97 protein-coding genes, 3 pseudogenes and 3 riboswitches (2 of these 103 cut by a window edge) are annotated in these 115,343 nt (G+C 38.7%); of the genes and pseudogenes, 81 read left to right on the forward strand and 19 right to left on the reverse strand.

What is annotated here, in order from left to right; genetic code table 11:
- Positions 1-130, forward strand: the final stretch of a protein-coding gene (locus B1K71_RS06575) for a sugar kinase (RefSeq protein ID WP_077325283.1). 821 nt of this gene lie to the left of the window's left edge; 130 of the gene's 951 nt are visible here — the last part of the coding sequence; its start codon lies off the left edge, out of view; the stop codon is at positions 128-130.
- Positions 131-145: 15 nt separating this feature from the next.
- Positions 146-778, forward strand: a complete 633-nt coding sequence (gene hxlA, locus B1K71_RS06580; protein ID WP_077325285.1) for a 3-hexulose-6-phosphate synthase — start codon at positions 146-148, stop codon at positions 776-778.
- Between the two features lie 147 nt (positions 779-925).
- Here hxlA and B1K71_RS06585 read toward each other — a convergent pair whose 3' ends face one another.
- A complete protein-coding gene (locus B1K71_RS06585) occupies positions 926-2,263 on the reverse strand; it encodes an MFS transporter (protein WP_175631853.1) in 1,338 nt (445 codons plus the stop codon).
- 229 nt (positions 2,264-2,492) lie between these two features.
- Here B1K71_RS06585 and B1K71_RS19630 point away from each other — a divergent pair, with 229 nt between their 5' ends.
- Positions 2,493-2,639 (forward strand): FbpB family small basic protein, encoded by a 147-nt coding sequence (locus B1K71_RS19630; protein ID WP_139343309.1) that lies wholly within the window; start codon positions 2,493-2,495, stop codon positions 2,637-2,639.
- Between the two features lie 456 nt (positions 2,640-3,095).
- On the opposite strand, the gene B1K71_RS06590 is transcribed toward B1K71_RS19630, so the two are convergent.
- The gene (locus B1K71_RS06590; RefSeq protein WP_077325289.1) at positions 3,096-4,337 is read right to left on the reverse strand and encodes an ROK family transcriptional regulator; all 1,242 of its coding nucleotides are present in this window, start codon (positions 4,335-4,337) and stop codon (positions 3,096-3,098) included.
- Positions 4,338-4,612: 275 nt separating this feature from the next.
- Between B1K71_RS06590 and B1K71_RS06595 the strand changes: the two genes are divergently transcribed.
- The 8 genes from B1K71_RS06595 (at position 4,613) to ebgA (ending at position 16,817) form a co-directional block, all read left to right on the forward strand.
- Entirely contained in the window at positions 4,613-5,395 is a 783-nt protein-coding gene (locus B1K71_RS06595; protein WP_077325291.1) for an SDR family NAD(P)-dependent oxidoreductase, read from the forward strand.
- 32 nt (positions 5,396-5,427) lie between these two features.
- Positions 5,428-6,822, forward strand: a complete 1,395-nt coding sequence (gene gcvPA, locus B1K71_RS06600; protein ID WP_077325294.1) for an aminomethyl-transferring glycine dehydrogenase subunit GcvPA — start codon at positions 5,428-5,430, stop codon at positions 6,820-6,822.
- 28 nt (positions 6,823-6,850) lie between these two features.
- Positions 6,851-8,425, forward strand: coding sequence for an aminomethyl-transferring glycine dehydrogenase subunit GcvPB (gene gcvPB, locus B1K71_RS06605; protein WP_077325296.1), 1,575 nt, complete (start codon positions 6,851-6,853; stop codon positions 8,423-8,425).
- A gap of 145 nt (positions 8,426-8,570) precedes the next feature.
- Positions 8,571-10,013 (forward strand): ABC transporter substrate-binding protein, encoded by a 1,443-nt coding sequence (locus tag B1K71_RS06610; protein ID WP_077325298.1) that lies wholly within the window; start codon positions 8,571-8,573, stop codon positions 10,011-10,013.
- Between the two features lie 114 nt (positions 10,014-10,127).
- A complete protein-coding gene (locus B1K71_RS06615; protein WP_077325300.1) occupies positions 10,128-11,105 on the forward strand; it encodes a carbohydrate ABC transporter permease in 978 nt (325 codons plus the stop codon).
- A gap of 2 nt (positions 11,106-11,107) precedes the next feature.
- A complete protein-coding gene (locus B1K71_RS06620; protein ID WP_077325302.1) occupies positions 11,108-11,935 on the forward strand; it encodes a carbohydrate ABC transporter permease in 828 nt (275 codons plus the stop codon).
- 33 nt (positions 11,936-11,968) lie between these two features.
- Positions 11,969-13,663, forward strand: coding sequence for an amylo-alpha-1,6-glucosidase (locus B1K71_RS06625; RefSeq protein WP_077325304.1), 1,695 nt, complete (start codon positions 11,969-11,971; stop codon positions 13,661-13,663).
- Positions 13,664-13,736: 73 nt separating this feature from the next.
- Entirely contained in the window at positions 13,737-16,817 is a 3,081-nt protein-coding gene (gene ebgA, locus B1K71_RS06630; RefSeq protein ID WP_077325306.1) for a beta-galactosidase subunit alpha, read from the forward strand.
- A gap of 106 nt (positions 16,818-16,923) precedes the next feature.
- On the opposite strand, the gene B1K71_RS06635 is transcribed toward ebgA, so the two are convergent.
- On the reverse strand, positions 16,924-18,159 hold the full coding sequence (locus tag B1K71_RS06635; protein ID WP_175631854.1) for a helix-turn-helix domain-containing protein: 1,236 nt from the start codon (positions 18,157-18,159) through the stop codon (positions 16,924-16,926).
- Positions 18,160-18,545: 386 nt separating this feature from the next.
- Here B1K71_RS06635 and B1K71_RS06640 point away from each other — a divergent pair, with 386 nt between their 5' ends.
- The 7 genes from B1K71_RS06640 (at position 18,546) to B1K71_RS06670 (ending at position 29,100) form a co-directional block, all read left to right on the forward strand.
- Entirely contained in the window at positions 18,546-22,745 is a 4,200-nt protein-coding gene (locus B1K71_RS06640) for a S8 family serine peptidase (protein WP_077325310.1), read from the forward strand.
- Positions 22,746-22,813: 68 nt separating this feature from the next.
- The gene (locus B1K71_RS06645; RefSeq protein ID WP_077325312.1) at positions 22,814-23,350 is read left to right on the forward strand and encodes a signal peptidase I; all 537 of its coding nucleotides are present in this window, start codon (positions 22,814-22,816) and stop codon (positions 23,348-23,350) included.
- A 21-nt stretch (positions 23,351-23,371) separates the two neighbouring features.
- Positions 23,372-24,040, forward strand: coding sequence for a hypothetical protein (locus B1K71_RS06650; RefSeq protein ID WP_077325314.1), 669 nt, complete (start codon positions 23,372-23,374; stop codon positions 24,038-24,040).
- A gap of 33 nt (positions 24,041-24,073) precedes the next feature.
- A complete protein-coding gene (locus tag B1K71_RS06655) occupies positions 24,074-24,592 on the forward strand; it encodes a hypothetical protein (protein WP_077325316.1) in 519 nt (172 codons plus the stop codon).
- A gap of 43 nt (positions 24,593-24,635) precedes the next feature.
- Positions 24,636-24,998, forward strand: a complete 363-nt coding sequence (locus B1K71_RS06660) for a protease inhibitor I9 family protein (protein WP_077325318.1) — start codon at positions 24,636-24,638, stop codon at positions 24,996-24,998.
- 199 nt (positions 24,999-25,197) lie between these two features.
- Entirely contained in the window at positions 25,198-26,139 is a 942-nt protein-coding gene (locus B1K71_RS06665; protein ID WP_077325320.1) for a nuclease-related domain-containing protein, read from the forward strand.
- Positions 26,140-26,286: 147 nt separating this feature from the next.
- Complete coding sequence (locus B1K71_RS06670; protein WP_077325322.1) at positions 26,287-29,100, forward strand: DEAD/DEAH box helicase; 2,814 nt, start codon at positions 26,287-26,289, stop codon at positions 29,098-29,100.
- A 19-nt stretch (positions 29,101-29,119) separates the two neighbouring features.
- On the opposite strand, the gene B1K71_RS06675 is transcribed toward B1K71_RS06670, so the two are convergent.
- The gene (locus B1K71_RS06675; RefSeq protein WP_077325324.1) at positions 29,120-29,515 is read right to left on the reverse strand and encodes a (deoxy)nucleoside triphosphate pyrophosphohydrolase; all 396 of its coding nucleotides are present in this window, start codon (positions 29,513-29,515) and stop codon (positions 29,120-29,122) included.
- Positions 29,516-29,650: 135 nt separating this feature from the next.
- On the opposite strand from B1K71_RS06675, the gene B1K71_RS06680 reads away from it, so the two are divergent.
- Positions 29,651-30,631 (forward strand): HNH endonuclease, encoded by a 981-nt coding sequence (locus B1K71_RS06680; protein WP_077325326.1) that lies wholly within the window; start codon positions 29,651-29,653, stop codon positions 30,629-30,631.
- A gap of 9 nt (positions 30,632-30,640) precedes the next feature.
- Here B1K71_RS06680 and B1K71_RS06685 read toward each other — a convergent pair whose 3' ends face one another.
- Together B1K71_RS06685 and B1K71_RS20385 are read right to left on the reverse strand one after the other, a co-directional pair.
- Entirely contained in the window at positions 30,641-30,964 is a 324-nt protein-coding gene (locus B1K71_RS06685; RefSeq protein ID WP_077325328.1) for a nucleoside triphosphate pyrophosphohydrolase, read from the reverse strand.
- A 305-nt stretch (positions 30,965-31,269) separates the two neighbouring features.
- Positions 31,270-31,419, reverse strand: a pseudogene (locus tag B1K71_RS20385) (IS5/IS1182 family transposase); the annotation flags it as partial.
- Positions 31,420-31,853: 434 nt separating this feature from the next.
- Here B1K71_RS20385 and B1K71_RS06690 point away from each other — a divergent pair.
- The 15 genes from B1K71_RS06690 to drmB all read left to right on the forward strand — a co-directional run bounded on the left by B1K71_RS06690 (position 31,854) and on the right by drmB (position 52,515).
- A complete protein-coding gene (locus B1K71_RS06690) occupies positions 31,854-33,476 on the forward strand; it encodes a helix-turn-helix domain-containing protein (RefSeq protein WP_077325330.1) in 1,623 nt (540 codons plus the stop codon).
- Positions 33,477-33,561: 85 nt separating this feature from the next.
- Entirely contained in the window at positions 33,562-35,010 is a 1,449-nt protein-coding gene (locus B1K71_RS06695) for an aldehyde dehydrogenase family protein (RefSeq protein WP_077325332.1), read from the forward strand.
- 16 nt (positions 35,011-35,026) lie between these two features.
- Complete coding sequence (locus B1K71_RS06700) at positions 35,027-35,905, forward strand: NAD(P)-dependent oxidoreductase (RefSeq protein WP_077325334.1); 879 nt, start codon at positions 35,027-35,029, stop codon at positions 35,903-35,905.
- A gap of 97 nt (positions 35,906-36,002) precedes the next feature.
- Entirely contained in the window at positions 36,003-37,187 is a 1,185-nt protein-coding gene (locus B1K71_RS06705; protein ID WP_077325336.1) for a M20 family metallopeptidase, read from the forward strand.
- A 65-nt stretch (positions 37,188-37,252) separates the two neighbouring features.
- Positions 37,253-38,068: a DUF3100 domain-containing protein gene (locus B1K71_RS06710; protein WP_077325338.1), complete on the forward strand. Its 816-nt coding sequence runs from the start codon at positions 37,253-37,255 to the stop codon at positions 38,066-38,068.
- Between the two features lie 5 nt (positions 38,069-38,073).
- Positions 38,074-38,529, forward strand: coding sequence for a hypothetical protein (locus B1K71_RS06715; protein ID WP_077325340.1), 456 nt, complete (start codon positions 38,074-38,076; stop codon positions 38,527-38,529).
- Positions 38,530-39,002: 473 nt separating this feature from the next.
- On the forward strand, positions 39,003-39,524 hold the full coding sequence (locus B1K71_RS06720; protein WP_281250323.1) for a DUF6431 domain-containing protein: 522 nt from the start codon (positions 39,003-39,005) through the stop codon (positions 39,522-39,524).
- 42 nt (positions 39,525-39,566) lie between these two features.
- The gene (locus tag B1K71_RS06725) at positions 39,567-40,919 is read left to right on the forward strand and encodes a DDE-type integrase/transposase/recombinase (RefSeq protein WP_077325342.1); all 1,353 of its coding nucleotides are present in this window, start codon (positions 39,567-39,569) and stop codon (positions 40,917-40,919) included.
- Entirely contained in the window at positions 40,912-41,712 is an 801-nt protein-coding gene (locus B1K71_RS06730; RefSeq protein ID WP_077324789.1) for an ExeA family protein, read from the forward strand. The genes B1K71_RS06725 and B1K71_RS06730 overlap by 8 nt, the downstream gene beginning before the upstream one ends.
- Positions 41,709-41,930 (forward strand): DUF5348 domain-containing protein, encoded by a 222-nt coding sequence (locus tag B1K71_RS06735; protein ID WP_077324790.1) that lies wholly within the window; start codon positions 41,709-41,711, stop codon positions 41,928-41,930. Before B1K71_RS06730 ends, B1K71_RS06735 begins: the two co-directional genes overlap by 4 nt.
- A gap of 566 nt (positions 41,931-42,496) precedes the next feature.
- Positions 42,497-42,910, forward strand: a complete 414-nt coding sequence (locus B1K71_RS06740; protein ID WP_077330083.1) for a very short patch repair endonuclease — start codon at positions 42,497-42,499, stop codon at positions 42,908-42,910.
- A 138-nt stretch (positions 42,911-43,048) separates the two neighbouring features.
- A complete protein-coding gene (locus tag B1K71_RS06745; RefSeq protein WP_077325344.1) occupies positions 43,049-45,538 on the forward strand; it encodes a DrmE family protein in 2,490 nt (829 codons plus the stop codon).
- 20 nt (positions 45,539-45,558) lie between these two features.
- Positions 45,559-47,283 (forward strand): nuclease-related domain-containing DEAD/DEAH box helicase, encoded by a 1,725-nt coding sequence (locus B1K71_RS06750; RefSeq protein ID WP_245799371.1) that lies wholly within the window; start codon positions 45,559-45,561, stop codon positions 47,281-47,283.
- A complete protein-coding gene (locus B1K71_RS06755) occupies positions 47,283-50,687 on the forward strand; it encodes a helicase-related protein (RefSeq protein WP_077325348.1) in 3,405 nt (1,134 codons plus the stop codon). The genes B1K71_RS06750 and B1K71_RS06755 overlap by 1 nt, the downstream gene beginning before the upstream one ends.
- Before the next feature lie 10 nt (positions 50,688-50,697).
- Positions 50,698-52,515 (forward strand): DUF1998 domain-containing protein, encoded by a 1,818-nt coding sequence (drmB, locus tag B1K71_RS06760; protein ID WP_077325349.1) that lies wholly within the window; start codon positions 50,698-50,700, stop codon positions 52,513-52,515.
- Positions 52,516-52,565: 50 nt separating this feature from the next.
- Here drmB and B1K71_RS06765 read toward each other — a convergent pair whose 3' ends face one another.
- The 5 genes from B1K71_RS06765 to B1K71_RS06790 all read right to left on the reverse strand — a co-directional run bounded on the left by B1K71_RS06765 (position 52,566) and on the right by B1K71_RS06790 (position 57,714).
- Entirely contained in the window at positions 52,566-53,759 is a 1,194-nt protein-coding gene (locus tag B1K71_RS06765) for a DNA cytosine methyltransferase (RefSeq protein ID WP_175631855.1), read from the reverse strand.
- Positions 53,760-54,786: 1,027 nt separating this feature from the next.
- Entirely contained in the window at positions 54,787-55,008 is a 222-nt protein-coding gene (locus tag B1K71_RS06775) for a DUF5348 domain-containing protein (RefSeq protein ID WP_077324790.1), read from the reverse strand.
- A complete protein-coding gene (locus B1K71_RS06780; protein ID WP_077324789.1) occupies positions 55,005-55,805 on the reverse strand; it encodes an ExeA family protein in 801 nt (266 codons plus the stop codon). Before B1K71_RS06780 ends, B1K71_RS06775 begins: the two co-directional genes overlap by 4 nt.
- Positions 55,798-57,150 carry a DDE-type integrase/transposase/recombinase gene (locus B1K71_RS06785; RefSeq protein ID WP_077324788.1) on the reverse strand — a complete coding sequence of 451 codons (1,353 nt, stop codon included), beginning with the start codon at positions 57,148-57,150 and terminating at the stop codon, positions 55,798-55,800. The genes B1K71_RS06780 and B1K71_RS06785 overlap by 8 nt, the downstream gene beginning before the upstream one ends.
- Positions 57,151-57,192: 42 nt before the next feature.
- Positions 57,193-57,714, reverse strand: a complete 522-nt coding sequence (locus tag B1K71_RS06790) for a DUF6431 domain-containing protein (RefSeq protein WP_281250313.1) — start codon at positions 57,712-57,714, stop codon at positions 57,193-57,195.
- Positions 57,715-57,930: 216 nt separating this feature from the next.
- On the opposite strand from B1K71_RS06790, the pseudogene istA reads away from it, so the two are divergent.
- The 8 genes and pseudogenes from istA to B1K71_RS06825 all read left to right on the forward strand — a co-directional run.
- Positions 57,931-58,794 (forward strand): annotated as a pseudogene (istA, locus tag B1K71_RS20390) (IS21 family transposase); the annotation flags it as partial.
- Entirely contained in the window at positions 58,768-59,400 is a 633-nt protein-coding gene (locus B1K71_RS20395) for a Mu transposase domain-containing protein (RefSeq protein WP_428848868.1), read from the forward strand. The pseudogene istA and the gene B1K71_RS20395, both read left to right, overlap by 27 nt.
- On the forward strand, positions 59,397-60,143 hold the full coding sequence (gene istB / locus B1K71_RS06800; RefSeq protein ID WP_077325355.1) for an IS21-like element helper ATPase IstB: 747 nt from the start codon (positions 59,397-59,399) through the stop codon (positions 60,141-60,143). The genes B1K71_RS20395 and istB overlap by 4 nt, the downstream gene beginning before the upstream one ends.
- 51 nt (positions 60,144-60,194) lie before the next feature.
- Positions 60,195-60,398 carry a hypothetical protein gene (locus tag B1K71_RS06805; protein ID WP_077325357.1) on the forward strand — a complete coding sequence of 68 codons (204 nt, stop codon included), beginning with the start codon at positions 60,195-60,197 and terminating at the stop codon, positions 60,396-60,398.
- A 363-nt stretch (positions 60,399-60,761) separates the two neighbouring features.
- Positions 60,762-61,166: pseudogene (locus B1K71_RS06810) on the forward strand (acyl-CoA dehydrogenase family protein); the annotation flags it as partial.
- A gap of 243 nt (positions 61,167-61,409) precedes the next feature.
- Entirely contained in the window at positions 61,410-61,619 is a 210-nt protein-coding gene (locus B1K71_RS06815; protein WP_077325361.1) for a hypothetical protein, read from the forward strand.
- A 3-nt stretch (positions 61,620-61,622) separates the two neighbouring features.
- A complete protein-coding gene (locus B1K71_RS06820) occupies positions 61,623-62,825 on the forward strand; it encodes a DHA2 family efflux MFS transporter permease subunit (protein ID WP_281250368.1) in 1,203 nt (400 codons plus the stop codon).
- A gap of 312 nt (positions 62,826-63,137) precedes the next feature.
- Positions 63,138-63,560: an endonuclease domain-containing protein gene (locus tag B1K71_RS06825; protein ID WP_245799190.1), complete on the forward strand. Its 423-nt coding sequence runs from the start codon at positions 63,138-63,140 to the stop codon at positions 63,558-63,560.
- A 176-nt stretch (positions 63,561-63,736) separates the two neighbouring features.
- Here B1K71_RS06825 and B1K71_RS06830 read toward each other — a convergent pair whose 3' ends face one another.
- The gene (locus B1K71_RS06830; RefSeq protein ID WP_077325365.1) at positions 63,737-64,624 is read right to left on the reverse strand and encodes a LysR family transcriptional regulator; all 888 of its coding nucleotides are present in this window, start codon (positions 64,622-64,624) and stop codon (positions 63,737-63,739) included.
- A gap of 64 nt (positions 64,625-64,688) precedes the next feature.
- On the opposite strand from B1K71_RS06830, the gene hutG reads away from it, so the two are divergent.
- The 20 genes from hutG to B1K71_RS06925 all read left to right on the forward strand — a co-directional run bounded on the left by hutG (position 64,689) and on the right by B1K71_RS06925 (position 86,666).
- The gene (gene hutG / locus B1K71_RS06835; protein WP_077325367.1) at positions 64,689-65,660 is read left to right on the forward strand and encodes a formimidoylglutamase; all 972 of its coding nucleotides are present in this window, start codon (positions 64,689-64,691) and stop codon (positions 65,658-65,660) included.
- Complete coding sequence (gene gltS, locus B1K71_RS06840; RefSeq protein ID WP_077325369.1) at positions 65,657-66,859, forward strand: sodium/glutamate symporter; 1,203 nt, start codon at positions 65,657-65,659, stop codon at positions 66,857-66,859. The genes hutG and gltS overlap by 4 nt, the downstream gene beginning before the upstream one ends.
- Positions 66,860-67,189: 330 nt before the next feature.
- On the forward strand, positions 67,190-68,437 hold the full coding sequence (locus B1K71_RS06845) for a dicarboxylate/amino acid:cation symporter (RefSeq protein ID WP_175631857.1): 1,248 nt from the start codon (positions 67,190-67,192) through the stop codon (positions 68,435-68,437).
- 313 nt (positions 68,438-68,750) lie between these two features.
- Positions 68,751-70,568 (forward strand): sigma-54-dependent Fis family transcriptional regulator, encoded by a 1,818-nt coding sequence (locus B1K71_RS06850; protein WP_077325371.1) that lies wholly within the window; start codon positions 68,751-68,753, stop codon positions 70,566-70,568.
- Positions 70,569-70,808: 240 nt separating this feature from the next.
- Positions 70,809-72,161 carry a dihydrolipoyl dehydrogenase gene (gene lpdA / locus B1K71_RS06855; protein WP_077325373.1) on the forward strand — a complete coding sequence of 451 codons (1,353 nt, stop codon included), beginning with the start codon at positions 70,809-70,811 and terminating at the stop codon, positions 72,159-72,161.
- A gap of 26 nt (positions 72,162-72,187) precedes the next feature.
- Positions 72,188-73,135, forward strand: a complete 948-nt coding sequence (locus tag B1K71_RS06860; protein WP_077325375.1) for a thiamine pyrophosphate-dependent dehydrogenase E1 component subunit alpha — start codon at positions 72,188-72,190, stop codon at positions 73,133-73,135.
- A gap of 17 nt (positions 73,136-73,152) precedes the next feature.
- Positions 73,153-74,196, forward strand: a complete 1,044-nt coding sequence (locus tag B1K71_RS06865) for an alpha-ketoacid dehydrogenase subunit beta (RefSeq protein ID WP_077325377.1) — start codon at positions 73,153-73,155, stop codon at positions 74,194-74,196.
- Between the two features lie 14 nt (positions 74,197-74,210).
- Complete coding sequence (locus tag B1K71_RS06870; protein WP_077325379.1) at positions 74,211-75,482, forward strand: dihydrolipoamide acetyltransferase family protein; 1,272 nt, start codon at positions 74,211-74,213, stop codon at positions 75,480-75,482.
- 342 nt (positions 75,483-75,824) lie between these two features.
- Positions 75,825-76,730 carry an Rpn family recombination-promoting nuclease/putative transposase gene (locus tag B1K71_RS06875; protein WP_077325381.1) on the forward strand — a complete coding sequence of 302 codons (906 nt, stop codon included), beginning with the start codon at positions 75,825-75,827 and terminating at the stop codon, positions 76,728-76,730.
- Positions 76,731-76,915: 185 nt separating this feature from the next.
- Complete coding sequence (locus B1K71_RS06880; RefSeq protein ID WP_077325383.1) at positions 76,916-78,124, forward strand: dicarboxylate/amino acid:cation symporter; 1,209 nt, start codon at positions 76,916-76,918, stop codon at positions 78,122-78,124.
- A gap of 166 nt (positions 78,125-78,290) precedes the next feature.
- A riboswitch (PreQ1 riboswitch) is annotated at positions 78,291-78,335 on the forward strand.
- A gap of 85 nt (positions 78,336-78,420) precedes the next feature.
- Positions 78,421-79,083, forward strand: a complete 663-nt coding sequence (gene queC / locus B1K71_RS06885) for a 7-cyano-7-deazaguanine synthase QueC (RefSeq protein ID WP_077325385.1) — start codon at positions 78,421-78,423, stop codon at positions 79,081-79,083.
- Positions 79,080-79,517: a 6-carboxytetrahydropterin synthase QueD gene (gene queD / locus B1K71_RS06890; protein ID WP_077325387.1), complete on the forward strand. Its 438-nt coding sequence runs from the start codon at positions 79,080-79,082 to the stop codon at positions 79,515-79,517. Before queC ends, queD begins: the two co-directional genes overlap by 4 nt.
- Complete coding sequence (gene queE, locus B1K71_RS06895) at positions 79,514-80,236, forward strand: 7-carboxy-7-deazaguanine synthase QueE (RefSeq protein WP_077325389.1); 723 nt, start codon at positions 79,514-79,516, stop codon at positions 80,234-80,236. The genes queD and queE overlap by 4 nt, the downstream gene beginning before the upstream one ends.
- A complete protein-coding gene (locus tag B1K71_RS20245) occupies positions 80,233-80,355 on the forward strand; it encodes a hypothetical protein (protein ID WP_281250324.1) in 123 nt (40 codons plus the stop codon). Before queE ends, B1K71_RS20245 begins: the two co-directional genes overlap by 4 nt.
- 257 nt (positions 80,356-80,612) lie before the next feature.
- Complete coding sequence (locus tag B1K71_RS06900; RefSeq protein WP_077325390.1) at positions 80,613-81,851, forward strand: NRAMP family divalent metal transporter; 1,239 nt, start codon at positions 80,613-80,615, stop codon at positions 81,849-81,851.
- 43 nt (positions 81,852-81,894) lie between these two features.
- Positions 81,895-82,617 carry a 5-oxoprolinase subunit PxpB gene (pxpB, locus tag B1K71_RS06905; protein WP_428848858.1) on the forward strand — a complete coding sequence of 241 codons (723 nt, stop codon included), beginning with the start codon at positions 81,895-81,897 and terminating at the stop codon, positions 82,615-82,617.
- Positions 82,607-83,626, forward strand: coding sequence for a 5-oxoprolinase subunit C family protein (locus B1K71_RS06910; RefSeq protein WP_077325394.1), 1,020 nt, complete (start codon positions 82,607-82,609; stop codon positions 83,624-83,626). Before pxpB ends, B1K71_RS06910 begins: the two co-directional genes overlap by 11 nt.
- On the forward strand, positions 83,623-84,390 hold the full coding sequence (locus B1K71_RS06915) for a LamB/YcsF family protein (RefSeq protein ID WP_077325395.1): 768 nt from the start codon (positions 83,623-83,625) through the stop codon (positions 84,388-84,390). Before B1K71_RS06910 ends, B1K71_RS06915 begins: the two co-directional genes overlap by 4 nt.
- A gap of 19 nt (positions 84,391-84,409) precedes the next feature.
- Entirely contained in the window at positions 84,410-85,201 is a 792-nt protein-coding gene (locus tag B1K71_RS06920) for a putative hydro-lyase (protein WP_077325397.1), read from the forward strand.
- Between the two features lie 129 nt (positions 85,202-85,330).
- Positions 85,331-85,430: riboswitch (purine riboswitch) on the forward strand.
- Positions 85,431-85,478: 48 nt separating this feature from the next.
- Positions 85,479-86,666, forward strand: coding sequence for an MFS transporter (locus B1K71_RS06925; protein ID WP_077330089.1), 1,188 nt, complete (start codon positions 85,479-85,481; stop codon positions 86,664-86,666).
- A 65-nt stretch (positions 86,667-86,731) separates the two neighbouring features.
- On the opposite strand, the gene B1K71_RS06930 is transcribed toward B1K71_RS06925, so the two are convergent.
- Positions 86,732-87,505 carry an SDR family NAD(P)-dependent oxidoreductase gene (locus tag B1K71_RS06930; protein ID WP_077325399.1) on the reverse strand — a complete coding sequence of 258 codons (774 nt, stop codon included), beginning with the start codon at positions 87,503-87,505 and terminating at the stop codon, positions 86,732-86,734.
- 172 nt (positions 87,506-87,677) lie between these two features.
- On the opposite strand from B1K71_RS06930, the gene B1K71_RS06935 reads away from it, so the two are divergent.
- From B1K71_RS06935 to B1K71_RS06965, 7 genes are all read left to right on the forward strand, one after another.
- Entirely contained in the window at positions 87,678-88,871 is a 1,194-nt protein-coding gene (locus B1K71_RS06935) for a DUF4317 domain-containing protein (protein WP_077325401.1), read from the forward strand.
- A gap of 35 nt (positions 88,872-88,906) precedes the next feature.
- The gene (locus B1K71_RS06940) at positions 88,907-89,842 is read left to right on the forward strand and encodes a nucleoside hydrolase (protein WP_077330091.1); all 936 of its coding nucleotides are present in this window, start codon (positions 88,907-88,909) and stop codon (positions 89,840-89,842) included.
- Between the two features lie 76 nt (positions 89,843-89,918).
- A complete protein-coding gene (locus tag B1K71_RS06945; RefSeq protein ID WP_077325403.1) occupies positions 89,919-90,392 on the forward strand; it encodes a divergent PAP2 family protein in 474 nt (157 codons plus the stop codon).
- A gap of 252 nt (positions 90,393-90,644) precedes the next feature.
- Complete coding sequence (locus B1K71_RS06950) at positions 90,645-94,805, forward strand: alpha amylase N-terminal ig-like domain-containing protein (RefSeq protein ID WP_077325405.1); 4,161 nt, start codon at positions 90,645-90,647, stop codon at positions 94,803-94,805.
- A gap of 196 nt (positions 94,806-95,001) precedes the next feature.
- Positions 95,002-95,511, forward strand: coding sequence for an SRPBCC domain-containing protein (locus B1K71_RS06955; RefSeq protein WP_077325407.1), 510 nt, complete (start codon positions 95,002-95,004; stop codon positions 95,509-95,511).
- A 52-nt stretch (positions 95,512-95,563) separates the two neighbouring features.
- Positions 95,564-95,887, forward strand: a complete 324-nt coding sequence (locus B1K71_RS06960; RefSeq protein WP_077325409.1) for an ArsR/SmtB family transcription factor — start codon at positions 95,564-95,566, stop codon at positions 95,885-95,887.
- Between the two features lie 53 nt (positions 95,888-95,940).
- Positions 95,941-96,459 (forward strand): SRPBCC family protein, encoded by a 519-nt coding sequence (locus B1K71_RS06965; RefSeq protein ID WP_077325411.1) that lies wholly within the window; start codon positions 95,941-95,943, stop codon positions 96,457-96,459.
- A gap of 79 nt (positions 96,460-96,538) precedes the next feature.
- On the opposite strand, the gene guaC is transcribed toward B1K71_RS06965, so the two are convergent.
- On the reverse strand, positions 96,539-97,522 hold the full coding sequence (gene guaC / locus B1K71_RS06970) for a GMP reductase (protein ID WP_077325413.1): 984 nt from the start codon (positions 97,520-97,522) through the stop codon (positions 96,539-96,541).
- A gap of 151 nt (positions 97,523-97,673) precedes the next feature.
- Here guaC and B1K71_RS06975 point away from each other — a divergent pair, with 151 nt between their 5' ends.
- The 5 genes from B1K71_RS06975 (at position 97,674) to B1K71_RS06995 (ending at position 102,469) form a co-directional block, all read left to right on the forward strand.
- Positions 97,674-98,345, forward strand: a complete 672-nt coding sequence (locus B1K71_RS06975) for an N-acetylmannosamine-6-phosphate 2-epimerase (protein ID WP_245799193.1) — start codon at positions 97,674-97,676, stop codon at positions 98,343-98,345.
- 124 nt (positions 98,346-98,469) lie between these two features.
- Entirely contained in the window at positions 98,470-99,777 is a 1,308-nt protein-coding gene (locus B1K71_RS06980) for an ABC transporter substrate-binding protein (RefSeq protein WP_077325417.1), read from the forward strand.
- A gap of 90 nt (positions 99,778-99,867) precedes the next feature.
- Positions 99,868-100,734, forward strand: coding sequence for a carbohydrate ABC transporter permease (locus B1K71_RS06985; protein ID WP_077325419.1), 867 nt, complete (start codon positions 99,868-99,870; stop codon positions 100,732-100,734).
- Between the two features lie 15 nt (positions 100,735-100,749).
- A complete protein-coding gene (locus tag B1K71_RS06990) occupies positions 100,750-101,577 on the forward strand; it encodes a carbohydrate ABC transporter permease (protein ID WP_077325421.1) in 828 nt (275 codons plus the stop codon).
- 49 nt (positions 101,578-101,626) lie between these two features.
- The gene (locus B1K71_RS06995; RefSeq protein ID WP_175631858.1) at positions 101,627-102,469 is read left to right on the forward strand and encodes a MurR/RpiR family transcriptional regulator; all 843 of its coding nucleotides are present in this window, start codon (positions 101,627-101,629) and stop codon (positions 102,467-102,469) included.
- A 132-nt stretch (positions 102,470-102,601) separates the two neighbouring features.
- Here the strand turns inward: B1K71_RS06995 and B1K71_RS07000 are convergent, their stop codons facing one another.
- The 4 genes from B1K71_RS07000 to B1K71_RS07015 are packed head-to-tail and all read right to left on the reverse strand — an operon-like array spanning position 102,602 to position 106,135.
- Positions 102,602-103,381, reverse strand: coding sequence for an energy-coupling factor transporter transmembrane component T family protein (locus B1K71_RS07000; protein WP_077325425.1), 780 nt, complete (start codon positions 103,379-103,381; stop codon positions 102,602-102,604).
- Entirely contained in the window at positions 103,365-104,948 is a 1,584-nt protein-coding gene (locus B1K71_RS07005) for an ABC transporter ATP-binding protein (protein WP_077330093.1), read from the reverse strand. The genes B1K71_RS07000 and B1K71_RS07005 overlap by 17 nt, the downstream gene beginning before the upstream one ends.
- Positions 104,935-105,540 carry an ECF transporter S component gene (locus B1K71_RS07010; RefSeq protein ID WP_077325426.1) on the reverse strand — a complete coding sequence of 202 codons (606 nt, stop codon included), beginning with the start codon at positions 105,538-105,540 and terminating at the stop codon, positions 104,935-104,937. Before B1K71_RS07010 ends, B1K71_RS07005 begins: the two co-directional genes overlap by 14 nt.
- Complete coding sequence (locus tag B1K71_RS07015) at positions 105,533-106,135, reverse strand: YkoF family thiamine/hydroxymethylpyrimidine-binding protein (RefSeq protein WP_077325429.1); 603 nt, start codon at positions 106,133-106,135, stop codon at positions 105,533-105,535. The genes B1K71_RS07010 and B1K71_RS07015 overlap by 8 nt, the downstream gene beginning before the upstream one ends.
- Before the next feature lie 88 nt (positions 106,136-106,223).
- A riboswitch (TPP riboswitch) is annotated at positions 106,224-106,325 on the reverse strand.
- 236 nt (positions 106,326-106,561) lie between these two features.
- Between B1K71_RS07015 and B1K71_RS07020 the strand changes: the two genes are divergently transcribed.
- From B1K71_RS07020 to B1K71_RS07030, 3 genes are read left to right on the forward strand one after another with little or no spacing between them, the layout of a single operon-like run.
- Positions 106,562-107,368 (forward strand): ABC transporter permease, encoded by an 807-nt coding sequence (locus B1K71_RS07020; protein ID WP_077325431.1) that lies wholly within the window; start codon positions 106,562-106,564, stop codon positions 107,366-107,368.
- Between the two features lie 30 nt (positions 107,369-107,398).
- The gene (locus B1K71_RS07025; protein ID WP_077325433.1) at positions 107,399-108,196 is read left to right on the forward strand and encodes an ABC transporter ATP-binding protein; all 798 of its coding nucleotides are present in this window, start codon (positions 107,399-107,401) and stop codon (positions 108,194-108,196) included.
- 6 nt (positions 108,197-108,202) lie between these two features.
- Positions 108,203-109,324 (forward strand): ABC transporter substrate-binding protein, encoded by a 1,122-nt coding sequence (locus B1K71_RS07030; RefSeq protein WP_245799195.1) that lies wholly within the window; start codon positions 108,203-108,205, stop codon positions 109,322-109,324.
- A gap of 69 nt (positions 109,325-109,393) precedes the next feature.
- Here B1K71_RS07030 and B1K71_RS07035 read toward each other — a convergent pair whose 3' ends face one another.
- Positions 109,394-110,566, reverse strand: a complete 1,173-nt coding sequence (locus tag B1K71_RS07035) for an ROK family transcriptional regulator (protein ID WP_077325435.1) — start codon at positions 110,564-110,566, stop codon at positions 109,394-109,396.
- Between the two features lie 322 nt (positions 110,567-110,888).
- On the opposite strand from B1K71_RS07035, the gene B1K71_RS07040 reads away from it, so the two are divergent.
- The 4 genes from B1K71_RS07040 to B1K71_RS07055 form a co-directional block, all read left to right on the forward strand.
- Complete coding sequence (locus B1K71_RS07040; RefSeq protein WP_077325437.1) at positions 110,889-112,385, forward strand: MFS transporter; 1,497 nt, start codon at positions 110,889-110,891, stop codon at positions 112,383-112,385.
- A 140-nt stretch (positions 112,386-112,525) separates the two neighbouring features.
- Complete coding sequence (locus tag B1K71_RS07045) at positions 112,526-113,371, forward strand: AraC family transcriptional regulator (RefSeq protein WP_077325439.1); 846 nt, start codon at positions 112,526-112,528, stop codon at positions 113,369-113,371.
- 23 nt (positions 113,372-113,394) lie between these two features.
- Positions 113,395-114,555, forward strand: coding sequence for a Gfo/Idh/MocA family protein (locus tag B1K71_RS07050; RefSeq protein ID WP_077325441.1), 1,161 nt, complete (start codon positions 113,395-113,397; stop codon positions 114,553-114,555).
- A 45-nt stretch (positions 114,556-114,600) separates the two neighbouring features.
- Positions 114,601-115,343 carry the 5' portion of a Gfo/Idh/MocA family protein gene (locus B1K71_RS07055; protein WP_077325443.1) on the forward strand. It continues 268 nt past the right edge of the window, so only the first 743 of its 1,011 coding nucleotides appear in the window; it begins with the start codon at positions 114,601-114,603; the stop codon falls past the right edge of the window.

A 115,343-nucleotide genomic window follows, 5' to 3' on the forward strand; every position in this document is an offset into this window, starting at 1 on the left:
GGATAAAACGTTGGAATTTGCCAATACAATCGGTTCAATGGTAGTTCAGGTAGTCGGTGACAATGAAGGACTGCCATATTATGAGGATGTACAGGAACAGTTAGGGGAAAAAGAGCGGATTGAAAGGTGAGGAGAGGATGTTTATATGAAACTGCAGCTTGCGTTGGACCGGATAACAAGGGATCAGTGTATTGGTATTATACAAGATACAGAAAAAGAAATTGATATTATCGAAGTTGGTACCGGAGTAATTAAAGAGTATGGGATGGCCATTGTCAGGGAAATAAGGGAAAGGTTTCCGGATAAAACTATTTTCATTGATATGAAAACCTGTGATGCAGGAAAACATGAAGCACTGCAGGCATTTAACGCGGGTGCTGATATGACATCGGTGATGGCTTTTTCTGCAGATTCAACAATCAAAGACATGCTGCATACTGCCAGTCAAACAGGTAATCGGGTAATGGTGGATCTTTTAGGAGTACATTCCAGGGATAGAATAAAAGAGCTGGATGAACTTGGTGTTAATTTAGTAAGTCTTCATGTAGGAAAAGATATGCAAGCAGACGGGGCATTTAATACAAGTTTATTTTCTTTGCTAAATGGTTTTGACGAGATTGAAGTTGCGGTCGCAGGAGGCATTAATATGGATACAATCTCTGCTGTGGTCCGAGAAAATCCCGATACAATTATAGTTGGGAGTGCAATAACAAAAGCAGAAAATCCACAGAAAGCTGCTGCTAAGATGAAGTCTATAATTCAACGTATGAATGCATGATGCAATGGTTGGATAGATCACTTAGAGCCGTAACATTGACCAAATAAAATAGACCTCACCCGGCTTAACCACCAGCCTGGTGAGGTCTATTCCTTTCTTGCGCTGCCCCGTTGTAGTCCGTGGTTTAAAGGATTTCGAAAAACATAGTCAGGATGTAGATTCCTTCTGCAAGTCCGAAACGGCTGATGTTTTGGGCTGTCTGTTCGTTAAGAAAACAGCAGCTGCTGCAATAATGCCAGCAATTGCAAATACGATAAAACTTAATTGAAGCGAAAGGGATGAAGCCAGTAAAATCCCTCCAATTGTGGGACCAAGGATTCCTCCGATACGCCCGATTCCTAACGCCCATCCCAATCCTGTAGAACGCATGGAAGCCGGATAATATTGCGAAACATACGAATTGGCAAGGTTTTGAGAGCCGATAGTTGTTGCGCCGGCAATTGCTACTAATAAGTATAAGAAGACCATATTTGTAGTGAATCCAAATCCCGTAATTGTAATCGCCGCAATAAGATAGAACATAATAAGTGACTTTTTCACGCCCCACGAATCTGCTACCCAGCCCATTAAAATGGCACCAATTGTTGCTCCGATATTTAAAGAGACAAGGAAGCCTAAACTGGATCCAAGTGAATATCCTGCTTCATTCATAAATTTAGGCAGCCATGTAGTTAAACCATATATCATGATCAGTGACATAAAGTAGGTTACCCACAACATGACTGTCGAAAAGGCTCTGCTTTCGGAAAATAACGATTTGACCGTTGACGAAGATTCATTCGTGCTATTCACCATAAGTTCTTCATTTTCTTTCGGTTTGTATAATGGATTAACGCTGACAAGTATCTCTTTCAGTTTTTTATATTCGTTTCTGGCAATAAGAGATCCGGCCGAATCCGGCAATGACTTTGCTAATAATGGAAGGAATAACAATGGAAGTGCGCCAAAGAAAAACACCGATTGCCATCCTAAATTCGGGATAATCATGATGCTGAGCGCAGCAGCAATAATTCCCCCGATGGAATAACCAGCCATTATGGTTGCAATCATTCGACTGCGCGTTCCTTTAGGAGAGTAATCACTTATAAGACCAATAACATTCGGCATAACCCCACCTAAGCCTAAACCCGTTATAAATCTGCAAAATCCGAATAATTCAGGACTGTTCGACAGACCGGTAAGCAGCATAAACAGACTGAAAATAAATGTACAGATTATAATGACTCTTTTTCTGCCTAACTTATCTGCAATGGTGCCGAAGATTAAGGCCCCAAACATCATGCCAAACAAAGAATAGCTGCCGATTACACCTGCCTCAACTGCTGATATCCCCCATTCTTCCATTTTGGTTGGAACGACAGCCCCATAAACTGTCAGATCATAACCATCAAAAACCATTAAGATGATGCCCCAGAAGAGAAGTATACCGTGAAATTTATTGAACGGTGCTTTTTCAATGATTTGTTCCGCATTTGTTGTTTGCATGGTCCATCCCCCTTTCGCAATATTATATAAGGGTTCCATAAGTAAAAAAACGCTCCAATCCCTCTATGCGCAACAATATTAAAATTATTAGTAAGATTTGTATAAAGGATTAAATCCGTTCATTATTCGGTAAAACATAAAACTTTAACAAAATGTTCAAAAAACAAAGGTTTATTCTGACAACTTTGAGGTTATACTAGAGGTAGTAAGATTGAAGGGAGTGCATAACATGCGACCGAAAATTTTAAATTTTGAACAGCTGGTTAACCAGAATAGGGAAGAACTTTTGGAAGATGAAGAAAGAAATTCTCAATTTGAATTGCGTTTGGCAAAGAAGCAAACAGAAGAAAGCGGTTCAAATAAACAAAATGCTTAATGAATAGTTTAAGATATACGTAATGCTGGAATGCGTGTTTGAACGCATTCCAGCATTTTGTTTTAATGTTGTTTAATACACTATTTTTATGACTGAAAACGAATATTCTATCATGCAAGTGTTTTTGAAGAGGTTGTTATATTTGCAACATCCAACTTACCATAAATATTAATTGCAAATAAATAATAATCTTACTTAATACGGGTTAACTAATTAGTTTCAGTGGAATAAGCGGGATGTCGGCGCATTTTTGGACGATACGCTATCAGGGGAATGTTGTCTAGTCAGCAGGATGGGATGTTTAGCGTGTAGAATTTTATTTACGTCATATACTTTTAATAACGGTTGAAAATTGTGTAGTTGGAGTGTTTAAATCCCTTAATGTAAAAGAAAGAGAAATGAATACCCCTTTCCCTACATAAACGGACGAAATCAAAATTTAACTATACTTGGGCGTTACAGAACCATGGAAGTTTTATCGTGACGTTCCGGTGGAAAAATCTCAACAAGCAGCAGAGAAATAGCACCAATTGCAGTTACATAGTCACCTAACTTTGAAACTAATATTTCTGTTTGTTTTGCCGAATGTTCCAACACGCGATGTTGAATGGTTTGCTTCACACTGTCCATCAAATAATTTCCTGCTTTTGAAACACCTCCCCCAATGATGATTCTACTTGGGTTCAGTGTGTGAATTAAATTGGTTAATCCTATACCCAAATATCTACCAGCTTGCGCAAAGGCCTCGATACTCAAAGTGTCTCCTTTTTTAGCAGCCTCATGAATCAATTTTCCATCTATCAGTTCAAGATCATTGTCAACCCATTGACTAAGAATACTCGTGCTCCCCATAGCAATTTCATGTCTTACATTTGAAACAATTGCAGGTCCAGTGGAAAATGTCTGTAAGCACCCATAATTACCGCAACTGCATCGTGGTCCGTCAATATCTATGGTCATGTGACCGATTTCCCCACCTACAAAATGTTCCCCATGAAATAATTCCCCATTTATAATAATTCCTGCATCAATTCCAAGGCCAACGTTAACAGCAATAGTCGAATTTACACCTTTTCCATCTCCAAACCATGCTTCCCCAAGAGCCATTGCGCGTGCATCGTTTTCAACCTTTACAAGAAGTTCGAATTCTTCTTCTAGATAACTTTTTATTGGAATATCACTGAGTTGCAATGTTGGTGCAAATAATGAACAGCCTCTTTCTACATCAACCACCCCATGCATACCAACACCAATTCCAATTAATTTTTGCTTATCAACTTGATTTTTGGAAATAACATGCTGGATGCTTTTCTTCATTAATTTCAACAATCCGTTGTTGGTAATTCCTTTTGGAAGTATTGTTTGATATTTTTCAATCAGGTTTGCATTCAAATCTGATAATACAACATGAAGTTTTTTCGGGCCGACATCAAGCCCAATTATGTGAAAACTTTTCGCATTTACGGTTAACATAGTTGGTCTTCTTCCAACATGGGATTCTTCCTGTTTTTTTTCAATTATAATTTCAGAATGTAATAGATCTTTTACAACCTTGCTAACAGTAGGGGGAGTAAGTTTTGTCTGTTTAGCAATATCTGCACGTGAAATAGGTCCGTCTTTACGGATTTTATTTAAGATTGCGGAGCGGTTAAGTGATTTCATAAGTTGAAAGCTTCCTGTAACAGCTTTATTTGACATGTGTTTACCACCTTTCATTATTTGATAAATTTATTTAATTAACAATAGTATACCCTACTTAGTGGTTATATGTAAATTTCCGGAATAAAAATGACTTTTATAACGAAGAAATATATTGTAATTAGCTATCATATCAGTATGTGAAAGTATTTTTTCAAGTAATTTGATATAGAATATGAAAAAAATTTGAAATATTATGTTGACAATACACACAAAATACATTACAGTCTAATCATAAATTAATTAAATTAATTAATAAAATAGAGGAGGAAAATATGAATAACTATCAAGAACCTTTAAATTTAAAAGAACAAGTTTCAGTTGTAACGGGGGCAGCTTCAGGTATTGGTTTGGCAACTGCGGAACGATTAGCTGATTTTGGATCATATGTGTTGATGCTGGATATCAATGAATCCTTAGGGAGGACAGGTGCTGCTAATATCAATGAAAAAGGTGGAAAGGCAAGTTTTATCAAATGCGATGTTACATCATCAGAAGATTGTAAAAGGGTAATCTCTAAAATTAATTCGGAATTTGGTCGTATTGATGTTCTTTTTAATAATGCAGGAGTTATTCGTAGACGTAATGTAGTCAAACTTGAGGAAGAAGATTGGGATCATGTTATTAATGTTTCTTTAAAAGGTGTTTATCTGCTGTCAAAATATGTAATACCTGTCATGGCAAAAGGCGGTGGTGGAAGTATCATTAATACAGGATCCGGATGGGGGATTAAGGGCGGAGACAATGCAGTTTCTTATTGTGCTGCCAAAGCTGGGGTGGTTAACCTAACCCGTGCAATGGCAATTGATCATGGGGAGCAGAATATTAGGGTTAATTGTGTTTGTCCGGGGGACACTGAAACAGCATTATTAAAAGATGAAGCGAAACAACTTAATCTTGATGAAAATTCATTTTTAACTTCATCTGCGAAAGGTAGACCATTGGAGAGGCTAGGTACTCCTGAGGATATTGCAAATGCTGTTTTATTTTTAGCCGGAGGTTTATCTACTTGGATTACAGGTGCAATTTTACCCGTAGACGGTGGAGGTTTAGCATAAATAATTAAAGTATTTAAAGGAGGAGTAAAATCATGACTAGGGAAGAAACCGTGTCTCACCCTTATATTCCAAATACAGTTCCGGAAGTTCAAAGGGAGATGCTCGACGAAATAGGGGTTAAAAACATCGATGAGCTTTTTGAAGGGATTCCTCAGGGATTAAAGTTAAAAGATGAAATGAATATTCCGTCCGCACTAACAGAACTAGAGTTACGTAGAGAAATTGAAACATCACTTAATTTAAATAAAAACTGTAGAGAAAATATCAACTTCATGGGAGCCGGATGTTGGCAACATTTTGTACCAGCTGTATGTGATGAAATTAACCAAAGATCTGAACTCTTAACTGCTTACGCAGGAGAACCTTATGAGGATCATGGAAGAATTCAAGCGCTTTTTGAATATCAGAGTTTAGTTGCAGAGTTGGTCGATATGGAAGTTGTGAACGTACCAACATTTGATTGGGCCCAAGCAGCCGCAACTTCATTGCGAATGGCTTGTCGAATTACCGGGCGAAATGAAGTTTTATTACCAAGAACAATCGATCCAGATAAATTGAAAATTATTAAAAATTATTGCTCTCCGGATATTTCATGTGAATTAGTAGATTATGAACCACAATCGGGGCAAATAGACATGCAGGATTTAAAGGGAAAAATCTCTTTCAATACAGCAGCGGTTTATTTTGAAAACCCTTCATTTCTTGGTTTTATTGAGGAAAAAGGCGATGAGATTTCAAAACTTTCGCACCAATCAGGGGCGCTTAGTATTATTGGTGTTGACCCGAGTTCCCTAGGTGTTTTGGAGGCACCGAGTCAATATGGAGCAGACATTGTTTGCGGTGATTTACAGCCTCTTGGTATGCATATGAACTATGGTGGCGGACAGGCTGGGTTCATAGCAACACGAGATGAAGAAAAATTTGTCCAGGAGTATCCTTCGCGTTTATTTGGAATTGTTCCAACGGAAGTAGAGGGGGAATATGGGTTTGGAGATATTACTTTTGAAAGAACATCTCTTTATGACAGAATCAACGGAAAAGAATCAGTAGGTACTCAAACGGCTTTATGGGGAATTACTGCAGGGGTGTATTTGTCAATCTTGGGTCCGAATGGAATGTATGAATTAGGACAAATAATTTTACAAAACTCACAGTACGCACAAAAAAAATTGTCCAATTTGAAAGGGGTTACATCTTCCCGCTTTAATTCACAAAACTTCAAGGAATTTGTGATTGATTTTAACGGGACTGGAAAAACAGTAGAAGTGATTCATCAACAACTGCTTAAGAAGGGAATCTTTCCGGGTATGGATTTATCTGAATCTTTCCCGGAACTTGGACAAAGTGCGCTGTATTGTGTTACAGAAGTCCATTCGAAAAATGATATTGACAAGCTAGTGAAAACTATCCAGGAAGTTATTGAATAATATACGAACTTGAAAGGGCGGGGAATAAATGAAACCGATTAACAGGAATTACAAATTACGAAATTTCCATCAAGCAAAATGGGATGAACCGATTATATTCGAGCTACATCAGCCTGGTGAAAGAGGTGTATTGATTCCAGAAGCAGAGGATGAAGTAAAAAAAGTAGTCGGTGACGGTGTATCAAATATTCCTTCAAAAATGGTGAGACAGAAACCACCGAAACTACCTGAAATTTCACAAGCAAGGGTGCTGCGGCATTATTTGCGTCTATCACAGCAAACACTTGGTTCAGACATAAATATAGAAATTGGTCAGGGCACGTGTACGATGAAATATATCCCAAAGATTAATGAATTTTTAATTCGGAATCCAAAACTGACCGAACTACATCCACTTCAAGATGAAAGTACAGTGCAGGGAGTATTGAGTTTAATTCATAAACTAGACTTGGCAATGAGAGAAATATCAGGAATGGACTATTTTACTTTCCAGCCGAGTGGAGGAACACAGGCATTGTTTACAATGGCATCCATTGTTCGTGCAATACACGAATCGAATGGTGAGGCAGAACAAAGAGATGAAATTATAACAACGATGTTCTCGCACCCCGGTCAATCAGCAACGGCAATTGTTAAAGGTTATAAAATTATTACACTTCAACCTGACGATGATGGTTATCCCAAATTAGAAGACTTGCGAGAGGTGGTATCAGAGAGGACAGCTGGGTTTGTAGTTGCAAACCCGGAGGATACCGGTCTTTTCAATCCAAGGGTTAAAGAATTTACGGATGTTGTTCATGAAGCAGGCGGAATTTGTTACTACGATCAAGCGAATGCGAATGGCTTATTAGGTATAACAAGAGCCAAAGAAGCCGGTTTTGACATGTGTTTCTTTAACCTGCATAAGACTTTTGCTGCTCCACATATGTGTGGAGGGCCAGCAACTGGAGCCTTAGGAGTTATAGAGGAATTGAAGAAATACTTACCAGGGCCAATTGTAGGTTATAACGAAGAAAAATACTTCCTGGAAAATCACATGGATAACAGTATCGGTAAAGTCAGATCGTTTCATGGCGTGCCGCAGACAATGATAAGAGCGTATGCATGGATACGTAGTTTAGGTTCTGAAGGTTTGAAACAAGTGGCCGAAACAGCTGTCTTAAATAGTAATTATCTTTACCATAAAATCCTAAAGATTAAGGGTGCCGCAGCCCCTTATGCGATTGGTAATAGATTTGAACAGGTTCGCTACAGTTGGGAAAGAATGACTGAAGAAACTGGTGTCACGACAGAAGATGTTCAGCGAAGGATGACAGATTTTGGTCTTCACTATTGGACAAGTCATCATCCTTATATTGTACCGCAGCCATTTACACTTGAACCAACAGAATCTTATTCAAAAGAAGATCTTGATGAGTATATTGCGGCATTAACACAAATATCAAAAGAGGCATACGAAGAACCGGAAACAGTTAAGAATGCCCCATACAACAGTGTTATCCATAAAATGAATGAAGAAGATTACCTGGACAATCCGGAAGAATGGGCAATATCGTGGAGAGTTTATTTGAAAAAGACAAAGAAAAAAGAAATTCAAGTTTAATAAACTCCGTTCTTGAATTACTAGTCACCTTACTTGGATTTCCTTTCTTCATTTAAATCAAATTACTCTATGGAATAACTGGGATTATTAAAGACATAACGGTTTTTACTCAACTTTTTTAACAAATTACTAAGGAGGAAACAAAATGAAAAAGGTTTGGAGTTTAATAATCTGTTTTTGTGTTGTAACGGGGCTGTTGTTAACAGGTTGTCAAAGTAATTCTAGCGATGCCACAGATGGATCTGATGGCAAAGAAGGTGACGTGACACTTACATTGTGGAATAATATTTCCGCGGGAAGAACCTATTTTCCTATATTGATTGAAAAGTTCGAAGAGAAGAATCCAAATATTAATATTAATCTGAAGAACTTGAGTGTGGAATCTTCGCAGGCACAGTACCAGGCTGCAATATCAGATAATAACCTTCCAGATATGTTTACTACAAGTAGTTATTCTATTTCACAGTTAGTGGATCTTGATTTAGTGCATAGTTTGAATAGTATATTCCCAAAAAAAGCTCAAAAACAATATACAGATGGAGTGTTTGCTCCAGGAAATACGATGGTTGGAGACAAAATATATTTATTTCCGATTTATAAGGGTGGCGCTTACATGATGTATTACAACAAAGATGTGCTAAATAAATTGGGAATCGAAAAAATTCCTGAAACTTGGGATGAATTGGAGGAAGCTGGAAAAAAGGTTTACGAAAAATCCGATGGTAAAACTTATGGTTTGTTATTTGGAGGAAAGTCGGAATGGTTGGTTAATGCTGTCACACAGATGATGGCAAGGGGTATTTCACCTGTAAGCGGGTTAGATTACAAGACTGGGAAGTACAACTACTCCACTGAGGGTCATATTGAGACGATAAAGTATTTTAAGGATCTTTTTGACAATAATGTGCTATCACCTGTAAGCCTTGAAACTAATTCGACAAAAGTTCGTGCTTTATTCGCGTCCGGGCAGTCAGCATTTCTGTTTGATGGAAATTGGTCTGGTTTATTGATGCACAAAAATGGGTTTGATAATTTCGGAGTTGCTCCTTTACCTGTTAAAAGTAATGGGGGACATCCTTATGGGGAATTTGGATTGGGTAGTGGAGATGGCATGTATGTTTCGAAAAACACCGAGCATTGGCCAGAAGTTAAACGTTTCCTGAAGTTTCTAAGAGAAAATATTTATGGAGAAGCTATAAAAGTCGGTGAGGCTACTGTAGCAAAGAATTTTGACGCGGTTAAAGCAGAACCGCCGATTCCACAAATAAAAACTATTCAAGAAATTTTTCTCAAATCAAACATTAGAGCGCCAGAGCCAGTGAAATTAAACCCTGCAGCACTAGATGTTACCTTGGAAGTTAATAATAATGCGCCTGATACAAATGTTGGTTCTGTTTTAATGGGCTATTTAGCTGGACAAGTTAGCGATTTAGAAGGAACACTTCAAAAAATAACTGATGGTTATAATGAAGCATTTACAAAAGCTCTTGAATCAAATGATAAGATTAATAGGGAAAATTTTATTTTTCCGAACTGGAAGCCCTATCAACCTTACGGTAAAGAGGATTATCAGGAATTAAAAAAATAGTCTTTGCTATTTAAACAATATAACAAAAGGCTTGGGGCATGGCTATATTTTTTAATAAACCTGCAATGTGTAAAAATGCTGTGCCCCGCTTATATTTTATCGGGGAGAGGTTTCATGAAAAAACAAATAAGTATAGATAGGTCTCATAAGAGAAAGCAGAAAAGTAACCGACAGACCCGAAGTAGATACATATGGGCATATATTTTTATTTTACCCCAACTGATTATATTTTTCGGCCTTTCACTATACCCGATTGTAATGAGCTATGTTTATTCATTTTTTGATTGGTCGGGCATTGGGCCTTTGGATGAATTCGTTGGATTTTCAAATTATATCAAATTGCTAAATGATGACAGGTTTTGGAATTCCTTTATGAATTCAATTATATATACAGTTGGTTTTACCATTATATCGGTATCCGTTGCATTAATATTGGCCTTAATTTTGAATGAACCAAAATTAAAGGGAAAGGGTTTTTATCGCACGTTGTACTTTTTGCCAGTTGTAACTACTACAGCAATAGTGGGAATCATAATGCAGAACATATTCGGGATTCAGGGTCTGGTAAATAAAGTTCTGCAAATGATTGGGGTTATTGATCAGTCTATTCCCTGGCTGGTGAATCCTGTGTTTGCAATGGCTGTCCTAATAATCGTTGGATCTTGGAAGCAGATTGGTATTGTAATGATTTACTGGTTAACAGGATTGCAAATGATTCCCAAAGAATTGTATGAAGCAGCACGAATTGATGGTGCAGGGTATTGGAAAACTTTACGCTACGTAACTCTACCTTTGCTTAAACCAATAGGCGCTACAATACTTTTGTTAACTGTTGTTGGAAGCATGCATGTGTTTGACCTTGTAAAAACCTTAACAGGCGGTGGACCTTACTATTCTACTGAAACACTAGAGTTATATATTTATAATTATGCTTTTACATCTAAATTTGGTCCTGCCCAGGTTGGTTATGCTTCTTCTGCAGGGGTTATTTTGGGATTATCTGTATTTTTAATAAGTTTAATCTTTGGCTGGTTCGTTATTAAAGCCAATAAAAAAAAGAAAATTAATCAAATTAACGTGAGGATGAAATAGCTATGACAGGTAAGATATCAAGGTTACTTATTCATATAGGTTTAATAACATTCGGTATCATCTGGATTTATCCCTTCGTGTGGATGATTTCATCTTCACTCAAGACAAATCAAACATTTATAACTTCAGGAATTAATCCAATACCAGAAAATCCCCAATGGGAAAATTATACACGGGCATGGAAAGTCGCGGATTTTTCCGATTACTTTATTAACTCGGTAATAATCACAATAGCAACAGTTATTATAGTTGTGATTTTGAGTTGTTTAACTGGTTATGCCTTGGGACGAGTCGCATTCCCTGGCCGGAAAGTAATTATCACGATTATCGGGGCTTTAATGTTTATACCCAAGGGATATACAATCATTCCACTATATGAATTAATGCAAATGCTAGGAGTAACAAATTCGTTGGTTGGTGTAATTCTTGCGGAGGCTTCTGGGGCTCATGTGTTATTTATACTATTGTTTGCGGCTTTCTTTTCAAAAATCCCTAACGAAATTGAAGAATCAGCGTCAATAGATGGATGCGGATTTGTAAGAACTTTTTTTAAAATTATCCTTCCGAATGCAAAACCTGTTATTGCTACTGCTGCTATCATGCAATTTATTTGGACGTGGAGTTCATTTTTAATTCCGCTTGTTCTTACGTTGAATAGTCCAGCATTGAGAACATTAGCAGTTGGTATGCTTTCTTTTGTTGGTCAATATCAAACGGATTGGACGGGAATGGCAGCCGGGGCAACAATTTCCTTACTGCCTGTTATCATCGTATTTATTGTGATGCAACGTTATTTTATCGAAGGAATCTCGGGATCGGTAAAGCAATAACAACATATTAGTGAATGGGGGAGGAAGTTATAAATGAATTTTGATCTTAAAGAGATACCCTTTAGTCGTTTTGGCTCCTATCTCGTCATTTCATATATAAATGTGAAGAAAAGTTTGGATGAAGGTCTTTATTTAAGAAATATTAGAGGAGGGGATAACGACAATGGAGCCGTATTTAAGATTGATGTGCTTAAAAATGGAATGCCTATAACCTATGAACCTGTTGCTACGCCAACTCTATTACGATTACAAACAAATGGGGGATTTGTGGAACTCTGCTTAAGTGAACCTGACTGTCTTCGTATTTATGGAAAAGATCTAGGTATTCGATTAACTATGGTAGCGGGAGCATATGATAATGCATTCCATCATCGGCAGGAAAGTTGGCAGGTAAACAGCTTTTCAAAAAATATAAGGTTTATGTTTACACCTTTAATCGGTTCACTTAATATGGATGCACCATGGAATGTAAACAGTTGTGATTATGTGATAGCTGATTTCATCCCTAATGAAAATAGCCATGAAATGTCTTGTGCGATTCAAGAATTTATTACCTCTGTTCCAGATTGTCATTTTAAAGATGATTTTAAAAGTTGTCATGAAAAGGTTGAATCGGAGTATTCAGAATGGTTTGATAAAACGTTGGAAACTTCGGACAAATACAATAGGGGACGAGAACTGGCATCTTACATTACATGGTCCTGTGTGGTAAGACCAGAAGGGAATTTGACACGTCATGCGATGTACATGTCAAAAAATTGGATGACCAATATTTGGAGTTGGGATAATTGTTTTAATGCTATGGCTCTTATTCGAAATAACCCCGACCTTGCTTGGAATCAATTAATGGTTTTTTTCGACAAGCAAGGTCCTAATGGGGTACTTGCAGATTTTATGAATGATCAATTTTCTTACTGGAATTGTAGCAAACCCCCGATTCATGGATGGGCATTATCATGGATGATGCGAAGGTCAAAGCGCATCAGTGTGGAATATTTAAAAAAGATTTATCATCCTCTATCCAATTGGACAAATTGGTTCTTTAAAGAACGTGATGTTAATAACAATGGATTGCCAGAGTATCAACACGGTAATGACAGTGGCTGGGATAACAGTACAGTTTTTCACAAGGGCATTCCTGTGGAGAGTCCGGATCTTTGTGCATTTCTAATTTTACAGATGAATCTTTTAGCAGAAATTGCCGGGATATTGGACTTGGAAGAAGAAAAGGAAAGTTGGGAAGAACTTTCAGAATTTACATTCCAAAAAATGATTACTTATTTTTGGAATGGTGAACAGTTTACTGCACGATATTTTGGAGAGGAAATTGTTGAAGGAGACAGTTTATTGTTGTATATGCCAATCATTCTTGGAAAACAACTTCCTTTAAATATCCGTACAAAACTAATTAATGGTTTGAAAAAAGAATTGCGTTTTAAAACAAAATACGGTCTTGCAACAGAAAGCATTTCAAGCTCTTACTATATTCCAGACGGTTATTGGCGTGGTCCAATCTGGGCACCTTCAACAATGTTGTTGATAGATGGGTTAACTGCCTCAGGTGAAAAAGATTTTGCTCAGGAACTTGCGCGTAAGTTTTGTGAAATGGCTAACCAAAATGGCATGGCAGAAAATTTTAACGCATTAACTGGAGAAGGATTACGAGATCCAGCATTCACATGGACCTCAAGTGTATTTCTCGTTTTAGCGAACGAATATTTATGTTAAACATAAATTATTCTTTTGGTTAAGAATAGATATTACAATTTGCGATACAAAATTCTATAAGAGGAGAATTGATGTGAGGGAATTTAAAGTTTGGGAAGATATTACCATAACAGATAAAAACAGAATGAAACCAAGAGCGTTTTTTCATTCCTATCCTGATAAGCAATCTGCCCTTTATATGGAACCATCTTATACACATAACTTTAAAAGCTTAAATGGGTATTGGCATTTTTTATTTTTGGATGCACCAGAATATTCCCCGTTGGGTTTCGAATTGGAGGATTTCGATAGTAGTGATTGGGATCAGATAAATGTTCCAAGCAATTGGCAAATGGAAGGGTATGGGGATATGCACTATTCAGATTTATGGTATAACTTTCCGATTCGTCCACCGTATGTGCCTTCCAAAAATCCAACTGGGATTTATAAGCGTAATTTTACGATGGATGCAGAGTGGTTGGAACAAAATGTTATTTTGCGGTTTCAAGGTGTTGATTCCGCTTTTCATTTGTGGGTTAACGGTAAGGAAGTTGGCTATAGTAAAGGTGCTAGAATGACAACAGAATTTGACGTCAGTTCGTATGTAAGAGTTGGGAAAAATGAGGTTACTGTTCGGGTTTATCAATGGTCGGATGGTACGTATCTGGAAGATCAGGATATGTGGTGGTTAAGTGGTATATTTAGGGATGTTGATTTGTATACGCAGCCTAAAAAAGGTATCGACGATTTTATAATTGATACTAATTTAAGAGACAACTATACAACTGGGGAATTAACTGTTTCTGGTATAATACGTGGAATTCCAGAGGGGCTGACTATTACTTATGAATTAATAGATGATAAGTTTCAAAGCGTAGTAAATGGACAACAACAATTATCCGAACAATTTATGATTACGGAAAAAGTCAATCAGCCAAGGTTATGGAGTGCCGAGGACCCAAATTTGTACACATTGTTATTAAAAATTAAACAGAAAGATACGGTCCTTGAAGTAATTTCGCAACATGTTGGCTTCCGTCAAATCGAGCGGAAAGGAAAAACGTTTACAGTAAATGGTGTGGCAATCAAACTTAAAGGAGTTAACCGTCATGATTTTCATCCGGTGACAGGGCGTGTTGTATCGAAGGAAAACATTATTGATGATATCCGTCTAATGAAACAACATAACATTAATGCAATACGTACTTCACATTATCCTAACTCTCCATTTTTATATGAGATGTGTGATAGGTATGGTATGTATGTGATTGATGAGGCAGACATCGAATGTCATGGATTTGAGTTGACCAATAATTATAGTTGGATAACCGATAATCCAGCATGGGAAAATGTTTATGTTGATAGACTGGAAAGGATGGTTCAAAGGGATAAAAATCATCCATCGATTATTATGTGGTCTTTAGGGAATGAATCAGGGTTTGGCCATAATTTCTTGCAGATGGCAAAACGTTGCAAGCAATTGGATTCAAGCCGTCTGGTTCATTATGAAGGTGATACTAATGCTCAAGTGACGGATGTATATTCGACTATGTATACGTGGCTGGAATCACCAACCAGAAGTCGAAGGACAATGCAACATATTATTGATACAACGGAAAAACCGCATATTCATTGTGAATATGGTCATGCGATGGGGAATGGCCCCGGTGGTTTAAAGGAATATCAGGAACTTGTTTATGCACATGAGCATCTACAAGGTGGATTTATTTGGGAATGGTATGATCATGGAATTGAGTCAAAAGATGAAAAGGGAAATGTATTTTTTCGTTACGGAGGTGATTTTGGTGACGATCCATCGAATGGAAATTTCTGTATTGATGGATTAATTATGCCCGATCGCACTCCTTCTCCGGCGTTAATGGAATATAAAAAAGTCATTGAACCTGTACATACGCATGACGTAAGCTTAGAGCAGGGGATAATACAAGTTGAAAATAAATATGATTTTATTTCGTTAGAACATTTGACATTACATTACGCTGTTGAGAAAAATGGTCAACCGATACAAACAGGAAGTTATGATTTAACCGACATTCCAGCAGGAAATAGCAAGCAGATAACGTTGGACTATAATCTCTCATTTTTGAAAAGTTTAAATGAGGCAGGTCCGGACTACTTGCTTACTATTTCCTATGTTACCAAACGTGATTATAACTGGGGTACGCAAGGTCAACAATTGGCGACAGCACAATTTACGTTACCAATTGAAACCGATACGTTAATTTTATCGCCAAAAGGGGTATTTCAGGTAGAAAATTCCCCCAATAACCTTAGGGTTACTAGTGAAGAAACCGAAGTTACATTTGATACTGTAAATGGAAGAATGACTTCCTGGAAAAAGGATGGTATTCAAGTTGTGGAAGAAGGTCCGAAACTGCAATTTTGGAGAGCTCCCATTGATAATGATATGTACATTTTAAAAGATTATAAGGAAAAGTACTTTATGCATTTATGGCATGAAATGGTTGACTCCTTCGAATATAAACAAAACGATAGAACGGTAGATATAATTGTAAAAACTGTTAATGGAACAACGAATTCCTCATGGTATTACTATTGCATCTATGAATACCGTATTTATGCAAATGGTGATATTTTATTCAATGTCTCCGGTACCCCAAAAGGAATGATTGAAAATGCACCGGAAATGATTCCGAGAATAGGTGTCGAAATGCGAGTTAATAAAGAATGTGAAAACGTTCGCTGGTATGGTAGAGGTCCAGGCGAATCCTATTCTGATTCAAAACAGGCAAATCTAGTGGGAGTTTACAAGAAAACTGTTAAAGAGATGTTTACAAATTATGTAAAACCGCAAGAAAATGGAAACCACACCGATACACACTGGGCATCATTGGTAAATCGCAATGGAATTGGACTAATGGCTGCAAGTAATTCATTGTTTGATTTCGGAGCTTCATTTTATGAGATATCTGATTTGGAAAATGCAAAACATACTATTGATTTAAACCATAGAAATTATATTGTACTTCATTTAGATAAGAAGCAAAATGGATTGGGTTCGAATTCATGCGGTCAAAATCAACTAGAAAAATATAGATGTAAATTTGAACCTTTTACTTTTCAACTGAAACTGTCGGTGTATTCTAATAAAGAAACCAGTGATGATATAAAAGGTCTGGAAAGGCTTGAATAACCGATTATTCTTTTTAAACACTGGAAGAGGCTTTTATTGTTATGCCTCTTCCAGTGTTGTCATAGTGATTATGGAGATGTTTGATGTAATTCTCCACGAAAATGAATTATTGATTTTGATTATTAACAAGGTCGTCCGCCACCTCCAGTGCCTTATCATTTTCCCCATTCCCGGTATAGTAATTAAACAGCTCCCGTTCATATTTCTGAGCGAGTGCAATATAACCATGTTCTTTAAAATATGGAATTGCCTTATTGGCCAAGTATTGATGGTATTGGTTACTTCGTTTCAGAATTATATATTTATGAAGTGAAAATACAATTTCATATAATTTGTTTTTAATTGTTTTTGCGATGTCTAAACCTTTGAACACATCGTGCAGCAGTTCTTCTTCAGATAACAGTCCTCCATCATATGAGCTCTTGATATAACCTTCCAATGAAAGTAAATAAATAGTGGAGTACGCTTTTTTTAGCTTTAAAGATTGTTCATAAAGCTGTTTGGATTTTTGATATTTTTTCCTTCTTAAATTTTCGTAGGCAAAATTATGCAGCAGCTTTGCCGTTTTATCCGGGGAATTACAAAGATCACAGATTTTGAGCAGGTCTTCGTACTGTCTGGTGGTTTCATTAAAATCACGATGCTGATCGGATTCTATTTGAATAATCATAAGGTTTTCTGTGTCAATAACACCAAGGAAGTTATTGGTTTGTTTATATAGCTGTAATGCCTTTGCTGCATAATGATAGGACATTACGGGAGAGTTATTATAGTGATAAGCCGTTGCTATATCATAGTAAACCAAGGCATTGGAATAACGTTCTAAATCAATGTTTTTTAATAATTTAATCGCTTTTAAATGGTTCTCGATTGCTATGTTATAAATCCCTAATACATGGTTATATAAATTTTGTTCAAAAACAGGCAGATCTTCGGGTCCCTTGGTAAGTTTTTTAATGGCATTATGCACTTTATGTAATTCCTGATTTTTAAGGTGATGTTTGATGAAAAGCAGCTTGTAGCGCATTTCATATTCCGATAGCTTGATTAAATCATTTTTGTTCAATTCTTCGTGAATTTTCGCAGCTTCCTCCATGTTTTGTGAAATAATCATCTCATGCCATTTGTCGAGTTTTGCTTTGATATTCTTTAAACTTTTCACTTCTTCATCAATATCAATTTCCAGCCTGTTTGCCAGCAATGTGGTAATTTCAGGGGAATATTCGGTTAAACCCCGTTCAATTTTACTTATATGTGTTGTAGAACATATCCCTTCGCAGAGCTGATCTTGTGTAAGTCTTGCTTTCTTCCGGTAAAATTTGATGACTTCCCCTTCGTACATATCGAATCCCCCCATTTGATTCCAAGCCAATTACAAGCATAAATGTAACCATTTGTTGTCCATTATATCGAAATTTCCATAAATTTGGGGTTTTTAAGATAGTACTTAAGTACCGTTTTAAACATTGATCCAATTTCCCGAAATAACAGCAGATGATATGGCTGGCCTTTTGTAAGTCGATTTTTGTTTTATTTAGGACAGTTGATTTCCGCTGACAATGTCGAACTTCTCACCCGTTTATAATCTTTAAAATACTCCAAAAACCCCAATTTACAGCCTTCCAGCTTGTGCTTACTATGGAGTTAATAGTTATTTTTTATTGGAGGGAAGCGAGGTGAAATTCAAAAAATAACTAAAACCAGAAAATCACGGGAAAGGGGAAAAAGATGAGAAAAAGACGATTTACGGTATTGTCTATCGTATTATCTGTCATTTTAGTTTTGAGCACCATGATCCCGTCAACACAATTTGCAAATGCAGCGAACAATAAATCGAAAGACGCTGCAGACATTTTAAACAATCTGACAGAAAAAGAGCGTAATCAATTAAATAAACTGGAGGCAGATCCAAACTTTACAATCCAGCCGGGCATTAACATTGAAAGTACTGACCCGGTAAATGTAGTAGTTGAATTTAAGCAGGAGCCTGCCAAAGTTGAAATGGCCAAGGCCAAGTTAAAAAGACAACGGACCTCCGTAACACTTTCTAAGGCGGAAGAGAAAGTGGAGTCATCACATAAGAAGTTTAATGACGTGATCAGTCAGTTGAAAAAAAGGAAATCAGTTTCGGCACAGGAAATCGCTGTAACCCAAGAATATCGCAGTGCTTTTAATGGGGTTGCAATGACTTTACCGGGCAATAAAATTAAGACCCTGATTGACTCGGGACTTGTCGAGCGTATTTGGAAGGATAAATCGGTTCAGCTTGAATTACCTGAAAGCAATCAGAAAAAAATAGAACCTAAAATGGCCGACAGCATCCCCCAAATCGGTGTGGACAAGCTTCACGAAGAAGGAATTAAAGGTGAGGGAATAAACGTAGGTGTTATTGATACAGGTATCGATTACAATCATCCGGACCTTAAGAAAGCCTACGAAGGTTATAAGAAAACAAAAGGGGAAGACCCAAGCCAAGTTAATCCGGACAGTGTAAAGGGCTGGGATTATGTTGGAAATGATGCAGATCCGATGGAAACCACTTATAAGGAATGGCAGAAATCGGGTAAACCGGAATTTGATTATCGTGGTTCCAGTTATTACACTTCACACGGTACACATGTATCAGGAACCATCGCGGGACAAAAAGATAACGCCGTTGATTACGCGGTAAAAGGGGTAGCCCCTGAAGCAGATTTATACAGCTACCGTGTACTTGGACCATATGGAAGCGGTAAAATCAGCTGGATTTTGGCCGGAATCGATAAAGCGGTAAAAGATAAGATGGATGTTATCAATCTATCATTGGGTTCATCTGCTAAAGATCCGTTATCACCAACTTCTGTTGCGGTAAATAATGCAATGCTTTCCGGAGTGGTAACAGTTGTAGCAGCGGGAAATGCGGGGCCAGGCGAAAAAACACTTGGATCACCAGGTACATCCGCCATGTCCATTACGGTTGGGGCAAGTGATGTATCCCAGACAATCCCAACGTTTACGGCTTCAGCGGGTGACATCAAGTTTAACGATGTGAAACTGCTGGGGAAAAATTTCAAAGCTGACCTGAAAAAATATGAAGATCAAGCATATCCGGTAGTTTTTGCCGGGCTTGGAACGCCAGCAGATTTTGCGGACAAAAACCTGGAAGGAAAAATTGCATTAATCGAGCGCGGCAGCATTACTTTTGATGAAAAGATTAAAAATGCAACTAATGCTGGTGCCGAGGCAGTAATAGTCTATAACAACATAGATGGCCAGATTCCTTATTATCTGGGAGAAAATACTGCATATATTCCGGCATTTCGTATATCAAAAGAAGATGGTCAAGCATTAAAAGCTGCCATTACAGACGGGGCAGCCTTCACATTTCAAGAATTAGGAAATACAAAAACGGTTGGTGACCACTTGGCAGATTTCAGTTCAAGAGGTCCGGTATCGCACACCTATGATATTAAACCGGATGTAGTTGCACCGGGAGTAGCAATCTATTCAACAGCGCCATTTTACATCAATGATGCTGCAAATGGAACATATGAAACGGCATATCAGCGAATGAACGGTACTTCTATGGCAACTCCGCATGTAGCTGGTACTGCAGCATTAATTTTGCAGGAAAATCCGAAGTATACGCCATTTGATGTCAAGACCGCTTTGATGAATACGTCGGTTGATCTGCAAGAAGATTATTCTGTTTATGAGGTCGGATCCGGACGAATAAATGCATATGATGCCGTTCATGCAAAAACATCCATTTCCGTTCAAGATAAGACGGAAATGATGGACGAAGACGAACTAATCAACATGGACAACCCGACCGGATCGTTATCATTCGGCAGTCACTTTTTAGATGGTGAAGGTAAAATAAAAGAAAGCCAGTCAATCGTTATTGCAAATCAATCGAGTGCAGATAACCAATATAATTTGAATGTTGAATTTCTGTCTGCTGATGGTGACCGGCAGGATGCAGAAACGAATGATGTGTCATTGGAATTGAAACAAACGGTTACGATACCATCCGGTGATAACAAAGAAATAACACCGGTCATTTCGGTTCCGCAAACTGCTGCTGTCGGAACATACGAAGGGTACGTTCATGTGGTAAATGCGGACAATCCTGAGGAAGCATACCAAATTCCTTTTGCAATCCGGATTACGGAAAAAGGCATCAACAGTATGGAGCTCTTCAGGCACGCTGTTCCGAATGAATGGACATTCCATTCGTTTTTAGTTCCTTTTATCGGACTGGAATTTAAATTGAACAGCAAGATGGAAACAATTGACATGATTGTTGCGGACGCTGATACGGATGAACCAATCGGTTATCTTGGTTCATTAAATGCGAAAGAAATGCCTGTAGATACAACGTTGTATGTTGTTCGGGCATTTATGGGCAACGTTTTCTTATTCACAGGTGACCCTTCTGATCCAATTGCAGATGAGCTTACGAAATTGGATGAAGGAGCTTACAAAATTAAAATGATAGCTTCCGATAGTAATGGTAATCAGTACACGGCCGATGAAATTGTCGCAGTTGATAATACGCCGGCAGAAATGACTTTTGACGATTACAATCCCGGTATTTATGAAGTGGATGAATCAATGTATACCGATGAGGACGGCTACCATGCATTATGGGTGCACACGAATGTCTATGATTCTACCATTGATTTGCTTAATTCCTATGGTCTTGATTACGATCAGTCTGAAAACATCGTTGCATATTACCAAAATTCACCTTTCCCTGGAAGGTTGCCAGTATCGGCTGACGGCAATATGAAATTCGGTGTTCTGCCTGAAGAAGTAGAAAATGGGCCGGTTAAATTACGTCTGATGCCGGTAGACCTCGCAACAAATGCCAGATTAATTGATCAAATTCCATACGTGTTTGTGAAAAAAGGCACAGCCTATGGCGAGGTGGTTAACAATCAGAAAGAAGTAAAATTGGGTGATGAAATAACACTGACGTTAAAACTGGATAACGTTAAAAAACTTGTGTCCGGTGAATTTAAACTGAATTACATGAAAGATTTGTATGAATTCAAAGGTGTAAAGCTAAGTGATGAGCTAGCACAATATGCCAAGGAACACAATGTTGAAATCAATACAACGGAACCCGAGATTTCCGATGATCTATTTGCCAAAACCGTTAAAGTTGGAGCGGCTTTTGATAAACAGGATTTTGAAGGGTTCAGCGGGGATATTAATTTCATTGACGTGACCTTCGAGGTAATTGGTGATGCGTATTATGGAGAAAAAGCGCAATTGATTCATACGGTGCAGGAATTCACCTATCAATCAGGAAATAAAGACGAAGTGAAAAGTATTCCGGTTTTTGCACAGGATGAATACAACTTTATTTCCAAACATTCGACGGTTAACGGATATATTAATGCCGAAGCGTTCCTTCATGAAGCCGGTTTTCCGCTTAACCTGGACTACGAGGAAATTGGGGTAAAAATCTCTGCCAAAGATTCAAAAGGCAACATATACAAAGGAGCATTCACAAACGGCTCACGGTTTGAAATCAAAGGACTGCCGGTGTCGAAGGATCCTTATAAGATTATCTTGGATGCACCCGGACATTTAAATAGTTCGTCGAAAATACAGGTTAGCAAAAAAGTTGATGGCGACCTCCGAGGTGATTCGGTTCGGGTTGATCTGCCATTAAATTACGCTGGGGATGTGAATGACGATGGCTTGATTGACATTATGGATGTCATGCGTGTCGTTGCTCATTACGGCAAGTCCATTCCTTCAAAAGCTGACCTGAATAAGGACGGGACGGTTAATGAAACAGATATCCGTTATATCGAGAAAAACTTCCTGAAAGTCGGCAAGGAAGCAAAAGCAGGTAAAGAGCCAAGGGAGAAACTGGGTAACAAAGGTTTAAATGACTTTTTGCAGGCCATTGGACTTGAACCAGCAAAGTAATGAAAGGCAACTCGCATCATGCTCCATATGTGCGCATTGCCATTCAATAACAGGATGGGGGTATCTTGATGGGCGGTATAAAAAAAGTAGTTACACATAGTATTCGGTTCATGTTTGTTGTGTTGTTTATTGTTGTATCCTGGTTTGTTATTCAAACCATCGCACAGCCTGATCAACCCCCATCTTTTTTCGGTTATAAGATTTTTACTGTTTTATCAAACAGTATGAAGCCAGATTTTGAGACCGGGGATTTAATCGTGGTCAAATCAATGGCTGCGTCAGAAGTACAGCCAAACGATGTTATCACGTTCAGGGCTGACCATGAAAAACGTATTACACACAGGGTTATTGATATAGCACACAAAGATGGGTCACTGTTTTTTGTAACAAAAGGGGATAACAATAACGTCAAAGATGACAAATTGGTACCGGCGGAATCATTGGCGGGTAAAAAACTGTTTTCCATACCGTATGGCGGCTATATATCGGCATTTATAAAAAGTCCGATAGGCTTTACCTGTATCATTGTATTGCCTTTAATCATCTATATAGGTCTGGAAGTTTATGAAAGAAGGAAAAAACTGGAGCAGTCTGTAAACGTATAGTTTAAAAGGGAGGAATTGAAATTGAAAAAGACGAAAAATCTTTTATTGGGAATCGCGTTAGCCGGTATTTTAATCGCAGCAGCAGGGGGAACATATTCATGGTTTACTTCCGAAACGAATGCACAGGGTGATATGGTAAATGGCGCATTGGAGATCAATAATGGTGGGGATATAGAAGAACCAATGTTTTCCGGTGTAAAATTTGCCCCGTCTCAGCTGCAATATGGCAATTGGCTTACAATTACAAATTCCGGCGACTTGGATGCGTTCTTGAAAACCACCTACAGTCATACGGTTGACAAGGCATCTTTGGAATCTTATGACGTCGGTTTCATGGCAATGAAATATACAACTGCACCTGATCAGGATGTTTACGAGCAGTCAAAAATTGCTCTTGAGAACCTGTTCAATGGGACAACAAATGAAAAAAGTGCAACACTTTCCAGTCTGTCAGAAGGTGTTCAGGTCAAAGGCAAGGTATTGGCCGATGGTGAAGCAGATTCCGGAACGATTGTGTTTGGAGAAGGGGAAGATGATTCATTTTGGAAACTGGAAGAAGGACAGTACATTGATATTATGGTGGGCATTAAACTGGATGAACATGCCGGAAATGAGTATCAGGGTGCAACCTATAACGCTTCTCTAAACGTGAAAGCTAAACAAACCGATAATGGCGCACAATACGAATAAGCACATAGTTGATTGTTTTGGATGGTGATAATAATGGTGACAAAGACACGTATCGTTAAGTTTATATGCACGATGACAGTGCTGTATCTTTTCGCTGTTTCCATCAGCACAGCAGATACGTTCGCATGGTTTACAAGTGAAAGCAATGCACATGGAACGATGGTAAATGCTACAACGAACGATTTACTTTCCATTCAGGCGGATGTTATCTCCTACAAATCGAATTGTGAGGTAAAAGTTGCCGTTACAATCCAAAACACTTCTAAAATTGCAATCCCTATTCGATTGGCGAACTATCAGGAATCATTATCTCCCGGTGAAACGTATTCAAAGGAGTTTCAGGAGAAGCCTTCTTGTGTGGCAGCAGAAATTCAATATCCATTACAAGGCTTTACAAACTATATTAACGAAACAATCCATATACCTTTGGATCAGAAAAAGCTGGAAGAAGCAAGCCGTAATGGTCATGAAAAAATAAAACCGGAAAGCACAGGAACAAAAAACAACGAAATTACGGATGAAGTACAAAATCCAACAAAGGACATGGGCTAGCACTCATGTCCTTTGGAAAAAACGTAAATAAAGGAAACGTGATATGAATTCACCTATATATATTGATCCGGAAATAGATCTGCAAAGCAACGAAACAGCTGAGATTATTATAGAGTTTCGGATTAAACCAGCCAGTTTATCAACAGAAAAGTCAAATTCAGATGCCAGACGGAAGGTTGATGAAAGCCATTGTTACTTTCGGGAAGAATTACAAGCATTACTTGAAAATAATCGAGTTGCTTATAAGCTTATGAATACATACACGGAAACATTTAATGGCGTATCCATCAAATTACAGTCGGACAAGATTACGCTCTTATTGTCTTCTAACGTAATAAGCGCAATTTACAGCAATCGTGAACAGGTATTGCCGATAAAACCGATTGATCCCAGGTATCAGGTATGAACTATCTTTTTTTCTACCATAGATCAAATTAAATAGCATTGGGCCAACTACCGTCCCAATGCTATTTTTCTGGTTAAAATACCGGGAGTCCCAAAAGAAGCAGCTTATTTCAGTATATAGTTTGGAAAAGTTTACTAGTACTATCTATGTTACTTTGATAATATGGAAATAAACACCATAAATGTAAGGTGGGTGTAACATGCTGTATACGATTGCAATAGTTGTTCTAAGTATCGGATTACTCGGTTGCGTTTGGTATATTTTCCGTTTAAAGAAAAATACAACGGAAAGCCAGTTAAATGCATTCGAAAGGCATCAACAGGAAATTGCAGCTGCACAAGAAGATTTCAAATCATCGTATCATGAACAGGAGAATGAATGGCAGGAGAAGATGGCCGAATTTGAGCAGTTCTATAAAAAAGACATTCAAATCCTGAATACTCATATCAGCAAATTGAATAAAAACATTAATGATTTACAACGATATTCCCGGAATCACGGGGAAATTGTTACCCACCAGATATTGGAGCATTTAAAAAGTGAGCTGGTTCAGGAAAACATGATTTCCAGCGTTGAAATGTATATTTTACCCAATCTTTTTATACCATTTGAGGAAAATGGCAACTTAAAAACACGGCAGATGGATCACCTGGTATTATTGCCAACAGGCTTTTATGTCGTGGAAACCAAGTACTGGCAGGGGAAAATCGTTCATGGATTGACACAGGAAAATGCAGGATCATTTTCCTTCATAGCGGATATAATGACATCCAAAAACCCATCAACAAGAAAACATACGCTTGTTTTTGTTCCGGATGATGAAGGCATCCAAGTTAAATCATATGGTAATCCAACACAACAAGTTATGACAACGGCATTGACATTAAGAAAATATATCAACACTCATTTTGATCGAAATCCCTTTATTACGCCTGTTGTTTATTTCGGTTATTCATCCGACAAAGAAACAGATGGTGTAATTGATTTATCCGACAATCAAAACGTTCCCAGGTTAGTGGGGGAAACAGAGATTCGTCAATATTTTCGTAATCAGTTAAGGAATGAAGAGAAAAGGCATTCTAAGGAGGAACTCAAAGAGGTAAAGGAAAATCTTGAGGGGATAAATTATTTGATTACATGACTAGCTTATATTAATAGGGCACTTTAAATGGGAATTGGTAGACCGAATGGATTGATAACCATTGAATAAGGCTTGGCGGGATGAATATATAGGATCGTATATCTGCCAACTAATTTTTGGTAGAATAAGTTTACTGGGGGTTTACCAATGCATAAAGAAAAAAACTTAATCGTAAATTCAGAGCAAACCAATCTTCTTAAAGAGTTAACATCTTCCTTGGAAACGTGTAATCGATTCTATTTTAGTGTCGCTTTTGTAAATTTTAGTGGTCTCCAACTTCTTTTGGACCCAATGAAAGAAGCACAAAAAAGGGGAGTGGAAGGGGAAATTATTACTTCTACATACTTGAATTTTACGGAACCAAAAGCCTTGGAAAGACTGAGACAGTTTGAAAATGTAGATTTGAAGGTTTTTGTAACTGAACGTAATATTGGGTTCCATACAAAAGCATACATATTCGAATACGATGATTATTTTAAAGTGATGATTGGTTCTTCCAATATAACTCAGTCTGCATTGAAAAGTAATGTGGAATGGAACGTTGAGATTATTTCCAAGAATGATGAATCTTTTATTCAACAAGTGATATCGGAATTCCATAGTTTGTGGAAAAGAAGTACGGTAGTGAATGATTTCTTTTTACAAGATTACAAACAATTTATTAAGAATATTGACCGGGTAACCTCATCCAAATCAATGATCTATGAGAAAGCTGATTACATTGTCCCGAATTCCATGCAAACAAAAGCGATGGAAAATCTGGATAGGCTTCGAACCCTTGGGGAGAAGAGAGCATTGGTCATCGCGGCTACAGGTACTGGTAAAACATATATGTCGGCGTTTGACGTACAGCATTTCAAACCTAAAAAGCTTCTCTTTGTTGTGCACCGTGAAGAAATATTGACTAAAGCAAAGGAAACGTATGAAAAACTTCTCCCTAATAGGAATATAAGATTCGGTATGCTAACTGGGACAAGGAAAGATTTAGAAGCAGAATATATTTTCGCAACGATCCAGACACTTTCACGACACTATCATCAATTTAGTCCGGATGAGTTTGACTATATTATTTATGATGAAGCACACCATGCTACTGCAGATACGTATCAGGATGTTATTGAGTACTTTAAACCAAGTTTTATGTTAGGGATGACGGCCACTCCAGAACGCGGGGATAGCCGGTCGATCTTTGAAATATTCGATTTTAACGTTGCACTTGAAGTGCGTTTACATGACGCGCTTGAAGATGACATTGTCGTACCATTCCATTATTTCGGGATTACAGATATTGATGAAATTGACCTTAGTGACGTTTCCGTTGATGATCTAGATGAGATTACAAAGCGACTTAAGGTCAATGAACGTGTGGATTTTATTATAGAAAAAATGAAGTTTTATGGGCATGATGGGAAAAAGCGTAAATGTTTAGGATTCTGTGCAAGCAGGGAGCATGCGCGTTATATGGCAGATCAGTTCAATAAGCGTGATATTCCCAGTGCTTATTTATCGGGTGAAGACGATGTACCAGTCAGACAAGCTCGGATAGCTGAATTGGAAAATGATCTTAACGATTTACAAGTTATCTTTACTGTAGATATTTTTAATGAAGGCGTTGATATTCCGTCAGTCAATACCGTCTTGATGCTTCGTCCCACTAATTCTCCAATTGTGTTTATTCAACAATTGGGACGTGGGTTGAGAAAATATCAGGATAAATCCTTCTTAACAGTCCTTGATTTCATTGGCAATCATACGAAGACATTTTTAATTGCCATTGCCCTAAATGGCAGCCGATATTATGATAAAGAAAGCCTAAAAGTAGCAATATCAACCGGGTTTGCTCACTTGCCAGGTGCCACTCATATTCAAATGGATAAAATATCTCAGGAACGTATTTTGGCACAAATTGATCAAGAGAAATTCACCTCCATGAAGTATTTAAAAGAGGAGTATTTTGAATTTAAAAAAATGAACAATGGTAGGGTTCCTAAACTATTGATGGATTTTTATAAGTATGATGGCGCACCAGATCCGGTGAAATTCATTGATAAAGAAAAGTCTTATTTAAACTTTGTTGCAAAAGTGGAGAAAGATCAACAGCTACAACAATTACTGGCCAACGAGCCGTTTGAAAAAGCACTGAAATGGTTGTCCAGCATGCTGCCACTAAAGCGAATCTATGATTTTGTTATATTGAACTACTTGTTTGAACAGCCAACAATCACAATAGATGAGGCCGAACAAGAGATACTGAAATGGGTAAAAAATGTTGATGAAGATAGTGTTTATCACGCCATAGAATTCTTAAATCAGAACTTTTTTGATAACACGCAGAAAAAAAGAATTCCAAAGTTAGCAAACTTACAAGGAGAGCGGCTTTTAAGGACTAATTCATTTGAACAGCTTTTGACAAATCCTAGTTACAAGAAGTACTTAATTGATGTTATTGAGTATGGTTTGTTCCGGTATGAAAGAGAATTTGGAGAGAAATATTATGGTGTACCTCATTTTAAGTTATATGAGCAGTACCAAATGATGGATGCAGCATTGCTTTCAAATTATCGAAAGAGCCATAGTGCATACAGAGGTTCTGGCTTACTTGCAAATGGGGATGATTATTTCCTTTACATAGACCTCCATAAGGAAGTAGATGTAAAGGAAAGTCTTAATTATAATGATAAAATTATTGATCGAAAGCATTTTCAATGGGAGACCCCTAACAATACAGCACAAAGTTCTGAACGTGGTAAGAACATTATTTATAACCAGGATAGAGGAATCAATTTACATTTATTTGTACGAAAGTTTAGGGAGATTGAAAAAAATAATGTGGAACCCTTTATTTATATCGGAAAAGGGAATACGATCGGCTATCAAGGGGAAAGACCAATTGAGGTACAACTGGAATTGGAACACACACTACCACAACAACTATATATAGAATTAACAGAGAAGGTATAGGCCTCTTCGAAATAAGGGCCTATACCTCTTTAATCAATTGTTCCACTGCTGGTATGTCTGCAGGAGCCCAAACTAGTGATTGTAAGTTTTCTCTTTTTAGCCAAACAAATTTGGAATGTTCGCTTAAAGATGGTTCACCATCAATAAGTTTAGCTTGAAGAGCGATTAGGTTAATAATAAAAGTATCATACTCATGAACGTTTTCATTAAAAATTTCAGTGGCTTTAATAGTACATGCAAATTCTTCCGTGATTTCACGTTCTAATGCGCTATGTAGGTCTTCACCGTCCTCTACTTTTCCACCAGGAAATTCCCACATATTTGGGATCGACATTTCCGGGGAGCGTAGGGCGCATAGTATTTCTTTGTTTTTGTTTTCAATGATCGCTGCGACGACTTTTACTGTTTTCTTCATGGAAACCACCTTTCTCGACATTATCATACCATAGAGGTTAAAGGTTTAATAAGTGTTTAATGCCAAGTTTATATTGTAAAATGATGCAAGATATGTAAAATGAATTATAAATCTATTATTTAGGGGGCTGTGAAAATGAGTCATAAGCTAAAAATTGGTGAGCTAAAAGAACAGTATATGACAGATGAAGATATATGGCGCATTTTTACCATTGTGCTATCCCCTAAGTCCGTGAAGTCTTCCACTTATAAATATGCGCTAATCAAGTCACTGATTGAGAATTTGTATCAGATCAATGACCATTATGAACTAATGTATGATCAGTTAGCACATGGGTTTACCAAAGTGTATTGGAATCTGGTTATTCATCATGGTTTGGAAAAACAGAATCGTGGTCCTAAAAATGCTCGAGTTGTAACGCTATTAAAAGAATTTCAGTTGAGCAATAATATCCCAGCAGGTTTTAGCTTTGACAAGATTAACGACTTTCTGCAGTTGAAAATAATTTCCCAAGTTAAAGGGGTAATGAAAGAAAATGTCTATGGTGCGTTGTATGGTGATACCAAAGGAGAATTTTATGCCTTTGACCATAAACGTGAATATTTCCGGTTCCAACCTAGTGTTCATAAATTTATGATGAAGTATCAACGGCTTTTAATACACCTGACAAATTATCATATGGCAAAAATGGTTGAAGATTTGAATGAAGTACCAGGTATTAATTACTTACTTGGTAAGATGGAACGTATTGCAAAGCGCAGTACATTAAAGCCATATGAAAAAATATTACTTAATCACTTTGAAAGAAGATGTTTCTATTGTGGCAAGGCTCTTTCAGATAAGAAAAAGACTACACATGTAGACCATTTCATTCCATGGTCATTTGTACAGTCTGATCAAATCTGGAATTTGGTTCTTTCCTGTAATACATGCAATGGTTCCAAAAATGATAAACTTCCCGAGAGAAAATATTTGGATAATATTATTGAACGTAATAATGATTTAAATGAACAAGTCGGGACTGAATTAATGAAGAATTATAAGCATAACAAAATAATTTTGTTATATGATTACTCAATTAAAAATGGCTTTGACATAATATGGAGTCCTAAATAATTTTATTAGTCAGTCCTCCACCTCTAGTAGAAAAATTTTATCGTCAAATCCTCCTCGTTCGGTTTTCTTTTTTTCCCTTATTTGCTCAACTTCTTTGATGGAACCATTGTGGATGGAAGAAAGTGCATGGATTAGTTCTAGAATATCCGCGAGTTCTTCAAGTGCTTCCTTATTACCATCTGATTCTTGATACTCAGCGACTTCTTCATTTAATTTTTTTTTAAGCTCCGTTATATAACTTTCATTGTCTAATACTTCAGTTTTTAAGTTTTTACCAGTTTTTTGAATGATTTTTGGAATACGATCACGTACCAATTTATTATATATAGGCATTTGGTTACCTCCAATATTTAACAGTTTTTCAAATATAGTTGGGATTTGCACTACAGGAATTATTTTTATGAAGTTTGATATATAATTTCGTTTAAGATTTTATGTAGACAGTTATATATAATAAATTTTACCATTTTTAAACCATTTATTATACAATGTTGCGCATGAGAGAAATTATTTCTAATGTTTTTGGAGCCTTTGAGAAGTATTTTTTTTTGGGTTTACTGAGTTGAATCAATTTCATAATTGCTCTTATTAAAAATACAAAGACCTGCAAAATTTATAAGAATCACGTTTAAAAATTACTAGGCGGCTTGTTGTTGTTTTAACTTTGCATTAATCCTATCGGCTGCCAATTTTGAGGCATTGTAGAAGTGTTGCGATTCAAAATGAACCTTGGCGCGCTAACAGGTGCGATAACGGAAGTTGTTCAGTTGAAAAGAATTAAATATGTATTCAGCTGTTTGAAATGGTATTCCAAGATGTCTTCAAGCTTTTTATAAGCTGGAAGTATGATACTTTAATCGTCGGGATTCATTTAATAATTCTTACAAAAGCAGTAGTAGTCAAAGCTGCATAGTTTCGTTCTTCCGACAAACTGCATTGCGTTGCCTATTGATAGTGTGATAAATCGTATCGGTGTCGATGGCAGAAATAATGGTTTCATATTTTGGGTAGGTGCCATCTCCTATAATTCATGGATGCTAATTAAATTAGCTTGTCGTATAATATTTACAATGAGTATCCCCAGTATGTTTGCTAATACACCAGATTTAGGGAGGTACCTCTTTTTGCATTCTAAATACATCGGGGAAGAATTATGAAATTCGTTCGTTTTTTTGTATGTTGCTTTACTAGCTGACGATATATTTCGAATGAGGGATTATCTATGAACCATTATCTAAAACCACATATAGCTGCTAAGCTATTGAAACTAAATAAATTATTAACTCAGTCACTAAAACTTGAAGAGGTTTTACAAAATGTAGTTGCATCTGCAAGTGAATTGGTTAAAGTTGCTGATACAATTATTATTTATCTATTTGATGAAACAGAAGAGAAACTTAAGTTCGCAGAAGGTGAAGGAGTTGACAGTAAAGTCCTTCAGCAGATAGCATTTTCCCCTGGCGAATCAATTGCAGGAAAAATTTTCCAGGAAAGAGAAGCGAAATTATTTGTTTCAGAAGAGGAAATTGATTCTTTTATGAACAACATGTCCCAAGAGAATTACCCTCATTATTTTCAGGGAATATATAGGCGTAAGATTAAAAGTGCCTTTTGTGTGCCAATTGTGAATAAGGATCGTTGCCTTGGAGTGCTGGTGGTTGATAATTTTAAGCAGGATGGTATTTTTACGGAATCTGATATGCAGGTGATTCAGGTTTTAGCTGAACAAAGTGCAATTGCTATTGATAATTCGAATGTTTATCAGAGTTTGAAAAAGACGAATAATTTGCTTAAGCAGGCAGCGGAGATGCATCACAGATATTATCAATTGATTATTGAAGGTGGAGGTATTGATAGGATAGTATCAATGCTGAAAAGGTTTATCAATTCAGATGTGATATTTGATTCCACTGATATTTATGAGGAGGATGATAATAAAATCTTTCCAATTGTCCGGGGTAAAGAGGTATTGGGGATTTTACAACTTGCCAAGCCGTTTTCAGATTTTACTGCAATTGAACAAGCTGCGATTGAGCAAGCAAGTCTTGTTATTGCTATTGAGCTTATGAAGGACCATGCACTGATGGTAAAAGAACTTCAGTTTAGGGAAGAGGTTTTTAATCAGCTCATGGAAGGGATACCTAATCATGATTTGGGTCGGATTCTTCAATATTTTGAATGGGATGAATACTCCGATGTTCAATGTATGGTTATGGAAGGAAGTAATAATCCCTTGTGGAAACAGGATAGACTAAAGGATAAAGAACGATTAGTTCGTTCGATAGAGGAAGCTCTTACAGCGGTCTGCGGTAAAAGTCTAGTCATAACCCGTGCTTTTCAGATAATAACAGTTTTTCCGGCGAACAATGATAAAATTACTGGAAATGCGATTACTAATATTAAAGCAAATTCTGGAACAAAACAGCTTCTTTTTGGTGTGGGCCGGAGAACCTCCATTTCTAAAATAGCCACATCCCACGGTGAAGCCGTTCGTTCCCTTAGTTATGCAAAAGTCAGTCCTGATAAAAATATTGTGGAATATGCGAAACTTGGAATGGAGCGGCTGCTTCATGAAATCGATAGTTCGATAGTTATAATGTATATTCAGGACAAACTGGGAGATTTACTTAGCGCAGAAAAGGATTTGTTGGAAACACTTCAAACATTTATTAAATGCAATAAGAATCATAAGGATACAGCAGCCAATCTGCATATTCATGTTAATACACTTTACTACCGACTAAGACGTATTGAGAAGCTTTTGGATATAGATATGAATAACCAAAAAGAATGGCTGGATTTAGTTGTGGCACTTCAATTATATGTGGCAAGCAACAATTATTAGTTTTTAAATTTGTTGCTTGCCACATTTATTATTATTTACCAAAGTTTTATAATAATTTAAAGCGCTTACAAGGAGGGTTTTAGAAATGGAAACATATCAAAACTATATAAATGGAAACTGGGTCGTATCAGCAACAGGGGAAACGTACACAAGTATAAATCCAGCCAATTCAGAAGAAATTCTTGGTTATTTTCAATCTTCGAATAAGGAGGATGTTGAGTTAGCCATTCGGGCTGGTGAGAAGGCATTTCCGGAATGGTCTTTAGTGGCAGCCCCAAAGCGAGGGGAAGTTCTGTTCAACTTGATTCAACTATTAGAGGATAGTAAGAAAGAATTGGCAACGCTTATTACAAACGAAGTTGGCAAAACCTATCATGATGCAGAGGGTGAGGTACGTAAGACTATTGAAGCAATGAAACAGTTCAGTGGAGAGGCTTCACGTTTATCTGGTGAAACAATACCTTCGAATGATAGCGATATTTTTGGATATACAGTGCGGGAGCCATTAGGGGTTGTTGGCGTGATTGCACCATATAATTTTCCGCTTGGAATCGGAATATGGAAGATAGCGCCGGCAATTGTGGCAGGAAACACAGTTATATTCAAACCTGCAAGCAATACATCCTTAATTAGTGTGAAAATTGTTGAGTTATTTGAGAAAGCTGGTGTTCCAGCTGGAGTAATCAACATGGTGACTGGATCAGGAAGTATAATAGGTAAAGCAATCGGAAGCCATCCGAAAATAAAGGCAGTATCCTTCACCGGATCGACCGAGGTTGGCATGGCTTTGGGTAAATCGGTTACGAACAGAGGCGGACGAATGCAAGCAGAAATGGGCGGGAAAAATCCATCAATTATTCTTGAAGATGCTGATATTGATGAAACCATTGAAAACATCGTAATAAGTGGATTTTTGGATAATGGACAGAGGTGTACTGGAACAAGCAGGTTAATTTTGCCAAAGTCGATTGCTAAAGAGGTAACCGAGAAACTGGTTGAACGGGCTGAATCACTGGTAATCAGTAATGGATTTACGAATGGTGTAGATAATGGTCCTATCATAGACGAGGACCAAATGAGACGCTATTTGCATTACGTTGATGTTTCTGTTGACGAAGGAGCAACTTTGGAATGCGGTGGCAAGCGATTAACTGATAATGGCAGGGACAAGGGTTATTTTGTTGCTCCGACAGTGATTAGTAACGTTACAACCAATCATTCAATTTTTCATGAAGAAATTTTTGCACCGGTAATTGCGATTACCGAAGTGGAAGACTATGAAGAAGCGCTGGAAGTTGCCAATGACAGTGAGTTTGGTCTGTCTTCAACGATTTATACGAAAGATTTGAAAAAGGCGATGCACTTTGTTCGTAATATCCGATCCGGTGTTACGCATGTAAATGTACCTTCCAACTACTTTGAAAACCAGTACCCGTTCGGAGGTAAAAAAGCATCAAGCATCGGTCCGCGGGAACAAGGATCCACTGCACTCGATTTTTGGACGGATTATAAGACAGTCTACATGAAAGCATAGGAGGAAGAAATATACAATGAACAAAATAGGAGTAATCGGGTGCGGTTTAATGGGAAGCGGAATCGTTAAAAATCTGTTAAAAAACAATTATGAAGTTTATATTTATGATGTTAACACGAAGGCAGTGGACAGGCTGGTAAATGAGGGGGCGATTGCTTCACATGTGCCAGAGGAATTTGCAGCAAAAATTGATTGTTTGATATTCTCACTGCCCACCCCTGAATTAGTAAATCAAAATGTTACAGATTTGATCCGATTTTTAAAAAAGGGAACGCTCATTTTGGATATGAGTACAAATGATGCGGAATTAACCCGCAAATTGTTTGAACAATGCCAGGATAAAGGAATTGAATTTTTTGATTGCCCACTAAGCGGCGGTCCTGATGGGGCTGAAAATGGAACGTTAACTATAATGATAGGCGGAACAGAATCTGCATTACCATCTGTTATGCCGATATTGCAGGCGGTTGGCGAGCAAATTGAGTACATTGGCGAAAGTGGAGCCGGCCAGACGGTCAAATTATGTCATAATATGGTGGTTGGCGGAGTTATCGCGTTGCTCAGTGAAGTATTTGTCGCTGGTGAAAAAGCCGGTGTGGAAAAAGAAAAGCTTGCTTCGATTTTACAGAAGGGGTCTGCCCAGACTCGTGCAATGGATGTGTTTGGTGTAAATATAGTAGAAGATAATTTTCTAAATGTGAAATTTTCACTTGCCAATATGACAAAAGATATTCTTTTATACGATAATCTAATTGCGAATAATAAAGTACCTGCTCTTGCAAGTCAATCCGCTAATCAACTCTATAAACTTGCCAGTTATCAGGGGAAAGGGCAATTGGATTCCGCGGCGGTTTATGAGGTGCTGCATGAGTTGGAATCTAGTGTCCGGAAGTAGTAAAAGAAAATAATATTGTGGAAATTTGTAATTATTGCTTTATATATCTGAATTTTCATATTAAAATGGAGAAATAAAAAGAAAGAGGGGCGATAGTATGGAGAGGCTTTACAGTAAATTAGATAATATTTATGAAGATATTGTGGAGATACGGCGATATCTTCATCAAAACCCGGAACTTTCATTTGAAGAAGAAAAAACAGCAGCATACATCATAGATTTCCATAAAAAGTTGGGGCATGAAGTTAAAGGTAATATAGGAGGAAATGGAGTGCTGGCATTCCTTGAAGGAGACAAGCCTGGACCAACTGTTGCTTTAAGGGCTGATTTTGATGCACTTCCTATAAAAGAGGAAACGGACGTACCGTATAAATCGGTAAATAACGGCGTCATGCATGCATGTGGACATGACGGGCATACCGCAACCTTATTGGGCTTGGCACAAGTGCTGAATCAAATGAAGACGGAAATAGCAGGAACAATTGTTTTTTTGCACCAGCATGCGGAGGAATTACCACCGGGTGGAGCGATTTCTATGATTGAGGACGGCTGTCTGGATGGGGTTGATGCAATATTCGGTACCCATTTGCAGGCTCAAATGCCACTTGGAGAAATTGGTTATCGAACAGGACCGCTTCAGGCTGCACCGGATCGATTTGATATTAAGATTAAGGGTGAAGGCGGACATGGGGCAATGCCGCATGATACGAAGGACAGCATAGTGATAGGCGGTCAACTAATTAATAATCTTCAGCAGATTGTCAGCCGTAAGGTAGATCCACTGGATAGCGCGGTTGTATCTATTTGTAATTTTGAAGCTAAAGGACCTTACAATGTAATTGCTGATTCAGCACAGCTAACAGGGACGGTTCGTACATTTAAGGAAGAGACCAGAAACTATATCGAGCACGAAATAGAAAATGTTGTAAAAGGTACATGTCAGGTGTCACATGCCAGCTATGAGTATACGTATACAAGAGGCTACCCTACCTTAATTAATCACAAGGAAGAAACAGAATTTGTTAAAGAGATTGCCGAAAATGTCCCAGGCGTGGTTGCCGTGAAAGAGACACCACCGATTATGGGCGGTGAGGATTATGCTTATTATTTGCAACATGTGAAAGGTACATTCTTTTTCACCGGTGCAAAAAACCCTGAATGGGAAAAGGCATATCCCCACCATCATCCAAAGTTTGATCTCGATGAAAAGGCACTGCTGATTGCTGCTAAAGCCCTCGGAAAAACTGCGCTTGAATATTTGAAAGATCAAGCAAAAGAATAAAGATTTTATTGAATTAATGGAGCTCCTTTACCGGGCTCCTGTTTAATAAGAAGGGGGAAACTGTCATGTCTGAACAAATAATTAATAAGTGGAAGGACTGGCGTCTGCATGCATTGGTATTCGGAATTGTAGTGCTAACGGAGTTTATTGGTACACATGAGATTCCTATCGGTACAGGGGTAATTCTTTTACTTCCAATGTTATACGCAGTAGTAATTGGCATTGGATTATATTTTACACCAATTGTAAAGAAGAAGCAGTCAATTAATGCAGAACCGCTCGTTTTTATTTCGGTAGCATTGCTGGTAGCAAAATTCGGTGTACAGGCAGGACCTGCATTGCCAAAGTTAATTGAAGCAGGACCAGCACTGGTACTGCAGGAACTCGGAAACCTTGGCACTATATTTCTTGCTCTTCCATTCGCTGTTTTACTTGGTATTAAACGTGAAAGCATAGGGATGACCCATTCTATTGGAAGAGAACCGAATCTGGCGTTAATTACAGACAAGTATGGTCTGTCCTCACCGGAAGGCCGGGGAGTTATGGCAATTTATATATTCGGTACTTTATTTGGAGCAATATTTATGGGATTGATTTCGGGGCTGCTGGCTACTATAACACCAATACATCCCTATTCATTTGCCATGGCAACCGGAATAGGAAGTGGAAGTATGACAGCTGCTTCGCTGGGACCGCTTGTTGCAGCATTTCCAGAGATGGCAGATACCTTGACGGCATTTTCCGGAGCAAGTAACCTTTTAACGTCTGTAACTGGTTTATATGCAAGTATATTTATAGGTCTGCCGATGACTGAAAAGCTTTATAAAGTGTTAACGAGGAGAAAGGCCAATAAGCAGAACAAGAATTCAAAGGTGGTGTAGAAAGAATGTTGAAAAATATACAGGAATGGGTTTTTCTTTTTATAATAATAGGATTTATGGTTATCATTGGAAACTGGATTGGCTATGAGGTTATGCCGCTTGCTGCACTTCCAGGAGTGGCCGCGTTAGCCGCAATAAGTTTGGCTGGCCTAATCATTCATAAACTAGTTAACTATCAAAAGATTCCTAGTATCGCATATATTGGTATACTGGCATTTATTCTTACAATCCCAGGAGTACCAGGATCTGACCATATAGTTGCCTGGACATCTGAAGTAAACTTGCTGGCTATTGCCACACCGATTCTTGCGTATGCGGGTATATCCATTGGACGTTCATGGACAGATTTTGCTAAACTTGGCTGGAAAACAATTATTGTTGGTATGTTAGTATTGCTAGGAACATATATGGGTTCTGCAATTGTTGCAGAAATCATCTTACGCATGCAGGGTATTATATAAGTAACCCAACTGTGGCAATGGACCAATTAAAAGCTATCTTACAGTAAGATTCATTGGCGCAGTTAAAACTATACTAAAACTATGTAGTCGGTATGGATAATATCAATCCCGCTGCATAGTTTTTGTTTTAGTGAGGTGAATTTAATAGAGAACTATTAAGCTTATTTTGTTTATTTTATATTCAAAAAAACTTGACTAACCAACGTGTTGCTAAATCGCTAAAATAAATCTGAATAAATCGTTATTAGTATGTTTAGCTGAAGTAGGAGTGTTTTAGCTAAGCGAAAAAGACCGGAAGTTGACGGCTATGTCTGACCAGAAGTAGACTGATAGAGTGACCGAGGAAAAAACCTGAAGAAAGGAAAAGGACGTCCCCATTAACGTGAAACTGCGGGAACAATTTCACTGGAGACGCCCACCAAAAAAACAATATATGGTTAGTATATCAGATTATACGTTGGTTGAGAAGAAGAATGAACCTGGCGTTTTTTGTTAGGAGTGCGGAAATCAATCACTGTCCTTGTCGTGAAGGTCCTTTAATAGTGGCAGGCAGCCGGCGAAGGGTATGGTATAGACATTCCGGAAACAAAGCGAAACTTATTATACGTCGCCTCTTTTGTGAACGCTGTCATAAAATTCATCATGAACTACCAGATCTTCTAGTCCCCTACAAACGTTATGGGACAGAAAGCATCGAACAGGTTCTGGATGATCATTTGATAGATGTGGCGGCTGATGAATCGACATTGGGCCGCTGGCGTGAATGGTTTCGGAATTGGGGGCCTTATGCTGTGGGTTGTTTCAATTCTATTATCAGGCGCTTTCAATTGGATCTACCCGTGGGGAGCACGTCCGATCCCCCACGGACCGTGCTCCAAAGAATCGGACGCAATGGAGAATCATTCGTTGGATGGCTGGCGAAAGTTGTCCGTCCCATTGTAAATGTTCATTTATGGGTACAGACCCGTTCTGCATTCCTGTCCAAACAGCCTTAAGATAGACTCATGTTAAATAGCTTAAAAAGGAGGCTTTTTGGCATGAGAGATCAAAAGAAAGCACAGGAAATTGCTGCTGAACGGGTACAATTATTGTCCCCATTATTGGCGGATGGGTTGGATGCTGCCAAAGCTAGACAAATAAGACGACAAATTTGTGAGGTAAGTGGATTGTCTGAACGAACCATTCGAAGATATTTGGCTCACTATCGACAAGCAGGGTTCGAAGGGTTAAAACCAAAAGGAAAAGGCACACAAACCAAGGAGGCCATTCCCCATCATTTATTGGAACAGGCCATCTTACTGCGTCGAGAAGTCCCGACACGCAGTATTGCCCAGATTATTCAAATTTTGGAATGGGAAAAACTTGCTGAACCTGGTCAATTGAAGCGAAGTACATTACAGGAAAAGCTCGCTGAAAAAGGATATAGTGCTCGGCATATGCGGATGTACAATGATCCCGGTGTAGCTGCGCGGCGTTTCCAACGGAAAGCGCGTAATCAATTATGGCATTCTGACATTAAGTATGGGCCGTATCTTCCCATTGGCCCAGGTGGCGAGAAAAAACAAGTTTATTTGGTGGCGTTCTTGGATGACGCTACGCGTTTTGTATTGCACGCCGGGTTTTATCCCACGATGGATCAACGTATTGTGGAACAGGGTTTCCGTGAATCTATCCAGTTATACGGTGTTCCTGAATCTGTTTATTTTGATAACGGGAAACAATATCGCACGAAATGGATGAAGCGAACCTGTTCGAAGTTAGGCATCCGGTTATTATATGCTAAGCCTTACTCACCGGAGTCGACCGGTAAGGTGGAAAGGTTCAACCGAGTAGTCGGTCATTTTTTAGATGAGGTTGGACTGGAGAAACCTACAACGCTGGATCAATTAAATGAGCGCCTTCGTGTATGGTTGAGTGAATGCTACCAGCATAAACCACACAGTGCTTTAGGTAAAGATCAAAGTCCAGAGGCAACTTTTCGTAGCGATGACAATATCTTACGGTTTGTTGGTACAGAAGAATTGGCACAAGCATTCTTACACTGTGAAGCACGTAAAGTGGATAAATCAGGGTGTATTAGTTTTATGGGAAAAAAATACGAAGTTGGATTATCGTTTATCGGCTGTAAGGTCGATGTGGTTTACGATCCTTCGGATATTACGGAAGTAACAATTGAATACGAAGGACACGCACCTTGGACAGCCCGTGAATTGGTGATTGGCGAACGCGCTGGGAAACGACCAACGATGCCGGACCATCTTGGAAAACAGTTTGCGGAGCACTCTAGACTGTTAGACGCAGCTTCGGAACAATATGCTTCCCGTACGGACGTTCAGAAGACAGCGGTCTCCTATCGCAGGGTTAAGAAAGAGGGTGCGTCACATGTTTAATCAGTTTTATGGCTTTACGCGTACCCCTTTTACGCGGGATATTCTGACATCCGCATTATACTATCCGGATATGCTGGACGAAACAATCGGGAGATTGGAATATGCAGCCCAATCCCAATTATTTGTGGTTGTGACAGGTGATGCTGGGACCGGGAAAACGACGACACTGAGAAGATTTACGAGTGAACTGGATTCCGGTCATTTTAAGGTTTTATATCTAGCCGATTCAAAATTAACACCGCGACATTTTTATAAGGGATTGTTGGAACAGTTGGGATGCGAGTCCAAGTTTTACCGTGGTGACGCTAAACGTCAGTTGCACAATCAAATTGAAATGATGCGTGGTATTCATGGATTATTACCAGTGGTTATTGTAGATGAAGCACATCTTTTGGATCGGGAAATGTTGGAGGAAGTTCGCTTCCTGCTTAATTTTAAAATGGATGCTGAAAGTCCGATGGCGTTGATCCTTGTTGGACAGAGTGAACTTTGGGATCGGCTTAGGCTCCAATCATTTGCGGCTATTCGGCAGCGAATTGACCTGCAATGTAAGCTTCCGCACTATGATCGTGCTCAGGTGGGTGAATATATACGGAAACATTTAATGGAAGTTAGCGCTCAAAGTGACATTTTCACAGATGCCGCCATACGTGAAATTTTCCAGTTTTCGAATGGGACGCCAAGACTGGTCAACAAAATTTGTACGCATTGTCTCATTTACGGTGCCCAAAATAAACAAAAGCTTATCGATGACCATATGGTAAAGCTGGTCATAGAAGGTGAACTATCATGACAGAAGGGATAATGACGTATGAATATGATCGAGACGCCTGGGTGGTTGAAATAAATGGTTATCAATATACACTCCTCTGCGGGGAGTCATTTGAACTCATTGTTGGACAACGTAACATCCCTTCAAGGCTAGAATTGGGAGAAGACTGGTATATTATAATGGAGGAGAATGTTCCATTCGATCTTCGAATATGTAACGTATACCATATTTACATCTAAGTTTGTAAAACCACGGGAAAAAGGAAAACATCATCCTTCTTCCCTTTATTTTTACAACCATGGGTCACTAATTCCATCAAAAATTGGACAGTGTACGCAATCAATAGAAAGGCATTATATACTAGCAGTAACAATAACTATACAATTCTATATTAAGAAGGTTAACGATTATAGTTTTTGTTGTACAAAAGGATCAATTTTTATGAATTGGATTTTACAAAGGATCAATTCAATAAGTTGAAAATCATACCCTTTTATGTGCTTGACTTAGGAATTTGGTTGGAGTTAAACGATAGATATACTTATGTTTCGTGATCCCTGTAGGGTAAAAAGGTTATATTATTTGACAGATGTTCCTTTTGAACCTCTATCATAATAGTAGATACCACTTCGATTAAAAATTTGTGGTTGATTTTCGTCTAGACTGAATAGTTAGTTTTTTTCTATAAAATTATTTTGACAAATGTTATATTCCAAAATAGGCCTGGCTAAATAATAACTACTTCTCATACTAATAAAAGTGGAATCATAATTTTTAATTTATTACTATGAAAGCTGGTGATATTATGTCTGATAGAATATCTAAAGAAGCTCGTAGCAGAAATATGTCGGCAGTCAAATCAGTATCTAAATTAGAGGATAAAATAAGTAAAGACCTTTGGAGGAAAAATCTAAGATATAGGAGAAATGAAAAGTCATTATATGGAAGGCCGGATTTTTCCATAAAGAAATATAAGATTGTAGTATTTATTGACTCTTGTTTTTGGCACAATTGCCCTATCCATGGAAAAATACCAAAAAATAATTCTGGTTTTTGGGAGAAAAAGTTAAATCGTAACGTGGATAGAGATAAGGAAGTTACAGATTATTATCTATCCAATGGATGGAATATACTCAGAATTTGGGAGCATGAATTAAAGGAAGATTATGAACAGGCAATAAATAAAATTTTGGCATTTGTGGTGAACGTCAAAGGCTAAAATGAAAACTTTGTGAATCCCCGTTTTCATAATAACCCAATATATACGAGAAATATCTGAAAAATACATTAGATTAAATTTATGTTAAAATATAGTAAATGTAGTTGAATTCTGTCATAAAAAAAAGGGGGGGTAGACTTGATTAAATTTGATAGTATGACATGGCCAATTGAGTTATTACAAAAATCTGAAATACAATATAATGGTGAAAAAGTATATTTGTTGGATTCTGACAAAGAATTATTGGAGTTATTTACCGGTAGCAATGCAAAAAAAAGTAAAATTATTAATGTGAATCCCTATGGTTTTTTAAGGATTTTATTATTAGCTATATTTTTTCAGTTGAATGGTATCAGAGAGGAGATTGTAAAACAAAATGAAGAAAACATTCAACATCTCAGTGTTGGGCAAAAAGTAAAATTGGATGGAAGTATAGGGCTAGTTAAAGAACTTAATCAGGATCATAGGGTTAAAGTTAAATTTTCGGATATGACATACACTTTGCCGAAAGCACTTATTTGGAGAATAAGTGTATATAACGGGAATGCAAAAATAACTAAGTATAAATATCGACCAATCAGCAGCATTAAAAAAGTGCGAAAAATATTTTCGGATATATTTAATTTTGATTCAATAGAAATCCCCGCAATAAATACTTATAAGACATTAATAGTTTGTAATAAAAATGAAATGAATAGTATTGAAGATATTTATATAAAGGGAACGCCATTAATAGATTTAATACCTACAGCCTATTACTCAAATGTTGATAACTTTAAACGAATAGGAAGGGACCCTTTACAAAGAGATCCACTTTTTTGTTTTACGTCAAATATTGAGACCGCCTATGAAATAATTAAAGCGGATAAAGATATAAAAAATCTAATAATTTTTGGTAAAAAGAAAATACTTGGAAATAGTGTATATATTGATGAAATAAATAATCATAGTTTTGATAATATTTCTGTAATAATGGATCTTAAGGAAATGGATTTTGAGATAGTTTCTCTTATAAAGACATTGGGTTATGAAATCGTTCCAGAGTTTATCCCAAACACGCCCAATGACTCAATGCTTTTTAACAGTGCGGTTCCTAATATTAATCTTTTATCTGAGAGAAATATAATCGCAAAAAGATTGAGTTGTTTTGAAAGAAAGTTTATACAGATTGAATCAGATGTGGATAAAATGTTACATTCATTGAAAAAAAAAGTGCTTACTTTGAAAAAAGATTTTGTAGAAAACATTTATATTATGGATATGGTAAGAAAAACATTAGGTTTGTTAAGTTTTTTAAGAACAATGCCAATACCGATGAAAGAATTAGGAGATATCAATCCCGAATTTCCATACTATCGTATTGTAAATGACCTGGAGTCGGAAAAATTGAATGTACTTGCTACAACTTCTGAGGAAACATTTAATACGGTGAATAGTATTATTAAGGATATAAAAAGTTTACTTTTATTTCATAATTTTCAACACCCAAAGGAAGAAACGCTTAGAAAAATAATTTCTAAGTTAGGGTCTAACGATTGCATTGCAGTTAAGAAAAAAAATAATGATTATTTATGTACCTGGATCCACCGTGAATATCCAGACCTTAACATACCTATAAAAACCATAAAACAAATACAAAAGGAAGAGAAATTCTACCATAATATCTATATATTAGGATGGTACGACAGTGATGTGTTTCATTTGGAATCGAAAACAAAAGGACAGTGTGAACATTATGTTTTTTATAAAGATGAACGGACTTCCTTTAATTATTACTTTCAACAATTTAATAAAATGATAAGTCCTTTCGTAATAAGAAACGATACGGATAATAAAGTGGAGCCAATTGATCAAGGCTCGGAATTAAACGACAGGGAATATGAAGATTTAAATTTTATAGAAGAGAATATGGAAACTTCATTAATAAAATCATATAAAACGAAAGGGACTCCTGGTGATGAAGAATCCACACTGGTTTTTTTTGAAGAAGATCAATTTGCCTTTTTAACGAATGGATATAACTGTCGGGTTCTTGACAGGGAAAAAGAGACTATTACATTGAAAAGTGTTTCTGAACTTCGAGAAAATGATGAATTAGTTTTTGTTGATACTGATAAAGATGTTTTTAACGAGGTAGTAAATAAGATGAGGGAATCATCTGAAAAGATAAATAACCTTTATGTATTAAGTGAATTATGGACAAATACTCTTAAAAAATATCAAGAAAAGTACGGCTATACTGAGATAAGTATTGCTAATCAGTTGAAGGAATATGGTATTTCGAGGCACCCTGCAACTATCTTAAACTGGCTGAAAGATTCTTCGGTTATAGGGACTGGGGATGCAATTGAAGCAATTTCTAGATTAACAAATGATAAGACACTTGTAAATAAACTAACTGATGTAAAAAAAGCTTGTAGTCAAATCCGGGCATTACACATAAAGCTAGGGAGATATCTAGCAAATTCTATAATTAGTTCGTATAATACAAATGGTAATTATACTGATAAAATATTAAAAGAGTCGGTGGAAGATTTAACCAAAAACATTAATATAGTACAGGTTCAAAAGAAAAGTTCACATAAAGCTTATGTTCCTGTTTTAAAAACAAATAAATTATTGGGGTAGGAGGGTTAGAATTGGCGAAAATGATTCCACCTTATTTCCATAATGAAAATAAGAGTAATGCTGAAAGAAAAGTATTTAAAATTATTGAAAATGACTTAGGAAATAACTGGACATGTTTTCATTCTTTAGGGTTGGCGCAGCATAATAAAAAGGTAGAAGGGGAAATTGATTTTGTTCTTGTTGGTGAAAGCGGTATTTTTTGTTTGGAAGTAAAAGGTGGAAGGGTAAAAAGGGAAAATGGGGTATGGAAGTTTATTAATAGATATGGTATTGAAAGTACTAAATATGAAAGTCCTTTTAGTCAAGCTTCTACCGCGATGTATTCTTTAATGAGCACATTACAGTTAAGGGACAAGGATTTCAGAAAAGTTCTATTTGGTTACGGTGTAGTGTTTCCGGATATAGAGTTTAAAATAGAATCACCAGAGTGGAATGGACAGATTATTTATGATCGAAGGGACGGCAAAACTGAATTTTCTAGTTACTTGATGAAATTGGTTAAATACTGGGTAGAAAAAAATAAATATAAGAAGAATCTAACACCAAAACAAATATCTAAAGTTATAAAATATTTAAGAGGTGATTTTGAACTAATACAGCCTTTAACAAATAAATTAAATGAGATGGAGCAAAAGCAAATCAGACTTACTGAAAATCAATATAAGGCGTTAGATAGATTAAGAAATAATGATAGGATTTTCTTTCAGGGAACAGCTGGAACGGGTAAAACACTGCTTGCTATTGAGAAGGCAAGAAGGGAAACACTAGAAAACAGTAAAGTTTTATACCTTTGTTTTAATAAATTGTTAGGTGAGAAAGTTAAGCAAAAATTTAATGACGAAAATTTGGATGTAGAAGTAAGTTCAGTTCATAAATTTTTCTATTCAACAATAATGAAAAGTAGTTTGAAAAATGAGTTTCTGTCTGAAATTAGAAAGTTTGATCAAAATGAAACAATTGTCTATAAAAAAGTCTATACTGAATTTTTTATAAATGCGATCGTTGAAAGTAAACAAAAATTCGATTATCTCATAGTTGATGAAGGGCAGGATATACTAAACATTGAATGGATGAATGCCCTGGATCAAATAATAATAGGAGGACTTGAAGACGGAAAATGGGCTATTTTTTATGATTCGAATAATCAAGGTGAGATGTATAAAAATTATGATCAAATGGTAGTAGATTACTTAAAAGGATATGGAGCAGTTGAATACATGTTGGATTTAAATTGTAGAAATACTAAACCAATATGCATTCAAACTTCACTTATTTCCGGATTTCGTGTAGAGGATACTCTCATTAACGAAGGCGAAAAAGTAACATATAATTTTTATTCCGATAAATCGGAACAAATTAAAAAAGTTTCTTCAACTATAAACACTTTAATTTCAAAGGGGATTAACCCTAATGATATCACTATTCTTTTACCTAATAATAGGAATATAAGCTATGTAAACAAATTAAATATTACATGTTCACTAGAAAAATTAACAACTAAAAATATAAATGAACCAGAAAAAAATACAATTTATTATACGACTGTTCAATCTTTCAAGGGACTTGAGAATCAGATTGTAATATATTTTGGAATAGACTCCATAGATGGAAAATGGATTAATACGGTTAACTACGTTGCAATGACAAGAGCAAAAAAGGTTCTTTTTATATTCTTGGATCATTCTTTGGTTACAAAAATAAATAAAAAATCTAAAGATTATCTAATAAGGGAGGCATTACAATAATGACAAATATATACTCGCAATTTCGAAATGAATATCTGGAGTGTGTTATTAAAGAAATGGTTGGTCCAGGCTCCGAGGGGGTAATGCAGGATATCGAACATGAAATAATCAGTGAGAGGCCAAGTCAAAGATATTCAATGGGAATATTATATCCGCAAGAAATTCTGATGACAGGTACTGAAGAAGAGGAGAAGTCGGAGGATGAGGAAATTGTTGATGAAAAATATATTTCATCAGCAAATGCTGATACCAATCGTTCTACTGAAATAGATGATGAAACTTTTGATGACTCACCTGTGAATACCTCGACTCAATATTTTCCGTCTTCATTGGGCCTGAGCTTTTATGTTTCTGGTTATAATCCTTCGATTAATGTGAAAATTAATGCTGCTAAGTATTCGAAAGTTATAAAGACCGACTGCGAAGTATACTTTAATGAAATTCTTCCTGATGAGATTGTTAATTCCACAGTTTTTAACAGACATTTAAAACAAGAAAATAATAAATTGATAATAATTAAAGAATTTAATAAAAAAGAAAGAGATTCCTTAATCAATCTATTGGAAAATACCCCCTTCAAGAATGCCATCTATAAGTTATATAACTTGCAAATTTCGGGGTGGCGTAGAAAGCCTTTAAATGAAAATAAAGTAAATAACATTATACCGCATGGTACCACCAAACAACATGAGGAATCAATAGATGATGGGCTAAAATTGATTTGTATACGAAGGCCAAACTTTGAATCAAAGAGCACTTTGTTCACAATTTCTTTAGTAAACACAAATCACGGGGAGGAAAGCCAAAATAAAGACGGTAATTCGTATTTTCAAGTAGGGTTAAAGGTAAGCACAACAGACAATAGTGAAGAGATTATTGAATATGATACGTATAATCATAGAACAAATGATTTTGAAGAGCAATCAAATGCTTTATTGTATAGAAATAAGAAATCCTACGCTGTTGGCCATGGTTGCTCACCGCATTGGAATGTTTCAAATAATAAGGTTATAAGTATAAGTACAAAAATAGTTCCATACGAAGAAGTTCCTCCAATGAGATTTGATATCGAGGAATTAGGCGGAAATTCCGAAGAGATATTGTCTATGAGGTGCTTGTCGGATTTATCTTCGTTAAGCGATGAAGAAATAATAAATAATCTTGCTAAATTTACAAATACATATAAAGGATGGATTAATGATTTAAGTGAAAAACTTGATACTTTATCTCCCCCTATGAAGAAAATAGCCACTAGACACATAGAGGAATGTCAAGATGTTTCAAATCGTATGATGAATGGAATCAACCTTCTTAAAAATGACAAGGTAATATTAAAAACGTTTAAGTTAGCTAATAGGGCTATGTTAATGCAACGTGCTCATACAATAATTCAAGAGAAAAAAAAGTGGCCAGATGAAGATATTAATGTTTTTGATTACAAATTAATGAAAGTATCAGCTGCAAGCTGGAGACCTTTTCAATTAGCTTTTTTTCTTTTGAATATCAGCGGTTTATCTTCAGTAGATTGTCAGGACAGAGATATAGTTGATTTAATATGGTTTCCAACAGGTGGAGGTAAAACAGAAGCCTATTTGGGTGTATCTGCTTTTATAATTTTTTATAGGAGACTTAGATACTCTGAGGTAAGTAATGGAACTGCCATATTAATGAGATATACTTTAAGACTTTTAACTGCACAACAATTTCAAAGGGCAAGTACCTTAATTTGTGCGTGTGAAGAAATTAGAAAAGAAATACCTGAGTTGGGTAGTGAACAAATATCAATAGGATTATGGATCGGTTCCTCCTCCACACCAAACAGTTTTACAGACGCCAAGAGGGCATGTGATAACTTGGTTAATAACCAAGAAACAAATAATCCTTTCCAAGTATTAAGCTGTCCATGGTGTGGAACACGGCTTTATAAAGAAAGGCTGAAGGGACAATGGGGTTATAAGCCTACATCCAAGCCCAATAGATTTATTATACATTGTACTCATAATGAATGTCCTTTTAACAAAGAATTACCGATAAAAGTTGTAGATGAAGATATATATAAGAGCCCTCCTACCTTGTTATTTGGGACTGTAGATAAGTTTGCCATGATGCCTTGGAACGGAAATGTGTCAAACATTTTTGCTTTAAATCAAGGAAACAACAATCGTCCACCAGAATTAATAATTCAGGATGAACTACATTTAATTTCTGGTCCTTTAGGTACTATGGTTGGTTTATATGAATCTGCTATAGATGCACTATGTTCAATTAGGAACGTTAAACCAAAAATTATTGCCTCCACAGCAACAATAAGACGAGCTGGAGAGCAAGTGAAAGCACTTTATAATAGAGAAGTCTCACAATTCCCTCCACCGGGAATAGATGCGGAAGATTCGTTTTTTTCCAGAGAGGACAAGAGTAAGCCTGGAAGGCTTTATGTTGGTTTGATGTCTATGGGAAAAACACAAACTACAACACAAGTAAGGTTATTCTCTGGATTACTTCATTATGTGAATGAATTGGACTATAAAGATGATGTGAAGGATAAATATTGGACTCTGGTGAGTTACTTTAATTCAATTAGAGAGCTAGGAAAATCATTAACCCTCACCCAAGTGGATATCAAAGAGCAAGTATCAAGAATAGCGAGGAGAAGACTGAAAAAATTAAGAAAGTATGGAGAAGCGGCAGAGCTAACAAGTAGAAGGAAATCGGGAGAAATAACAGAAGTATTGGAAAACTTAAGTGTTGAATATCCTGACAAGAATGTAATACCAATGCTCTTAGCTACCAATATGATTTCTGTGGGGGTGGATATTGATAGGTTTGGCTTGATGACTGTTATGAGTCAGCCGAAAACAACCTCTGAGTATATTCAGGCTACGAGTAGGGTTGGACGGAAATATCCAGGGATTATTTTTACACTTTATGATGGCGCCAGACCAAGAGATAGATCCCATTATGAAACTTTTTCTTCATATCATCAAGCATTTTATAAATATGTGGAACCTACTAGTATAACCCCTTTTTCGCCACCAGCCCGAAAGAGGGCATTACATGCTGTATTAATCTCATTAGTTAGACATTTGACTTTATTAAACAAAGATAATGAGGCGTCTAGATTCAGAAAAGATTTGACGGGGATAGAGCAAATCAAGGATGTTATACTGGAAAGAATAGAAAATATCATGCCAGAGGAGTATGAAGATGCGGTTGAAGAAGTACAAATGGTTATTGAAAACTGGCATAATGTTGCTTCCATAGATGAAAATCTAACGTATAGAAATTCTAAATTAAGAAGGTTGCTATATCCATACCATGAGCAATTTCCGGGGAAAGATGTTTTTCCGACACTTCAGTCAATGAGAAACGTAAGTGAAGAATGTGTTGTAAGAGTAAAAGATTAGGAGGGGTTGTATGTCAAGTAATCAACAAAAAAAACAATACGATCCAGAATTAAGGTATGATGTTTTCAGGAGTAATCAATTTATTGGGCCATTTGGTGTTGGCAGTATTGTTGATTTTCCTAATGAATCTGTAATGCCAGCCGGTATCGATAAATGGGATACTACCGGTATTCCATATTTATATGATACAAGATTGCAAAAAAGATTAAAAAAGTTTAACATAACACATTTTAAAAAAGTTCCTTCTAAAAATGAGTACAGAAAAGGAATTCCTTTTTATCGTTTTCCTAAATGGTTATATTGTAAAAATTCAAGGTGCGGACGATTGAAACACATAGATGAGTGGAGGGAAAATTATAGGAAAACCAAGGGAAAGGATTCGAAGTTTCCGACTTGCAACATTTGTAATTTAAAATTGGTACCTAGTCGCTTTGTTGTAGTTTGTGAAAAAGGTCATACGGATGATTTCCCATGGAAAAAATGGGTGCATAAAGGTAAAGGCTGCGAAAATGTTGATTTAAGACTTTGGGTAGGTGGAAGTAGCTCAGGGCTGGGGGGGATAGTTGCAGAATGTAAAGGATGCGGTGAAAAACGTAGTTTAAGCGGGGCATTTAACGATAACGCTCATGATGAAAAAAGTTGTACAGGGTTTAAACCATGGCTTGGTGAAAATGATCAAAAAGACTGTGATTGTATTCCAAAAACACTACAAAGAACTGCATCAAATGTATATTTTCCAAAAATAGTATCGTCTATATTAATTCCGCCGTATTCAGATCAATTAATTGATGATATTCAACATACAAATGCTTGGAATATTTTTCAAACCCAAAATAATTTATTTCCTGATCCAAGTCCATTATTTAAGTCCATTGCAGAACAACTGGGAAAAAGTTTAAGTGATGTTAAGCGGGCAATAGAAAATATCAATAACTCTTCTACTGATTCGGTAGATGAGGTCGAGTATCGTTACCAGGAATATATGGCGTTATTAGGAAACTTTGATAAAGAAGAAATAAGCTCGGATAATTTCGGGATAAGTAAACAGGAACCTAAAAATTATAAAATACCTGGTATCGAAAATATGGTGCTTGTTAATAGCCTAAGGGAATTACGGGCACTAATAGCATTCAGTAGAGTGAACCCCTTGGGCCGCGATGAATATGGTGTTGGGGATGAAAATGGAAACGATGGTAAAGGTATTCCTGTTAAAAACTATACAACTGATTGGCTTCCTGCTATTGAAGTTAGGGGAGAAGGCATTTTTATGTCGTTTAATGAAAAGGTTTTAGGTGATTGGCAGAAAAATCCTGATGTTCAAAAAAGGGCAGAAATCATTAATAAGAGGTATAAAAATTATGTAGACAAGAGAGGGTTAGAATACAGACATATTTCTGCAAAGTTCATTCTTCTTCATACGTTAGCCCACTTGCTTATTAGGGAATTAAGTTTTGAATGCGGATATGCAACATCATCATTAAGAGAAAGGCTGTATTGTAATGAAAGAGATAACCAGCCTCAAATGTCAGGGATATTGATTTATACTGCAAGTGGAGATTCTGAAGGCACTCTAGGGGGACTAGTAAGGCAAGGGAAATCGGAGTTTTTTAACAAAATATTTGCAAACGCTGTAAGTAGAGCATCATGGTGTTCATCTGATCCTTTATGTATCGAAAGCGAAGGCCAAGGAATGGGGGCTTTAAACCTATCCGCCTGCCATGCCTGTTCCTTATTGCCGGAAACAAGTTGTGAAGAATTTAACAGGTTATTAGACCGCGCTTTAGTTGTTGGAACACAAGATAAAGACATTGGCTTTTTTAATAATTAACCTTTATGAATTGACCAGCCCTGTATATGTATGGGCTGGTTGATATTTATTCAGGAATATACGAGATTAGGTTCACTTTCCGTTACTTTTGAATTAAGTTCCCGGGTAATTTCTGTAATGAAGGTTTTAGCCAAATTAACAGGAACTGCATTTCCGATTTGTGTTGAAAGTATATCAATTGAACCCATGTTAATATCCCCATTTATATTACCAGTGAATTTGTAGGATTTAGGAAAGGTTTGAATGAGTGCCGCTTCCCTTAAAGAAATAGCCCTGTTGTATATTGGATGGCCGAATCGTCCTTTTGAATAACTTGTACAGCCGGTAGTGATTGTAGGGGCATAATCGTTATAGTTCATTCTTCCATACACATCTCCATAGCTAACGCCTTTCTTCTTATGGCAATCCAATTGAAGCTCTTCTGGCCAATCATCACGTGATCCGCCATTTTGTGGGGTATAGCTAATTCTTTTTTTATTTAAATCAGAGAGATTACGGGCTTTGTGTAATGAATCTATTTTACAAGTTTCGCCAGGTTCAATTTTTGTTAGATTATACTTTATAAGGTATTGGCCTAAACTAAGTGACTTCTGTTTTTTAGGCCATATATCATGAGGTTTCTCAACAGAAGGAATATTACCCTTTTCATAAGTTATAACTGCATCTTTATTTGGAAACGAATCAATTCTTTTTGCGATAAGAATTAGCCTATTTCTGTTTTGCGGTACATTATAATCAGAGGCATTTATTCTTTCAAAACGAATGTGATAAGATGGCCATTTTGAAAATCGCTTATATCCATTTCTATCTAGGTTTGTCAGGATCCTTATAAATCGGGAGAATTGGGTAAAGTTAACAATGTTACTTACATTTTCAAAAAAAATATAAGAAGGTTCAAAGATATTTGAATACCTAATTGTTTGCATTATTAATTTATTTCTTTTGTCTTTATTTCCAGCAGCCTTTTTACGTGAGTGTCTTGAAAATCCTTGGCAGGGAGAGGTGACAGCTAGCAAATCCAATTCACCTGGTTTTAATCTTGTAAAAGCTAGTATTTTTCGTGGATCAAGGTTATTGATGTTATCTACTATCAAATGATCTTTACCATGATTTAGTTCGTATGTTTTTGCAATAATTGGGTCGTACTCAACAGCGCATTTTAAATCAAATTTGTCTTTAATAGCCTCTGTCACTCCCCCAGCACCCGAGAAGAGCTCTACGGCAGTATATTTGCTTTTATTCACGAATTTCACCCCAGAGTTGTACACATTTATATATTTTATATTGTAAACTAAAGGTTTTAAAAAGCAAATAATAACTTTTTATTCGCAATCCGTAAGATTTACTTAGTTTCACGATGTGATTGTCTTGATGTAAATAATACCCTAAACATGACCTTACTAGTTGAAATCAGCGTTATTTCAATGGTAACCATAAGTAATGATAAATCACTGAATTTAAGGGATTGGCAACATATACAAATGGTGTTTAGGCATGATTATGGCCAACAAAATGAAAATGTACCATCGAATGACAGTCTATTTCGGTCTTTATACAGAACACAACATTTTTATGAAATTGTCTTAGAGCCACTGCGGACCTGCTTGTCATTGATTGTTACGTACGATTCTTAGCAGACGCGTGCAGGGATCAGGGTCCCGCCAAAGAATGCTTAGAATCGGTTAGTCCGTGTTATCATATTTGAGCTGGTCTTTTAGGCATCATTTCTGCCTACAACAACACGGCCCAAATGTTAAGTCAATGGTGGCGGACAACTGAATTCACGCTACATAGGTAAGCAGATTGACCTTTCTTTGTGGTTGCATCTTCTGGTAAAATATTTGTCAAACACTGGTACAAAAGATGGCTAAGGTATAATATGATTATTGCATTCAATTTGTACCACTATTGCGGTTCTTTTTACCAATGTTTGCGGAGGAATTTGCCACACTTTGCGGAACTGTTTACCTTAAATCAAAAAACCTCCTGTATACTTAGTAAGCACGCCATTGACAGATGCCAATGACTTAAGCGTGACACTAGGAATACAGGAGGTTTTTGTATGTTTCCATATCGGAGAATATTGGAACTGCATGAGGAAAAGGCGTCCTTGCGAAATATCGCAATGATCACCCAACTGTTACTGCTAGTATATAATGCCTTTCTATTGATTGCGTACACTGTCCAATTTTTGATGGAATTAGTGACCCATGGTTGTAAAAATAAAGGGAAGAAGGATGATGTTTTCCTTTTTCCCGTGGTTTTACAAACTTAGATGTAAATATGGTATACGTTACATATTCGAAGATCGAATGGAACATTCTCCTCCATTATAATATACCAGTCTTCTCCCAATTCTAGCCTTGAAGGGATGTTACGTTGTCCAACAATGAGTTCAAATGACTCCCCGCAGAGGAGTGTATATTGATAACCATTTATTTCAACCACCCAGGCGTCTCGATCATATTCATACGTCATTATCCCTTCTGTCATGATAGTTCACCTTCTATGACCAGCTTTACCATATGGTCATCGATAAGCTTTTGTTTATTTTGGGCACCGTAAATGAGACAATGCGTACAAATTTTGTTGACCAGTCTTGGCGTCCCATTCGAAAACTGGAAAATTTCACGTATGGCGGCATCTGTGAAAATGTCACTTTGAGCGCTAACTTCCATTAAATGTTTCCGTATATATTCACCCACCTGAGCACGATCATAGTGCGGAAGCTTACATTGCAGGTCAATTCGCTGCCGAATAGCCGCAAATGATTGGAGCCTAAGCCGATCCCAAAGTTCACTCTGTCCAACAAGGATCAACGCCATCGGACTTTCAGCATCCATTTTAAAATTAAGCAGGAAGCGAACTTCCTCCAACATTTCCCGATCCAAAAGATGTGCTTCATCTACAATAACCACTGGTAATAATCCATGAATACCACGCATCATTTCAATTTGATTGTGCAACTGACGTTTAGCGTCACCACGGTAAAACTTGGACTCGCATCCCAACTGTTCCAACAATCCCTTATAAAAATGTCGCGGTGTTAATTTTGAATCGGCTAGATATAAAACCTTAAAATGACCGGAATCCAGTTCACTCGTAAATCTTCTCAGTGTCGTCGTTTTCCCAGTCCCAGCATCACCTGTCACAACCACAAATAATTGGGATTGGGCTGCATATTCCAATCTCCCGATTGTTTCGTCCAGCATATCCGGATAGTATAATGCGGATGTCAGAATATCCCGCGTAAAAGGGGTACGCGTAAAGCCATAAAACTGATTAAACATGTGACGCACCCTCTTTCTTAACCCTGCGATAGGAGACCGCTGTCTTCTGAACGTCCGTACGGGAAGCATATTGTTCCGAAGCTGCGTCTAACAGTCTAGAGTGCTCCGCAAACTGTTTTCCAAGATGGTCCGGCATCGTTGGTCGTTTCCCAGCGCGTTCGCCAATCACCAATTCACGGGCTGTCCAAGGTGCGTGTCCTTCGTATTCAATTGTTACTTCCGTAATATCCGAAGGATCGTAAACCACATCGACCTTACAGCCGATAAACGATAATCCAACTTCGTATTTTTTTCCCATAAAACTAATACACCCTGATTTATCCACTTTACGTGCTTCACAGTGTAAGAATGCTTGTGCCAATTCTTCTGTACCAACAAACCGTAAGACATTGTCATCGCTACGAAAAGCTGCCTCTGGACTTTGATCTTTACCTAAAGCACTGTGTGGTTTATGCTGATAGCATTCACTCAACCATACGCGAAGGCGCTCATTTAATTGATCCAGCGTTGTCGGTTTCTCCAGTCCAACTTCATCTAAAAAATGACCGACTACTCGGTTGAACCTTTCCACCTTACCGGTCGACTCCGGTGAGTAGGGCTTAGCATATAATAACCGGATGCCTAACTTTGAACAGGTTCGCTTCATCCATTTCGTGCGATATTGTTTCCCGTTATCAAAATAAACAGATTCGGGAACACCGTATAACTGAACAGATTCACGGAAACCCTGTTCCACAATACGTTGATCCATCGTGGGATAAAACCCGGCGTGCAATACAAAACGCGTAGCGTCATCCAAGAACGCCACCAAATAAACTTGTTTTTTCTCGCCACCTGGGCCAATAGGAAGGTACGGCCCGTACTTAATGTCAGAATGCCATAATTGATTACGCGCTTTCCGTTGGAAACGCCGCGCAGCTACACCAGGATCATTGTACATCCGCATATGCCGAGCACTATATCCTTTTTCAGCGAGCTTTTCCTGTAATGTACTTCGCTTCAATTGACCAGGTTCAGCAAGTTTTTCCCATTCTAAAATTTGAATAATCTGGGCAATACTGCGTGTCGGGACTTCTCGACGCAGTAAGATGGCCTGTTCCAATAAATGATGGGGAATGGTCTCCTTGGTTTGCGTGCCTTTTCCTTTTGGTTTTAATCCTTCAAACCCTGCTTGTCGATATTGAGCCAAGTATCTTCGAATGGTTCGTTCAGACAATCCACTTACCTCACAAATTTGCCGTCTGATTTGTCTAGCTTTGGCAGCATCCAACCCATCCGCCAATAATGGGGACAATAATTGTACCCGTTCAGCAGCAATTTCCTGTGCTTTCTTTTGATCTCTCATGCCAAAAAGCCTCCTTTTTAAGCTATTTAACATGAGTTTATCTTAAGGCTGTTTGGACAGGAATGCAGAACGGGTCTGTACCCATAAATGAACATTTACAATGGGACGGACAACTTTCGCCAGCCATCCAACGAATGATTCTCCATTGCGTCCGATTCTTTGGAGCACGGTCCGTGGAGGATCGGACGTGCTCCCCACAGGTAAATCCAATTGAAAGCGCCTGATAATAGAATTGAAACAACCCACAGCATAAGGCCCCCAATTCCGAAACCATTCACGCCAGCGCCCCAATGTCGATTCATCAGCCGGTACATCTATCAATTGATCATCCAGAACCTGTTCGATGCTTTCTGTCCCATAACGCTTGTAGGGGACTAGAAGATCTGGTAGTTCGTGATGAATTTTATGACAGCGTTCACAAAAAAGACGACGTATAATAAGTTTCGCTTTATCTCCGGAATGTCTATACCATACTCTTCGCCGACTACCTGCCACTATTAGAGGACCTTCACAACAAGGACAGTGATTGATTTCCGCACTCCTAACAAAAAACGCCAGGCTCATTCTTCTTCTCAACCAACGTATAATCTGATATACTTACCCTATATTGTTTTTTTGGTGGGCGTCTCCAGTGAAATTGTTCCCGCAGTTTCACGTTAATGGGGGACGTCCTTTTCCTTTCTTCAGGTTTTTTCCTCGGTCACTCTATTAGTCTACTTCTGGTCGGACATAACCGTCAACTTCCGGTCTTTTTCGCCTAGCTAAAACACCCAACATTCCCGCCAAAAGATTACAGAGGTAATCCGACTGGCGGAAAAGAAAGGAATAAAGCCACCATTAGAGGATGAAATGACCGATCCATGGCTGGAGGATTTCCTTTACCCCGAAAAGAAGCAGGAAATGAGTGGCAGGTACTTAATGGACTTTGAAAAGGTACATAAAGAATTGGCCAAGCCGAATGTGACCTTGACGCTTTTGCATGATGAGTACGTAGGAGAAGCACAAAGCGCAGGTAAAGTCCCCTATGCTTACCGCACCTTCGCTGAACATTACCATGCGTATGCGATGAAGTATAAAGCTACGCTGCGTATTCGGCGCAAACCAGGTGAACTGTTGGAGGTAGATTGGGCAGGCAGTACGATGTCGGTTATTGATCCGGATACTGGAGAAAAGCGGAAGGTATATGTGTTCATCGCCACGTTGCCTTGCTCACAATTGTTTTATGTAGAAGGATCTTACAGAATGGATCTTCCATCTTGGGTTCGTCTCCATCAACACGCTTTTGAATACATGGGCGGCACGCCACAGATACTCGTTCCTGATAATTTGAAAACAGGCGTTACCAAACATACATCCAAGGAACTTATTTTGAATAAGACTTATTCGGAAATGGCTACCCATTACCAAACAGTCATCATGCCTGCACGAGTGTTGTCACCGAAAGACAAGGCAAGCGTAGAAGGGTCAGTGAACATCGTTACCACCTGGATTATACAAGCTTTAAGAAACATCAAATGTTTTTCATTGGAAGAACTAAACTTAGAGATTTTTAAAAAATTGGATGAATTAAACCACCGGCCTTTTCAAAATCGCCCAGGTTCGAGGTGGTCGGCATTCTTGGAAGAAGAGAAATTTGCCCTTTCTCCTCTTCCGGATACGCCGTACAAACTCTCTGAATGGCACAAATCCAAAGTCCGACCAGATTATCACATTAACATAAACAGTATGTTCTACTCTGTCCCTTTTGAACTGATTGGAAAAGAGGTAGACATCAAAGTTTCTCCAACCGTGGTTGAAGTATACTTTCATCACATGAGAGTCGCCTCTCATCCAACATTATATGGTAAGTTTGGACAATACTCCACCTTGAAAGAACACATGCCGGCTAATCATCGGTTGTATGTGGAACAAACACCTGAAGAAGCGATGAGATGGGCAGCGGAAATGGGGCATTCCACTCTGCAGGTAGTGACGTTTATTCTTGACCACTATGAGGTTGAGAAACAAGCCTTGAATTCCATTTTCACGCTGAAAAAATTAGAGCGAACCTATTCTGCCTATGAAATTGAACAGGCGTGCAAGTGGGTGTTGGAAGCTACAAGCAGACCAACGGTCAAAAGTGTTCAAACCATGATTAAGACCATTCGCAAAGAGGATGAACGAAAGGCTTCAGAAATTAACTCGAAGACGACCGATGAAAAATACGGCTTTACACGGGGAGCTTCTTACTATGGGGGAAATGACAGATGAATCAACAAAACTATGACAAAATGAAAGCATTTAAATTAACTGGGATGGCAGAATCTTATGAGACATTGTTTATGAATCCATCATTTAAGGACATGAGTTTTGATGAATTGCTTGGTCTTTTATTGGACCATGAAGAAAGTGTGCGGAAAAGCAATAAACTGAACCGGCTTTTGAAACAAGCAAAGTTCCCTGAAAAGGCAGCTGTGGAAGATATCCTTTACGATTCCGATCGTAAGCTGGATAAGGAGTTATTGATGAAATTGTCGACAGGTGACTACATTCTTGATGGGCGGGACATTGTATTCAAGGGTGTTTCTGGTGCAGGGAAGACTTGGCTAGCCACTGCTTTTGGTGTACAGGTCTGCCGGCAGTATTATAAGGTTCAATACACACGCCTTCCTGATTTTTTAGAGGAGTTCAAGGTGGCCAAGTACCAAGCGGATGGAAGTTATTTAAAACTGATCAAAAAACTAACCAAGATTGATCTTCTGATTTTTGATGAATGGCTTTTATTTGAGCTTTCAAAAGAGGAAGCAGCATTATTATTAGAAATTATCAATGCGCGGTATACTGCAAAGAAATCAAACATCTTCTGTTCTCAATTTGATATCAACGGCTGGTATGAGAAATTGGGAGACGGAACGTTGGCAGAAGCAATATTAGATCGGATTATCCATAATTCTTACGATATCTTTATTGACGGCACCGTTTCTATGCGGGAAAAGTTAGGTTTAAAGAATTAAAGACAAGAAGTCGAACGATGTAACGGAACGAACCAACAGGAGGTAAAATTTATGACCATAATAACCAAAAAAGATCTATCGGAAATGGAAGAGTACTATTTTTGGAGTGGAAACCGGCAATATGTACCTTTTCCTGCGGATTTGAAGCGAAAGCTTCTGAAGATATATGGGAAAGAACCTCTCCCGCGTAATTGGACGGAACAAGATATCCATGAAGGTTCCAGAAAGATTATAATAGAGTATTTCCAAAACTAATTTGGATTCCAAGGGTCCCTCTGTTCCCCAGTGAATAGAAGGAGATTTAATGGCAAAAATATCCGGCAATCATCCTTTTATGATTCATTGGTAAACTGCTCCGCAAACTCTGGTACATTCCTTCGCGATATGTGGTAAAAAGAACCGCACAACTGGTAAAAATCGTCCGCAATACTCATAATACATACGCTAACGAAATCATTCAGAAATAAACTATTAAAATTGATGGTTGCTGGAAGTGAAATGACCTTTCGTATTATTTCAAAGACTTTAGAAGGTATTTCCCTGGGGCGTATTTATTTAACTCTGATAGATACCTGAAAACGGATTACTTACGGGGGAAGCGTCAAGTAATTTTGACGTTTACCCATTATGAAAAAAGAATCAGCAGAACAGGCAATCGCTTTCGCGCATGAAGCGATTGAAATGCACGGCGGAAATGGCTACATTGAAGACTTTGTTACACCGAGACTGCTTCGGGACGCACAGGTATTGACTGTCTGGGAAGGCACCGCAAACATTCTTGGACTGGAATTGATTCGATTGGTCAATAAGTATTCTGTTCATAAAATTTTTTTAAACGATTTGAAAGGAAGACTGGACCGATTGAATGCTCCTGAATTGGTGGAACAAAGGCATGCGTTAAAGAATCGCCTTGATGTTTTTGCGAAAGATGACCAGGTGACACAGGAGTTAAAAGCGAAGTCAATGGCAAAAGAAATGGCAGAGTTGTATGAACGGGTTGTTTATGAGGAATTGGGTTACTGAATGAAATCCTTTATGCGGCATTCCTAAAGCACAATTAACAAACAGAACGTTCACTAAACTTCTCAAATGTACGCAGGTTAATTTCCTGTTAATTCGATATGGATAATCCTGAATCCTCGGAGGTTCAGGTTTTTTTGTTTGCTTCGAATGTATATAAGTTATTTAATTGCCCAAACAACATGAGGGTTGTATGATGGTCTTTAGATTAATAATAGTCATAAAATCGGAAAGGAGGTCATCACGATGAACGCTTTAAATCTGACACGTCTACAACGGCGGTTAATCGTAGCAATCACATTGTCGGCAGCTTTTTTATCCGTTTTGACGCAATTTCTGCTCATTACAGCCTTTCCAAAAATTATGGATGAGTTTCAGATTAACTCGACAGAAGTCCAATGGCTGACAACAAGCTATATGTTAACCATCGCCGTTTTGATTCCGATAACGGCTTAATTTATTGATAAATTTCAAACAAGGTCATTAATGATGAGTGCCATGTTTCTGTTTTTTACAGGGACCCTGGTTTGTTTGATTGCACCTTCTTTTCCCGTTCTGATAGCGGGGCGCGTGATTCAGGGGATGGGTTCCGGGATTATGATTCCGTTAATGCAGACATTGTTGTTCCTAATGTATCCAAAGGAAAAAAGAGGGTACGCAATGGGGATTGCCGGGCTTGTGATTAATGTTGCACCAGCGGTAGGTCCTCCGATCTCCGGTATTATTATAAACTATTTTGAATGGCGTTCGCTGTTTTTGCTGACACTGCCAATTGCAGCTTGTATTCTGCTTTTGGTTTTCTTGTTTATGCACAATATTACCGAGCAGCGAAAAACAGAAATCGATGCGTTATCCATTGTTTTGTCAACGATTGGTTTTGGCGGACTGCTTTTCGGATTCAATAAATTGCAGGAGAATGGAATTACGGAAGTCACCACACTTGCCAGTCTGATTGCAGGTGCTTTGGCATTAGGCATGTTTGTGGTGCGTCAATTTCGGCTCTCGACGCCTATTTTGGAACTTCGTGTGCTGAAAGTGCCTGTTTTTGCGCTTATCTCGTTTATTTCCATTCTTTCGTTCAGTTTGCTTATCTCAACGGAGACCATTTTACCGATGTATGTACAGAATGCCCAGCAGTTCTCTGCGTATTACGGCGGCTTGATTGTGATGCCCGGTGCCTTAACCCTCGCTGTCATGTCTCTCTTTGCGGGAAAATTGTTCGATAAATACGGCGGTAAAATGATTGCAATCATTGGCTTTGTGCTGCTTAATATAAGCACACTCGGGTTTCATTATATCCTCGGTCTTGATACGCCATTCGCCATCACGATGGTATTATTCATGATTGCCATGGGTGGCGTGGCGATGATTAATATGCCAATCATGACAGCTGGGATAAATGCTCTTCCAGATAAATTGATTCCGCACGGGACGGCAGTAATCAATACGGCCCGCCAATTCGGGGGATCATTGGGGCTGACGTTTATTATCTCCTTCATCACGAGAGTAGGATCCGGATCTGAAGTAGTTGTGCAGCCGGCAACCTATTTGACTGGTGTGAAACATGCTTTTTTCATCGCATTTTTGTTTGCCATTATAGGATTGATTCTTTCACTGTTTCTGAAAAGGGAGAAACAGTCTGATGCAGAGGGGGATGCGTGAAACGCTGACCCGGTCAAATTTTGGTTAAGCAAAAGGATAATGGCATTAGGCTTGTATAATTGAATAAAAAAACTTTGCGTTGGCCATTCAGGGAACCCTGGATGGCTATTTTTAATGGATAAAGGTGCTTTCGAATGTGGGTAAAGGGATTATTAAATTGATTACGACGCGGATGAGCCGTTGTTTTCGATGCCATAAGACACACATTGTATTTAAAAAACTAACATGAAACTTGATTTGCGATACAGTTAAAAATGTCTGTAGTATAAAATTTGTGGGATAGGATAATTCTGATGAGGCGGTGAAAAATCTATGGATACGATAGGAATGTTTTTATCCATTTTAATATTTTTTGTTATACCGTCTTTCTATGCATTTTCCTTTATTAAAGATCCATCCCCGGTGAATTATGATATTCAAATTGACTCTGAAAGATTAAAGTGTGAAAGTTATATTGAACGACGATTATATGATGCATTAACATTCAGGGGCTATACAGTTAGAACTCAGGTCCCTTGCGGAAAGTACAGGATTGATTTAGTATTGTCAACCTCTAACTTGGCTATAGAGTGTGACGGGAAGTTGTATCATTCTTCGCTGGCTCAAAAAGCTCACGATAAGAGAAAAGATAAGTATCTAAAAGCACATGGCTGGGAAGTCCACAGATTTTCAGGAAGTATTATTCATAATAACCTGCAAAAGGTGGTAGTAAAAATTGAAGAGCACATACATTAGATAATTCTCCAATTTTGTTCTGTCGAAAATCCCCCCAACTCCATCATGAGACTGTGAACCGGTTTGCCTATCTTACACAATCCTTACTTCAGATCTGGATGCCGATAAAGAAATTCTTATTAAGAACAGTTTTTTGAAGAAATATTATCCTTAAAGTTCCCAACAAGAAATAATATTTATTTACCAAAATAATTGTAAATCAATGTAATAAATCTACTAACGGTTGGGGATAAATATCTTTTTTTTGCAATTGCTAAGTAGACAGATCTTGAAAGGTTCGGGTCATCAACGTATCTGATATGAAAGTTATAATCGTTTCGTCCGGAATTAACATAGCTTTCTGGGACAATTGATATACCCAGATTTTCTTCAACCATTCTGCAAGCCATTTCAAAGCCCTCTATTTCAATGCGAATATTAGGTTTTATTCCGGATTTGCGAAAGGCGTTAAGTATGTCATCTCGTGTTTGGTATCCTTCTTTACATATGATAAAATCCTGCTGTTGAAGATCGGTTAACCGTATTTTATCTTTAACAGCCAATGGATTTTTCGACGAAAATAGAGCAATAAGTTTTTCATCATATATTGGAATCAGCTTAATTTGTTCATCGTTAATATATTGGTTCGTTATTGCGAGATCAATTTTATAGTTACTTAAAGCATGCTGGACTTCCTCCTCACCTAAAACATCAAATAATTTTATATGAACATTTTCGAATTCGTTTTTAAATAATTTAATCACTTTTGGAGTCCAATACTTTGACGACTCTATTAACCCCATTGATATTATTTGTGGCCCTTGTGTTTTTAATCTATTTAAATCGCTTATTACATAATTGTAATGATTCACTAATTTTTTTAACTCTGAATAAATTATTTTTCCTTCATTTGTTAATTCTAACTTTTTGGTTGTTCTGTCAATTAAGGGAATTCCCATTTCTTCTTCAAACTTTTTAATTGACATGCTCAGAGAGGGCTGACTAATATGCAACTTTGAGGCAGCTGTTGAAAAAGAGGAATGGTCTACAAGTGTTATAAAATAATTCATTTTTTGGATGTCCATTAATTTCACCTTCTTAATTATAAGTCAAACCTATAAAAATATAAAAAATATATATTAGTAAAGAATGTACGAATTACCAAATAAAAATATTTGGCAAGGAAGAGTAGACAGTGAAACTGAAACCGATAAATTTAGATTTCACCAGGTAGTGCAATTGTGGGATGTAAGTGACGAAATCGAAGAAGGAAATGCTTTTGGCATTATAGGATTTAAATGTGATGAGGGGGTTAGGAGAAATAAAGGAAATGTGGGTGCTTCATTAGCACCGGATGAAGTGAGGAAAATGATTGCGAAATTGCCTTACAATATTGATGAAAATGTTTCTACCTACGATGTGGGAAATGTTTTATGTGAAAGTGATAAATTGGAAAATGCGCAGTCGGAATTAGGTGATTGTATTTCCAATTGGCTAAATCAATTTAATATCCCTATTATTATTGGCGGCGGGCATGAAACCTTATATGGTCATTATTTAGGTATAAGAAGATTTCTTGGTGAGGAGGCATCTTTAGGAATTATAAATATTGATGCCCACTTTGATTTAAGAACTAACACAGTCCCATCGTCAGGGACTATGTTTAAGCAAATCTTGGAGAAAGATATGAGTGCTGGATACTTATGTCTGGGAATACAAGAATTTAGTAATACAAAAGCACTATTTAATGATGCTAGAATTCACGGATGCAAATATATTCCCGAGAATGAATTAAACGATAATAAAATAAAGCATGCTTTTAATTTAATTGATGAATTCGCGGGAAAGTACGATTTTATTATGTTGACACTTGACATGGATTCTATAGCAGCCTCTGATGCACCTGGTGTGAGTGCTCCATCACCATTTGGTTTAGAAGTGAAAATTGTTAGGAGGCTTTTACGATATATAGTTTCTAAAAATAATATTACTAGCTTTGATATATCGGAAGTCAACCCTTCGATGGATGAAAATGATAAGACAATAAGATTAGCTGCCAATCTGATCGCAGAAGTTATGAAAAATTTTAAAGGGATTAACCCGGAAGGAGTGAAGTCATGATGTTGGAATTTAACCAGTTAACAACAATTTTCATCGCTTTAGCATTCTTAATGATAGGAAGTTATTTAAATAAAAAAATTAACATTTTGGATCGATTTTGTATACCAGCTCCTGTTGTCGGAGGTCTGATATTTGCTATTATCGCAACAACATTGAAAGGGTTTAATATTCTGGATATAAAATTGGACACGTCTCTGCAGGGATTATTTATGCTAACGTTTTTTACTACTATTGGTCTGGGTGCTAGCTTTCGTTTAGTAAAATTAGGAGGCAAACTTCTTGTTATATATTGGCTCGCATGTGGATTTCTTGCATTAATTCAAAATGTTATCGGTATATCTCTTGCAAAGTTCCTAAATATAGACCCCTTATTAGGAATTATGGTAGGAGCAGTTTCCATGGAAGGGGGGCATGGTGGGGCAACCGCTTTTGGAACAACGATAGAAGGAATGGGAGTCGATTCAGCTTTATCGGTAGGTTTGGCAGCTGCAACAGCAGGCTTGGTGGCAGGAGGATTGGTAGGTGGTCCGATTGTAAAATATTTAATAAATAAATATAAACTCGAACCAACTGAGTCTGGTGTAGGGGAAAGTGCTGCCAGTATTGAAGATGTCCAAGGAAGTACAACTCCTGTAAATTCCAAAACTTTCATCACACAGGTTTTCATTATCACGTTATGTATGGCAGTGGGATCTTATCTGGGTGATTTATTTACAGACGTTACTGGATTTGCATTGCCGGGTTATGTAAGCGCTATGTTTGTTGCAGTAATTGTACGTAATTTAATTGATAGTTATGATGATAAAATTATTGAAATGAAAAGTATCACTATAATCGGTGATGTAACGTTAGGAATATTCCTTTCAATGGCACTCATGAGTATTCAATTATGGGAAGTGGTCAATTTGGCTTTACCACTACTATTAATTGTAATAGTCCAGGTAATATTCATTGTTTTATTAGGAACATTTATTTTGTTCCGGGCTCTTGGCAAAGATTATGATGCGGCAGTTATGGTTGGTGGATTCGCGGGACATGGTTTAGGTGCAACACCAAATGCTATTGCCAATATGGATGCAGTTGTCAATAAGTTTGGTCCGTCACAAAAAGCATTTTTGATTGTTCCGTTAGTAGGAGCATTTTTAATCGATGTCTTTGCAATGCCAATTATTATTACATCAATAAATTTGTTTAGTTAGTTTAAAGGGTAAAAGGATAACTATATTCTTTTACCCTATTTAACTTTAATGTCCATTACTTTTGTTAAACATTTTTGCTCCGAAATTTCATATGTTTGATTTAAATTGCATATTGATAGGTTAAACGAATCATCGGACATGCAATTATCCAATATAAACCCATTCCCTTTATCTTACAATTATACTAATTCTTTCTCTAATTAGAAAAAATTATCACAAGTTGTCCAACTGGAAAATTCACAATTACTAAGTCAGCTATGAAAGAAAATAGGAGGTGTTTGAGAAATACAAAGAAAAGTACATCTTTAACAATTTTATAGGGGGAAATTCATGAAATCCATATGGAAGTGGTATAAAGAAAAGTCCTTTATTTTAAAAATTACTACAGGATTTGTGTTGGGAGCTATTTTGGGACTAATCATCGGCCCCTTAGCACAGATTTTATCTCCTTTTGGCGACATTTTCCTTCAGCTTTTAAAAATGATTGTTATTCCTTTGATTTTATTTACCCTTATTTCAGCAGTTAATTCGACCAATCCCAAACGAATGGGACGTGTTGGCGGTAAAATATTTTCGTACTACCTTTTAACAACTGCAATCGCCATGTTTATTGGAATAATGATCGGTTCCATTTTCAATCCTGGGGAAGGGCTGGAATTTTCCGAGCAAAAAATGGACGTTCCAGAAGCCCCTTCATTTATCGATACGATTTTGGCAATTATTCCGACTAATTTTTTCCACTCGTTGGCCAATGGCGATATATTGAGCATTGTGTTTGTGGCGGTTATTGTTGGTTTTGTGATCACGTCCATGCGACATGCGGAAGAATTTAAGATCAATGATTATGGCAATACATTATTAAAATTGATGGATGCCGGAAGTGAAGTGACCTTTCGTATCCTTGACGGCATTCTACTGTACGCTCCAATAGGTGTCTTTGCTATAGCTGCATCCAAAATAGGCAATCAAGGATTTGATGTTTTATCTTCACTTGCTAGTTATGTCGGGGCATCATATGTTGGTGTAGGTATTCAATTTGTCTTAGTCTATATGCTGTTATTATTTTTGTTTAAGGTTCCGATTGCGAAGTTTTTCCGGAATATCCGGGAGGCAATTATTACCGCTTTCGCAACATCCAGCAGTTTAGGAACGCTTCCGGTAACGATGAAATCAGCTGATAAGGCCGGAATCAAAAATGATGTTTCTAAATTTACATTGCCTATCGGTGCAACCATTAACATGGATGGATCCGCCATCCATTATGGTGTGGGAGCTATATTTGCCGCAAATGTCGTTGGATATGATTTATCTTTTGGCGCGATACTGGGGATTGTATTGGTGGGTACATTAGCTTCAGTAGGAACAGCAGGGGTTCCTGGAGCCGGTTTGATTGGACTGTCGATTGTGCTCACACAGGTGGGATTGCCAATTGAAATCGTGGGACTGACAGCTGGAGTTAATGTGCTGACAGACATGATCTTCACAACATGTAACGTAACAGGCGACCTGACTGGGGCTGCTGTTGTCAGTAAGAGTGAGGATAAATATGAGACTCAGGTTGGGTCTGAATTTGGTTAGATCAATGGACTTAAAGCTTAGAGATTAAGTATACCGATAAGGCATGTAACCAATATTTCGTGTAAGGATGGACTATAAATAGAAAGAAACTTAAAAAAGTCAGGTATTGTCCGGGTAACTCGGGTGCTGCCTGACTTTTTTAGTTGGAATTTTTCTGGATATTCATGATGTGGATTAATATGGTAGGACAAGCATCAAGATTAATTAAAACTAGTTTCTTGTGTCACCCCAATGTATCGTTTATTATATACTTGGACTATTCTGGTAATTAATATGTTTATTGCTTATAAAAAACTGTTATGGAGGTAAGGTAATGTCAAAAGTTCTCGTTTCTAAACAAACATGGAACCGCTTTCTTAAAAATGAAACTTTACCATTACAAGAAGCAGGATTATCTAGTGACATTATTGAATCCTGGCATTATTGCAGACAACATCAAGTGAACCCTTATGGCGGTGTAGCTCAACAACTATTAGAACCGGAATTACTTAAACAAAAGATGGAGAAAAACAGACTATTACTAGACTTGGCAAAACCCCATATCAGGCAATTGCAGGATTTTCTAAAAGGATGGCGGTATATAACAACATTGACAGACCGGGATGGTTACATTTTGCAACAAGATGGTGAGAAAACGGTTAAAAATGCAGCTTATAAAATCTACTTTAAAGAGGGTGCGAAATGGGACGAGATAGAGGTTGGTACCAATGCAATTGGCCTTGCATTACGATTAGAAAAACCGATAACTGTTAAAGGTTATGAACATTTTTCGGTTGCTTCACAAGCATGGAACTGCACCGCTGCTCCTATTTTTGACCAAAATGATGAAGTAATAGGTGCACTTAATATTTCCAGTTTATATCGCTCCATTAATTATGACTATGTCCTGGCTTCTGTAAAATTAGCAGCTGATTCTATCTCTTTAGAATGGAGAAATCAAAAGCAAGAGGATATGGAGGTTCTTATGCGATCGGGATTTGGATCTGAACGAAATTGTATCGTTAGTTCCATAAATGATGAAATTTGTTCACTGCCAATAGAGTTACTTCCCAGTTATCAGGAATATGTCGGATCCTCTTTAACAAAATTGAGCGATGAAACAGACATTCAACTATCAAATCAACGTATACCTATTCTAAACGCAAATCGAATAATTGGGTATCGAACCCCTGTTACCGTACTTGATAATGACCCTGCTTCAATTGCATTCAAAGGCTTAAAAGGTAAAAGTAGGAAGTTTCAAAACGTATTGGATAAAGTCAGAAAGGTGGCTGTTAAAGACACATCTGTTTATATTTATGGTGAAACGGGTACTGGTAAAGATTTGATTGCTCAAGCCATACATGATAACAGCAAGCGTTCAAATGGCCCCTTTTTGACTATAAATTGTGGTGCTGTGCCTGAAGGGTTACTAGAGAGTGAATTATTTGGTTATGAATCTGGTTCATTTACAGGGGCAAATAATAAAGGTCATAAAGGGAAAATACAGCAAGCAGATGGCGGCACATTATTTCTTGATGAAATAGAAGAAATGTCCCTATCCATGCAGGTTGCATTGTTAAGGGCCCTGCAGCAGAAAGAAATAACCCGAATTGGTGGAAGTAATTTGATTCGTGTAAATATAAGAATTATTACAGCATCCAATAAGGATATTAGAGAATTGGTGAAACAAGGGCAATTTAGAGAGGATTTATTTTATCGAATCTATGTTTTTCCAATTCAGCTCCCCTCATTAAAAGAAAGAAAAGAAGATATTATATACTTTATCAGGGATTATTTTCAAAGGAGAAAATGGCTTCCGACCTGGCATAGTCGATTGGAACAGATCTTCATGTATGGTGAGTGGCGTGGTAATGTTCGTGAATTATATAATGCACTGGAACGCTGTGAAATACTGTATGAGGATAAGGAACCTGATGATAGAGAATTATTTCAGCTTGTATCATCATTAGGGGAACCTTTCCAAAAAGGAGTTGAAAATAAAGTTGCTTATGACTATAAAACGCAGTTGGAGATAGACAAAATTAAAAATGCTCTGACTAAATTTGATGGTAGAGTATCTGAAACCGCAGAAGAGCTGGGCATGTCGAAGGCTACTGTGTATAGGAAGTTAAAGAAATATAACATTTAAAAAACACCGATTCATAGGTGGTGAGAAAAGATGAGACTATTTAATAATATGGTCTCATTTTTATTTTACTGTAAATTCGCATTTATTAAAAACGCTGTCATATCAAGGGAATAAATTATGGCATGATATTTGCTGAGTAGTTATTGAAAGGAAACAAAAAGGAGGATTGTAATTTGAAGGATTAATAACGTTAAGCAAGCACTTATAAAACACCACTTCAATCAGAAAGGGGATGATTCATTGAAAAATTTCGATGTCGTTGTAATTGGTGCTGGACCTGGCGGCTATGTTTCTGCAATTCGAGCTGCACAGTTAGGGAAAACAGTAGCAATTGCAGAAAAGAATAAACTTGGTGGTACATGTTTGAATGTTGGCTGCATTCCTTCTAAAACGCTTTTAAAACAAAGTGAATTAGTAGAAGGAATGAAACAAGCTAATGCTTGGGGTATTCAAACAGGTGACATTTCCATCGACTTCACCAAATTAATGAACCGAAAAGACCAGGTTGTTCAAACATTAACCGGTGGGGTTGCCCATTTACTGAAGAAGAATAAAATTACAATTTATAAAGGCGAGGCTGAAATTAAAGATGATTTAACGGTTCATATTGGAGAAGACCGGATTAAAGGAAATGATATTTTGCTGGCAACCGGCAGTCAACCGTTTGTTCCGCCGATTAAAGGGTTGGATGAAGTAGATTATGTAACGACAGATTCATTTTTTAAATTGAAAGAATTGCCGAAGTCATTAGTTATCATTGGTGGTGGTGTTATTGCTGTGGAATTAGCCTCAGCCATGGCTCCACTTGGAACAAAGGTAACGATAATTGAAGTTGCCTCCGATATTCTTTTAACGGAAGAGGATGATGTACGGAAGTCACTTAAAAATAAATTGGATGAACAGGAAATCCAGATGGTTACCGGGGCTGATATAAACCAGGTGAAAAAAGACAAAGTAATATTATCAGAGCAGGAAATTCCGTTTGATACGTTATTAATTGCTGCTGGTAGAAGGTCGAATCCAAAGTTTGCGGAGAAATTGGGATTACAAGTGAATGACAAAAACAAATCGGTTGTTGTTAATGAACATTATGAAACAAGTAAAAAACATGTTTACGCCGTAGGAGATATGATTGGCGACTATCAATTAGCACATGCTGCAAGTGCGGAAGGAATTGTAGCAGTGCATGCCATGGCAGGTGATTGTAGCAAATGCCTTAATCAAGATGAAATTCCAAGGTGTATTTACACACAACCTGAAGCAGCCTCTTTTGGGTTGGACGAAAAGCAGGCGAAAGAAGCGGGTTATGATGTCCAGGTAACAAAATCCTATATTAGTGGAAACAGTAAGGCGATTGCTACTGGTGAATCAGATGGGTTTATCAAAATAATTACAGAAACTAAATTTCAAGAAATATTAGGTGCTTTTATTGTTGGACCAAATGGAACGGAGTTAATCGGAGAAATATTAGCCGTGAAGAACTCAGAAGGAACGATTAATGAGTTGTCAACTATCATTCAACCACACCCTTCTATTTCTGAAGTGATAGGCGAAAGTTCGAATGCTTTGTTCCAGCAAGCGATTCATATGTAAAAAATCATACAAGGGAGGAACTGGAGATGAATAAGAAGGAAGGTATTTGGATTTATCAGAAGATGAATGAGATTAGATTTTTTGAAAATGAAGTTCATCGGACCTTTGGAAAAGGTGAAATCCCAGGATTTGTTCATTTATATGCAGGTGAGGAGGCGGTTGCAACAGGTGTGATGTCCCAACTAGATGAACATGATTACATTACAAGTACACATCGGGGGCATGGACATGCCATTGCCAAAGGGTGCAACGTTAATCGGATGATGGCTGAAATCATGGGAAAAAAGGATGGTCTTGGTGGAGGCAAAGGTGGTTCCATGCACGTTGCAGATATTGATCAAGGCATGTTGGGGGCGAACGGAATTGTTGGCGGTGGTTTTGGACTTGCTGCTGGTGCCGGAATTTCAATTCGGAATTTAGGTAAAGACAATGTGGCTGTTTGTTTCTTTGGTGATGGTGCTGCAAACGAGGGTACATTCCATGAAGGACTAAACCTTGCTTCAATACTGAATTTGCCGGTTATTTTCGTTTGTGAAAATAATCAATTTGGTGAGGGTACAGCACACGCATATGCAAGTGCTTCGGAAACAATTGCAGAAAGAGCTTCAGCGTATAATATGCCTGGGGAAAAGGTAGATGGGCAAGATGTTACAGCTATTTACAATACCATCAAAAAGGCCATTAAAAGGGCAAAAGCGGGTGATGGTCCTACCTTAATTGAATGTGACACTTATCGTAATTACGGGCATTTCGAAGGTGACGAACAAAAATACAAATCACCAGATGACCGGAATGCAGATCGGGATCCAATTGTTGAATTTCGTAAAAAAGTTATTGATAAGAAATGGCTTACTGCCGAGGAAGTTGACAAGATTGAATCTGAAGCGGAAAAGAAAATAGAAGAAGCAGTGAAATTTGCTGAAGAAAGCCCACTGCCGGATGAAGACTCGTTATATACAGATGTTTTTGCATAAAAAAAGGAGGTTTAAAAATGACTGAGAAAAGAACAATTTCGTATATGAATGCAATTACTGAAGGAATGGATTTGGCGTTAAGCAATGATGAAAAAGTGTTTTTAATAGGGACGGACGTTGCTGGTGGGGCAGAAGTCGATCATTTATCCAACGACGAATCATTCGGCGGAGTTTTCGGTCTAACAAAAGGTTTTGCAGCAAAGTATGGGCGACAGCGAATTATCGACACACCGATAGCAGAACATGGTTATTTTAGCGCCGCAGTAGGCGCGGCAGCTACAGGTTTACGACCAATATCTGAGTTGATGTTTAATGACTTTCTCGGATTTGCCTTGGATCCTATATTAAATCAAGGCGCTAAGATGCGATATATGTTTGGGGGAAAAGCTAAAATTCCTTTAACCGTTCGGACAGTTCATGGAGCAGGTGTAGGTGCAGCAGCTCAACATTCGCAAACTTTATACGGCATTTTTGGATCAATCCCTGGGGTGAAGGTAGTAGTCCCTTCCAACCCTTATGATGCAAAGGGGTTAATGCTTGCTGCAATTGAAGAAGACAATCTAATCGTCTTCTCGGAAGATAAAACACTTTATGGCACAAAGGGTGAAGTGCCGGAAGAATATTATACTGTTGAAATTGGAAAAGCCAAGGTGACAAAGGAAGGGTCAGACCTTACCATTGTTGCAATAGGTAAAATGGTTCAAGTAGCGCTAGAAGTTGCCGAGCGATTAAATGAGTCCAATGTTTCCGTTGAGGTTGTTGATTTAAGAACGATTTCCCCGTGGGATGAGGAGACTGTTCTAAAATCCGTTAAGAAAACTGGCCGTTTGATTATTGTAGATGAATCCAATCCGCATAACAATACTGCAACAGATGTTGCTTCAGTAATGAGCGACAGAGCGTTCGATTATTTGGACGGTCCAATAAAGACTGTGTGTGCACCGGATACACCTGTCCCATTTGCAACAAACCTTGAACAAGCCTACATTCCTGGTGCTAACAAGGTATTAACTGTCGCGGAAGAACTGATTGCAGATTTAAAAGCGGTCAAATCATCATAAGGAGGTGACGAAATATGAGTGAAAATATCGTGATGCCCAAGTTAGGGGTGACAATGACAGAAGGAACGGTTGAGGAATGGCATAAAAAAGTTGGAGATTCTGTCGAAGCAGGCGAAAGTGTTTTAATGATCAGTTCTGAAAAACTAACTCAAGAGATTGAAGCGCCAGTAACAGGTGTGTTGCATGAAATTAAATCAGATGTTGCCGAGGAGGCAAAAGTTGGTGCAGTTCTTGGGGTTATCGAACAGGAAGGTGAAGGGACATTAGATTCGACTGTTAATGAAACGGAAAGTGAATCGGTACCAGATGTTGCAGAAAGAAAGAATTCTGTTCAAACAAGTGGTTTCTCTGAAGGAATGGATACTAAAAGCCACGCAAGTAACAGTAATTCTGAGAGGAATACCGGAGCCCGCATCTTTATCTCGCCAATTGCTAGGAAAATGGCCAAAGAACATGATTTACAAATAGATTTAATAAAAGGAACCGGTGGCAACAATCGAATAACCAGAATCGATATTAATCGTGTACTTAAAAATGGACCTGATTATGCAGAAGGCGAAGATGTATTAGTTGAAGCAAAATCCACCTATCATGCAGTTGGTGAAGGTCTTAATCCAATGCGGAAAGCAATTGCTCAAAATATGCGGAGCAGCTTGGAACAAACAGCTCAGTTAACTCTTCACCGCAAAGCAAACGCGGATAAATTAATTGAATTCCAAAAAATCTTGCGCAAAGAAGCTGAAGTTAGTGAGCTGGATTTAAAATTAAGTTTAACCGTAATGATTGCTAGAGCGACTGTTCTTGCATTGCAGAATTTTAAAAAGATGAACTCACGTTATAGTGGCGGACAACTGTCCGAATTCGATGACGTCCACCTTGGTGTTGCAACATCACTTGATGAGGGATTAGTTGTACCGGTCGTTAAAAATGCCCATCAAAAGACCATTGGTACATTAGCTAAAGAAATGAAAAAGATAACAATTGGTGCTAGAAATGGTGATGCTGGAGGAGATTTGCTCACTGGCTCCACCTTTACCATTACAAATATGGGAGCAAGCGGTATTGAATATTTTACACCCATTTTGAATCCGCATGAAACGGGTATTTTGGGTGTGGGGTCATTGCAAGAAGAATTGGCATTAACAGAAGATGAAAAGGTAGAGTCAATTAGGAAAGTGCCATTTAGCTTAACATTTGATCATCAAATTTTAGATGGTGCCACAGCAGCAGAATTTTTAGAGGTATTGGTGAAATATATCGAGTCACCTTACTTGTTAGTGCTTTAAAATTATTGGATATTACTTGTAATCCTCCCAGTCCGTGAAAATAGAATTGTAAACTATGTAGTGGGGACAGCGTACATTTCCCACTACATAGTTTTTGTTTTAGGGGAATTCTGGTTATATGGACAAACTTATTGCGGGATATCTTGCAGACAAAATAACCTAAATTATTAATGTTAAATTATGTAGACGGCTTAAAAAAAGTTTAATCGTCCTGGTTTGTCAATACCTAAGTACACTAAATGCATTAAACAAAACACTTGTTCGCAAATGACTGACTTGATATACTATTATTAGAATCTCACATTTATTTTTCCTCATAAACCTACTAGGGGTGTGTTCCAAATGTCCGTATTTTCACTTGTGCGAGAAGGCAAGAAAGACTACGTTCATCATGATCAACTCTTTAAGGAACTGATTCACCATTTTTTTGAAGAATTTTTGGAAGCATTTTTTCCAGAAGTATCTGAGTATGTTGACTTTCAATCTATAAAACCTTTGTCTGAAGAAGTGTTTACAGACATGCATGAGGGAGATGCCCGACGATTGGATATAGTGGTTGAAACCAGATTAAAAAATCAGGATGCAGTTATCATTGTCCACATTGAACCTCAAAGCTCGACCCAATCGGACTTCCACGAACGAATGTATCTTTATTTTAGTTTATTGTATAATAAATATAGGAAGCCAATTATACCGATCGCAGTTTACACTTACGATGAAAGCTTGGAACAGAGGGAATTTAATATGTCATTTCCGTTTCACCGTGTTTTGACTTTCAACTTTTTCACGTTACATTTGCGTAAAAAGAACTGGCGTGATTATATACGGTCAAACAATCCAGTGGCTGCTGCCTTATTGAGTAAAATGGGTTATAGTGAATCGGAAAGAATTCAAGTCAAGAAAGAGTTTTTACGAATGTTGGCAAAAATGAAGTTGGATCCTGCCAGACAACGGTGGATTTATGGATTTTTTGAACGGTATCTAAAACTGGATGAGCGTGAGGAGGGAGAACTAATGAAGGAAATTAGACAAATGGGGGATGCGGAAATGCTGTCGGAATTGCCGATTTCCTATGAGGAGAAGGGCATTGCAAAAGGAATGGAAAAAGGAATGGAAAAAGGAAAGCAATTGGGAAAGTTGGAAGAAGCAAAACGGGTTGCTAAAGAAATGCTGAAAGAGGACGCCCCAATTGATTTCATTTCAAGAGTAACCCATCTTGAACCAGAAGATATTGAAAAATTGAAGTAGTTGCAACTGGTCAAAGTCGGATTCTTGCGAAGGAATCCGGTTTTTTATTATTGTGCGTGCAAGTGGTGAACAGACCAGGAACCTGACTCCATTTCTTCGCAGTTAATTGTCCGCTCCTTTAATATATGATAGCTTAATAGAGACCGTCGAATTTTGACGCATACATAGAAGGAGGAGCGTATGTTATGAAGAAAAGCCTGATCTGGCAGTTAATTGCTGCTTTTATACTTGCGATTGCAACCGGTATCATATTCGGTGAAAAAGCGCAAGTTGTTCAACCGCTTGGGGATCTGTTTCTGCGATTGATTAAATTCATTATCGCTCCCTTGGTACTTGCCACACTTGTTGTTGGAGTTGCCAGCACAAATGATGTGAAGAAACTCAGCAGAATGGGTGGAAAAACCGTTGCAATTTATCTCATTACAAGTATGCTTGCCATTACACTTGGGATTATTGCCGGGAAGATTTTTTCACCGGGCAGCGGGATTGATGTTTCACTTGAAGGCAAAGAGGCACCGGAACCGAATGAAACCGAGGGCGTTGTGCAAACGATTTTAAATATTGTTCCGACAAATCCGTTCGATGCGCTATCGTCGGGTAACATTCTGCAAATAATCTTTTTTGCGTTGATGATCGGGATTGCAATTGCGTTGGTAGGAGAAAAAGCTGAACCTGTCCGGAAGTTTTTTGATGGGTTTGCGGAAGTAATGTACAAAATTACCGGTATGATTATGGCGATTGTTCCGATTGGAGTTTTCGGCTTGCTTGCTCCTGTTATTGGGGAGTATGGCGTGGATGTACTGCTGCCGTTAATCAAATTGGTATTGGCGATGGTGGCCGGTTGTATTATTCAACTTTTCGTAGTTTATTCACTAATTGTTAAAGGCTTAGGAAAGATGAGCCCGCTCAAGTTTTTTAAAGGGATTTTCCCGGCATCAGCTGTAGCCTTCAGTACAAGCAGCAGTTCCGGTACATTGCCGGTAACCATTAAGAGCGCACAGGAAAATCTTGGTGTATCTAAAGAAACAAGCACATTCGTATTGCCGTTGGGCGCAACGATTAACATGGATGGAACAGCGTTGTATGTCGGTCTGTGTTCGATGTTTGTTGCGCAGTATTTTGGAATGGATTTGACCTTTTCGCAGATGGTGACGGTTGTACTGATAGGTACACTTGCATCAATCGGAACAGCTGGTGTACCTGGAGCAGGACTGATTATGCTGACGATGGCATTGAGTGCCGTTAATCTGCCGCTTGCCGGAATTGCTTTGGTAGGTGGCATTGACCGTGTTCTGGATATGATGCGGACATCGGTTAACGTTACAGGTGATGCAGCAACTGCAGTGGTTGTCGATTCCAGTGAGAAGAAGGCTTCTGGCGGGGAGGCAGTATAGTCTGCGTAGTTCTTGCAGGAATCGTGGCCGTACAGGGAGGGAGGCATTTTCCCTTCCTGTTTTTAAATGAGGATCGGTATTTTGTTTGAAAGGAATGACCACGTGACAGGATTATTTCTGCATGCTAAGCTAGTAGATGAAACATCATAAAGGAATCTGCATGGATGCAGGAGAGGTTCGAAACCATCCCTCTATAAAAAACTAGGGAGACAAGACAGCGTGCTTCTTAGTGCTGTCTTTTTTTATGGAATTTTTTGAATCTCTTTCTTTACCTAATTGGGGAAAGGGGAACGAAAATGGATAATCAAAATGCAGTAGTTGTTTTCAGCGGAGGTCAGGATAGTACGACATGCCTGTTTTGGGCGTTGGAAAAGTTTGATCACGTTGAGGCGGTAACATTTCAATATGGACAGCGCCATGTTGCTGAACTGGAATGTGCAAAGGAAATTTGTGAGAGGTTAAACGTTCGTCAACACGAGCTTGATATGGAATTGCTGAATCAATTGGCACCAAATGCCTTAACCCGTGAAGATATAAAAATAACGGATGATGGTGGGATGCCGTCAACATTTGTTCCGGGACGAAATCTGCTGTTTCTTTCTTTTGCTGCTATTCTTGGAAAGCAAATCGGTGCCAAACATATCATTACTGGTGTAAGTGAAACAGATTTCAGTGGATACCCGGACTGCCGGGATAGTTTTATTAAATCCCTGAATGTCACATTGAATTTATCCATGGATGACCAGTTTGTTTTGCATACACCGTTAATGTGGCGGGACAAATCAGAGGTATGGGAGTTGAGCGATGAGCTCGATGCATTTGAATTTGTTAAAGAACATACGCTGACATGCTATAACGGAATCAAGGGAGAAGGTTGTGGACAATGCCCGTCCTGTAAACTCCGCCATAACGGGTTGGAGCAATATGAAATGCGTCGGAATAATGGGGTGGTTAAATGATGCAGCAAATTTATCCTGTTCCCAATCATGATTATGCGTATGAATTGAATAAAGACTTTCATTTTTCCGCAGCTCATTATATTGCCGATGAGTCAGCCGGGAAATGTCAACATATGCATGGCCATACGTATTTTGTGAACATCACAATTGCTGGTGAAAGACTGGATACAACCGGTTTTCTGGCAGATTTTAAAACGATCAAGGATTTGATTCATAAGCGGTTTGATCACACAACATTGAATGATGATCCCGCATTTGCCGTCAATCAGCAGGTTTATTTTCCAACAACTGAGGTCGTCGCTAAAATAGTTTACGAGATTATCCAGGGCCATTTGGATAACCTGGAAAATAATCCTGTGTGCTTGCAGGTCTTTTTGCGTGAGACCCCGTCAAGTTATTGCATCTATCGGCCGAAGAGGGGGACAGATCAATGAAGCTGCCAATTCTTGAAATTTTTGGTCCAACCATTCAAGGCGAAGGGATGGTGATTGGACAAAAAACTATGTTTGTCCGAACGGCTGGCTGTGATTATTCCTGCTCATGGTGTGATTCCAAATTCACCTGGGACGGTTCGGAAAAAGAAAACATCAGGCTGATGGAGGCGGATGAAATTTTGGAAGAACTGAACCAGCAGGCAGGCGGGCGGTTTGCGCATGTAACAATTTCAGGGGGCAACCCCGCTTTACTTTCCGGGTTGGGAGATTTTATTGATTTATTAAAAGGAAACCGGATAAAAATCGCATTGGAAACACAAGGGAGCAGGTGGCAGCCGTGGTTTGCAGCTATTGACGAGTTAACCTTATCACCAAAGCCGCCCAGTTCCGGAATGAAAACCAATTTTTCCATCCTTGATGATATTATTACTTCATTGAAGGAACAACAAAAAGGAACATGCAGTTTAAAAATTGTAATCTTTGACTTGGCTGATCTGGAGTATGCGAAGAAGGTTCACTTACAATATCCGAATGTTCCGTTGTTTTTGCAGGTCGGTAATGATGACACCGGAAATGCGGACGATAATCTGCTGCTTCGTCGTTTATTAAACCGGTATGACTGGCTTGTTGAGCAGGTGATGGACAGTCGTGATTTGGTAAACGTCCGTGTGCTGCCGCAGCTTCACACTTATTTATGGGGGAATAAGCGGGGAGTGTGACGGTTGATAACTATGCTGTGAAGGTTGATATTTATACCTTGAAGGTTGATAACTATGTCTCGAAGGTTGATATTGATGTCATGAAGGTCGATAACCATGTTTCAAAGGTTGATAGTTAACCTTGAAGGTCGATAACTATGCCTGATGGTTGATTCTGTCGAAACGGTTAATAGAATATTCTCAGCAAAATAATTACGGCAGCGATGCTTTGTCGTTAACAGCCCGGCTTATCCAACCCTGGAAGAGCCGGGTTTTTTCCATAAATAAAGGGTACTGGCATTAATTGGTTTCGATTCTTATTAAAACGAATTTTGTAAATCTTTGACGAATAGTATAAAATATAAAAAAATACAATAAAGATGAACGGAGGCAGAACATGTCCAAGCATGCGTATGATGAATCTGATTTAAAACCGGGCAAAATGACTAGAAAACAAAAGCAGGTCTTTTGGGGAGCGATTTTCTTGATGGCTACCTCCTCGATTGGGCCCGGGTTTCTGACACAAACCTCGTACTTTACCGATCGATTTGCCGCCAGTTTTGCATTTGCAATTCTAGTATCGATTATTATTGATATCGGGGCACAATTAAACATATGGCGCGTTCTGGTAGTTTCCAAAAAAAGGGGCCAGGATGTTGCGAATATGGTGCTGCCGGGTTTGGGAACATTCATTGCTATTTTGATCGTGTTAGGTGGACTTGCCTTTAACATTGGTAATGTAGGCGGTGCAGGTCTTGGGGTAAATATTTTAATAGGTGTGTCTCCTAAGATTGGAGCGATTATTACTGCAATTCTAGCTATCATTGTATTCAGTTTAAAGAATTCGGCTAAAATAATGGACTTTGTGGCGTTAACACTTGGAATTATCATGTTAACGATGGTTGCGATTGTGATGGTTACCAGTTCGCCGCCGGTCATGGATGCGGCTGTCAACAGTGTGTTTCCGGGTGATTATGGAACAATGCTGCTTCCTGCCATTACATTAATTGGCGGTACTGTTGGGGGATATATTACGTTCGCAGGCGGGCACAGGCTGCTTGATGCGGGCATACATGGAAAAGAAAATGCCGGCTTTGCGGGGAAGGCTGCCAACTGGGGCGTTCTGACAACAGGCGTGATGCGCGTTATATTATTCCTGGCCATACTTGGTGTTGTAACAGCGGGGTACAATCTGTCTGACAGTCACCCGACTGCTTCTGTTTTCCAGTATGCATTAGGGGGTGCCGGTTATAAAATCTTTGGAGTTGTTTTGTTCTCTGCAGCACTTACATCAGTTATTGGAGCGGCATATACAAGTGTTACATTTATGCGCTCATTCCACCCGGCTGTTGAAAAATATAACAATTTGTTTATTATCGGCTTTATCGTTTTTTCTACGTTAGTATTTGTACTGGTGGGACAGCCGGTTAAAATCCTTGTGCTTGTCGGATCAGTGAATGGGTTAATCCTGCCGCTAACTTTGGGTGCGATTCTGGTTGCGTCCAGGAAGAAAAAAATTGTCGGCGACTACCAGCATCCGACATGGATGATTGCCCTTGGTGTGCTGGCAGTAATTGTTACGGTTATTGCGGGTTATTTCTCACTTCAGGGAATTGCCGATATATGGACAGGCTGATGTGGTCGTTTAGCAGATTTGGAACAGTTAGGCGAAATGGAGGGTGATGATGAACTTTACAGTGTCTCCGCTTGGGGATGAAGCGGTTGTAATGGAATTTGGTGAGGAAGTCTCCAGTGAAAAACAAAAGCTGATTATGGCAGTTTCCAGCTATTTGGATAATCATCCAATCCCCGGCATGATAGCTTATATCCCAGCCTATACAACGATTACCATTTTTTATAATGCGATGGAGGTGCTTGCGAATTTGACTGGAGCAAATGCGTACGATTCTATGCTGGGGGAGATTGAAAAAATGGTTTCCCGATTACCGGAAAATCCCGAAACAGAATCAAAAATTGTTGAGATTCCGGTATGTTACGGCGGGGAATTCGGTCCTGACTTGGAAGTTGTTGCGCGCCGGAATAATCTTCGTGAAGCGGAGGTTATTGATATTCACGCCAATGGGGATTATATGGTACACATGATTGGGTTTGCGCCAGGGTTCCCATTTGTCGGCGGAATGTCGGAAAAAATCGCTACGCCACGAAAAGATTCGCCAAGATTACAGATTCCTGCGGGCTCCGTGGGCATCGCCAGCGGACAGACAGGGGTGTATCCGATTGAAACACCAGGGGGCTGGCAGCTGATTGGACGAACACCTGTAAAATTATTCCGTCCGGATGAGGACATACCGATTTTATTGAAGGCAGGCGATTCGATCCGCTTTTACCCAATATCTGAAGAAACATACAACAATTGGGGTGAGGACAGTAATGAGTATTAAGGTAGCAAAGCCAGGGCTGTTAACAACGGTTCAGGATTCCGGGAGATACGGCTATCAAAAATATGGTGTTATTGTCAGTGGTGTCATGGATGTTGATTCCACCCGCCTGGCTAATTTACTGGTTGATAATGAATCAGATGCCGCCGTACTGGAAATGACAATTACCGGTCCAACCATTGAATTTCAGGAGGATGCCTTGATTGCCATTTGCGGGGGAGATATGTCACCAGAGATTAATGATAAGCCGGTTCAGATGAATAAAGCCGTATGGGTAAAAAAAGCATCCACTTTGAAATTCAAGTCAGTTCGGACAGGCTGCCGGACTTATATGGCTTTGGCAGGGGGGATTGATGTGCCTCCTGTTATGGACAGCCGTTCCACGTATCTGCGGGCTGGAATCGGCGGTTTTAACGGACGTGCCTTGCAAAAGAATGATAGATTGCCGGTCGGTTCACCTTCCAAATCTGCTGCGATGATGATAAAGCAAATGCAGAAACAGGCTGGTGCAGCGCATTTTCTTGAAATGGATTGGGGCGTGTCCCTTGATTCGCTGAATGATTATCGCGATGGCGCAGTTATACGTACAATCCCAGGGCGCCAATCGGAGTGGTTTACCGAAGAAAGCCGTTCGTTGTATTTATCGGAAGCCTTTAGCGTTTCCACACAGTCAGACCGTATGGGGTACCGGCTAAATGGACCGGAACTTGCTTTACAAAGCAGGAAGGAATTATTATCCGAAGCAGTGGCTTTCGGCACAATCCAGGTCCCGCCTGATGGGAACCCGATCGTATTGATGGCTGACAGGCAGACGACAGGTGGATACCCGAAAATCGGGCAGGTAATAACAGTGGATTTACCGGCGATGGCACAATTAAAACCCGGCGAAAAAATATATTTTAAGGAAATAGAACATCGTGAAGCTCAGGAGTTGCTGGTGGAAAAAGAGAAACAGTTTGAACAATTAAAGGTTAGCATTCATTTGAAAAAAGAACAGGAGGGCTATGCATGAATATCGATATCAATTGTGACATGGGAGAAAGCTTTGGAGTATATAATATGGGCCGGGACGAGGAAATCCTGGATTATATTACGTCAGCAAATATTGCCTGCGGATTCCATGCGGGTGACCAGTCGACAATGCGGAAGACAGTGAAAATGGCATTGGAAAAAGATGTCGGAATCGGTGCGCATCCGGGTTTTCCGGATTTGAACGGGTTTGGAAGAAGGTATATTGCATTATCCCCGGAAGAAATTTATGAACTGGTCATATACCAGGTGGGTGCACTGCAAGGTTTTGTTAAAGCAGAAGGAGGAAAAATGCAGCATGTGAAGGCACATGGCGCTTTATACAATCATGCCGCGAAAGATAAAGCTGTTGCGGAAAGTATTGCGAAGGCGGTCCATGATCTTGATCCGGAGCTGATTCTGTTTGGTTTGGCCGGTGGTGAATTGGTTAAAGTAGGTGAAAAAATCGGCTTGCCTACAGCCAGTGAAGTATTTGCTGACCGGACATATCAGGAGGATGGCTCGTTAACCTCCCGTCGTGAAAAAGACGCACTTATCGTGGATCAGGAAGCAGCTTCCAGCCAGGTTGTTCAGATGGTGAAAAATGGGACTGTGCGGTCACAGCAGCGTACAGACATTTCCATTAAAGCGGATACGGTTTGTATTCACGGTGACGGCATTCACGCGCTGGAATTTGCCCAGCATATCAATGAGAAACTGGCCGTCGAAAATATTTCCGTTTCCAAGATAGGTACATTTTTACGGTGAGATTGAAGGAGGTTTTTTTGTGGATACATTTGCTGATGCATCTCCTGCCGAAGCAAGGCAGTTCATACGTGAGGGGAAGTGGGTCAGGCCGACATCCGGTGTTTCCAGTGGATTTACCCAGGCTAATCTGGTAGTGCTTCCCAAGGAGTCTGCATTCGAATTTTTGTTATTCTGCCATCGAAATCCAAAGGCATGTCCGGTTTTGGATGTTACCGAACCGGGGTTATTTGCGCCGTCTGCGGTTGCACCGGATGCTGATTTACGGACGGATATCCCGAAATATCGCATTTACAGGAATGGCGTACTTGAGGAAGAACGTACCGATATTACGGATCTCTGGCGGGATGATATGGTCGGATTTTTAATCGGGTGCAGCTTTACGTTTGAGCAGGCTCTGATCCGTAATGACATTCCGATTCGAAATATCGAGGAACAATGTAATGTGCCGATGTATATCACGAACCGTCAATGTGTTCGTGCCGGGAAATTTGACGGTCCGTTGGTAGTCAGCATGCGTCCCATCCAGGACAAAGACGTTGTCAGGGCGGTTCAGGTGACATCGAGATTTCCATCGGTGCATGGTTCCCCGGTTCAAATCGGTAGCCCGCACTCAATTGGGATCCGGGATTTGGATAATCCGGACTTTGGGGATGCTGTTACCGTTAAAGAAGGAGAGGTGCCGGTATTCTGGGCGTGCGGTGTGACACCTCAGGCTGTGGCAATGAACAGCAAGCCGAAAATGGTGATTACACATGCCCCCGGCCATATGTTTATTACGGATTTGAAAGATGAGCAGTTTTCTGTGTTATAATTCACTTCATTAAGGGTTGCTTCATAAAAGCAACGTGGAATAAAAATAAATTTTTCATAGTAACCATCCTGGAAAAAATTTATATTGAAAAGTGAAGAAGATAGCAGTAAAATAGATTATTGGATTTAGATAAAAATATAGCTCTAACGTTGTATAACCTCTAGGATATGGCTGGAGGGTATCTACCAGGAACCGGAAAATCCTGACTACAAAAACAATGCTTTTTTGTAGTCAGGATTTTTTATTCGGAATTGAAGTAGAAAGGAATTGTGGTATTATGAATTTAAAAGTATTAATACTCGCAATATCAGCTGTTGCAGTTGGACTTGTTGAATTAATTGTCGGCGGAATACTACCGGCCATTGCTAAGGACTTCGATATTTCACTTGGCACTGCCGGGCAGCTGATAACTGTGTTTGCACTCATTTATGCAATTGCCGGGCCTGTTTTATTGGTATTAACAAGTAAAATGGAACGGAAAAAAGTTTATCAGATATCTTTACTTGTATTTTTTGCTGGAAATATCATGACCTTTTTTAGTCCGAACTTTACATTCATGATGATTGCCAGAGTATTAACGGCAATGAGTACAGCATTAATAGTGGTTCTGTCCCTGACGATTGCGACAAAAGTTGTTGAGCCGGCCCACCAGGCTAAAGCTGTAGGTTCTGTGTATATGGGGATTAGTTCGTCACTTGTTTTGGGTGTTCCTTTAGGTATTTTAATTGCAGATGCATTCGGTTGGCGCGTTATTTTTCTTTGTATAGCCGTTTTCTCAATTGGAACCTTAATTCTTATTTCACTATTTTTAGAGAGGATACCAGGTGAAAAGTCCGTTCCATTAAAAACGCAATTAAAGGCGGCAGCAAGCCCGAAATTTGGCGGAGCCCATTTGGCTACTATGTTCATGCTGGCTGGACACTACACCCTTTACGCTTATCTTACACCATTTTTGGAAACCACACTCCAGCTCAATTCCTCCTGGATAAGTATTGCATATCTCGTATTTGGAGTTGCAGCTGTAAGTGGTGGAGCACTTGGCGGATCGCTTTCTGATAGGATAGGGGCACAGAAGAGCATTCTATTGGTGATAGGTTTATTTGTCCTTGTACTTTTTATACTGCCATTTTCGACTGTATCAATCTATTTATTTACACCTATAATGATGATATGGGCTGCACTCAGTTGGGCACTCGCCCCGCCGCAGCAAAGTTACTTGATTCAAACAGACCCAAATACGGCGGAGGTTCAGCAAAGCTTTAATAATTCAGCCCTGCAGATCGGAATTTCCCTTGGTTCTGCAATCGGCGGGGCGGCCTTAGGTCAAATTGATACAATTTCAAACATTGCATGGGTAGGATGTGCTGTTGTTGTTATTTCTCTACTTTGCGCAGTATTCTCGTTGACCAGACCAGTGACTTTCCAGCAATCCAAGGTAAAAAGTGTAAACGGCCGATTATCATAAGGTGAGAGCGTATCCGGTATGAAACCGGGTACGCTCTTGTCATGATAAAGGAATGTTCAATTCGTTTACTGTTGGAGTTTTCCTGCAACATACCCGCCATCAACAGGGATGGTTACACCACTTATTTGTTTAGCCAGGTCAGAACATAAAAATGTTACTGCATTACCCTGATCTTCCGGTGTAGACATTTCCCCCGAAGGAAGAGTTTCCAAAACACTTTTAAATTGTTCAGGAGCTTTTTTTGCCCACCCTTCTACAGCAGGTGTGATTGTTGCACCTGGCGCAATAGAATTAATCCGAATACCTTGTTTTCCATATTCCAGGGCAACAGATTTGGTTAGTCCAACAATACCGTGTTTAGAGGCTGTATAAGGCGTCATATTTGGTGAACCTTCTACTCCGGAACCGGATGCAGTGTTAACGATTGCACCACCGCCTGTTTTAATCATCGCGTTTACTTCATGTTTAATGCTATAAAAAGTTCCATATAACGTAACTTTCAATGTTTTATCCCAATCATTCGAATCCAGTTCTCCAATTTTCTTTTGCCCGGCATTGATGCCAGCGTTATTATGCGCAAAGTCCAATTTGCCAAAAGCAGAAATCGTTTCATCAATTAATGCTTTCACTTGTTCTTCATCACTTACATCACACCTGAAGAACCGGGCTTCGCCGCCATTGTCATTTATTATTTTCACAGTTTCTTTACCTGCTTCTTCATTAACGTCCGAAACCATAACTTTGGCCCCGGCTTTAGACAAAGCTACAGCACTGCCTCTGCCTATACCTGAACCAGACGCTGTTACTAAACCGGCTTTGCCTTCCAATAATCGTGTCATCAAAACACTCCTCTTTTATTAATCCCACATTTATTTTACGCTTTTTAGTGCTATTATCAAGAAAAATTATTTACAAGATGGGGGCTTTCAAAAACTACCTTTCTCTATGATAGAATAAGAGAATATGTGCAACTATCACATATTTGACTATCAGCACAGGGGTGAAACAACGTTGGATAAAAAAGACATTGCAAATATCCGGAAACAATTCAAAGTGAATAATGATTCATTGAATATAGAAGAAATTTTTAATGTGTATATCATGAAAGAATCGAGCGAAATTTACCATTACCAGAGTATGCCATTTGAAATGCTGGAACAGGAACAGCAGGAATTATTTATGGACAATTTTAAGAAAGTGCTTTCCGGTCAATTGGATGAGAAGTTATTTGAATTAAAATTTCAGCGTGATGTGGAAAACAGCAGTCAGCTTATTCTCCATCAGGGCCTGTTAAGCAACGATACCGAAGAATGGAACGGGCATATGCTGCAGCTCGTTGAAAAAATGCTGAAAGATAAACAATATGAGATGGATATTGTTGTGACCTTTATCCGCGGAGAATATAAGAAGCCGATGAAGAAGATGAGCGAAGAGGCTGAAGAAAGCGAACGGGACACTGTTTATTCCCACCCTTTTATTTTATGCAGTATGAATAAAACGCAGGATCCGAAAAAGGAATTACTGTTTGACTATGTGGAGAAGGAATTTAAGTATAATATTGTCGTTGATCCTATCATTAATCTGAAAGCTCCGATGTCAGGGTTTTTGTTTCCGACGATTACCGACAATGCTGCGGATGTTAATCATGTGCTTTATTCGGCAGGGAAGAAGAATGAACCGAGTTATCATTTTATCGAAGAAGTGTTAAATGCGGAAGAAATGATGACTGCTGCACAGGATAAACTGGTTTTTGAAGAGATTGTGAAAAATGTAGCTGGTGATCAGGCAATCAATACATCCAAACTTTCGAATGTATATGATGAGATTCATCGTGTTGTGGAAGAGAACGAAGAGGAAGAAGTACCAAAACTGGATTACAAGGATGTTGAAAAGGTTTTAACAAGCAGCGGGATAGAAGACGTTAATACTGAAAAAGTGGAGTCCGCTTTTAAAACAGTGATTGATGATGAAAAATATGAATTTAAAGCAACAAGTGTGGTGCCAAAATATAATTCCAAATCGATTAAAATCGAAACGAAGATCGCAAATATTTCAATCAGTCCACAAGACCTGAGGCATGTCCGCCAAGTGCATTTCGACGGGAAAAGTTATTTAATGATGGAAGTGGAAGAAAACACAGTGATTGAAGGCTTCGAAATGATTCCGGAAGCACTATTTCAAAAAGCACCGGAAGATGGGGAATGAAGCAAGGGGAATCTTTCAGAAAGGAGTTTTTTTTAATGAGAAAAGTCATTTTAGATTGTGATCCGGGACATGATGATGCCATATCAATTATTTTAGCAGCATCAAAAATAAGCCCTCTTCAGATTGAAGCAATTACAACCGTAGCAGGAAATGTTGAAGTTGAAAAAAATACATTAAATGCTCTCAGCGTATGTGATATTGCAGGATTAACCGATGTACCAGTAGCACAGGGCTCCGCGAAGCCGCTGCTTAAGAAGATGGAAATTGCTGAAGAAATTCATGGGGAAACAGGTTTGGAAGGTCCGGTGCTTCCGGGTGAACCAAGTAAAAAAGCTGTTCATCAGCATGCGGTTGACCTGATTATCAATAAGGTGATGGAGTCGGATGGAGATATAACATTAGTACCGACTGGGCCCTTAACCAATATAGCCTTGGCGATGATCCGCGAGCCAGCTATCATCCCGAAAATTAAAGAAATTGTTCTAATGGGCGGCGGTACATTCGGCAATTGGACCCCGGCTGCAGAATTTAATATTTACGTGGATGCGGAAGCGGCTAAAGTAGTTTTTGAGAGCGGCGTTCCCATTGCCATGTTTGGTTTGGATGTGACACATCAGGCCTTGGCAACACAGCGAACAGTTAACGAGCTATCTGAAATTGATAATCCGGTCTCCCATTTTGTTGTGAATTTATTGAAATTTTTTATTAAAACAAATCAGGATGTTTTTGGGATGGAAGGCGGGCCGATACATGATGCCTGTACGGTCGCATATTTGATTGATCCTTCCATTTTTGACTTTAAACATGTACGGGTGGATATTGAAACGAAGGGTGAATTTACGTATGGCATGACGTGTATTGATACAGGCGGTGTAACCAGCAGGGAACCGAACGTAAACTTCGCCTATCAATTAAATCAGGATAAATTCTGGAGCATGTTTAAAGAAGCATTAACATCTTATACGGAATAATGGTTGGCGGTGCATAAAACCCTCCATTTCAGGGTAACTCAACTATAGACAGATTTTGGAATGGAGGGTTGGCGAAATGAAGAAAATGAACAGAGGTATTTTAACGGCATTATCATCCATTGGGATTGCACAGGCTCTTAAAATATATACACATAAGCGGATGACCGGGAAGTGGGATATAAAGCAGGCAGCAACAACTGGCGGTATGCCAAGCTCGCACTCAGCCGGTGTTTCAGCACTTGCTGCCTATATAGCTGCAAATAAAGGATCACGGCATACGGAAACAGCACTGGCAACGATATTTGGTGTGATTGTTATGTACGATGCACAGGGAGTCCGCCGGCATACGGGTGAAATTGCACAGCTGGTTAATGATCTGGAAGATAAATTTGCCGATCTTTCCGGGGAATTTCCAAGCTTTGAATTTGTTGCAAGGGATAAAGAACTGAAGGAGCTTCTCGGACATCAGCCGCTCGAAGTTCTTGGCGGGGCTGCGTTAGGGGGAATCTTGGGGTTCTTTTCCGCCAGGTATGAGAATAGAGGGGAATAGGGAAAAGCGCGGGGAGTTATTCGTTCCTGCGCTTTACTTTCCTGTAAATAAAGAAGAAATGAAAGCCTAATATCTTTCTCCACACTTTGTAGTAAAATAGTATGATTTTTTGCAAAGAGATTGCGAATATTTAAAAATCCATGCCATAATAGAAATGAATGGAAGCGGTTGCACAAATGAGGGAAAGGAGGCATCAGGTATTTTTTTTACGTTTTTGTGCAAACGATTTCGCAAAAGGGGGAGAGTAATCATGTGAAAAATGGGTTATATACATTTACAGCAACATTACCTGCCGGAGAATATGAGTATAAAATTGCTGTTGGCGGTAACTGGGATGAAAATTACGGTGCTTGGGGTAAGCCGAATGGCGCCAACATTCCATTCAGTCTGGATCAGAAAACGAAAGTGACCTTTTACTATCATGACGAAACGCATTCAGTCACTGACTCGACACGCTATACAGCATTGATTGGAGGTGAAACTCCACGCCTCGTTGGTGACCTGCAACCGGAAATCGGCCAAGGAGGCGAATGGCTGCCCAATGAGTCGCAAGCATTACTGCACGATGATAATTTTGACAATGTTTACGCTTATCGTGTGATGGTTCCGAAAGGTCATCACGAATTTAAAATCGTTCTTGGTGATACATGGGAAGATCCGGCTTATCCGGGAACAAATGCGGTACTCAATGTTACAAAAGAAACAGAGATTACTTTCTTTTATAATGCCGAAACTAATAAAGTTTGGACCGATTACAAAGGGAACACCATTCATAAAGATGAACTATACCACAACACTTGGAAAGATCTTTACCGTAAGCCGTTTGGTGCAGTTGCTGCGGGCGAATCTGTCACATTGCGCCTTCGAACTGAAAAGGACGATATAACAAATGCTCGTCTTGTCCTGAAAAATTACAAAACCGGAACATCCAACACATATAAGATGGATTTTTCCGGGTGGACCGAACTGGAAAATGGAACAAAAGCTGACTTTTGGAAAGCTGAGGTCATACCTGAAGAAAAAGGGGTATATGGCTACAAGTTCATCGTTAATGATGGTCCGGTAAAAGCTGCATATGGTGAGGATACAACGGATGGCGAAAGTGGAAAAGCGATAGATAATGGTGCACAAATGTTCCAATTAACAGTGTATGAGGCGGAGTATGAAACTCCCGACTGGATGAAAGAAGCTGTTGTCTATCAAATTTTTCCTGATCGATTTTACAATGGAAATCCGAATAATGATGATGCAAAACAATATGCGCGCGGCTTCGAACCAATCGAGCACAGGAAGTGGACCGATTTACCGGATAACCCTCGGTTGAAAGACATAAAGGATTATAAAGGAGACGGTATCTGGAGCAATGACTTCTTCGGCGGAGATGTGAAGGGGGTGCAGGAGAAACTGGATTACATTGAATCGCTTGGTGTCAACACGATTTACTTAAATCCGATTGCACATGCGGCATCCAATCATAAATATGATGCAACTGATTATAAGGCTATTGATCCAATGTTTGGCACACCTAAGGAGTTTAAAAAATTCACGCAGGCGCTGAAAAAACGGGACATGCATCTGATACTTGACGGCGTTTTCAACCATGTTGGTGATGATTCTATTTATTTTGACCGGTATGGAAAATATAAAACAGTTGGTGCATACGAATATTGGGCTAAGATTTATGATTTGATGAACAATGAAGGTTTATCTGAAGAAGAAGCGAAACAAAAGACAAAAGCGTATTTTCTTGCTGATGGACAAGTATTCAGCGAGTATGGATTCCATAACTGGTTCCATATTGAAAATGAAAAAATAAATTCCGGTCAGCCGAACGAACATTATAAGTACCAGGGTTGGTGGGGTTACGACAGTCTTCCGGAAATTGCTGCGATTCCGGGTGATGTTGTGGACTACAATAGTGAGCTGAACAATGAAAAGTTTGCTGATTACATTATGTATGATAAAGACTCAGTTGCGAAAACATGGCTTAAGCGCGGGGCTTCCGGATGGCGCCTTGACGTTGCAAATGAAGTTGATCCAGAATTCTGGCGGGAATTTCGCGATGAAATAAAAGCGATGAAAACAAAAACAAACGATTCACCGGTTATTTTGGGTGAAATTTGGGATGATGCTTCAAAATATTTTCTTGGCGACATGTATGACACGGTCATGAACTACCGATTCCGCGGTGCTGTGCTGCACTATTTGACAACTGGAGATGCAGGTGAAGCAGCAAAGCAGTTAAAAGCAATCAGGGAAGATTATCCGAAAGAGGCGTATTACTCGCTGATGAACTTGATTGGTTCGCACGATACAGCAAGGGCGGTATATCTTCTTGGCGGCGGCTCCGACACGTATGAACGTGCGGAAAATGATCCGGATTATAACCATGCACTTGGTATAAGGCGGTTAAAACTTGCCGCCATTTTCCAAATGGGCTACCCGGGTGCACCGACGATTTATTATGGTGATGAGGTAGGTGTTACGGGTTCAAAAGATCCTGACAACCGCCGTACCTACCCGTGGGGGAATGTGAATGAGGATTTACTGCAGCATTATCGTAAAATTGGTGAAGTTCGCCGCAATTTTGCAGATCTGTTTGCACACGGTAATATTGCTGCATTGCATGCTGAAGGTGATATATATGCCTATGCACGCTATACCGGTGATCGTTTTGCAATTGTTGCTATCAATGGCGGCAGTGAGGAGAAAACAGTGGAGATTGATTTGGATGGGAAGCTGATTAATGGAATTAAGCTTACTGATCAGCTTGATGGAGCATACACAGTTGAATCCAGGAAAGGCAAAGTATCCGTAACGATTCCTGGAATGAGCGGCCGGATGCTTGTATCGAATGATGGACAAACATTTGAACGTCCTCCACAGGTGGCCCATCTAGTTGCGGAAGAGGGCTCAAATCAGGTAACCCTTTCATGGAATGGGAAACCTGGAAAATACAATGTTTATCAATCAACAGTTCAGGGAGGATTGTATGAAAAAGTTGCCCATACGTCTGACCAAACTATCACAATAAACGGGTTGGACAATGGCCGGAAATACTATTTTGCGGTCACTTTAGTTGATGGTAAGAATAACGAATCAGAAAAAATGAAGACTGAAGCGATCATACCGCATGTTACACTAACAGATAGAAACTATGAGATTTCCAATGTGACAGATCTTCGAGACGGATTTGTAGACCTGTCCAAACATCGTGAAGTCTCTGCTGATATTTGGATTGATGGTGTTACAGAAATAGGGCAGGCGGAAGGGCTAACCGTGAAACTTCAGGTTAAATTTGGTGGTGAGTGGCAATCATATGATGCAGCTTATACAGCGTCTGAAGGTGATGGAAACACATTTTCCAGTAAATTTTTACCCGTGAACGCAGGAACATACACGTACCGTTTTGCATTTTCAACTGACCTTGGCCGAAATTGGGTATACAGCAATGAACAAACTATCACCTACCGTCAAAGTAATGATGATACTGCTGCGCCAGCATCAAGCTTGGAACTGAAGCAGCCGATTCAGGAATCCGGGCAAGTTAATCTTGATTGGAAGCTTGTTGAACCGGATAATCCATATATGTACGCGGTTATTCGAAATGGAAAAATCATTAAAAAGATTTGGAAGCCGGATAAAACAGTTTACACGGATTTCAATGTTGAGAATGGAATGACGTATGAATATATAATTCGTGCCTACGATCAATACGGAAATGCAACTACATCAAATACGGTAACGGTCACACCGGATGTGGTAATGGTGGAAGTCACATTTAAAGTTCACGCACCTTCCTATACATCACTTGATTCATCGATAATGATTCCGAACAGCCTGAATGGATGGAACACAGGTGCCTGGGAAATGTCCAGAAACGGTGCCGTCACGCCTGACTGGGAATATACTGTTAAAGTACAGGAAGGAACAAAGATTACCTATAAATATGCCCGGGATGGTTCATGGGCTAATGAAGGATTAGCCGATCACACACGAAACGATCCGGCCGATGATGATATCAGCTATTACGGATTTGGTGCGGTCGGCACGGATCTCGAAGTAGTTGTACAAAATGAAGGATCGAACAAAATGGTTGTGGAGGACACCATTTATCGCTGGATTGATAAGCCGCTGATAATTACATCGCCTAAAGATGGCACAACCGTTAAAAGTGATGTAGTTACAGTTGAAGGAAATGCTATTAAAGAGGGTATTCTGACGATTAACGGTGAACGTATTCCGATTAATGATGATATGACTTTTTCACATGAAGTGGAGGTAGTGGAAGGCAGGAACGAAATCAAATTTCACATTGAGCCTTCCCAAGAAAACAAGCAAGCTATCTTCAACAATAATAGCGGTGCCATTGAGAAAGCGACTCAAGATAAAACACTTGTGATTTACAGATAGTTGCATTTTTTGAAGGCAAACAAAGAACGAACCAGCTCTTTACCGTTTTATATTCCAGGTAAGGAGCTGGTTTTTTGTATAATAAAGATACATTGGTCAAAAAAAAATTGTGAAAAATCATGTAAATATTCCTTTACAAGAATATTCCTTATAAGGTATATTATATACATACTCATATAAAAAGGGAGTGTTTTCAATGGTAGAAACCGGCCAATCAGGAAAAGCTGTCAGCAATGTAGGGGAGAAGTCTTTCACCATTAGGCGTGTTTTTGATGCACCAAGGGAGCTGGTCTTTAAGGCATTTACAGAACCGGAGCATGTTTCGCGTTGGTGGGCACCTGGAGGATATACGATTCCGGTATGCAAGATTGATCTTCGCCCCGAAGGTATTTGGCATTATTGTATGCAATCTCCTGAAGGCGACAGGCATTGGGCCAGGAGTGTTTACCGGGAAATTGTAGAACCGGAGCGAATTGTCTATACAGGTACTTTTGCAGATGCAGAGGCCAATCCGGTTGGAGGCTTGCCTGAACATATAGCCACAGTAACGTTCACTGAAAATGAAGGGAAGACAACCCTCGCTGTACACATTCAATTGCAATCTCTACAGGAGCTTAAAACAACATTAGACATGGGAATGATGGAAGGTCTCACGGAAACAATCAACAATCTGGATAAAGTTTTGGAGAATATCCAGTCCGCATAAAAATGATTATACGGTTTTATGGAATAACCTACAAGAAAGAGAAGAGACAAACATGAACTTAACTTTCAAAACATTAGCTGAACCGAATCGCTTACACATTGTAGAACTTTTACGCAACGGTCCCCTTACTGTCGGAGAAATAGCCGAACAGTTAGGATTACGGCAGCCGCAAGCTTCAAAACATCTTCGGGTGCTTAGTGAAGCAGGACTGGTGGAAGTGCAGGCAGTTGCCAATCGAAGAATTTATAAACTTCTGCCCGGGCCGTTCCAGGAACTTGATACCTGGCTTGAATCTTATCGCCGAATCTGGGAGGAGGGGTTTGACCGGTTGGACGATTATCTGAAGAAACTGCAGGAAAAAGAGGATGAGGAGTAACATTTTATATGGAGTAATTTGTTTTCCATAAAAAATCTCTAGGAGGAATCTCGATGTCAGAAAATAAAATTTCCTACAAAACGGAGGGGCGGACACTTGTTATGGAACGAGTGTGTAATGCCCCGAAAGATTTGGTGTTTAAGGCATTTTCGGAGTCGGAACATTTGGAGAATTGGTGGGGACCAGAAGGATGGGAAACCGAAACCCGTAAATTTGAGTTTGTTCCCGATGGAGAGTGGCATTATTGCATGCGTTGTACAGACAAAAAACAGGGAGACTTCTATGGTCAGGAATCCTGGGGTAAAACCATTTATAAAGAAATCAACGTGCCGAAGAAAATCGTTTACACTGATGTATTTTCGGATGAAATGGGCAATTCAGCCAATGATTTACCAGTAATACAGGTAACCATAGATTTTATTGAACAAGAGGGAAAGACCAAACTCATTTTGCAATCCCAATTTGAATCGATTGAAGCACTTCAAAAGGTTATAGATATGGGAGTAGTTGAGGGAACCGATTCACAATACAAATGTCTTGATGATTATTTGGCACAGATTCAGCATGTGTAATTAAATAGTAGCTTCAGCAAAAAAACTCCGGAAGTCAAGAAATCTGACTTCCGGAGTTTTTAGATTTATTGTTTTCTAATTAAAAAACCTTGTCTCCATTAAAGATGGAATTCTTCACAATCGCATAATCCACATTGCGAATAGCTTCAAGTTTGTTACCGCCTGCATAGGAAATAGCTGATTGCAAATCTTGTTCCATTTCGGTCAATGTATCCTGCAGTGATCCTTTATATTCCACATACATTTTCTTGCCTTCTACATTTTTCTTTTCACCTTTTTGGAATTCAGAAGCAGAACCGAAATACTCTTTTAAAAACTTTCCGTCTTTCTCAACCGTCTCACCTGGGGATTCATCATGTCCCGCGAAAAGAGAGCCGATCATCACCATGGACGCCCCGAATCGGATAGACTTGGCGATATCGCCGTGTGTTCGGATTCCGCCGTCAGCAATGACTGGTTTGCTTGCTGCCTTTGCACACCAGCGCAATGCAGCAAGCTGCCATCCGCCGGTTCCAAATCCGGTTTTAAGCTTAGTAATACATACTTTCCCTGGGCCGATGCCGATTTTTGTTGCATCCGCTCCGGCATTTTCCAGTTCGCGTACTGCTTCCGGAGTGCCAACATTCCCGGCAATCACAAAGCTTTCCGGCAGGTGTTTTTTAATATGTTTGATCATGTTAATGACTGAGTCGGAATGCCCATGTGCGATATCAATGGTAATAAACTCCGGGATAAGGCGTGCGTCAGCCAGTTGTTGAATAAATTCATATTCTTCCGCTTTTACACCAACACTGATTGATGCTATCAGGCCGCGTTCCTTCATATCCTTGACAAAATCCATTCGTGTGTTTGGGTCAAAGCGATGCATGATATAAAAGTAATTATTTTCCGCTAAATAAAGCGCTATTTTTTCATCAATAATGGTTTGCATATTTGCAGGTACGACCGGCAATTTGAATCTATGTCCGCCAAGCGTTACTGAAGTATCACATTCTGATCGGCTGTTTACGATACATTTTGCGGGTATTAGTTGTATATCTTCATAATCAAATACATTTTCCATTATTAACACTCCTAAATACGAATGATTATTTTGTTTGGTTGATCATTGTTCGTATATAATCTAATTTACAGCATTTCTCCTGTTATGTCAAAGTTGATTGGATTGAAAAACGAACTATATTTATTCCAAAGGAGTGTTAAAACAGGTTGCGTTGTACTTTCAGTTGCAACATGGTTTGATTGTTTCTTGTCAAGCTTTGGAGGATGAGCCGCTTCATAGTTCCTATATCATGTCGAAAATGGCATTGGCTGCAAAAGCAGGTGGTGCGGTTGGAGTCAGGGCAAATGGGGGGCCGGATATCAAAAAAATTAAGGAGGAAATCGATTTACCTGTTATCGGCCTGGTTAAACGGAATTATAAAAACAGTCAAGTATACATAACACCTACATTGAAAGAGGTCAAAGAAATTGTTGCTGCGGGTGCAGATATTATTGCTATGGACGCCACAGATCGGATTCGCCCAGGAGATCATACCTTGGAGGAACTTTATGCGGAAATTAGAAAGCGCTTTCCCAAGTTGACGTTAATGGCAGATATTTCAACATATGATGAGGGTTACTCTGCTTATCAACTTGGCTTTGATATAGTCGCAACTACTTTGTCAGGAAACACCTTGGAAACGAATCATCATCCTAAACCCAATTTACAGCTTGTCGACGAAATGGTAAATCGTTTTGACATTCCGGTTATAGCGGAAGGCGGCATTTGGGAGCCGGCAGATTTGCAAACTGCCTTCAACGATGGTGCATTTGCCTGTATTATTGGATCCGCTATAACAAGACCTCAGGAAATTACAAAAAGATTTGTAAATCACATTAAATAGAATAAAAAGCAGGGACAGTACCGAAAACTTGAATAATACTGGGTAAATTCAGTTGAATAATTTTCAAAAAAATATCTCTTGAGATATTTTTTTGAAAATAAATCAAAAACAAGGGGTGTGAAAAGTGCGAAATAAATACGTTTTTAGTCTTATCGGCATACTGATGGCAGCAATGGTTATTACGGGGTGTTCATCATCAGAATCATCCTCTGATTCCGGGGAAATTACACTTACTTACTGGGGGGCCGGCCATATAACGCAAGACAGTCAGACAATGGGTGAATGGGATAAAATGATGGCGAAAAAGTTTGAAGAAAAACATCCAAATGTCAACATTGAATTCCAACGGGTTGGAGGAGCGGATTTCACCAAGAAAGTTAATACTGCAATTGCAGCGGAAAATCCACCTGATATTATCGGTACGAATGCTCCCTTAAGGATCATGCAATATGCGCGAAATGGACTGTTGGAACCTCTTGGGGAGAAAGTGCTTGGTGACCGGTCAGACTGGAATGAAGATATTTTAAAGAATGGTATGTATAACGATGAGTTGTATGCGATAACCACGGTCGTAGGTCCACAGGTTTTGGTAGTTAATAAGAAAATTTTTAAGGAAGCAGGTAAACTGGATTTACTGCCTAAAGATCATGATTGGACATGGGCTGAATTTGAAAAGGCCAGTAAACAGGTAATAGGTGACGGAATATACGGTACCGCATTTTGGGCAAAAAATGAACAGGTCAATCAGAACAATCTAAATTATTTAATGAGCTTCGGGGCGGAATGGGCAAACGATGATTTTTCAAAGTATCTTATCAATAGTGAGGAAGGGGTAAAGGCACTGGAAAACATGGTGCGGCTGGTTGATGAAGGTATTGTTGCACCTGGCCCGGCAAATTCTGATTACAAGTCAGGTTTTAAACTATGGAAGCAAGGCAGATTGATAGCTTACTGGGCTGCCCCCGGTGAAATGTTCAACGTGGATAATTCCAAGTTCGACCCATATCCAATTGTTCCGCTTCATGCGAAAGGTGTAGACCCGGGCGTTCCGGTTACGGGGGAACAAGGGATAGCAATTTTCAAGCAGGAAGATCCCGAGAAGGAAAAATGGGCAAAGAAATATTTAAAGTTTATCACTTCATCGGAGGCAATCAAGAAGACAGCAAAAGGCTGGTTATATTTACCAGCGCGTAAATCATCAGAATACACCATGAATGGGGAGAAATATAAGGCTTTTAATAAATATCTGGAATTGTATAGTTCATTGGAAAAAGAGCAAACCGGCAAATTTGTACCTTGGTTCCCGGAATTGCGTAAGTCTATCTTTCCAAATTTACAAGCCGCATATCTTCATGAAAAAAGCCCGCAAGAGGCATTGGATACAATTGCGGACAAGGGTAACAGCCTGGCAGAAGAACAAAAGAATAAATAGACTACTGGTTTTATCTTGATAGAAAAATGACAATGGGGCATCGTTTTGCTCCATTGTCACATTATAATTTATTCATTTTGAGGTGTGCGTATGGAAAAAAGAAGATGGATATGGGGGTATATTTTTGTACTGCCGTTTCTTTGCTTTCTGTCTTTATTTTTAATTTATCCTTTAATAAGAACCTTCTATTTAAGCTTGTTTGAAAAAACATTATTCACCACCACGTTTATTGGATTAGATCACTTTTTTAATCTTTTTACGGATTCCTTTTTTTTAATGGCGTTGGAAAACACGGTATATTTTGCCGTAATTATTGTTCCTATTACCGTTATTGTTCCATTAATTTTTGCTGCAATGCTGCGCAATATGCACAGACATACAAAAAGTTTTTTTCGTCTGGTTTTCTATTTACCCGTTGTTACGACATCAATTGTATTGGTATTTGTGTGGATATGGATGTATGACATGAATTTCGGAATCATTAATTATTTCCTTGGTTTGTTTAATCTGGGCCCTGTGAACTTTTTTGGCTCACAGTTTACTGCGTTATTGTCTACGTCAAACGTGGTTATCACCTGGATGATTGGACAGCCGCTAATTTTGTATATGGCTGGGGTTGATAATGTTCCGGAAGAATTATATGAATCAGCCAAAATAGATGGGGCTAACTTTCTTCAGATCTTTTTTAAGGTTACGGTTCCTATGGTAATTAACACTACCCTATTAATCGTTGTTACTTCAACAATCGCTGTATTCCAGATATTCGTTGTTATCTACCTGATGACACATGGCGGGCCATATCACGGAACAGATACGCTTGTGTTTTCAATTTATAACTCGGCATTTGAGACAGGACCGTACTTTGGTCAGGCTGCTGCTGAGAGTGTTGTGCTGTTTATATTGATAGCAATTGTAGCATGGGTGGAATTTAAGCTGCTTAAATCGAAACTGGATTAAAAAGGATGAATAATAATGAAATTTAATGTGTTGATACGGTACCTTATTCTTGGTTTTGCTTCGATTATTTTTATTTTCCCGCTCTACTGGATGATTACAGGGGCATTTAAAAATGAGGAATCACTTTATTCTATGCCTCCTGATTGGTTTCCAACTGAGTTATATATGGGAAATTTCATCGCTATATTTGAACATTATCCAATTATGTTATGGTTATGGAATAGCTTGTTTATAGGGATTATATCCGTTATTTTAATTATTTTGTTATCAGCGACTGCCGGATATGCTCTTGCTAAGATACGCTTTCCGGGTGATAACCTGATATTTGTTCTGGTTATTGCAACAATGATGCTTCCGCACGAGACCATTTTAGTTACGTTGTATGAACTGACTGGTGAAATTGGACTGCTTGATTCATCCTGGGGAGTGATTCTACCTACAGTGGCATTTCCATTTGGTGTTTTTCTTGTCCGCCAGTTTGCCAGAAGTATTCCAGAGGACCTGCTGAATGCAGCCAGAATTGATGGTGCCAGTGAACTGCGCATATTTTTTTCAATCGTCGTGCCCATGCTTTTGCCAGCACTAGGTGCACTTGCCATTTTTGCCTTTATGTATACGTGGAATAATTATGCATGGCAGTTAGTTGTTTTGAGTTCACATAGTAAATTAACATTTCCATTAGGATTGACATTAATGGCTAACCAGGATCCAAGCGGGGCTACACTCAATTATGCATTTCTTATGGCCGGCGCTTCGATCGCGGCAGTTCCTTTAATCATATTTTTCCTATTGTTGCAAAGAAGCTTTATTAAAGGTGTTGCATTAGGCTCAGTAAAAGGGTAGACAGTCGGGTAAGGCAAGGTTATGCTTTTAGTATATTGATTTCATGGGGATGATTGAAATTAAACCATTTACAGACAAAAATATGAAGCTGACGAAATCTGAAAAAAAGCTTATGAGCTATATAGAGGAACATCAAAATGAGGTTATATATGATACAATTACGGATCTCTCCAATCGATCCGGTATTGGTAATGCGACCATCGTTCGTTTTTGTAAAAAAATGGGGTATAAAGGGTATACCGAATTTAAAGTGGGCTTGGCCCATGAATCAGCTTCACATACACCGAGTGATGTATTTAGCGGGCCCATTGAAGATGAAGATTCTACTGAGGTAATTGCCAATAAATTTTATAACGTAAACCTGGAAGCCCTTAATGCAACGATGCATAATTTAGACTATGAATCCATTAAACAGGCAGCAATTTCAATTAAAAACACAAAACGAATTCATTTTACAGGGATTGGCCATTCCGGCATGACAGCACAAGAAACGAAATATAAATTTATGCGAATTGGATTCCACTCAGATGTTTATATGGATGAACACACGATGTTAATGATGGCTTCTATCATGGATAGAGGAGACCTTGTTTTTGCAATTTCCCATTCCGGTAATACAAAGGAAGTCGTTAAAATGTTGGAGGTAGCAAAAGAAAATGAAGCCACAACAATATGCGTGACGGGAAATAAACAAAGTGATATTTCGAAGCATACTGATTTTATCATTCATTATTCATCAGCAGAGAGCCTGTTTCAAACCGGTGCAGTATCCACCAAGATTGCCCAGCTTTTTGTGATTGATCTAATCTATACAGAGGTTGCAAGACTCTCCGTTGGCGACGCTGTTGAAAAGAAAATCAAGACAACACAAATATTAAAATCAAGTACCTGATGAATTGCACTTTTTATCGGAAACTTTTTACACGTCTATCAGGAAAATCCGGCTTTCTATCAGGAATTTCACCACCTTCTTCCAAAGTGTGAAAATGATGGGGGCAGGGAAACAACGTACCCATCATTTTCTTTACAATTGCCTCCCAAATATATTCAAATAGCCGAAATAATAAGATAGACCCGCAATGATGAAAAATGCACCTATCATAACAAACAGAAAAATCCAATCGCGTCTATTGATTGTCATTTTATGATAATAGGTTCGATTGCTATCCCCGGTAAAACCTTTTGACTCCATGGCGATTGCCACACGCTCCGCTTTCCTGATTCCATTTGCCAGAAGGGGGATGGAATACCGTTGGAATTGAGTCAGTTTTCCTGTCACTCCCTTTGTTCTGCCTGCACCGCGTACTTGATGTGCTTTTTTCAGTATCTGAAGTTCATGCCGGAAAACTGGAAGAAATCTGTATCCCGCAATGATTCCATAGGCGATTTTGGGCGGAAGTTTGCATTGCTGGATTAAGCTCAGCATGAATTTGGTTGCATCAGTTGTAAAGATGAATAATAATGACATTGCAAAAAAGCAAAGGGAACGTGCTGTGATACTTAATCCGGTTTCCATCCCGCCAGCTGTAAGTTCAATAAACCAGAATTCGAACAGGACATCTCCGCCGGAAAATGTTTCATTCCCATATAATGCAGCTGTCCAGCCGAAACCGAATGCAATAATCATAAACGGTGCAAAGAAACTGATCCATTTTTTAAACGAAATGGTTGAAAACAGAAACGTGACGGCTATCAGAAACAATAAATATATTAGCGGTGTAAACATATCATAGACGAAACTGAGCAATAATCCCGGAATTAGAATGGCAATAAATTTGATGGCCGGATTAATGGATATAATCATAAACTTCCTCCAATTGACCGCCCCGGATGTGATAAGGTAAACGCAAACGGGCATATCTTAACAAAGCATCCTGTTTCCATAAATTGTCCGGTTTGCCGGAAAACGCAACCTCTCCTTTATGTAAAACGAATATCCGATCTGACAGGGCAGCCAAGTTCATGTCATGAGTCACAAACACGATGGCGATTCCTTTTACTTTCAGATCCAGTATTATTTTCATCAGGTTTTCCGTTGCTTGTGCATCCTGGCCAAATGTTGGTTCGTCAAACAGCAAAATATCCGGTGTGTCATCAAGTGCAGTCGCGACACTTAGCCGTCTTTTTTGTCCGCCGCTTAAAGCAAATGGGTTATTAAATTTGTGCTGGTCCAATCGAAATTGTTTCAATAATAAGGAAGCAGTTTGTTGAATCCTCTCTTCAGAATAGTGATGGAGTTTCATGCCAAATGTAATTTCATCATATACCGTATCTGTTATAAATTGGTGTTCGGGATTCTGGAATACGAAGCCCATGCGTTTCCGCAGTTCATTTTCATTCCATTGATGAAGCGGTTTTCCAAGCATGCTGACTATACCACTGTCAGGCTTTAGGATACTTGCCATGACTTCCAGCAGGGTGGATTTCCCCGCACCATTTTGACCAACTATTGATATAAGCTCCCCGCGCATAATATCCATGTTTATTTCATTTAATACCTGCTTCTTTTTTCTGTTGTATCGAATACCTTTAAGATTCATAACAGGATCAGAGGTCGGCGGGGAAGGGGACCACACTAAGGTATCATTATCATACATTTTTGGCAGGAAAATCCCTTCCTGTTTCAGCAGATGTTTCCTTTCTGTAAATAGTTTATCCGGATGATCATCAGCAATTATTCTTCCTTCTTTGCCGATTATAAGGATGCGATCTGTAAAATCCAGCCAATCATCTGCCTGATGATCAATGATCATGATAGCCATGTTACGTTCCGCTTGAATGGATTGAATTAGTTGAACGAATTCCAGCGTTGAGGCAGGATCAAGGTTAACGGTAGCTTCGTCCAGGATTAATAGTTCCGGTTCGAGTAAAAGAACAGCTGCCAATGCTATCTTTTGTTTTTCCCCGCCGGATAATTCGTGCAGCTTACAGTCTTTATAATCTTCCATACCAACCTTTTGGAGTGCTTCTGTAATCAGTCCCGTCATTTTTGAAGTTGGCGTGTTGATATTTTCCAATGTAAAGGCAAGTTCATCTTCCACAGTAATCATACAAAACTGACTTTCGGGATCCTGAAACACAATGCCAATTCGCTGGTTTAGTACTCCTTGCGGGAATTTCGTTATATTTTTTCCTTTAAAAAAGATATAGCCTGCTGATTCCCCTTCAACAGCTTCAGGGTATAACCCATTCAGGCAAAGTGCAATCGTACTTTTTCCGCAGCCGCTCGCACCCATCAATAATGTAACTTCATTGTTGTATAAGGTGAAATCCAGGTTGGACAGAAGCGGGTTTGAGATTGAATCATAGGCAAATGAAAATTCCTTCAATGTAACAAGTGATTCTTCTTCCTGATGGTTATGCTGCCCCATTTTCACGTTTTTTCTTAAGCTCCTTTCCTAAAGCATACCCGCTGAGTACGCCGGTTTTTGCCAGGCTGTCACTAACCCATTTTCCAAGCATACCTGCAAGCAATGCACCACTTATTAATCGGACAACAAGCATGGAAACAAGCAGCCATAGTGACAGTGCGATATATCCGGATGAATACAGGTTCCAGATGAAACTAAAAACGGCAGCCGACATGCCTGCCAGCATAAGAATTCGCAGACGATAATCATGCCATTTCGTTAGGGCAAAGGGTACTTCAGCAGCCGCTCCCTGGATCAGTCCTGTTAAAAGCGTGGATGCACCGCCCGGAGCCCCGGCAAGGATTTCAACGCCAGCAGCAACTACTTCGGAAATTAATGCAGCCCCCGGCTTTCGAATGATATAGGCGGTAATAATGGAAACAATAAACCAAATACCAAAAATAATTTCAAATCCGAACGGTGCGAGTCCAAATGGGAGTAAAATATTCCGCATCCCTTGTCCCAAAAGGGAGAACATCATATATACGACCCCGCATACAACACTTAATACAGACATTAAGACGATTTCTTTTAATTTCCATGTTTTAGCCATGGGTATCAACCCTTTTTGTTGATGGACTATTTGCTGAAATGGTGAAGGTCATGGTAACGTGAGATACCTCTTGTTGTACGTTGTTAAATGCGTCATGCATGGCATGAAAGATATCCTTCACATCTCCATCAAGACGTGTTGCATAATGGTCCGGACTTACCTCAATGCCCTTACTTTTGGCTAAATCAATTTGGTTGTAAATCGCATCCATATATTGCTTATTGCCTAACGGGTAAATGGCAATCTTGCATCCTGCCAGCTGTGAAATGGGCAGGCAGTTTTTCATGTTCACTGGTTCATCCGGTGCGTTCATATAAGCATCTGCGTCAGAATCTCCCGGGCAGCCAATCGAAAAAGTACCGGTCATTGCAATGTGTTCGCCGGATTTTGCGGCATGCAAAAAAATAGCTTTAGTGACATCAAATACTTGCACCATTTTCCCGCGGATGCATGTACTGACGTCGTCTGTCTTTTTCCAGACACTCGAGGTATCAACTTCATTGAGGGTTGATAGAATCAGATCAATAAAATCATCACTCATCGGAAATAAAGTGAATTGACACCCTGTGATTCTTGAATTGCTGCAACTATTCATTCCAATCGCTCCTAACCTTTTGTAAAAATTAAAAAAACTGCATTCCCTAAAGAAATGCAGTCGCGTAATATGTATAAATTAACAACATATATAACGTACTGCACTTCCCCACGCTGGTATTGTCCAGATCGGGTTCCAAGGGTCAAGTAACCTTTCTCAGCCGCATTTTGCAGCTCCCCTAGTGCGTTCATTCAGTTATGCAGTTTTCCTATTTATAAGCGTACTCAATATCACTGCTTTTGTAAAGTCCATCATTACAACTAAACCAAATAAATAGAATTTAGGATTACCGGCCAACCATGATGAAAGCTGGGCGACTTGTAAGTTTAAAGGATTTTAACAGTTTTTATTCCAACAAAACAGCCTATCTTAATCTCACACTTTCTGGGCGGATGCATAGTATAGTCCATGAAAGGTGGCGAGAACATGGAAAACAACCAATCTGCTGTTCAATTGGAGCGTGCTGAGTGGCAGAAAAGACAACGCAATCAGAGGCTGAAAAGTTTATTAACCATTTCATCTCCAATTTTTATTTTGATTCTTTGGGAAATTTTATCACAAACGCATATTATGGACCCGCGCTTTTTCCCACCGCCTTCAGAAATAATTAAGACGTTAATATCGATGGGATCAAGCGGTGAGCTGTTCGTGCATCTTAAAATCAGTTTGGCCCGCATTTTTTCCGGCTTCTTATTGGGGGTAATTCCTGCGATAATTCTTGGATTGCTGATGGGAATGTACTCGCCGATACGACATTTTTTCTCGCCGCTGGTTATGGCGCTTATGCCAATTCCGACACTGGCAATGTTGCCGATTATTTTAATTGTATTTGGAATTGGTGAGTTTTCCAAAATGCTGATTATTGGAATCAGTGTCTTCTTTCCTGTGGTCATTAATACAGCTGCTGGTGTAACAAATATTGACCGGATTTATATTGATGTTGCTAAAAATTATGGTGCGAGTCCGAAAGATTTCTTCTTTAAAATTGCGTTGCCTGGCTCTTTACCGGTAATGCTGGAAGGAATTCAAATGGGGCAGGCGATTGCGTTATTAACAATCGTAGCAGCTGAAATGGTTGCCGCCAACAGCGGGATTGGATATCTCATTTGGGTAAATTATAAAGCTTTCTTATTAACGCAAATGTACGTAGGTCTGGTGCTAATTTCCTTCTTTGGCTACTTCTTCTCCTTATTGTTAAGGGGACTGCAGAGTAAGTTGATTCCGTGGAGATAGCCGATTCAAATGATAGGGAGGGTAACTGGTATGGCACATTCGACTAAAATTACAATTGATCAGTTAACAAAGGTTTTTTATAAACGTAATGAAAGTGTAACTGCACTGAAAGATGTAACGCTTCAGATTAAGGATGGCGAATTTGTATGTTTACTTGGCCCAAGCGGTTGCGGAAAAACCACATTGTTGAGAATGCTTGCTGATTTGGAAAAACCAAGTACCGGCACATTTAAAATTCATCAGTCTGACGGATCAAAACCGCTCCAATCAATGGTATTTCAGGAACGCGGGGTGATCCCGTGGCAGACAGTTGAAGACAATGTTGCCTTTGGGTTGAAAATGCGTCACCTTCCGAAAAAATGGATAAAAGAAAAAAAAGATTATTATTTGGAGAAGGTTGGATTAAAGCAGTATGCAAAACTTTATCCGAAAGAACTTTCCGGGGGGATGAAGCAGCGGGTAAGCATTGCCCGGGCGTTTGCCAATGATCCGGAAATCCTGTTGATGGATGAACCGTTTGCAGCATTGGATGAACAGAACAAATTTATTCTTCAGGAGGAATTGCTCAGTATCTGGGGGGAAACAAAGAAAACTGTATTATTTATTACACATAGTATTGATGAGGCACTGCTGCTAAGCGACAAAATTGTCTTAATGAGTGCCCAGCCAGGCCGGGTTGTACGTGAAAAGAAAATTGATTTACCCCGTCCAAGAAGGATAGAGGATGTCCGGTCGAATCCGGACACCGGGGAGTTATTCGTTGATATATGGCAGCATTTGCAACGGGAAGTACAACATGATCGTAAATTGAAAGAACAGAAGGGGTGATGGACCGTGAACAGGAAAATCTTAACGTTAATTGCATTCTCTTTTCTCCTTGTTACGCTTGCATTGGCAGGTTGTACGGATAAGTCAAAAGAAGACACCGAGCAGGCTCAAAATACCACGGAACAGGAAAAAGGAAACACTGATAAATCCAGCAGCGACGGAACGCTGGATCCACTGGAAGAGACAGCGACAGTGACAATTGCTGAGGATGGTTCCGCATCAGGCGCGGGTTTTTATATTGCAAAAGAGAAAGGTTATTTTAAGGAATACAATATAAACATTGAATTCGTCAAGTTCGGCAATAGTGACCAGATGCTGCCGGCGCTGGCAGCAGGGAAGATTGATGTCGCTGGCGGAATTTCTTCCGCATCATTTTTCAATTCCATTGCGCAGGGCATTGATGTTCGGATGATTGCCGATAAAGGTCATAATATAAAAGGTGATTCTTACTTCACATTTGTTATTCGAAAAGACCTTCAGGATGAAATAAAAGATTATAGCGACCTAAAAGGAAAAAGAGTTGCGGTCTCAACAAAAAATGCAGTGGATGATTACATTTTCGGGAGAATGTTGGAGCATGCCGGACTAACAAGAGATGATGTACAGTTTACCTTAATGTCCGATTTCGGTAACATGATGGCTGCGATGGGTAATAAACAGATCGCTGCAGCACTGCAAATTGAACCGTTGATTACACAGGGAGTTGAAAAAGGTTTACACGTCCGATTTGGGGATGTGGCAGAAGACTTTGCTCCAAATGCTCAAATCGCGATGGTACTTGGTTCACCGAAATTTGTTAGCGAAAACCGTGATGTTGCATTACGATTTATGGCCGCGTATTTAAAAGGCGTCCGTGACTATAACGATGTGTTCGTAAAAGACAAAGGGGACGAAGAAGCAATCATCAACATTATGACGGAGCACACAGCACTTGAGGATCCGGAATTATGGAAAAAAGTTGCTGTAACCGGCCTGAATCCGAATGGCCGGATGTTCGTTGAAGACATCAAGAAACAATATAATATGTATAAAGAAAACGGCGGAATTAAAGGGGAAGTAGACCTCGATAAGGCGGTTGATATGTCATTGGTCGAGGATGTAGTGGATATAATAGGGGAATATAAATAGTCAAAATTTCCTGCAGTAAATTGGAAAGATTAGGAACGATCAGTCGTTCCTAATCTTTTGTATGATGGTTTATTTTCTAAAATAATCATACGCTGTATAATCGACTAAATTAACACCGAAAAAGTTCCTTAGAGCAATTACAGCTCCTCCCAATGCACAAGCATCCTCACCAAGATTGGAGGCTTTTATATCGCGGAAATTATTCATTCTGGATTTTAGTCTTTGACGTACATTACCAATGAATGGTGAATTACCGTTTATTATTGAGCCATTTAAAATGATTTTTTCCGGATTAAAAATATTGATGATATTATTTAGTCCAGCAGCCAGATAATCAAAATATTCATCCAGGATGGCTTCGAATTCGTTGTCATCCCTTAACTTTTCAATGTCATCCGGTAGTGAAATCAGGGGAAATTTATTCGTTAGTTTCTTAACAAGTGAATTTTCGGAAGCATAAAGTTCCCAACACCCATTATTTCCACATGAGCATTGCTCACCACCACTATTAATTATCATATGGCCAATTTCACCAGCAAACCCCTGATAACCGCGGTATATCTTATTTCCATTAATAATTCCTAGTCCAATTCCAGAGTGTAAGGTTATACAAAATAAATCGGGTATTTGTTCAAAGTAAGCTTGTTCCGCAAATGCGCTTAGATTTGCGTTGTTATCCACATGAACATTTGCTTTAAAAACCTCTTCAAGTTTACTTTTAATATTTATATGTGACCATTGTTGTTTAGGAGTGAAAATAATTTCATTATTGTTGCTCACAATCCCGTGTATACCTACACCTACTCCAACTAGACCAATTTGCTTATATTGCAGATTAAATTTTTCTATAAAAGGTAATACATTATCAATTAGGAGGTTGATCACATGGTCAAAGTGGAAAGTCTTCAAATCTATCGTTAATTTATGGAAAGATTTACCTTTTAAGTTATTAAAAATGACTTTCAAGTGCACGTCATCGATGTCAATTCCGATACTGTAGCCAGCATTCTCGTTAATTTCCAAAATTATTGGTTTTCTCCCAGGTGCTTTGGAAGTTGCAGCATTTTTTTCAATAACAATATAGTCATTCATTAAATCGCTGACTTGGGCGGAAACGGTTGCTTTATTCAGCCCTGTTATTCTGGCTAGATCACTTCTGGATAAGGAGATGTTTTTTATGATTTCTTCAACCAGTATCTTTTTATTTATTTTCTTAATGTAACTTGCTCCACCTGTATTCAAAGCTTCGTCCTCCTGCTTCAATATATTTCCATCATATCATGTTCAGATGAAAAGTAGTATTCCAACCTTTTGATAATTTTAAAAAGTTCTTGAAATTCAAAGCGCTTACATGTACTATACAATTATTAGTTTGTTTAGTAAACCAACAATTGAATAAAAGGGGGATTAAGAACAGTTAACTACTATTTTAGAACTTAAACACACTGCTGAAATGACTTAACAGAAGGGAGGAAAGAATATAAAAGTATAAATCACTTTGTTTTAAAAGCAATTTCCTTGAGAAGATATTTGCAATAAAAATAACAATGAAGGGGAGATTTCTATGGCAATTAAAACAATGGAAGATGGGCATGAATATAACACAGCAAAATTATGGCAAATCGGTTTATTCACATTAAATAATACATCAACAAACCTTTATTTGTTTGCATTAACATTTGTAACTTACTACGCAACGGGTTTTGTAGGACTTGCAGTTTTGGTAGTCAGTACGCTTTTGGGAGCAATGCGACTCTTTGATGGTATCATAGATCCTGCTGTTGGATTTATCATAGATAAAACGGAAACAAAATTTGGAAAGTATAGACCATTAATAATTATAGGAAATATAATCCTGGCTATTTCTATATTACTTATCTATGCAACCCATTTATTACCGGAAGCAATACGATTAGTTGCCTTGGTTCTATTTTATATCATTCATAAAATAGGTTATTCGATTCAAACGTCTGTCACTAAAGCTGGACAGACTGTTTTAACAAATCACCCAAAACAACGTCCATTATATGCTATTTTTGATGGTATATATAATGCATTACTTTTTACCGGCGGACAAGTTTTTGTAGCTTCATATTTGGTTGCAAAACACGGAGGCTTTAATTTAGATTTGTTTGCAGAATTGAACACCTATACATTGATCCTCTCAGGTGTTTTTGCTGTATTAGCCGTTATAGCCCTAGGTCATAAAGACAGTAAGCAGTACTATGGATTAGGGGAAGACACGACTGAAACAAATTCTATCCGTGAATATTGGCAAGTTATTAAGAAAAACAAACCATTACTATTACTTTCCATTTCGGCATCTTCCGATAAGCTAGCATCCCAACTTATTCGGCAATCGGTTGTAGTGGTAATGTTGTTCGGAATTTTATTGGGTAATTATGAATTAAGCGGCACAATGAGCATGGTTATCATATTACCGCAAATATTGATTTCATTTTTTGTAGTGGCAATAGCTAGAAAAACTGGATTAAAGAAAGCATATCTTTCATGTGTTTGGGTTGGTTTTATATCTTTAGTAGGGTTGTTTTCTCTATTTCTGATAATCGATAACCCGTCAAGTATTTCGATGAGTAATATCGGTATAGCAACAATTGTTTTTTTAACTTTATATACACTGGCAATGAGCTTTGGCTTTCTTCCAACTACACTTGTGGTACCAATGGTTGCGGATGTATCAGATTATGAAACACATAAATCAGGTCGATATATTCCTGGTATGATGGGTACAATTTTTTCATTTATCGATCAATTTGTTTCTTCAGCGGCCCCGCTTATTATGGGTATCGTTGTGGCTATTATTGGTTATGGATCAGAGTACCCGGAGATAGGAGAACAGTTAACAACTCCTTTATTCTGGGCGACATTAATACTAGCATTTGGAATACCGGCATTGTTATTAATAGTATCGATTGTTTGCATGAAATTCTATAAACTTAATAAAAAAACGATGGCAGAAATACAAGAAGGGATTGCCGAAGTAAAAGAAAAAGCAAAACAAAACCATGTTTCTGATGCATTTTTTACCGAAAATAAGTAACAGAATAATGGCATTATGGAAAATGCCCTGGAATGTTTTTGAAAAAACACTTTCAGTCAATTTTTTATAGAATATGGACAGTTTAAAGCAATGACTTTCAATTTTTAATCGTATAAACTTAACGTAGTCCATAGAAGGGAATGCTTATTTTGAATGAATCCCTAATTGCGGCCTATCATGCACATGGATATGAGGAACCTTTTGACTACCATTCACATCAAGAATATGAAATTTATTTTTTTCACGCCGGCTCATGCAGGTATCTTATCCACAACAAGATTTATGATTTGGTTCCTGGAGATATTCTTTTAATGGATGGAATGACACTTCATAAACCTAATGTTCGTCAAAATAGTGAATATGTCCGCAGTGTTATTCATTTCTCACCGACATGGATTAAAGGTGTCCTTGAAGAAATGGGAAGTATGTCTTTACTTGATCCTTTTAAAAAGCTGCACCACTGTTTAATTCGGACAAACGAAAATTCCGAATCGAGACGTTTAGAGGAAATTGTTTGTCGGCTTGCCAAGTTAAGATGGACAACCGATTTACAAGATCGTTATGCAGAAACAGAAATGAAAGTGTTGTTATTACAAGCGCTAATTAGTGTGAATCGACTCGGTAGAATAGATTCTATAAAGCTGCCAAGTTATAAAGCAGACAAAACGGAGCATGCGGAAAATATCGCCACTTTTGTCCAATCAAATTATATGCAAAAGTTAACATTGGACACGATAGCAGAAGCCCTTAATCTTAGCAGGTCATACGTTTCACATGTTTTTAAAGAAATGACGGGATTTACAGTGATGGAGTATTTAATGGGGTGTCGCTTAACACAAGTGAAATATTTACTTGAAATGGAACCAGGCAAAGCCTTAAAAGACGTTGCTATTGAAAGCGGATTTGAAAGCGTTTCCCATTTCAGTCGTTATTTCAAAAAGAAAGTGGGCGTAACGGCGCGAGCGTATCGTAATTTACGGAAATAATTAATAGAGAGGAGAATTAATCTATGAAAAAAGTAAGATTAGGTATCATTGGTCTAGGTGCACAAGGCGGCGCTTATGCAGGGTTTATTACAGAAGGCAGAGTACCAAACATGGAAGTCGGGGCTATTTGTGATACCGATATAGATAAAAAGGCCGTGGCTAAAGAAAAATATCCAGAAGTTCCTTTTTATGATAATTATATTGACATGCTTGAAAGCGGCAATATTGATGCTGTTGTTACGTGTGTTCCACATTACCTGCATCCAGAAATGGGAATGGAATCACTGAAAAGAAATATCCATGCATTGGTCGAGAAACCAGCTGGTGTATATACAAAGCAAGTTAAAGAATTAAATGATTTTGCAGCAACAAAACCGGACGTAACGTTTGGTATTATGTTCAACCAAAGAACTAATGAATTATACCAAAAAGTGAAAGAAGTTATTGACAATGGTGAAATCGGTAACATCCGCCGAACGAACTGGATCATTACTTCTTGGTGGAGACCACAGGGCTATTATGATCAAAGTGCATGGAGAGCAACATGGGATGGTGAAGGCGGAGGTGTTCTTGTGAACCAGGCACCACACCAATTAGATTTACTGCAGTGGATATGCGGTATTCCGAAAAAAGTATATTCCAATGTGAAATATGGTTATCAAAGGGATATCGCAGTGGAAGATGAGGTTACGACGTTACTTGATTATGGTAATGGTGCAACAGGTGTATTTATTACGTGTACACATGACATTATGGGTACCGACCGTTTTGAAATTCATGGCGATAAAGGAAAAATCGTGGTTGATGACAGTAAAAAGGTCACAATTAAACGGATGCATAAATCGGAGCAAGAAATGAGCGATACAATGGCTTGGGAAGATGTTACAAAACTTTTCATGGGCGGGGACCTGTCAGAAGTATATCGTGAAGAAGTGCTTGAATTCGAAAGTGTTTGGGGTGCACAGCACACTGCGGTCATGGAAAACTTCGCAGCGAATATTTTAGATGGAACACCATTACTTGCACCTGGCAGTGATGGGATACACGGTGTTGCTTTAGCAAATGCTATTCATTTATCAAGCTGGTTAGGTAAAGAAGTGGAACTTCCAATTGATGAAGAAATCTACCTGTCGGAATTAAATAAAAAGATTGAAGCGGAAAAGCGGTATGCTGTTAAAAAGTAAGTTGTCGACTTAATTATGTGATAATTTTTAAAGGGGTTTAGATCCATGCTGAAAATAGCAGTTATTGGACTTGGTGATATATCTAAAATTCATATTCCTGTTATCCGGGATAATCCAGACGCAGCGTTAGTTGCAGTATGTGATATTGATGAGGCATTAAAGAATTATTTTTCGGGTGTAAACTTTTATACCGATTTCCATGACATGTTGGAAAAGGAAATATTGGATTGTGTCCATATTTGTTTGCCGCACCATTTACATTATGCCGCTACGAAAGCATGTGTGGAAAAAGATGTTCACGTATTTCTGGAAAAACCGTTAGCCCGGAATGCAGAAGAAGGTTTGGCTCTGGTTGGTTTGGAGGAGGCATACAAGAACATTAAAATATGTGTGGCCTTTCAAAACCGTCTGAATGAAACATTTGAAAAACTTAAGGAGATGATTGACAGCGGGAAATACGGCAGCGTAACCGGATTAAAGGGTCTGGTGACATGGTTTAGACCGAAATCGTATTACGATGTAAAGCCGTGGCGGGGTATTATGAAGCAAGCCGGTGGCGGTGTCATGATTAATCAAGCGATCCACACATTGGACTTAATGCAGGTTATTGGTGGTGAAATTGAAACAATAAGGGGATCGATTGACAACTTATTAGATTATGGTTATGAAGTCGAAGATACTGCAACAGCTAATATTCAATTTAAAAACGGCGCAGCAGGGTTGTTTTTTGCAACCGTAACCAATGCAGCAAATTCTTCAGTGGAACTTCAAGTGATCCTTGAAAAAGG

It is taken from the genome of Virgibacillus siamensis, assembly GCF_900162695.1.
Taxonomy (GTDB): domain Bacteria; phylum Bacillota; class Bacilli; order Bacillales; family Amphibacillaceae; genus Lentibacillus; species Lentibacillus siamensis_A.

Coding starts and splice junctions, on each gene's coding strand:
- B1K71_RS06875 (WP_077325381.1), top strand. CDS start 75,825: ATGTCCGTATTTTCACTTGTGCGAGAAGGCAAGAAAGACTACGTTCAT.
- B1K71_RS06695 (WP_077325332.1), top strand. CDS start 33,562: ATGGAAACATATCAAAACTATATAAATGGAAACTGGGTCGTATCAGCA.
- B1K71_RS06615 (WP_077325300.1), top strand. CDS start 10,128: ATGAAAAAACAAATAAGTATAGATAGGTCTCATAAGAGAAAGCAGAAA.
- B1K71_RS07010 (WP_077325426.1), bottom strand. CDS start 105,540: ATGGCTAAAACATGGAAATTAAAAGAAATCGTCTTAATGTCTGTATTA.
- B1K71_RS06860 (WP_077325375.1), top strand. CDS start 72,188: ATGAATAAGAAGGAAGGTATTTGGATTTATCAGAAGATGAATGAGATT.
- B1K71_RS06635 (WP_175631854.1), bottom strand. CDS start 18,159: ATGTACGAAGGGGAAGTCATCAAATTTTACCGGAAGAAAGCAAGACTT.
- gcvPB (WP_077325296.1), top strand. CDS start 6,851: ATGAAACCGATTAACAGGAATTACAAATTACGAAATTTCCATCAAGCA.
- B1K71_RS06790 (WP_281250313.1), bottom strand. CDS start 57,714: ATGAGCCTGGCGTTTTTTGTTAGGAGTGCGGAAATCAATCACTGTCCT.
- queE (WP_077325389.1), top strand. CDS start 79,514: ATGAAGCTGCCAATTCTTGAAATTTTTGGTCCAACCATTCAAGGCGAA.
- queC (WP_077325385.1), top strand. CDS start 78,421: ATGGATAATCAAAATGCAGTAGTTGTTTTCAGCGGAGGTCAGGATAGT.
- B1K71_RS06830 (WP_077325365.1), bottom strand. CDS start 64,624: ATGGACATCCAAAAAATGAATTATTTTATAACACTTGTAGACCATTCC.
- B1K71_RS06945 (WP_077325403.1), top strand. CDS start 89,919: ATGAAGAAAATGAACAGAGGTATTTTAACGGCATTATCATCCATTGGG.
- B1K71_RS07025 (WP_077325433.1), top strand. CDS start 107,399: ATGGCACATTCGACTAAAATTACAATTGATCAGTTAACAAAGGTTTTT.
- B1K71_RS06685 (WP_077325328.1), bottom strand. CDS start 30,964: ATGCCTATATATAATAAATTGGTACGTGATCGTATTCCAAAAATCATT.
- B1K71_RS07020 (WP_077325431.1), top strand. CDS start 106,562: ATGGAAAACAACCAATCTGCTGTTCAATTGGAGCGTGCTGAGTGGCAG.
- B1K71_RS06645 (WP_077325312.1), top strand. CDS start 22,814: ATGGGCGGTATAAAAAAAGTAGTTACACATAGTATTCGGTTCATGTTT.
- hxlA (WP_077325285.1), top strand. CDS start 146: ATGAAACTGCAGCTTGCGTTGGACCGGATAACAAGGGATCAGTGTATT.
- B1K71_RS06990 (WP_077325421.1), top strand. CDS start 100,750: ATGAAATTTAATGTGTTGATACGGTACCTTATTCTTGGTTTTGCTTCG.
- B1K71_RS06775 (WP_077324790.1), bottom strand. CDS start 55,008: ATGACAGAAGGGATAATGACGTATGAATATGATCGAGACGCCTGGGTG.
- B1K71_RS19630 (WP_139343309.1), top strand. CDS start 2,493: ATGCGACCGAAAATTTTAAATTTTGAACAGCTGGTTAACCAGAATAGG.
- B1K71_RS06595 (WP_077325291.1), top strand. CDS start 4,613: ATGAATAACTATCAAGAACCTTTAAATTTAAAAGAACAAGTTTCAGTT.
- B1K71_RS06955 (WP_077325407.1), top strand. CDS start 95,002: ATGGTAGAAACCGGCCAATCAGGAAAAGCTGTCAGCAATGTAGGGGAG.
- B1K71_RS06675 (WP_077325324.1), bottom strand. CDS start 29,515: ATGAAGAAAACAGTAAAAGTCGTCGCAGCGATCATTGAAAACAAAAAC.
- B1K71_RS06715 (WP_077325340.1), top strand. CDS start 38,074: ATGTTGAAAAATATACAGGAATGGGTTTTTCTTTTTATAATAATAGGA.
- B1K71_RS06815 (WP_077325361.1), top strand. CDS start 61,410: ATGAACGCTTTAAATCTGACACGTCTACAACGGCGGTTAATCGTAGCA.
- B1K71_RS06785 (WP_077324788.1), bottom strand. CDS start 57,150: ATGAGAGATCAAAAGAAAGCACAGGAAATTGCTGCTGAACGGGTACAA.
- B1K71_RS06805 (WP_077325357.1), top strand. CDS start 60,195: ATGACCATAATAACCAAAAAAGATCTATCGGAAATGGAAGAGTACTAT.
- B1K71_RS06870 (WP_077325379.1), top strand. CDS start 74,211: ATGAGTGAAAATATCGTGATGCCCAAGTTAGGGGTGACAATGACAGAA.
- hutG (WP_077325367.1), top strand. CDS start 64,689: ATGTACGAATTACCAAATAAAAATATTTGGCAAGGAAGAGTAGACAGT.
- B1K71_RS06755 (WP_077325348.1), top strand. CDS start 47,283: ATGACAAATATATACTCGCAATTTCGAAATGAATATCTGGAGTGTGTT.
- B1K71_RS06735 (WP_077324790.1), top strand. CDS start 41,709: ATGACAGAAGGGATAATGACGTATGAATATGATCGAGACGCCTGGGTG.
- B1K71_RS06665 (WP_077325320.1), top strand. CDS start 25,198: ATGCTGTATACGATTGCAATAGTTGTTCTAAGTATCGGATTACTCGGT.
- gltS (WP_077325369.1), top strand. CDS start 65,657: ATGATGTTGGAATTTAACCAGTTAACAACAATTTTCATCGCTTTAGCA.
- B1K71_RS06750 (WP_245799371.1), top strand. CDS start 45,559: ATGATTCCACCTTATTTCCATAATGAAAATAAGAGTAATGCTGAAAGA.
- B1K71_RS06940 (WP_077330091.1), top strand. CDS start 88,907: ATGAGAAAAGTCATTTTAGATTGTGATCCGGGACATGATGATGCCATA.
- B1K71_RS06900 (WP_077325390.1), top strand. CDS start 80,613: ATGTCCAAGCATGCGTATGATGAATCTGATTTAAAACCGGGCAAAATG.
- B1K71_RS06625 (WP_077325304.1), top strand. CDS start 11,969: ATGAATTTTGATCTTAAAGAGATACCCTTTAGTCGTTTTGGCTCCTAT.
- B1K71_RS06700 (WP_077325334.1), top strand. CDS start 35,027: ATGAACAAAATAGGAGTAATCGGGTGCGGTTTAATGGGAAGCGGAATC.
- B1K71_RS06660 (WP_077325318.1), top strand. CDS start 24,636: ATGAATTCACCTATATATATTGATCCGGAAATAGATCTGCAAAGCAAC.
- guaC (WP_077325413.1), bottom strand. CDS start 97,522: ATGGAAAATGTATTTGATTATGAAGATATACAACTAATACCCGCAAAA.
- B1K71_RS06720 (WP_281250323.1), top strand. CDS start 39,003: ATGAACCTGGCGTTTTTTGTTAGGAGTGCGGAAATCAATCACTGTCCT.
- B1K71_RS06965 (WP_077325411.1), top strand. CDS start 95,941: ATGTCAGAAAATAAAATTTCCTACAAAACGGAGGGGCGGACACTTGTT.
- B1K71_RS06925 (WP_077330089.1), top strand. CDS start 85,479: ATGAATTTAAAAGTATTAATACTCGCAATATCAGCTGTTGCAGTTGGA.
- gcvPA (WP_077325294.1), top strand. CDS start 5,428: ATGACTAGGGAAGAAACCGTGTCTCACCCTTATATTCCAAATACAGTT.
- B1K71_RS06915 (WP_077325395.1), top strand. CDS start 83,623: ATGAATATCGATATCAATTGTGACATGGGAGAAAGCTTTGGAGTATAT.
- B1K71_RS07050 (WP_077325441.1), top strand. CDS start 113,395: ATGAAAAAAGTAAGATTAGGTATCATTGGTCTAGGTGCACAAGGCGGC.
- B1K71_RS06910 (WP_077325394.1), top strand. CDS start 82,607: ATGAGTATTAAGGTAGCAAAGCCAGGGCTGTTAACAACGGTTCAGGAT.
- B1K71_RS06865 (WP_077325377.1), top strand. CDS start 73,153: ATGACTGAGAAAAGAACAATTTCGTATATGAATGCAATTACTGAAGGA.
- B1K71_RS06960 (WP_077325409.1), top strand. CDS start 95,564: ATGAACTTAACTTTCAAAACATTAGCTGAACCGAATCGCTTACACATT.
- B1K71_RS06640 (WP_077325310.1), top strand. CDS start 18,546: ATGAGAAAAAGACGATTTACGGTATTGTCTATCGTATTATCTGTCATT.
- drmB (WP_077325349.1), top strand. CDS start 50,698: ATGTCAAGTAATCAACAAAAAAAACAATACGATCCAGAATTAAGGTAT.
- B1K71_RS07045 (WP_077325439.1), top strand. CDS start 112,526: ATGCTTATTTTGAATGAATCCCTAATTGCGGCCTATCATGCACATGGA.
- B1K71_RS06880 (WP_077325383.1), top strand. CDS start 76,916: ATGAAGAAAAGCCTGATCTGGCAGTTAATTGCTGCTTTTATACTTGCG.
- B1K71_RS06610 (WP_077325298.1), top strand. CDS start 8,571: ATGAAAAAGGTTTGGAGTTTAATAATCTGTTTTTGTGTTGTAACGGGG.
- B1K71_RS07040 (WP_077325437.1), top strand. CDS start 110,889: ATGGCAATTAAAACAATGGAAGATGGGCATGAATATAACACAGCAAAA.
- B1K71_RS06620 (WP_077325302.1), top strand. CDS start 11,108: ATGACAGGTAAGATATCAAGGTTACTTATTCATATAGGTTTAATAACA.
- B1K71_RS06710 (WP_077325338.1), top strand. CDS start 37,253: ATGTCTGAACAAATAATTAATAAGTGGAAGGACTGGCGTCTGCATGCA.
- B1K71_RS06850 (WP_077325371.1), top strand. CDS start 68,751: ATGTCAAAAGTTCTCGTTTCTAAACAAACATGGAACCGCTTTCTTAAA.
- B1K71_RS06780 (WP_077324789.1), bottom strand. CDS start 55,805: ATGTTTAATCAGTTTTATGGCTTTACGCGTACCCCTTTTACGCGGGAT.
- B1K71_RS06655 (WP_077325316.1), top strand. CDS start 24,074: ATGGTGACAAAGACACGTATCGTTAAGTTTATATGCACGATGACAGTG.
- B1K71_RS06670 (WP_077325322.1), top strand. CDS start 26,287: ATGCATAAAGAAAAAAACTTAATCGTAAATTCAGAGCAAACCAATCTT.
- istB (WP_077325355.1), top strand. CDS start 59,397: ATGAATCAACAAAACTATGACAAAATGAAAGCATTTAAATTAACTGGG.
- B1K71_RS06590 (WP_077325289.1), bottom strand. CDS start 4,337: ATGTCAAATAAAGCTGTTACAGGAAGCTTTCAACTTATGAAATCACTT.
- B1K71_RS06845 (WP_175631857.1), top strand. CDS start 67,190: ATGAAATCCATATGGAAGTGGTATAAAGAAAAGTCCTTTATTTTAAAA.
- B1K71_RS06730 (WP_077324789.1), top strand. CDS start 40,912: ATGTTTAATCAGTTTTATGGCTTTACGCGTACCCCTTTTACGCGGGAT.
- B1K71_RS06585 (WP_175631853.1), bottom strand. CDS start 2,263: ATGCAAACAACAAATGCGGAACAAATCATTGAAAAAGCACCGTTCAAT.
- B1K71_RS06690 (WP_077325330.1), top strand. CDS start 31,854: ATGAACCATTATCTAAAACCACATATAGCTGCTAAGCTATTGAAACTA.
- B1K71_RS06825 (WP_245799190.1), top strand. CDS start 63,138: ATGGATACGATAGGAATGTTTTTATCCATTTTAATATTTTTTGTTATA.
- B1K71_RS06740 (WP_077330083.1), top strand. CDS start 42,497: ATGTCTGATAGAATATCTAAAGAAGCTCGTAGCAGAAATATGTCGGCA.
- B1K71_RS06725 (WP_077325342.1), top strand. CDS start 39,567: ATGAGAGATCAAAAGAAAGCACAGGAAATTGCTGCTGAACGGGTACAA.
- B1K71_RS07000 (WP_077325425.1), bottom strand. CDS start 103,381: ATGATTATATCCATTAATCCGGCCATCAAATTTATTGCCATTCTAATT.
- B1K71_RS06680 (WP_077325326.1), top strand. CDS start 29,651: ATGAGTCATAAGCTAAAAATTGGTGAGCTAAAAGAACAGTATATGACA.
- queD (WP_077325387.1), top strand. CDS start 79,080: ATGATGCAGCAAATTTATCCTGTTCCCAATCATGATTATGCGTATGAA.
- B1K71_RS06930 (WP_077325399.1), bottom strand. CDS start 87,505: ATGACACGATTATTGGAAGGCAAAGCCGGTTTAGTAACAGCGTCTGGT.
- B1K71_RS07005 (WP_077330093.1), bottom strand. CDS start 104,948: ATGGGGCAGCATAACCATCAGGAAGAAGAATCACTTGTTACATTGAAG.
- B1K71_RS06705 (WP_077325336.1), top strand. CDS start 36,003: ATGGAGAGGCTTTACAGTAAATTAGATAATATTTATGAAGATATTGTG.
- B1K71_RS06985 (WP_077325419.1), top strand. CDS start 99,868: ATGGAAAAAAGAAGATGGATATGGGGGTATATTTTTGTACTGCCGTTT.
- B1K71_RS07015 (WP_077325429.1), bottom strand. CDS start 106,135: ATGAATAGTTGCAGCAATTCAAGAATCACAGGGTGTCAATTCACTTTA.
- B1K71_RS06995 (WP_175631858.1), top strand. CDS start 101,627: ATGATTGAAATTAAACCATTTACAGACAAAAATATGAAGCTGACGAAA.